Source organism: Herbidospora sakaeratensis, from assembly GCF_001570525.1.
Lineage (GTDB): Bacteria > Actinomycetota > Actinomycetes > Streptosporangiales > Streptosporangiaceae > Herbidospora > Herbidospora sakaeratensis.
On record NZ_BBXC01000007.1, the window covers coordinates 1,107,448 to 1,219,289 of the forward strand.

113 protein-coding genes and 2 riboswitches (1 of these 115 running past the window's edge) are annotated in these 111,842 nt (G+C 72.3%); of the genes, 63 read left to right on the plus strand and 50 right to left on the minus strand.

Features of this window, described 5'->3' with window-relative positions:
* Positions 1-367, plus strand: partial view of a catalase gene (locus AW271_RS04560; RefSeq protein WP_062332150.1) — the final stretch only. The gene continues 1,889 nt to the left of window position 1, outside the view; 367 of the gene's 2,256 nt are visible here — the last part of the coding sequence; the start codon falls outside the window, past its left edge; the stop codon is at positions 365-367.
* A 4-nt stretch (positions 368-371) separates the two neighbouring features.
* On the opposite strand, the gene AW271_RS04565 is transcribed toward AW271_RS04560, so the two are convergent.
* Genes AW271_RS04565 through AW271_RS04580 form a run of 4 tightly spaced genes read right to left on the minus strand, consistent with a single transcriptional unit; the run spans position 372 to position 3,930 of the window.
* Positions 372-920, minus strand: a complete 549-nt coding sequence (locus AW271_RS04565; RefSeq protein ID WP_062332153.1) for an EXLDI protein — start codon at positions 918-920, stop codon at positions 372-374.
* A complete protein-coding gene (locus AW271_RS04570) occupies positions 910-1,755 on the minus strand; it encodes a class I SAM-dependent methyltransferase (protein ID WP_062332156.1) in 846 nt (281 codons plus the stop codon). The genes AW271_RS04565 and AW271_RS04570 overlap by 11 nt, the downstream gene beginning before the upstream one ends.
* Positions 1,748-2,920 (minus strand): MFS transporter, encoded by a 1,173-nt coding sequence (locus AW271_RS04575; RefSeq protein WP_245652919.1) that lies wholly within the window; start codon positions 2,918-2,920, stop codon positions 1,748-1,750. The genes AW271_RS04570 and AW271_RS04575 overlap by 8 nt, the downstream gene beginning before the upstream one ends.
* Entirely contained in the window at positions 2,917-3,930 is a 1,014-nt protein-coding gene (locus AW271_RS04580; protein ID WP_062332159.1) for a PLP-dependent cysteine synthase family protein, read from the minus strand. Before AW271_RS04580 ends, AW271_RS04575 begins: the two co-directional genes overlap by 4 nt.
* A gap of 112 nt (positions 3,931-4,042) precedes the next feature.
* Between AW271_RS04580 and AW271_RS04585 the strand changes: the two genes are divergently transcribed.
* Complete coding sequence (locus AW271_RS04585) at positions 4,043-5,308, plus strand: aminotransferase class V-fold PLP-dependent enzyme (protein WP_062332162.1); 1,266 nt, start codon at positions 4,043-4,045, stop codon at positions 5,306-5,308.
* Positions 5,309-5,312: 4 nt separating this feature from the next.
* Here AW271_RS04585 and AW271_RS04590 read toward each other — a convergent pair whose 3' ends face one another.
* The 4 genes from AW271_RS04590 to AW271_RS42200 all read right to left on the minus strand — a co-directional run bounded on the left by AW271_RS04590 (position 5,313) and on the right by AW271_RS42200 (position 9,157).
* The gene (locus AW271_RS04590) at positions 5,313-6,416 is read right to left on the minus strand and encodes an AI-2E family transporter (RefSeq protein WP_062332165.1); all 1,104 of its coding nucleotides are present in this window, start codon (positions 6,414-6,416) and stop codon (positions 5,313-5,315) included.
* A gap of 62 nt (positions 6,417-6,478) precedes the next feature.
* Positions 6,479-7,273 carry a dioxygenase family protein gene (locus AW271_RS04595; RefSeq protein ID WP_062333095.1) on the minus strand — a complete coding sequence of 265 codons (795 nt, stop codon included), beginning with the start codon at positions 7,271-7,273 and terminating at the stop codon, positions 6,479-6,481.
* An 82-nt stretch (positions 7,274-7,355) separates the two neighbouring features.
* Entirely contained in the window at positions 7,356-8,954 is a 1,599-nt protein-coding gene (gene mctP / locus AW271_RS04600; RefSeq protein ID WP_062332168.1) for a monocarboxylate uptake permease MctP, read from the minus strand.
* Complete coding sequence (locus tag AW271_RS42200; protein WP_062332172.1) at positions 8,951-9,157, minus strand: DUF3311 domain-containing protein; 207 nt, start codon at positions 9,155-9,157, stop codon at positions 8,951-8,953. Before AW271_RS42200 ends, mctP begins: the two co-directional genes overlap by 4 nt.
* A 298-nt stretch (positions 9,158-9,455) precedes the next feature.
* Between AW271_RS42200 and AW271_RS04610 the strand changes: the two genes are divergently transcribed.
* The 6 genes from AW271_RS04610 (at position 9,456) to AW271_RS04635 (ending at position 18,175) form a co-directional block, all read left to right on the plus strand.
* Positions 9,456-11,579 (plus strand): anthranilate synthase component I, encoded by a 2,124-nt coding sequence (locus AW271_RS04610; protein WP_062332175.1) that lies wholly within the window; start codon positions 9,456-9,458, stop codon positions 11,577-11,579.
* An 80-nt stretch (positions 11,580-11,659) separates the two neighbouring features.
* The gene (locus AW271_RS04615; protein ID WP_062332177.1) at positions 11,660-12,775 is read left to right on the plus strand and encodes an amidohydrolase; all 1,116 of its coding nucleotides are present in this window, start codon (positions 11,660-11,662) and stop codon (positions 12,773-12,775) included.
* Between the two features lie 54 nt (positions 12,776-12,829).
* Positions 12,830-13,723 carry an ABC transporter ATP-binding protein gene (locus AW271_RS04620; protein WP_062332180.1) on the plus strand — a complete coding sequence of 298 codons (894 nt, stop codon included), beginning with the start codon at positions 12,830-12,832 and terminating at the stop codon, positions 13,721-13,723.
* On the plus strand, positions 13,720-14,505 hold the full coding sequence (locus tag AW271_RS04625; protein WP_062332183.1) for an ABC transporter permease: 786 nt from the start codon (positions 13,720-13,722) through the stop codon (positions 14,503-14,505). Before AW271_RS04620 ends, AW271_RS04625 begins: the two co-directional genes overlap by 4 nt.
* 20 nt (positions 14,506-14,525) lie before the next feature.
* Entirely contained in the window at positions 14,526-15,236 is a 711-nt protein-coding gene (gene thyX, locus AW271_RS04630) for an FAD-dependent thymidylate synthase (RefSeq protein ID WP_062332185.1), read from the plus strand.
* 83 nt (positions 15,237-15,319) lie between these two features.
* Positions 15,320-18,175, plus strand: a complete 2,856-nt coding sequence (locus AW271_RS04635; protein WP_083976069.1) for a CLIPPER-2 domain-containing protein — start codon at positions 15,320-15,322, stop codon at positions 18,173-18,175.
* Here AW271_RS04635 and AW271_RS04640 read toward each other — a convergent pair.
* Together AW271_RS04640 and AW271_RS04645 are read right to left on the minus strand one after the other, a co-directional pair.
* Positions 18,172-18,483 (minus strand): ubiquitin family protein, encoded by a 312-nt coding sequence (locus AW271_RS04640; protein ID WP_062332191.1) that lies wholly within the window; start codon positions 18,481-18,483, stop codon positions 18,172-18,174. The two genes, AW271_RS04635 and AW271_RS04640, sit on opposite strands and share 4 nt — an antisense overlap.
* A gap of 40 nt (positions 18,484-18,523) precedes the next feature.
* The gene (locus AW271_RS04645; RefSeq protein WP_062332194.1) at positions 18,524-19,639 is read right to left on the minus strand and encodes a globin domain-containing protein; all 1,116 of its coding nucleotides are present in this window, start codon (positions 19,637-19,639) and stop codon (positions 18,524-18,526) included.
* Positions 19,640-19,984: 345 nt separating this feature from the next.
* Between AW271_RS04645 and AW271_RS04650 the strand changes: the two genes are divergently transcribed.
* Complete coding sequence (locus tag AW271_RS04650) at positions 19,985-20,671, plus strand: gamma-glutamyl-gamma-aminobutyrate hydrolase family protein (RefSeq protein WP_062332197.1); 687 nt, start codon at positions 19,985-19,987, stop codon at positions 20,669-20,671.
* Positions 20,672-20,728: 57 nt separating this feature from the next.
* On the opposite strand, the gene AW271_RS04655 is transcribed toward AW271_RS04650, so the two are convergent.
* A complete protein-coding gene (locus AW271_RS04655; RefSeq protein WP_062332200.1) occupies positions 20,729-21,160 on the minus strand; it encodes a hypothetical protein in 432 nt (143 codons plus the stop codon).
* A 65-nt stretch (positions 21,161-21,225) separates the two neighbouring features.
* A complete protein-coding gene (locus AW271_RS04660; RefSeq protein WP_218007935.1) occupies positions 21,226-22,191 on the minus strand; it encodes an ArsR/SmtB family transcription factor in 966 nt (321 codons plus the stop codon).
* A 63-nt stretch (positions 22,192-22,254) separates the two neighbouring features.
* Here AW271_RS04660 and AW271_RS04665 point away from each other — a divergent pair, with 63 nt between their 5' ends.
* Positions 22,255-23,070 (plus strand): AfsR/SARP family transcriptional regulator, encoded by an 816-nt coding sequence (locus tag AW271_RS04665; protein WP_062332207.1) that lies wholly within the window; start codon positions 22,255-22,257, stop codon positions 23,068-23,070.
* Positions 23,071-23,073: 3 nt separating this feature from the next.
* Here the strand turns inward: AW271_RS04665 and AW271_RS04670 are convergent, their stop codons facing one another.
* Both AW271_RS04670 and AW271_RS04675 read right to left on the minus strand, forming a co-directional pair.
* On the minus strand, positions 23,074-27,093 hold the full coding sequence (locus AW271_RS04670) for a golvesin C-terminal-like domain-containing protein (protein ID WP_062332210.1): 4,020 nt from the start codon (positions 27,091-27,093) through the stop codon (positions 23,074-23,076).
* A gap of 40 nt (positions 27,094-27,133) precedes the next feature.
* A complete protein-coding gene (locus tag AW271_RS04675) occupies positions 27,134-27,922 on the minus strand; it encodes a TSUP family transporter (protein WP_245652920.1) in 789 nt (262 codons plus the stop codon).
* Between the two features lie 410 nt (positions 27,923-28,332).
* Here AW271_RS04675 and AW271_RS04680 point away from each other — a divergent pair, with 410 nt between their 5' ends.
* On the plus strand, positions 28,333-29,199 hold the full coding sequence (locus AW271_RS04680; RefSeq protein ID WP_062332216.1) for an alpha/beta hydrolase: 867 nt from the start codon (positions 28,333-28,335) through the stop codon (positions 29,197-29,199).
* Here the strand turns inward: AW271_RS04680 and AW271_RS04685 are convergent.
* Both AW271_RS04685 and AW271_RS04690 read right to left on the minus strand, forming a co-directional pair.
* The gene (locus AW271_RS04685) at positions 29,196-30,377 is read right to left on the minus strand and encodes an acyl-CoA dehydrogenase family protein (RefSeq protein WP_062332219.1); all 1,182 of its coding nucleotides are present in this window, start codon (positions 30,375-30,377) and stop codon (positions 29,196-29,198) included. The genes AW271_RS04680 and AW271_RS04685 overlap by 4 nt on opposite strands.
* Before the next feature lie 22 nt (positions 30,378-30,399).
* Complete coding sequence (locus AW271_RS04690; protein ID WP_062333096.1) at positions 30,400-30,996, minus strand: class I SAM-dependent methyltransferase; 597 nt, start codon at positions 30,994-30,996, stop codon at positions 30,400-30,402.
* 176 nt (positions 30,997-31,172) lie between these two features.
* Here AW271_RS04690 and AW271_RS04695 point away from each other — a divergent pair, with 176 nt between their 5' ends.
* From AW271_RS04695 to AW271_RS04740, 10 genes are all read left to right on the plus strand, one after another.
* Entirely contained in the window at positions 31,173-32,771 is a 1,599-nt protein-coding gene (locus AW271_RS04695; protein ID WP_083976073.1) for a sensor histidine kinase, read from the plus strand.
* Entirely contained in the window at positions 32,768-33,433 is a 666-nt protein-coding gene (locus tag AW271_RS04700; protein WP_062332222.1) for a response regulator, read from the plus strand. The genes AW271_RS04695 and AW271_RS04700 overlap by 4 nt, the downstream gene beginning before the upstream one ends.
* A 10-nt stretch (positions 33,434-33,443) precedes the next feature.
* Positions 33,444-34,013 (plus strand): cardiolipin synthase ClsA, encoded by a 570-nt coding sequence (gene clsA, locus AW271_RS04705; RefSeq protein ID WP_062332225.1) that lies wholly within the window; start codon positions 33,444-33,446, stop codon positions 34,011-34,013.
* Between the two features lie 16 nt (positions 34,014-34,029).
* Positions 34,030-36,534, plus strand: coding sequence for a mannose-1-phosphate guanyltransferase (locus AW271_RS04710; RefSeq protein ID WP_062332228.1), 2,505 nt, complete (start codon positions 34,030-34,032; stop codon positions 36,532-36,534).
* A 185-nt stretch (positions 36,535-36,719) separates the two neighbouring features.
* Complete coding sequence (locus tag AW271_RS04715) at positions 36,720-37,247, plus strand: FHA domain-containing protein (protein WP_062332230.1); 528 nt, start codon at positions 36,720-36,722, stop codon at positions 37,245-37,247.
* 2 nt (positions 37,248-37,249) lie between these two features.
* Positions 37,250-37,903 carry a transcriptional regulator FtsR gene (gene ftsR / locus AW271_RS04720; RefSeq protein ID WP_062332232.1) on the plus strand — a complete coding sequence of 218 codons (654 nt, stop codon included), beginning with the start codon at positions 37,250-37,252 and terminating at the stop codon, positions 37,901-37,903.
* A gap of 85 nt (positions 37,904-37,988) precedes the next feature.
* Positions 37,989-38,459 (plus strand): bifunctional nuclease family protein, encoded by a 471-nt coding sequence (locus tag AW271_RS04725; protein WP_157520675.1) that lies wholly within the window; start codon positions 37,989-37,991, stop codon positions 38,457-38,459.
* 146 nt (positions 38,460-38,605) lie between these two features.
* Positions 38,606-39,226 (plus strand): MerR family transcriptional regulator, encoded by a 621-nt coding sequence (locus AW271_RS04730; RefSeq protein ID WP_062332237.1) that lies wholly within the window; start codon positions 38,606-38,608, stop codon positions 39,224-39,226.
* 40 nt (positions 39,227-39,266) lie between these two features.
* A riboswitch (glycine riboswitch) is annotated at positions 39,267-39,361 on the plus strand.
* Positions 39,362-39,463, plus strand: a riboswitch (glycine riboswitch). It abuts the riboswitch before it with no gap.
* Between the two features lie 36 nt (positions 39,464-39,499).
* Positions 39,500-42,340, plus strand: coding sequence for an aminomethyl-transferring glycine dehydrogenase (gene gcvP / locus AW271_RS04735; RefSeq protein ID WP_062332240.1), 2,841 nt, complete (start codon positions 39,500-39,502; stop codon positions 42,338-42,340).
* A 131-nt stretch (positions 42,341-42,471) separates the two neighbouring features.
* Positions 42,472-42,960: a hypothetical protein gene (locus AW271_RS04740; protein ID WP_062332242.1), complete on the plus strand. Its 489-nt coding sequence runs from the start codon at positions 42,472-42,474 to the stop codon at positions 42,958-42,960.
* Between the two features lie 7 nt (positions 42,961-42,967).
* On the opposite strand, the gene AW271_RS04745 is transcribed toward AW271_RS04740, so the two are convergent.
* Complete coding sequence (locus AW271_RS04745; protein WP_157520676.1) at positions 42,968-43,306, minus strand: hypothetical protein; 339 nt, start codon at positions 43,304-43,306, stop codon at positions 42,968-42,970.
* Between the two features lie 94 nt (positions 43,307-43,400).
* On the opposite strand from AW271_RS04745, the gene AW271_RS04750 reads away from it, so the two are divergent.
* Positions 43,401-43,991 carry an alpha/beta hydrolase family protein gene (locus tag AW271_RS04750; RefSeq protein ID WP_062332246.1) on the plus strand — a complete coding sequence of 197 codons (591 nt, stop codon included), beginning with the start codon at positions 43,401-43,403 and terminating at the stop codon, positions 43,989-43,991.
* 18 nt (positions 43,992-44,009) lie between these two features.
* Here the strand turns inward: AW271_RS04750 and AW271_RS04755 are convergent, their stop codons facing one another.
* Together AW271_RS04755 and AW271_RS04760 are read right to left on the minus strand one after the other, a co-directional pair.
* Positions 44,010-44,210 carry a DUF5999 family protein gene (locus AW271_RS04755; RefSeq protein ID WP_030453600.1) on the minus strand — a complete coding sequence of 67 codons (201 nt, stop codon included), beginning with the start codon at positions 44,208-44,210 and terminating at the stop codon, positions 44,010-44,012.
* A 259-nt stretch (positions 44,211-44,469) separates the two neighbouring features.
* Entirely contained in the window at positions 44,470-45,039 is a 570-nt protein-coding gene (locus tag AW271_RS04760; protein ID WP_062332253.1) for a TetR/AcrR family transcriptional regulator C-terminal domain-containing protein, read from the minus strand.
* Between the two features lie 104 nt (positions 45,040-45,143).
* Here AW271_RS04760 and AW271_RS04765 point away from each other — a divergent pair, with 104 nt between their 5' ends.
* Complete coding sequence (locus AW271_RS04765; RefSeq protein WP_245652921.1) at positions 45,144-45,524, plus strand: hypothetical protein; 381 nt, start codon at positions 45,144-45,146, stop codon at positions 45,522-45,524.
* Positions 45,525-45,612: 88 nt separating this feature from the next.
* Positions 45,613-46,389 (plus strand): VOC family protein, encoded by a 777-nt coding sequence (locus tag AW271_RS04770; RefSeq protein WP_062332259.1) that lies wholly within the window; start codon positions 45,613-45,615, stop codon positions 46,387-46,389.
* Positions 46,390-46,474: 85 nt separating this feature from the next.
* On the opposite strand, the gene AW271_RS04775 is transcribed toward AW271_RS04770, so the two are convergent.
* The 3 genes from AW271_RS04775 to AW271_RS04785 all read right to left on the minus strand — a co-directional run bounded on the left by AW271_RS04775 (position 46,475) and on the right by AW271_RS04785 (position 49,319).
* A complete protein-coding gene (locus AW271_RS04775) occupies positions 46,475-47,713 on the minus strand; it encodes an RNA polymerase sigma factor (protein WP_062332262.1) in 1,239 nt (412 codons plus the stop codon).
* A 157-nt stretch (positions 47,714-47,870) separates the two neighbouring features.
* Positions 47,871-48,167: a hypothetical protein gene (locus AW271_RS04780; RefSeq protein ID WP_062332265.1), complete on the minus strand. Its 297-nt coding sequence runs from the start codon at positions 48,165-48,167 to the stop codon at positions 47,871-47,873.
* 48 nt (positions 48,168-48,215) lie between these two features.
* Positions 48,216-49,319 (minus strand): AMP-binding protein, encoded by a 1,104-nt coding sequence (locus AW271_RS04785; RefSeq protein ID WP_062332268.1) that lies wholly within the window; start codon positions 49,317-49,319, stop codon positions 48,216-48,218.
* 51 nt (positions 49,320-49,370) lie between these two features.
* Here AW271_RS04785 and AW271_RS04790 point away from each other — a divergent pair, with 51 nt between their 5' ends.
* The 6 genes from AW271_RS04790 to AW271_RS04815 all read left to right on the plus strand — a co-directional run bounded on the left by AW271_RS04790 (position 49,371) and on the right by AW271_RS04815 (position 54,256).
* Positions 49,371-50,285, plus strand: coding sequence for an o-succinylbenzoate synthase (locus tag AW271_RS04790; protein ID WP_083976184.1), 915 nt, complete (start codon positions 49,371-49,373; stop codon positions 50,283-50,285).
* The gene (gene menD / locus AW271_RS04795) at positions 50,282-51,922 is read left to right on the plus strand and encodes a 2-succinyl-5-enolpyruvyl-6-hydroxy-3-cyclohexene-1-carboxylic-acid synthase (RefSeq protein WP_062332274.1); all 1,641 of its coding nucleotides are present in this window, start codon (positions 50,282-50,284) and stop codon (positions 51,920-51,922) included. The genes AW271_RS04790 and menD overlap by 4 nt, the downstream gene beginning before the upstream one ends.
* Positions 51,923-51,932: 10 nt before the next feature.
* The gene (locus AW271_RS04800; RefSeq protein WP_062332277.1) at positions 51,933-52,529 is read left to right on the plus strand and encodes a DedA family protein; all 597 of its coding nucleotides are present in this window, start codon (positions 51,933-51,935) and stop codon (positions 52,527-52,529) included.
* A gap of 171 nt (positions 52,530-52,700) precedes the next feature.
* Positions 52,701-53,189 carry a flavin reductase family protein gene (locus AW271_RS04805; RefSeq protein ID WP_062332279.1) on the plus strand — a complete coding sequence of 163 codons (489 nt, stop codon included), beginning with the start codon at positions 52,701-52,703 and terminating at the stop codon, positions 53,187-53,189.
* A 9-nt stretch (positions 53,190-53,198) separates the two neighbouring features.
* A complete protein-coding gene (locus tag AW271_RS04810; protein WP_062332281.1) occupies positions 53,199-53,612 on the plus strand; it encodes a cupin domain-containing protein in 414 nt (137 codons plus the stop codon).
* Positions 53,613-53,641: 29 nt separating this feature from the next.
* Complete coding sequence (locus tag AW271_RS04815; protein WP_062332284.1) at positions 53,642-54,256, plus strand: IMPACT family protein; 615 nt, start codon at positions 53,642-53,644, stop codon at positions 54,254-54,256.
* Here AW271_RS04815 and AW271_RS04820 read toward each other — a convergent pair.
* Together AW271_RS04820 and AW271_RS04825 are read right to left on the minus strand one after the other, a co-directional pair.
* Entirely contained in the window at positions 54,215-55,429 is a 1,215-nt protein-coding gene (locus tag AW271_RS04820; RefSeq protein WP_062333105.1) for an MFS transporter, read from the minus strand. The two genes, AW271_RS04815 and AW271_RS04820, sit on opposite strands and share 42 nt — an antisense overlap.
* Positions 55,426-56,634, minus strand: coding sequence for an isochorismate synthase (locus AW271_RS04825; RefSeq protein ID WP_062333109.1), 1,209 nt, complete (start codon positions 56,632-56,634; stop codon positions 55,426-55,428). Before AW271_RS04825 ends, AW271_RS04820 begins: the two co-directional genes overlap by 4 nt.
* Positions 56,635-56,799: 165 nt before the next feature.
* Here AW271_RS04825 and AW271_RS04830 point away from each other — a divergent pair, with 165 nt between their 5' ends.
* The 3 genes from AW271_RS04830 to AW271_RS04840 all read left to right on the plus strand — a co-directional run bounded on the left by AW271_RS04830 (position 56,800) and on the right by AW271_RS04840 (position 59,251).
* The gene (locus AW271_RS04830; RefSeq protein ID WP_062332287.1) at positions 56,800-57,609 is read left to right on the plus strand and encodes a GDSL-type esterase/lipase family protein; all 810 of its coding nucleotides are present in this window, start codon (positions 56,800-56,802) and stop codon (positions 57,607-57,609) included.
* 86 nt (positions 57,610-57,695) lie between these two features.
* Positions 57,696-58,019: a YciI family protein gene (locus tag AW271_RS04835; RefSeq protein WP_062332291.1), complete on the plus strand. Its 324-nt coding sequence runs from the start codon at positions 57,696-57,698 to the stop codon at positions 58,017-58,019.
* Complete coding sequence (locus AW271_RS04840; RefSeq protein ID WP_062332294.1) at positions 58,016-59,251, plus strand: RNA polymerase sigma factor; 1,236 nt, start codon at positions 58,016-58,018, stop codon at positions 59,249-59,251. The genes AW271_RS04835 and AW271_RS04840 overlap by 4 nt, the downstream gene beginning before the upstream one ends.
* On the opposite strand, the gene AW271_RS04845 is transcribed toward AW271_RS04840, so the two are convergent.
* From AW271_RS04845 to AW271_RS40565, 5 genes are all read right to left on the minus strand, one after another.
* Entirely contained in the window at positions 59,248-59,853 is a 606-nt protein-coding gene (locus tag AW271_RS04845; protein ID WP_062332297.1) for a response regulator transcription factor, read from the minus strand. The genes AW271_RS04840 and AW271_RS04845 overlap by 4 nt on opposite strands.
* Complete coding sequence (locus tag AW271_RS04850) at positions 59,853-60,905, minus strand: sensor histidine kinase (protein WP_062332300.1); 1,053 nt, start codon at positions 60,903-60,905, stop codon at positions 59,853-59,855. The genes AW271_RS04845 and AW271_RS04850 overlap by 1 nt, the downstream gene beginning before the upstream one ends.
* On the minus strand, positions 60,902-61,636 hold the full coding sequence (locus tag AW271_RS04855; protein WP_062332303.1) for an ABC transporter permease: 735 nt from the start codon (positions 61,634-61,636) through the stop codon (positions 60,902-60,904). Before AW271_RS04855 ends, AW271_RS04850 begins: the two co-directional genes overlap by 4 nt.
* On the minus strand, positions 61,633-62,328 hold the full coding sequence (locus AW271_RS04860) for an ABC transporter ATP-binding protein (protein WP_062332307.1): 696 nt from the start codon (positions 62,326-62,328) through the stop codon (positions 61,633-61,635). The genes AW271_RS04855 and AW271_RS04860 overlap by 4 nt, the downstream gene beginning before the upstream one ends.
* A 77-nt stretch (positions 62,329-62,405) precedes the next feature.
* Positions 62,406-63,416, minus strand: coding sequence for an Rv2578c family radical SAM protein (locus AW271_RS40565; RefSeq protein WP_062332310.1), 1,011 nt, complete (start codon positions 63,414-63,416; stop codon positions 62,406-62,408).
* Positions 63,417-63,549: 133 nt separating this feature from the next.
* On the opposite strand from AW271_RS40565, the gene AW271_RS04870 reads away from it, so the two are divergent.
* The 3 genes from AW271_RS04870 to erm all read left to right on the plus strand — a co-directional run bounded on the left by AW271_RS04870 (position 63,550) and on the right by erm (position 65,611).
* A complete protein-coding gene (locus tag AW271_RS04870; RefSeq protein ID WP_062332313.1) occupies positions 63,550-63,816 on the plus strand; it encodes a DUF3040 domain-containing protein in 267 nt (88 codons plus the stop codon).
* 91 nt (positions 63,817-63,907) lie between these two features.
* Complete coding sequence (locus tag AW271_RS04875) at positions 63,908-64,576, plus strand: DUF6461 domain-containing protein (RefSeq protein WP_062332316.1); 669 nt, start codon at positions 63,908-63,910, stop codon at positions 64,574-64,576.
* 312 nt (positions 64,577-64,888) lie between these two features.
* On the plus strand, positions 64,889-65,611 hold the full coding sequence (gene erm / locus AW271_RS04880; protein ID WP_063817883.1) for a 23S ribosomal RNA methyltransferase Erm: 723 nt from the start codon (positions 64,889-64,891) through the stop codon (positions 65,609-65,611).
* A 4-nt stretch (positions 65,612-65,615) separates the two neighbouring features.
* On the opposite strand, the gene AW271_RS04885 is transcribed toward erm, so the two are convergent.
* Complete coding sequence (locus tag AW271_RS04885) at positions 65,616-66,746, minus strand: FAD-dependent oxidoreductase (protein WP_062332323.1); 1,131 nt, start codon at positions 66,744-66,746, stop codon at positions 65,616-65,618.
* A 56-nt stretch (positions 66,747-66,802) separates the two neighbouring features.
* Here AW271_RS04885 and AW271_RS04890 point away from each other — a divergent pair, with 56 nt between their 5' ends.
* Positions 66,803-67,369: a TetR/AcrR family transcriptional regulator gene (locus tag AW271_RS04890; protein WP_062332326.1), complete on the plus strand. Its 567-nt coding sequence runs from the start codon at positions 66,803-66,805 to the stop codon at positions 67,367-67,369.
* Between the two features lie 7 nt (positions 67,370-67,376).
* On the opposite strand, the gene AW271_RS04895 is transcribed toward AW271_RS04890, so the two are convergent.
* Positions 67,377-67,985: a TetR/AcrR family transcriptional regulator gene (locus AW271_RS04895; protein WP_062332329.1), complete on the minus strand. Its 609-nt coding sequence runs from the start codon at positions 67,983-67,985 to the stop codon at positions 67,377-67,379.
* 81 nt (positions 67,986-68,066) lie between these two features.
* On the opposite strand from AW271_RS04895, the gene AW271_RS04900 reads away from it, so the two are divergent.
* Positions 68,067-69,182, plus strand: coding sequence for a Gfo/Idh/MocA family protein (locus AW271_RS04900; RefSeq protein ID WP_157553901.1), 1,116 nt, complete (start codon positions 68,067-68,069; stop codon positions 69,180-69,182).
* A gap of 4 nt (positions 69,183-69,186) precedes the next feature.
* On the opposite strand, the gene AW271_RS04905 is transcribed toward AW271_RS04900, so the two are convergent.
* Genes AW271_RS04905 through AW271_RS04915 form a run of 3 tightly spaced genes read right to left on the minus strand, consistent with a single transcriptional unit; the run spans position 69,187 to position 72,089 of the window.
* Entirely contained in the window at positions 69,187-69,777 is a 591-nt protein-coding gene (locus AW271_RS04905) for an ArsR/SmtB family transcription factor (RefSeq protein ID WP_174553066.1), read from the minus strand.
* Between the two features lie 31 nt (positions 69,778-69,808).
* Positions 69,809-71,419: a penicillin-binding transpeptidase domain-containing protein gene (locus AW271_RS04910; RefSeq protein ID WP_062332333.1), complete on the minus strand. Its 1,611-nt coding sequence runs from the start codon at positions 71,417-71,419 to the stop codon at positions 69,809-69,811.
* Between the two features lie 22 nt (positions 71,420-71,441).
* Entirely contained in the window at positions 71,442-72,089 is a 648-nt protein-coding gene (locus AW271_RS04915; RefSeq protein ID WP_245652922.1) for a lysophospholipid acyltransferase family protein, read from the minus strand.
* Between the two features lie 266 nt (positions 72,090-72,355).
* Here AW271_RS04915 and AW271_RS04920 point away from each other — a divergent pair, with 266 nt between their 5' ends.
* On the plus strand, positions 72,356-73,471 hold the full coding sequence (locus AW271_RS04920) for a winged helix DNA-binding domain-containing protein (RefSeq protein WP_062332336.1): 1,116 nt from the start codon (positions 72,356-72,358) through the stop codon (positions 73,469-73,471).
* On the opposite strand, the gene AW271_RS04925 is transcribed toward AW271_RS04920, so the two are convergent.
* Both AW271_RS04925 and AW271_RS04930 read right to left on the minus strand, forming a co-directional pair.
* Positions 73,468-74,217 carry an ABC transporter permease gene (locus tag AW271_RS04925; RefSeq protein WP_062332339.1) on the minus strand — a complete coding sequence of 250 codons (750 nt, stop codon included), beginning with the start codon at positions 74,215-74,217 and terminating at the stop codon, positions 73,468-73,470. The genes AW271_RS04920 and AW271_RS04925 overlap by 4 nt on opposite strands.
* A 3-nt stretch (positions 74,218-74,220) precedes the next feature.
* On the minus strand, positions 74,221-75,177 hold the full coding sequence (locus tag AW271_RS04930) for an ATP-binding cassette domain-containing protein (protein ID WP_062332342.1): 957 nt from the start codon (positions 75,175-75,177) through the stop codon (positions 74,221-74,223).
* A gap of 235 nt (positions 75,178-75,412) precedes the next feature.
* Here AW271_RS04930 and AW271_RS04935 point away from each other — a divergent pair, with 235 nt between their 5' ends.
* Genes AW271_RS04935 through AW271_RS04960 form a run of 6 tightly spaced genes read left to right on the plus strand, consistent with a single transcriptional unit; the run spans position 75,413 to position 80,417 of the window.
* Positions 75,413-75,760 (plus strand): YciI family protein, encoded by a 348-nt coding sequence (locus AW271_RS04935; RefSeq protein ID WP_062332344.1) that lies wholly within the window; start codon positions 75,413-75,415, stop codon positions 75,758-75,760.
* Entirely contained in the window at positions 75,757-76,989 is a 1,233-nt protein-coding gene (locus tag AW271_RS04940) for an RNA polymerase sigma factor (protein WP_062332346.1), read from the plus strand. The genes AW271_RS04935 and AW271_RS04940 overlap by 4 nt, the downstream gene beginning before the upstream one ends.
* Positions 76,989-77,825, plus strand: a complete 837-nt coding sequence (locus tag AW271_RS04945; protein ID WP_062332348.1) for an NAD-dependent protein deacetylase — start codon at positions 76,989-76,991, stop codon at positions 77,823-77,825. The genes AW271_RS04940 and AW271_RS04945 overlap by 1 nt, the downstream gene beginning before the upstream one ends.
* A 5-nt stretch (positions 77,826-77,830) precedes the next feature.
* Positions 77,831-78,328: a SigE family RNA polymerase sigma factor gene (locus tag AW271_RS04950; RefSeq protein WP_062332349.1), complete on the plus strand. Its 498-nt coding sequence runs from the start codon at positions 77,831-77,833 to the stop codon at positions 78,326-78,328.
* The gene (locus AW271_RS04955) at positions 78,325-79,569 is read left to right on the plus strand and encodes a TolB-like translocation protein (RefSeq protein ID WP_062332352.1); all 1,245 of its coding nucleotides are present in this window, start codon (positions 78,325-78,327) and stop codon (positions 79,567-79,569) included. Before AW271_RS04950 ends, AW271_RS04955 begins: the two co-directional genes overlap by 4 nt.
* Positions 79,566-80,417, plus strand: coding sequence for a phosphotransferase family protein (locus AW271_RS04960; RefSeq protein WP_218007937.1), 852 nt, complete (start codon positions 79,566-79,568; stop codon positions 80,415-80,417). Before AW271_RS04955 ends, AW271_RS04960 begins: the two co-directional genes overlap by 4 nt.
* Here AW271_RS04960 and AW271_RS04965 read toward each other — a convergent pair.
* The 3 genes from AW271_RS04965 to AW271_RS04975 are packed head-to-tail and all read right to left on the minus strand — an operon-like array spanning position 80,387 to position 82,934.
* Positions 80,387-80,779 carry an ACT domain-containing protein gene (locus AW271_RS04965; RefSeq protein ID WP_062332354.1) on the minus strand — a complete coding sequence of 131 codons (393 nt, stop codon included), beginning with the start codon at positions 80,777-80,779 and terminating at the stop codon, positions 80,387-80,389. The two genes, AW271_RS04960 and AW271_RS04965, sit on opposite strands and share 31 nt — an antisense overlap.
* Entirely contained in the window at positions 80,776-81,720 is a 945-nt protein-coding gene (locus tag AW271_RS04970) for a tyrosine-type recombinase/integrase (RefSeq protein WP_062332356.1), read from the minus strand. Before AW271_RS04970 ends, AW271_RS04965 begins: the two co-directional genes overlap by 4 nt.
* Before the next feature lie 5 nt (positions 81,721-81,725).
* Positions 81,726-82,934: an RNA polymerase sigma factor gene (locus AW271_RS04975; protein WP_245652923.1), complete on the minus strand. Its 1,209-nt coding sequence runs from the start codon at positions 82,932-82,934 to the stop codon at positions 81,726-81,728.
* A 25-nt stretch (positions 82,935-82,959) separates the two neighbouring features.
* Between AW271_RS04975 and AW271_RS04980 the strand changes: the two genes are divergently transcribed.
* Positions 82,960-83,355 (plus strand): YciI family protein, encoded by a 396-nt coding sequence (locus AW271_RS04980; RefSeq protein WP_062332363.1) that lies wholly within the window; start codon positions 82,960-82,962, stop codon positions 83,353-83,355.
* A gap of 690 nt (positions 83,356-84,045) precedes the next feature.
* Positions 84,046-84,807, plus strand: coding sequence for a class I SAM-dependent methyltransferase (locus AW271_RS04985; RefSeq protein WP_062332366.1), 762 nt, complete (start codon positions 84,046-84,048; stop codon positions 84,805-84,807).
* Between the two features lie 67 nt (positions 84,808-84,874).
* Here the strand turns inward: AW271_RS04985 and AW271_RS04990 are convergent, their stop codons facing one another.
* Entirely contained in the window at positions 84,875-87,493 is a 2,619-nt protein-coding gene (locus AW271_RS04990; protein WP_062332369.1) for an FtsX-like permease family protein, read from the minus strand.
* On the minus strand, positions 87,487-88,194 hold the full coding sequence (locus AW271_RS04995; RefSeq protein ID WP_245652924.1) for an ABC transporter ATP-binding protein: 708 nt from the start codon (positions 88,192-88,194) through the stop codon (positions 87,487-87,489). The genes AW271_RS04990 and AW271_RS04995 overlap by 7 nt, the downstream gene beginning before the upstream one ends.
* 111 nt (positions 88,195-88,305) lie before the next feature.
* On the opposite strand from AW271_RS04995, the gene AW271_RS05000 reads away from it, so the two are divergent.
* The 4 genes from AW271_RS05000 to AW271_RS05015 all read left to right on the plus strand — a co-directional run bounded on the left by AW271_RS05000 (position 88,306) and on the right by AW271_RS05015 (position 91,732).
* Complete coding sequence (locus AW271_RS05000; RefSeq protein WP_245652925.1) at positions 88,306-89,514, plus strand: sensor histidine kinase; 1,209 nt, start codon at positions 88,306-88,308, stop codon at positions 89,512-89,514.
* 274 nt (positions 89,515-89,788) lie between these two features.
* On the plus strand, positions 89,789-90,442 hold the full coding sequence (locus AW271_RS05005; protein ID WP_062332374.1) for a response regulator: 654 nt from the start codon (positions 89,789-89,791) through the stop codon (positions 90,440-90,442).
* A 535-nt stretch (positions 90,443-90,977) separates the two neighbouring features.
* Positions 90,978-91,391 carry a helix-turn-helix domain-containing protein gene (locus AW271_RS05010; RefSeq protein WP_218007938.1) on the plus strand — a complete coding sequence of 138 codons (414 nt, stop codon included), beginning with the start codon at positions 90,978-90,980 and terminating at the stop codon, positions 91,389-91,391.
* Between the two features lie 2 nt (positions 91,392-91,393).
* Positions 91,394-91,732: a DUF4180 domain-containing protein gene (locus tag AW271_RS05015; RefSeq protein WP_245652926.1), complete on the plus strand. Its 339-nt coding sequence runs from the start codon at positions 91,394-91,396 to the stop codon at positions 91,730-91,732.
* On the opposite strand, the gene AW271_RS05020 is transcribed toward AW271_RS05015, so the two are convergent.
* Positions 91,716-92,012: an AzlD domain-containing protein gene (locus tag AW271_RS05020; RefSeq protein ID WP_062332381.1), complete on the minus strand. Its 297-nt coding sequence runs from the start codon at positions 92,010-92,012 to the stop codon at positions 91,716-91,718. The two genes, AW271_RS05015 and AW271_RS05020, sit on opposite strands and share 17 nt — an antisense overlap.
* A gap of 1,011 nt (positions 92,013-93,023) precedes the next feature.
* Positions 93,024-93,668: an AzlC family ABC transporter permease gene (locus AW271_RS05025; RefSeq protein WP_062333124.1), complete on the minus strand. Its 645-nt coding sequence runs from the start codon at positions 93,666-93,668 to the stop codon at positions 93,024-93,026.
* Between the two features lie 68 nt (positions 93,669-93,736).
* Between AW271_RS05025 and AW271_RS05030 the strand changes: the two genes are divergently transcribed.
* Positions 93,737-94,294: a helix-turn-helix domain-containing protein gene (locus AW271_RS05030; RefSeq protein WP_062332383.1), complete on the plus strand. Its 558-nt coding sequence runs from the start codon at positions 93,737-93,739 to the stop codon at positions 94,292-94,294.
* Positions 94,291-94,998, plus strand: a complete 708-nt coding sequence (locus AW271_RS38245) for a pentapeptide repeat-containing protein (protein WP_062332385.1) — start codon at positions 94,291-94,293, stop codon at positions 94,996-94,998. Before AW271_RS05030 ends, AW271_RS38245 begins: the two co-directional genes overlap by 4 nt.
* On the opposite strand, the gene AW271_RS05040 is transcribed toward AW271_RS38245, so the two are convergent.
* Positions 94,900-96,207 carry an MFS transporter gene (locus AW271_RS05040; RefSeq protein WP_063817848.1) on the minus strand — a complete coding sequence of 436 codons (1,308 nt, stop codon included), beginning with the start codon at positions 96,205-96,207 and terminating at the stop codon, positions 94,900-94,902. The two genes, AW271_RS38245 and AW271_RS05040, sit on opposite strands and share 99 nt — an antisense overlap.
* Entirely contained in the window at positions 96,204-96,764 is a 561-nt protein-coding gene (locus AW271_RS05045; protein ID WP_218007939.1) for an ArsR/SmtB family transcription factor, read from the minus strand. Before AW271_RS05045 ends, AW271_RS05040 begins: the two co-directional genes overlap by 4 nt.
* A gap of 103 nt (positions 96,765-96,867) precedes the next feature.
* Between AW271_RS05045 and AW271_RS05050 the strand changes: the two genes are divergently transcribed.
* Positions 96,868-97,878: a zinc-dependent alcohol dehydrogenase gene (locus AW271_RS05050; RefSeq protein ID WP_062332390.1), complete on the plus strand. Its 1,011-nt coding sequence runs from the start codon at positions 96,868-96,870 to the stop codon at positions 97,876-97,878.
* Here AW271_RS05050 and AW271_RS05055 read toward each other — a convergent pair.
* Positions 97,821-98,705: a DUF3800 domain-containing protein gene (locus AW271_RS05055; RefSeq protein WP_245652927.1), complete on the minus strand. Its 885-nt coding sequence runs from the start codon at positions 98,703-98,705 to the stop codon at positions 97,821-97,823. The genes AW271_RS05050 and AW271_RS05055 overlap by 58 nt on opposite strands.
* Positions 98,706-98,766: 61 nt before the next feature.
* On the opposite strand from AW271_RS05055, the gene AW271_RS05060 reads away from it, so the two are divergent.
* Positions 98,767-99,483 carry a GNAT family N-acetyltransferase gene (locus AW271_RS05060; RefSeq protein ID WP_062332395.1) on the plus strand — a complete coding sequence of 239 codons (717 nt, stop codon included), beginning with the start codon at positions 98,767-98,769 and terminating at the stop codon, positions 99,481-99,483.
* Here AW271_RS05060 and AW271_RS05065 read toward each other — a convergent pair.
* Positions 99,473-100,531 (minus strand): serine hydrolase domain-containing protein, encoded by a 1,059-nt coding sequence (locus AW271_RS05065; protein ID WP_062332399.1) that lies wholly within the window; start codon positions 100,529-100,531, stop codon positions 99,473-99,475. The genes AW271_RS05060 and AW271_RS05065 overlap by 11 nt on opposite strands.
* A gap of 167 nt (positions 100,532-100,698) precedes the next feature.
* Between AW271_RS05065 and AW271_RS05070 the strand changes: the two genes are divergently transcribed.
* The gene (locus AW271_RS05070) at positions 100,699-101,064 is read left to right on the plus strand and encodes a hypothetical protein (RefSeq protein ID WP_063817885.1); all 366 of its coding nucleotides are present in this window, start codon (positions 100,699-100,701) and stop codon (positions 101,062-101,064) included.
* Complete coding sequence (locus AW271_RS05075) at positions 101,061-102,494, plus strand: multicopper oxidase family protein (RefSeq protein ID WP_062332405.1); 1,434 nt, start codon at positions 101,061-101,063, stop codon at positions 102,492-102,494. Before AW271_RS05070 ends, AW271_RS05075 begins: the two co-directional genes overlap by 4 nt.
* A gap of 4 nt (positions 102,495-102,498) precedes the next feature.
* Here AW271_RS05075 and AW271_RS05080 read toward each other — a convergent pair whose 3' ends face one another.
* The gene (locus tag AW271_RS05080; RefSeq protein WP_062332408.1) at positions 102,499-103,137 is read right to left on the minus strand and encodes a response regulator; all 639 of its coding nucleotides are present in this window, start codon (positions 103,135-103,137) and stop codon (positions 102,499-102,501) included.
* Positions 103,134-104,192, minus strand: a complete 1,059-nt coding sequence (locus AW271_RS05085) for a sensor histidine kinase (RefSeq protein ID WP_218007940.1) — start codon at positions 104,190-104,192, stop codon at positions 103,134-103,136. Before AW271_RS05085 ends, AW271_RS05080 begins: the two co-directional genes overlap by 4 nt.
* Before the next feature lie 112 nt (positions 104,193-104,304).
* Between AW271_RS05085 and AW271_RS05090 the strand changes: the two genes are divergently transcribed.
* From AW271_RS05090 to AW271_RS05110, 5 genes are all read left to right on the plus strand, one after another.
* Entirely contained in the window at positions 104,305-105,210 is a 906-nt protein-coding gene (locus AW271_RS05090; protein ID WP_062332414.1) for an ATP-binding cassette domain-containing protein, read from the plus strand.
* Positions 105,207-106,682 carry a DUF1349 domain-containing protein gene (locus tag AW271_RS05095; protein WP_062332417.1) on the plus strand — a complete coding sequence of 492 codons (1,476 nt, stop codon included), beginning with the start codon at positions 105,207-105,209 and terminating at the stop codon, positions 106,680-106,682. Before AW271_RS05090 ends, AW271_RS05095 begins: the two co-directional genes overlap by 4 nt.
* A complete protein-coding gene (locus AW271_RS05100; RefSeq protein ID WP_062332420.1) occupies positions 106,679-107,374 on the plus strand; it encodes a hypothetical protein in 696 nt (231 codons plus the stop codon). The genes AW271_RS05095 and AW271_RS05100 overlap by 4 nt, the downstream gene beginning before the upstream one ends.
* 10 nt (positions 107,375-107,384) lie before the next feature.
* Complete coding sequence (locus AW271_RS05105; RefSeq protein WP_218007941.1) at positions 107,385-109,661, plus strand: ATP-binding cassette domain-containing protein; 2,277 nt, start codon at positions 107,385-107,387, stop codon at positions 109,659-109,661.
* A 119-nt stretch (positions 109,662-109,780) separates the two neighbouring features.
* On the plus strand, positions 109,781-110,551 hold the full coding sequence (locus AW271_RS05110; RefSeq protein ID WP_062332423.1) for an SGNH/GDSL hydrolase family protein: 771 nt from the start codon (positions 109,781-109,783) through the stop codon (positions 110,549-110,551).
* A gap of 142 nt (positions 110,552-110,693) precedes the next feature.
* Here AW271_RS05110 and AW271_RS05115 read toward each other — a convergent pair whose 3' ends face one another.
* The gene (locus AW271_RS05115) at positions 110,694-111,137 is read right to left on the minus strand and encodes a MarR family winged helix-turn-helix transcriptional regulator (RefSeq protein WP_062332426.1); all 444 of its coding nucleotides are present in this window, start codon (positions 111,135-111,137) and stop codon (positions 110,694-110,696) included.
* An 88-nt stretch (positions 111,138-111,225) separates the two neighbouring features.
* Here AW271_RS05115 and AW271_RS05120 point away from each other — a divergent pair, with 88 nt between their 5' ends.
* Positions 111,226-111,837, plus strand: a complete 612-nt coding sequence (locus AW271_RS05120) for a GNAT family N-acetyltransferase (RefSeq protein ID WP_062332429.1) — start codon at positions 111,226-111,228, stop codon at positions 111,835-111,837.
* The last annotated feature ends 5 nt before the right edge of the window (positions 111,838-111,842 follow it).

Below are 111,842 nucleotides of genomic sequence, written 5' to 3' on the forward strand. Positions count from 1 at the left end.
GGGCGACCCGGTGCCGGTCCAGCGCACCTTCGCCGCCGCCCGCTCGGTCGAGTTCGACGCGATCGTCGTGGCGGGCGCGCCCGCGCCGGGGGCCGACGCGATCGGCGCGCGCGACGCCAAGGCGGGGCTGAGCGGCCGCGTCGACCCGCGCGTCTCGCTGATGCTGAACGAGGCCTACCGCCACGGCAAGCCGCTGGGCGGCTGGGACGGCGCGGCCGAGGCGTTCGCCTCGGCGGGCATCCCGCCCGGCGCGCCCGGCGTGGTCGTCGGCGAGGCGGGCCCGGCGGTGCTGGGGGAGGTCGTGACCCTGCTGGGCGGCCACCGCGTCTGGTCGCGTTTCCCCGCCTCGCTGGGCCCGAACGCCTGAGGCGCTAGATGTCGAGGTCCTCGACGACGGGCGGCCGGCCGAGATCGGTGATCATGTCGTAGAACTCGTCGGGGACCCGGCCGCGCAGCTGCTCGAACGTGTCGAGGACCTCCAGGGTGGCCTCGCCCTGGATGAACCCGTAGTCGGAGTCGGCCAGGCCGAGGTAGGTGCGCAGCGCCTCGCGGGAGAACAGCCCCGACAACCAGTTCTCGGCGTCGCGGGTCATGCTGTCGGTCCACTCGGGGGAGCGCTCGACGTGCAGGACGTACTTGCCCTTGCGGGACCGGTAGACCCGGAAGGTCTCGTTGCGCTGGCCCACCAGGCGGCTCCACTCGCCGAGCAGCACGCCGGAGAACCGCTGCTTGCGCACCGCCGTGCCCTGGCCGACCTTCACGATGACCTCGTCGTAGCCCTCCTCCCGGCCCTCCTCCATCTCGACGTAGCGCCGCAGGGCGGTGCTGATCGCGGCCGAGAGCTTGCCCCCGGCGAGCTCGGTGGCCCGCTGGAAGAGCGGCAGGTCGTCGTCGGACACGTAGATCGTCTTATTCGGCATCGTCGGCCTCCTCCGTATGCGCATAAGTATACGTATGTTGGGCGGAGTGCCACAGCCTGATCTCCGTAGCCGGAAGGCGTTCGGGGAACGGGCCCTGGCCGAGCAATGCTCGCAGGTCGTGTTCGAAGCCGGCGAGCCGGTCGCCGAACAGGTGCGGCGCGGAGCCGGACCGGGAGAACGTCCACGCCACGAGGTCGTCGGGCGTGCGCTCGACCACCTCTCCGGCCGGGACGACGATGCGCTCGACCGGGCCGAACCCGGCCCGCGCCAGGACCAGGTCCTCTCTGCCCGGCGTGCCGTTCACGAGCGCGCCCTGGCCCGCGCGGCGCACCGGGCCCAGATGACGGCGCACCAGGTCGCCGATCTCGGCGTACACGGCAGGGGGCGCGCTCTTGACGTCGCCGACCTGCACGAACGCGCCCCCGGGCGCGAGCATGCGCAGCACGGTCGCGGCGACGCGGTCGCGGTCGGTCCAGTGGAACGACTGCGCGAACACCACGGCCTGGAAACCGCCGCCCAGGTCGCCGGGCAGGTCTTCGGCCCGGCCGAGGACCCAGCGCACGCCCGGCACCTTTCGGCGTCCGGCCCGCCGCCGGGCCTCGGCCAGCATGCCGGAGTCGGGGTCGAGGCCGATCGTCTCGCCGGCGAGAGGGGCCAGGTCGAGGGTGACGGTCCCCGGGCCGCACCCGACGTCGAGCACCCGGCTCCGGTGGTCGAGCCCCAGTGCGGCGGCCAGCGTTTCGGCGTAGCCGGGCGCGTAGGGGAGCCGGCCGCGTTCGTAGTGGGCCGCGGCGCCCTCGAAGAGGGTCGCGTCCCACCGCCATCCGTCAGCCATGCGACCACGGTAGCGGCCGGGTGAGGCCCGAGCGGCCGAGGAGGCGCACGCCCGCCGCGCACCCGGCGCCCAGACCCGCCAGCACCGCCCACAGCAGGGCGGCGTGGTCGAGCAGCGCCCCCACGGCCAGGTTGCCCGCGGTGATCCCGAGCCCGGCGATCGAGTTGTACAGGCCGTAGTGGGTGGCGACGAGCCGGCCGCCCGACAGGGCCACCACGGTGTCCATCTCGAACGGGTAGGTCAGCGCCGTGCCGACGCCGAGCAGCGCCGCGCACAGCAGCACCGCGCCCGGCCACGTCGTCACCAGCAGCGGCGTGAACGCCGCCCCCATCAGGGTCAGCCCCCAGGTCATGGCCTGCGCCGGCGTCCAGCGCGCCCGCGCCCACGCGGTGATCCGCAGCTGCCCGAGCACCGCGATGCCGCCCGACACCACGAAGAGCAGCGTCACCGAACCCGGGTCGCCGAGGGCCAGCGGCAGCGCCAGGTAGACCTGGAACGACAACACGTACGACCCCGTCATCGCCCCCGCGAACAGCACGAAGGGCCGGTTGGCCAGCACCGTCCGCCAGTCGGCCAGCACGCCCGCCGACTCCGTCCGCGCGCCGGGACCGGGCGGCAGCGCGAGCACCTGCACGACCGTCAGCAGCGCGAACAGCCCGGCGGCCACCACGCAGACCAGCCGGAAGTCGGCCGCCATCAGGACCAGCCCGACCACCGGCCCGAGCAGGATCCCGCCCTGGTAGAAGACGTTGAACAGGGCGAACGCCTCGACCCGCCGATCGCCGGCCGAATGGGCGAGATAGGCGCGTACGGCCGGATTGAACAGCGCCCCCGCGAACCCGGTCATCGCCGAGGCGGCCAGCAGCACCGGCAGCGTGTGCGCGAACCCGAGCAGCGCGAACCCGAGCGTGCGCAGCAGGCACCCGGCGATGATGACCGGCCGGTAGCCGAGCCGGTCGGCGAGGGTGCCGCCGAGCAGGAACAGGCCCTGCTGGCTCAGGTTGCGCACCCCGAGCACCAGCCCGACGGTCCAGCCCGCGAGGCCCAGCCCGCCCGACAGGTGCCCGGCCAGGAACGGCATCAGCAGGTAGAACGCCACGTTGATGGTGAACTGGTTGACCATCAGCAACCGCGCCGTGCCGTCGAACGAGCGCCAGGCCCTCACCGGACCACCATCCGCGTCCAGCGGGTCACCTCGGCCTCGTCGGCCGTCTTGATCTCGTCGGGCTCGGCGGCGGGCGGCCGGTGCAGCAGGCCGTGGGCGGCGCAGTAGGCGTCGTCGTAGATCGTCGAGCCGTAGCGGGCCGGGCCGTCGGGGAAGACGGCGGCGATCCGGGTGTCCGGCGGCAGCGTGCGGGCCAGCCACGACGCGACGACGGTGACCGCGCCGACGCTCCACCCGCCGGTCGTGTAGTGGGTCGCGGCGAGGGTGCGGCAGGCCCAGACCGCCTCGTGCGCGGCGACCCAGTGCACCTCGTCGAACTCCTCGTGCGCGACGTTGCGCGGGTGGATGCTGCTGCCCAGTCCCCGCATCAGCCGGGGCCGGGCCGGCTGGCCGAAGATCGTCGACCCGACCGCGTCGACCCCCACCAGGGCGACCCGCCGGTCGTACCGCCGCAGCGCCTTGCTCACCCCGGCCGAGTGGCCGCCGGTCCCGACGCTGCACACCAGCACGTCGACGCGCCCGAGCTGCTCGACCAGCTCGTCGGCCAGGCCCGCGTAGGCGCCGACGTTGTCGGGGTTGGCGTACTGGTCGGGGCAGTAGGCGCCCGGATGCTCGGCCAGCAGCTCGGCCACCCGATCGAGCCGGGCCCGCTGCCAGCCGCCGGCCGGATGCGGCCGGGACACCGTCTCGACCCGCACGCCGTAGGCGGTCAGCAGCCGGTGGACGAGGGTCTCCATGCCGGGATCGGTGACGACGGTGACCGGATGGCCGTAGACGATCCCGGCGAGCGCCAGCCCCAGGCCGAACGTGCCCGACGTCGACTCGACGATCATCGCGCCGGGGGCGAGCTCGCCCCGTTCCCTGGCCTGTCCGACGATGTGCAGAGCGGCCCGGTCCTTGAGACCACCGGGGTTGACCGCCTCCAGCTTGGCCCAGAAGCCGCGTCCGGCGGGGGCGAAGGGCGCGGTGATCAGGCGTACCGGGGTGCTGCCCACCAGATGAGAAGACATGTCGTCACGCAAAGTAACCGAACTTTCCGCGTGTTTGGTGGTGCCCCGCCGCTCCCGGCGGGCGGGGCGGCGGATAATCGATCAGCCCCCCAGCCGTTCCGAAGGGGGAGACGTGACCCTGTCACGCCGCGCGATGCTCACCGGCCTGCCGCTCTCGCTCATGGCCCGTCCCGCGGCCGCGGTGGCGAGGCCCGTGGGCGCTCCCGCGGAGGTCGCCCGCGACGAGGTCTACTGGCGCTCGGTGGCGGCGGCGTTCCGGGTCGACCCCGGCTTCGTGAACCTGGAGAACGGCTACTTCGGCAGCATGCCCGAGCCCGTCCGGCTGGCCTACCACGCCCACTCCGACCGGCTGAACGCCGAGAACAGCCGGTTGTTGCGCACGGCGTACCGGCAGCACGCCGAGGAGGCCGCCGCCCGCGTCGCGGGCCTGCTCGGCGTGACGAAGGAGGAGATCGCCTTCACCCGGGGCGGCACCGAGGCCCTCCAGAACCTGATCACCGGCTACCGGCGGCTGGCCCCCGGCGACGCCGTCATGTACGCCGACCTCGACTTCCACACCGGCCAGTCGGCCCTCAGATGGCTGGCCGACCGGCACGGCGCCCGGGTCGAACGCCTGGTGATCCCCGAACCGGCCACCCGCCAGGCCGTGCTGGACGCCTACGCCGCCGCCCTGGCCACCACCCCGCGCCTGCGGCTGCTCCTGCTCAGCCACCTGAACAACCGCACCGGCCTGGTCGTGCCGGTGGCCGAGATCACCGAGATGGCCCGGGAGAAGGGCGTCGACGTGATCGTCGACGCCGCCCACTCGTGGGGCCACCTCGACTTCACCCTGCCGGAGCTGAAGGCCGACTTCGGCGTCTTCTCCCTGCACAAGTGGATGGGCGCGCCCCTGGGCAGCGGCTTCCTCTACATCCGCAAGGAGCGCCTGGCCGACGTCGCCCCCGTCTTCGGCGACGAGTCGCAGCAGGCCGACATCCGGTCGCGGGTGCACTCGGGCACCATGGACGTCGCCCCCATCCTCAGCGTCGGCGCCGCCCTCGACTTCCACGAGACCCTCGGCGCGAAGGTCAAGGAGGCCCGCCTCCGGCACCTGCGCGAGCGCTGGGTCGACCAGGTCCGCGACCTGCCCGTCGAGATCCTGACCCCCGACGACCCGGCCATGTACGGCGGCATGACCGCCTTCCGGCTCGCGGGCCGCACGTCCAAGGCCGACAACACCGCCGTCGTCGACCACCTCTACACCCGGCACCGCATCTTCACGGTGCACCGCGACGGCGTCACGAAGGGCGACTGCGTGCGGGTCACCCCGGCCCTGTTCACCTCGGCCGCCGACGTCGACCGCCTCGCCGCCGCCCTGCGGGAACTCGCCGGGCGCTGACCCGTCAGGCGACGGCGGGCCTGGCCGGGGGCGGCGGCTCCGGCGGGGACGCGGGCGGGCCGGAGTCGGGGGAGCGGCCCTGGGCGTTGCGGATCAGGGCCACGATCACCGAGGTCACCGGGGCCGCCAGGAACGCGCCGATGATGCCGGCGACCACGCTGCCGACCGTCAGCGCCAGCAGGATCACCGCGCCCGGCAGGTCGAGCGCCTTGCCGTAGATCATCGGCGCCAGCACGTGGCCTTCGAGCTGCTGCACCAGGATCGTCACCGCGATCACGATCAGGGCCACCAGCCAGCCCTTGGCCACGAACGCCACCACCGCCGCGAGCAGCCCCGCGAACAGCGCGCCGATGACCGGCAGGAACGCGCCCACGAACGTCAGCACCGCGAGCGGCAGCGCGATCGGCACGCCCAGGATCCACAACGCGAGGCCGATGAAGAACGCGTCGACGAAGCCGACCGCCGCGACGCCCCGCACGTAGCGGCCGACGACGTCGAAGACGATCTTGCTGGTGGTCATGATGTGGTCGCGGCTGCCGCGCGGGGCCAGGTCGGCCACCCAGCGCACCAGGTGGTCGCCGCCGTGGACGAGGTAGACCGCCAGGATGAGGGCCAGCACCCCGCCGACCACGATCTCGCCGACGGTCTTGACCCCGGTGAGCGCCCCCGAGGCGACCTCGCTGCCGCGCTGCGACAGGAACGTCTGGACGTCGTGCACGATCTCCTGGATGCGCGCCTGGTCGAAGCCGAAGCGCGCGGCGGTCGCCTGGAGGTCGGTGACGACCTTGCCGATGCTGTCGCTCAGCTCGGCGAAACCGTCGATCGTCGGGGGGACCAGCAGCGCGATGACCCCCGCCAGCACGGCGATCACCCCCACGAACGCGAGCAGCGTGGACAGGGCGCGGTTGAGGCCCCACTGGCGCAGCCGCCGCGCCGGGGGCATCATCAGCGCGGTGATGAAGATCGCGAACACGACGCTGATCGCGACGGTCCTGACCTGGTAGACGATCCACAACACGACCGCCGTCAGGGCGATCAGGACGAGGATCCGCCCCGCCGTCGCGCTGGCCCTGCGCAGGCCGTCCCCTGTTGCCGCCGGATCTGCCATCGGCGTTCCCTCCCCGTCACGGTCGATGCCCGCCGATGATCCCAGAGATCACCGGGAGGGGGCTACCGTCCGTCGTGGCCGGGATCGACGTCGAAGGTGATCGCCCCCCGGAAGCCGTCGCCGTCCGGCACCGTGGCCATGACCATGGAGCTCCGGAAGATCGAGTCGTCGTCGTTCCGCGTGTCACGCCCGCCCCGCCCGGCGTAGGGGCCGGCGGCCAGCACCGCGTCGTTGCGCGCCTCGTCGAACATGACCTGGGTGGTGAGCGTCCGGTCGTTCCCGACGTGGACCATGGCGTGGACGTGCACGGTCCGCCCCCGGTACCACCCCGGCCAGATGGTGGTGAACACCACGATCCCGTCGGCCCCGGTCACCTGGGCGCCCCGCAGATACCGCTCGTCGTCGGTCGGCACGAGATCGCCCATGCCGCCGCCGGGTCCGCCCGTCGAGGCGGACTCCGCGCCCGAATAGAGGCCGCCCGCGTCGCAGTGCCAGATCTCCACGACCGCGTCCTTCAGCGGTTCGCACGTCTCGCTGTCGCGCACCCGGATCGCCAGGTCGAGCAGGGTCCCGGGCCGGTCCTCGCGGATGTCCGACCTGATCTTGTCCGCGTCGAAGTAGTAGGGCCCCGGGGTGGTGGAGGGCGTCAGCGCGCACGCGCCGGAGGAGTCGAGGAGCGCCGCCAGGTCGCCCGGAACGGCCTGGGGCGTGATGGTCGCGGTCGCGCCCGTGGAGGTCGTCACCGGAGTGGACCCGCCGGACCCGCACGCCGCGAGCAGCGCGCCGAGCCCGATCGAACCCACCCCGGCGATCATCGTGCGCCGGCTGACCCGGCGGCCTTCGTCGTGGTCTGTCATGACGGTCACGCTAGGAACCGCACATGAGCGAGACGTGAGAGCAGTCCTAGGATCTACTTTGTAAAGGCGTCATAAGGGGAGATCACGTCGACCCCGCCGGCTCCAGGTCGTCCTTCACCTCGGGATCCCCGGCGTCGGCGGTGTAGTCGCGCGGGCGGGTCGCGTCGACCCCCTCCGCCGACCCGAGCCGCCGGGCCGCCACGGTCGCCAGCGCCGCCACCGCCAGGTTGACGATCAGCGCCAGGAACCCGGCGTAGACCGTCATCGGCGTGTCGAAGCCGAGCTTGCTCAGCGGGAACGCCGACCCGCCGAAGTGGGCGTGGTTGTTGGCCGGGTTCGCGATGTTGTAGAGCAGCACCATCCCGGCCGTCATCCCGGCCGTCCAGCCCGCGATCAGCCCCACCCGGTGGAACCACCGGGTATACAGCCCCAGCGCCACCGACGGCAGCGTCTGCAGGATGATCACCCCGCCGATCAGCTGCAGGTCGATGGAGAACTGCGGGTCGATCAGCAGGATGCAGAGCACCGCGCCCACCTTGACGACCAGCGAGGTCAGCTTGCTGACCCGGGCCTCCTGGGCGTCGGTGGCGTCGCGCCGCAGGTACTCCTTGTAGATGTTGCGGGTGAACAGGTTCGCCGCCGCGATCGACATGATCGCGGCCGGGACCAGCGCGCCGATGCCGATGGCCGCGAACGCGACGCCGGTGAACCAGTCGGGGAACATCTGGTCGAACAGCTGCGGCACGACCGTGTTCACGTCGGTGCCGATCGGGGTGACCCCGGCCGCGATGGCCATGTAGCCGAGCAGCGCGATGAGCCCCAGCAGCAGGCTGTAGGCCGGCAGCGCCGACATGTTCCGCTTGATCACGTCGCGCGACCGCGAGGCGAGCACCCCGGTCACGCTGTGCGGGTAGAGGAACAGCGCCATCGCCGACCCCAGCGCCAGGGTGACGTACTGGAGCTGGTTGTTGGCGTTGAGCAGGGTCCCGTCGCCGGGCGCGGGGGTCTTGGCGAACTTGGCGTCGGCCGCGTCGAAGATCGACCCGAACCCGCCGAGCCGCGCCGGGATGTAGATCACCGCGACCAGGATCACGACGTAGATCAGGATGTCCTTCACGAACGCGATCAGCGCCGGGGCCCGCAGCCCGCTCTGGTAGGTGTACGCCGCCAGGATCGCGAACGCGATGATCAGCGGCAGGTCGCCGGTCACCCCCATCGTCTTCAGCACGGCCTCGATGCCGATGAGCTGGAGCGCGATGTACGGCATCGTCGCCACGATCCCGGTGATGGCCACCAGCAGCGCCAGCGTCGGCGAGCCGAACCGCACCCGCACGAAGTCGGCGGGCGTCACCAGCCCGTGCACGTGCGACACCGACCAGAGCCGGATCAGCACCAGCATGACCAGCGGATAGGTGATGACCGTGTAGGGCACCGCGAAGAACCCGGTCGCCCCGGCCCCGAACAGCAGCGCCGGCACCGCCACGAACGTGTAGGCCGTGTAGAGGTCCCCGCCGACCAGGAACCACGTGATCCACGACCCGAAGTTGCGCCCGCCCAGCCCCCACTCGTTGAGCGAGGCCAGGTTGTCGGCCCGCCGCCAGCGGGCCGCGACGAAGCCCATCCCGCTGACCAGCAGGAACAGGGCGGTGAAGATGACGATCTCGGTGATGTGCTCGTTCATCGGCGGGTCACCCGGTAGACGATCAGGGTCGCCGACACGCTGATGACCAGGAAGGCGAGCTGCAGCCAGTAGAACAGCGGAACGCCGAACAGCCGGGGCTCCTCATGGTTGAACAGGGCCGGCACCAGCGGGATGACGATCGCGGGCAGCAGGACCCAGTTCCAGCGGCTGCGGTCCGATCTGGGGGAGCGTGGATCCGTCAACGGACTCTCCTTCCGACAGGTTGTCGATTGGAGCGTAAAGTGACGGGTGTCACAGGTGGAGCTCCCATCGACGAGCGGCAGCCTGGACGCGCCGAGCGGTCGTGGGTCGGGCCATTCGCCCGACATGTGGAGTCCGGCGTGTTATTGTGTGCCGCATGCGAATTCCTCAGCAGCAGTGGTGGCGCCGCTAGCAGGCGGCCCTCAGCTCAGGTTTTCGCGAAATCGAAACAGGCCGCCCCGGGATTGGGCGGCCTTCTGTGTTTCCGCCCCCGGGGCATGAGTGGATCAAGGGGCGACAGTGGAGACCAGCGGTTACACCACGGCGGGCGGCATCGGGGTCGAGCGCGTGGTGCGCGCCGTGCCCGAGGCGGCCCTCGACGAGATCGTCGACTCGCTCGGCACTCGCCGGGGCGGGGCGTTCTCCTCGGGCATGGACTATCCGGGCAGGTACAGCCGATGGGCCTTCGGCTACGCCGATCCCTGCCTGGAGCTCGTCGCGCGGGGCCGCCGCATCTCGGCCCGCGCGCTCAACGACCGGGGCGCCGTCGTGCTCCCCGCCGTCGCGGCCTGTCTCCGCGCCGCCGGTGAGGTCGTCGGCACGCCCACCGCCACCTACACCGAGGTCGAGGTGCGCCAGTCCGACGAGTGGCTGCCGGAGGAGATGCGCTCGCGCCGGCCCACCGTCTTCACCGCGATCCGCGAGGTCATCGCCGCGTTCAAGGGCGACGACCAGCACCTGGGCCTCTACGGCGCGTTCGGCTACGACCTGGCCTTCCAGTTCGAGCCGATCCGCTACGAGCTCACCCGTCCCGACGACCAGCGCGACCTGGTCCTCCACCTGCCCGACCGCCTCGTGGTGATCGACCGGGTGAAGGAGACCGTGCTGGAGTACTCCTACGAGTTCGTGTACGAGGGCGCGAGCACGAAGGGCCTGCCCCGCAGCGGCGACTCCCGCGAACTGGTCAAGGCGACCGAGATCCCGGCCGACCCGGTCAGGGGCGCCTACGCCGACGTCGTCGCCAAGGCCAAGGAGAAGTTCCGGCGCGGCGACCTGTTCGAGGTCGTGCCCGGCCAGGTCTTCCACGCCCCCTGCGACGACCCGCCCGCCTTCTACCGCGGCCTGCGCACCAGCAACCCGGCGCCCTACGAGTTCATCCTCAGCCTCGGCGACGGCGAGCACCTGGTGGGGGCCTCGCCCGAGATGTACGTCCGGGTCAGCGGCGAGCGGGTGGAGACCTGCCCGATCTCCGGCACCATCGCCCGGGGCGCCAACCCGGTCGAGGACGCCGAGGCGATCCGCACCCTCCTGTCCAGCGTGAAGGAGGAGTCGGAGCTGACCATGTGCACCGACGTCGACCGCAACGACAAGTCGCGCATCTGCGTGCCGGGTTCGGTCAAGGTCATCGGCCGCCGCCAGATCGAGATGTACTCCCGGCTGATCCACACCGTCGACCACATCGAGGGCTACCTGCGCCCCGAGTTCGACGCCCTCGACGCCTTCCTCACCCACATGTGGGCGGTCACCGTCACGGGCGCCCCGAAGACGTGGGCGATGCAGTTCATCGAGGACCACGAGGCCACCACCCGCCGCTGGTACGGCGGCGCGGTCGGCTTCATCGGCTTCGACGGCTCCATGAACACCGGCCTGACCCTGCGCACCGCCCAGATCAAGAACGGCGTGGCGACGGTCCGGGCGGGCGCGACCCTGCTGGTCGACTCCGACCCCGACGCCGAGGAGCGCGAGACCGAGCTCAAGGCCAGCGCCCTGCTGGGCGCGCTGGCGGCGGTCGGCCGGGGCGAGGTGGCCCAGGAGGCCGTCGCGGCCGAGCAGCCGGGCGAGGGCCACACCGTGCTCCTCGTCGACTACGAGGACTCGTTCGTCAACACCCTGGCCGACTACTTCCGCCAGCAGGGCGCCAAGGTCGTCACCCTGCGCCACGGCTTCCCGACGGCGATGATCGAGGAGATCGCGCCGACCCTCGTGGTGCTCTCGCCCGGCCCCGGCTGGCCGTCCGACTTCGGCACCGACCGGCTCGTCGCGGCCCTCTACGAGCGCGGCCTGCCGGTCTTCGGGGTCTGCCTCGGGCTGCAGGCGATGGTCGAGCAGGCGGGCGGGCAGCTCGACCTGCTGCCCTACCCCGAGCACGGCAAGCGCGGGCAGATCAAGCGCGAGGGCGACAGCGCGCTGCTGGCCGGGCTGCCCGAGACGTTCACCGCCGCCCGCTACCACTCGGTGCACGCCAAGCACCCGGGCGTGCAGGGCTTCACGGTCACGGCGGCGACCTCCGACGGCGCGGTCATGGCCATCGAAGATCCGGCCAACCGCCGGTTCGGGGTGCAGTTCCACCCCGAGTCGATCCTCACCACCGAGGGCGGCGCGGGCGCGAAGATCATCGCCAACGTGCTCAGGCTGGCCCGGTAAAGATCGCACCGATCGCCTGACCGCCCGGCGTCACCGGCCCTAGAGTCTCGTCCCTGCCGAAACCGAGGGGGACGAGGGAAATGACGCCGGTGCTGCCGGGTCCGGTCCGGGCGGCGCTGACGGCGCCCCTGGTCGACCACCACTGCCAGGGGGTGCGCCGCGACGACCTGGTCAGGGCCCAGTTCGAGACGCTGATCACCCGGGCGGGCCATCCCGCGCCGCCCGGGACCACCCATTTCGACACCCCCGAGGGCGTGGCGATCCGGCGCTGGTGCGCGCCCGTCCTGGGGCTCGAACCGCACGCGCCGGCCGCCGTCTACCTGGCCCGCCGGGCCGAACTGGGGGCCGCGGAGGTCAACCGGGCGCTGCTGCGGGCCGCCGGCGTCGTCGCCTTCCTGGTCGACACCGGCACGGAGTCCTCGCCCGACCTGCTGTCGGTGGCCGAGACCGGGCGGCTCGGCGGCGCGGCCTCCGACGAGATCGTCCGGCTCGAACGGGTCGAGCAGGACGTCGCGGAAGAGGGGCTGAGCGCGCCCGCCTACCTCGACCGGCTGCGGACCGAGGTCGCCGCGCGGGCCTCCCGGGCGGTCGGGTTGTCGACCGTGATCGGCTACCGCTGCGGCCTGGACGTCGATCCGGTCCGCCCGGCGCGCGGGGCCGTGCTGGCGGCGGCCGGACGGCGGGCCGCCGAGCCGAAGAGGCCGCTCACCGACCCGGTGCTGCTGCGCCACCTGCTCTGGACCGGCGTCGACGTCGCCCGGGAGCGGGCGATGCCGCTGCAGATCCCGTGCGGCCACTCGGGGGTCGACCTGGGGGTGCTGCACCGGTCCGATCCGACCGCGCTGGCCCCCTTCGTCAAGGCGCTCGGGCCGCTCGGGGTGCCGGTCATCCTGCTGCACTGCTCGCCGTACGAGCGGGCGGCCGCGTTCCTGGCCGCCGCGTTCCCGCACGTGCACATCGACGTGCGCGACGGGCTCGCCGAGGTGCTCGGCCTCGCGCCGTTCCACAAGATCATGTTCGGCTCGGGCGGCTGGGGCGTCGCCGAGACCGTCTACCTGGGCGCCCTGCGGCACCGGACCGTGCTGGCCCGCGAACTGGCCGCCCGCATCGAGGCCGGCGACTGGTCGGGCGGCGACGCGGAACGGGTCGCGGGGATGATCGGCTCGGGAAACGCTCGTCGGATCTACCGACTTTAAATCCTCTTTAGGTAGGAGGAACGAGCAGATCTTGGCAGAAAGACTGAAAAGGCCATGACTGCCATAGAGATCCGCAACCTCAGCAAGTCGTTCGGCGCGGTCCGCGCCGTCGACGACGTCTCCTTCACGGTGGAAGCCGGCACCGTCACGGGCTACCTCGGCCCCAACGGCGCCGGCAAGACCACCACCCTGCGCTCCCTGCTCGGCCTGGTCACCCCCGACTCGGGTGAGGCCCTGGTCAACGGGCGGCGGTACGCCAGCCTCGACCACCCGCTCAACGAGGTCGGCGCGGTCCTGGAGGCCACCAGCTTCCACCCGGGCCGCACCGCCCGCGACCACCTGCGCATCATGACCACCGCGGCGGGCCTGCCGGCCTCCCGGCCCGACGAGGCGCTCGACCAGGTCGGCCTCGCCGACGCCGCCCGCAAGCGGGTCGGCGGCTTCTCCCTCGGCATGCGCCAGCGGCTGGCCCTCGCGGGCGCGCTGCTCGGCCAGCCGAAGATCTTCATCCTCGACGAGCCCGCCAACGGCCTCGACCCGGCGGGCATCCAGTGGTTGCGGGGCTTCCTGCGCCACCTGGCCCACGACACCGGCGCGGCCGTGCTGGTCTCCAGCCACGTGCTGGCCGAGGTCGAGCAGACCGTCGACAACGTGGTGATCATCGCCAAGGGCCGGCTGGTCCGCCAGGGCACCCTGGCCGAACTCACCGGCAACGGCGGCGGCGCGGTCCGGGTGAAGACCAAGGACGACTTCGCCCCCGCCCTGCGCGCCGCCGGCGCGGAGGTCGAGGAGGTCGAACCGGGCCTGCTCCGGGTCAAGGGCCTGGACGCCGAGGAGATCGGCCGCCTGGCCCTCGACCAGCGGGTGCTCCTCACCGAGGTCACCCACGAGCGCTCCGACCTGCAGAGCGTCTTCCTCGAACTCACCGCGGAGGGGGAGCGGGCATGACGAACCTGATCCGCGCCGAGCTGCAGAAGCTCTTCACCACCCGCCTGTGGTGGGCGATGGCCCTGGTCATGTTCGCCTTCACCGCGTTCGGCCTGGCCTTCCTCATCGCCCAGGCCGGGGTGGCCCCCGCCAACGGCCAGCCGGGCCTGCCCGCGCTCGACGACCCGGCGTGGTTGCCGCTGGCCCTCAGCTTCGCCTCCGGGGCCAACATCTTCACGATGATCCTCGGCATCGTGCTGATGACCAGCGAATACCGCTACCAGACGATCACCGGCACGTTCCTCACCACGCCCAAGCGCGGCCGCGTCATCGCCGCCAAGCTCGGCGCCGGGGTGATCGTCGGGGTCTTCTTCGCGGTCATCTCGCTGCTGTTCACCGCCGTCGTCGCCATCACCGCCGTGCTCATCGGCGGCGGCTCGATCGACCTGACGGCCGGCCGCGTGCCGCAGCTCACCCTCGGGGTCTTCGCCACCCTGGTCCTGTACGCCCTGTTCGGCATCGGCCTCGGCGCGCTCGTGCGCAACCAGGTGGCCGCGCTGATCGGCGGCATCGTGTGGGCGTACGTGATCGAGTCGATCCTGGGCGCCTTCCCGGCCCTGCAGACGGTCGGCAAGTGGCTGCCCGGCGGGGCGGCGCAGGCGCTGATGAACATCGACTTCGACACCGGCCTCGGCGAGTCGAACCTGCTGCCCGCCTGGGGCGGCGCGCTCGTCCTGGTCGCCTACGCCCTGCTGTTCGCCCTCGTCGCCAACCTCACCACCACCCGCAGAGACATCACCTGAGGTCGTTATGCTCGTGGCCCATGGTGAAGTTGCAAAGTGAGGTAACCGTCGAGCTCGTCAAGCACAGCGCGTCCGACTCGGACGTGCTGTGGGCGGCCCGGGTCTCGACGGCGGGGGAGCAGTCGCTGGAGGAGATCCACAAGGATCCCGAACGGTCCAAGGGCCTGATCAACTTCCTGATGCGCGACCGGCACGGGTCGCCGTTCGAGCACAACTCGATGACCTTCTTCATCAGCGCGCCGATCTTCGTGTTCCGTGAGTTCCACCGCCACCGCGTGTGGTCCTACAACGAGGAGAGCGGCCGCTACCGGGAGTTGCAGCCGGTCTTCTACGTGCCCGGCCCCGACCGCAAGCTGGTGCAGGAGGGCCGTCCCGGCAAGTACGTGTTCGTCGACGGCACCCCCGAACAGCACGCCCTCGTCTCCGAGACGATGGAGGAGTCCTACCGGGCCTCCTACGCGGCGTACCAGAAGATGCTCGAGGCCGGAGTGGCCCGCGAGGTGGCGCGGGCCGTGCTCCCCGTCGGGTTGTTCTCCTCCATGTACGCCACCTGCAACGCCCGCGCGCTGATGCACTTCCTGTCGCTGCGCACCAAGGACGAACGGGCCGCCGTCCCGTCGTTCCCGCAGCGCGAGATCGAGATGGTGGCCGAGAAGATGGAGGCCCTGTGGGCCGGGCTGATGCCGATCACCCACGCCGCCTTCAACGCCAACGGACGGGTGTCCCCCTGATTTGAGTATCGGGGTGCTCAGGCGCCCGGTGCGGGGCGGCTCCATTCTGCGATGACGAGCATCGCGGAAGGAGCACCCCCGAAATGAGGAAAGTGCAGGCCGCCCTGACCGGGTTACTGGTCGTGGCGGCCTTTCTCGTCGCACCCCCGGCCCACGCGGCGACCGTGCGGGTCACCGTCCACCTCTACCGCGTCGTCGAGATCTCCTGCGACGAGGGCGCGACCGTGCCGTGCCCCAACGACTACTACCCGAAGTTCAAGATCGGAAATGAGGAGCTCTACGACGGCAAGGACGACTACTGCTGCGCCCACGGCACCGACTTCCGCACCAACTGGATCCACTCGGCCGACGTCGACACCGGCCAGAACCCGGTCGACATCCACATGGAACTCTGGGACCAGGACGACTCCAGCGCCGACGACCCCATCGACTGGGGCGCGCCGGGCGACCACGTCGACCTGAAGTTCGACCTGAACACGTGCGTGTTCACCGGCGGCGGCCTGACGGCGCAGCAGGGCGCGGGCGTCACGTCGCTGGCGGGGGAGAGCGAGCAGAGCGCGGTCGACTCGGCGCGCGGCTACTTCACCATCACCACCCCCGACTGCCTGGAGAAGGCCAAGACCACCGACGGCGACGGCGACGGCCTCATGGACGTCTGGGAGGCCCCCGGCCGGGGCGTCGACGCCGACGGAAACGGCACCGTCGACCTTCCCCTGGGCGACATGGGCGCGCTGCCCTACCGCAAGGACCTGTTCGTCGAGGCCGACCACATGGAGGGCGCGGCCCCCCAGCCCGGCGCGATCACCGACGTGGTGAACGCGTTCGCCGCCGCCCCCGTCGACCAGTACGAACCCGGCAAGTACCGAGGCGTCAACCTGCACGTCCTCAGCGGCGAGCAGGTGCCCCGGATCGACGTCGTGAAGTTCAACGACACCGGACCCGGCGACCTCGACGACTTCAACGACCTCAAGAGCGGCAAACCGGACAACGACTGCGACGGCCACTTCGGCACCCCGGCCGACCGCGCGAGCCCCAACTGCACGGCCGTCCTGGACGCCCGCCGCCAGGTCTACCGCTACATGATCTTCGGCCACAAGTACGAGCAGTTCCCCGACTCCTCCGGCCAGGCCGAGATCAGCGACGACACCCTCGAAGGCGGCAACGACTTCATCGTCACCGTGGCGACGTGGTACTTCGACAGCGACGCCGACCGGCGGGTGATCGAGGGATCGACGTTCATGCACGAGTTCGGCCACACTCTCGGGCTGGGCCACGGCGGCGGCGACCACGTCAACTGCAAGCCCAACTACCTGAGCATCATGAGCTACGCCTTCCAGTTCCCGCGCCGCGACCCGAACCGCCCCCTCGACTTCAGCAGCGCCGCCAGGGGCACCGCCTTCGGCACGCCGCTGAAGGAGACGGAACTCGACGAGAACAGGCGTCTCCACGCGACGCCCAACCCGGCGCGCAAGATGGTCTACGGGCTCAACGGCAAGCTCACGGTCGACGACGCCAACGCCCAGGCCCTCGACTGGAACGACGACAAGACGCTCGAAACCGACGCCGAGGCCGACATCAACTGGATCGACTCCATCGGCGACCCGGGCGAGGGGTGCAACATCCAGGGGAAGACGGAGCTGAAGGGTCACGACGACTGGGCCGACATCCAGTACAACCCGCGGCAGAACGCCGGCTTCTACGCCGACGGCCTGCGCGGGAACCTGCCTAGGGAACTGACCCAGCGCGACGTCAGGGCGATGACCCAGCAGGCCGACCTGAAGCTCACCAAGACCGCCGACCGCGCGACGGCGGCGGGGGGTGACACCATCTCCTACACCGTCGGCGTCACCGACCTGGGTCCCGGGCCGGCGAAGTCGATCGAGGTGGCCGACACGCTGCCCGACGGAACGGTCCAGCGCCGCACGCTGCCCGACCTGGCCGCCGGGGCGACCACCACCACGCCGTTCAGCTACCAGGTGCCGTGCGCGGTCACCGACGGCGCCGTGATCAGCAACACCGCCACGGTCACCGGCACCGACGCCGAGGGCGTGCCCGACCCGTCGCGGACCGACAACACCGCCTCGGCGACGACCACCGCGCGGGCGCCCAGGCTGACCGTGTCCCAGACGGCGACCCCGTCGGTCAACGCGGGCGAGGCGATCACGTACACGATCACCTACGCGAACGCGGGCGGCGACGCGGCCTCGAACGTGGCCGTCACGGCCACCGTGCCGAAGGACGTCTACTACAGCAAGCCGCTCGACCTGGGCGCCGGGCCGAAACCGGCCACGGTGACCCTGAACGCCGACGGCACCAGGACCCTCACCTGGAACCCCGGCGACCTCGCCGCGAACTCGGGCGACCGGGCGATCGTCTTCACCGCCCGGCCGACCCTGCTCGCCCTCCCGGGAACCGTCTTCGCGGGGGCCGTGTCGATCGTGTACAAGAACGGCAGCGGGGCCTGCGCCTACGCCCCGGTCACCGGCTCGTCGTCGACGACGGTCACCGCGGTCGCGCCCGGCCGGAACCCGATGGTGCGGGCGTTGTGGGCGCTGCGCGACGACCTGCGCACGGCCGAGATCCTGGCCCGGGCGCAGGCGACCGACACCCGCTGGGACGGCGCCGACGGGTCGGCCCCCGACGGCAGGTTGTCGCAGCAGGAGGCCGACGCGGTGTTCTTCCTGCCGGTCACGCAGCCGCGCACGCTGCGCGCCGACCTGCTGGCCGCCCTGCTCAACACGGCGACCCGCAGGATCAACGCCGGCACCGCCGTCAGCACGCCCACGACCAGGGCCCTCGGCCTCGGCACGGTCGGCGACACCGTGCGGTACGCCCAGACCACGCTGGCCCAGCCGCCGTCGTTGTCGAACCTGGTGCGGTACGCCAAGACCGGCGTCGTCCTCACCGAGGTCAACGCCGGGGTCGCGGAACGGTACTAACTCAGCGCGGGAAGCACGTAGACCTCGGCGCCCGGGGGGAGCTCGCACTCGAGCCCGCCCAGGCGCCGGGCGTTCTCGCCGCACACGAAGATGCCGATGTGCCGCCGCAGCGCGCCGTACTCGTCGCGCAACCGCCCCTCCAGATCGGGGTGGGTGCGGCGCAGCGTGTCGAGCGCGCCCCCGAGGGTCGGGGTCTCCGACTCCTGGGGGGCGACGGCGAACACGCGCACCTGGGTGTCGTCACCGATCCAGTGGCGCAGGGTACTGGGCAGCACGAAGGTCACCAGGGTGACCGGCCGGGCTTTCATCCGTTCATCGTGCCAGGCCCGGAGCGTCCGGGGGCGCGGTTCAGGGTTCGCCCTGGATCGCGTCCCGGTGGATGGAGGCCAGCGGCACCCCGCTGTCGAGCAGCCGCCGCACGGTCGTGTTCACCATGGTCGCCGGCCCGCACACGTACACCTCGTGGCCGGTCCACGAACTGATCCGCGGCACCACCTCGTCGAGGTCGCCCCGCATGCCCGTGTACGACTCCTCCCGCGACACCACCGGCAGCACGCTCAGCCACGGGAAGCCCGACTCCATGCGGCGCAGGTCGGGCAGGTCGTAGAGCTCGGCGGCCCGGCGGGCGCCCACGATCATGGAGATGTTGGGCCGCCGTCCCGAGGTGATGACCTGTTCGACGATGGCCTTCAGCGGGGCCAGGCCGGTGCCGCCCGCCACGCAGAGGATGTCGCGCTCGCCGTCCGGCGGGGCCATGGTGCCCACCGGCGGGCCGAGGAGGATCTGGTCGCCGACCTTGGTGTGCTGGGCCAGCGCGGTGCTCACCCAGCCGCCGGGCAGGGTGCGCACGTGCAGCGTGATGGTGTTGTCGGCCCGGGGCGCGTTGGCGATGGAGTAGGTCCGCCAGACGCGGGGCCAGCGGGCGACCTGCACGTTGACGTACTGGCCCGGGACGAAGTCCATGCGCTGGCCGGGCCGGAGCGTGACGACGGTGATGTCGGGCGCGCGGCGGTCGTGGTCGACCACCTCGGCCAGCCACCAGGCGGGGTTCTTGCCCGCGTCGGCGTCGGCCGCCCCGATCATCGCGTCGGCGGCGGCGGTGTAGGCGGCCACCCAGGCCGCCTCGATCTCCGCGTTCCAGATCTCGGCCGCGAAGCGTTTGATCGTCGCCAGCAACGCGTTGCCGACGGCGGTGTAGTGCTCGGCCACGACCCCGTACTTGCGGTGGTCACGTCCGAGTTGTCCCAGATACCCCCCCAGGCTGTCCGGGCTGTCCAGCATCCAGACGATCCGGGTCAGCGAGCCGAAAAGACGGTCTCGCGTGATGTCCATCGCCGGGGGGAACATGCCCCGGAGATGCGGACTCTGCGCGAACAGGCGGCCGTAGAAGTACGCGGCTGCTCGCTCCGCGACAGGCTCGACGACGGAGAAACTCTCTTTGACGAGGCGCGGATTCAACGACATGTAATGGTCCCACCCTGAGTGACCGGAATAGGTTCTTCCGGTCTGCCGATCCACCTCCCTGACGGTTCCGGGTGAACGAGCGTGGCGGCCCCCCGGCACAACCTTCGCTCATTTGGGAGTCTTCCACTCTGAGATGCACGTCACAACTGATTCACCCCAAAGGAGACTGTTGGTAGTCGTCGTGTCATTCTCTGTAAGGGATGGTCCCGACATTTTCGGACAAGAAACGCGAATGTCATTCGCGTTGTTACAAGGCGCAGTGACTGATACGTGGGATACGTGACAAAACCGAAATCAAGTGCGCCATGATGGGCATGCCGTCGCGCGCAACCTACTGGAGAATCCATGGCCCGTCCGATCATCGGCATCACCAGCTACCTTGAGGCCGCCCGCTGGGGTGCGTGGGTGCGGGAGGCCGTGGTCTCCCCGCAGGGATACTCGCGGGCCGTGGAGAAGGCCGGGGGCGTCCCCGTCGTGCTGCCCCCGCTGCTGCCCGCCAACGTCGACGACCACCTGCGCGGGCTCGACGGCGTCCTGCTCGCGGGCGGCATCGAGGTCGACCCCGGGCTCTACGGCGAGTCCCGTGAGCCGCGCGTCGACGATCCGCAGGCCCACCGCGACCGTTTCGAGATCGCCCTGGCCAAGGCGGCCGTGGCGGCCGGCAAGCCGGTGCTGGCGGTGTCGCGCGGCATGCACGTGCTGAACGTGGCGCTGGGCGGCTCGCTGATCCCGTGGTTGCCCGACGTGGTGGCGCACGACCGGCACACCGGCTCGAAGCACACCGTGATCATCAGCGTGTCCAGCAAGATCGGCAAGGCCGTCGGCGACCGCATCGAGGTGAACGCGCCGCACCACCAGGCGGTGAAGAAGCTCGGCCAGGGGTTGCTCGCGGTGGCCTGGGCCGACGACCAGATCGTCGAGGGCGTCGAACTCCAGGGCCACCGCTTCTGCGTGGGCGTGCAGTGGCACCCCGAGCGCGGCGCCGACAACCGCCTCATGGAGGCCCTGGTCGAGGCGGCCCGGCCCTTCTGACCACGCTCCCGGCCGGACGGGGCCGGACCATCCCGGACGTCGTCGTCGGTCTGTCCGTCAGCTCACCCAGGGGCCGCAGTCCCACGAGCCCGGCTGCGACGACCCGACGCCCCAGCAGGCGTGGAAACGTTCGCTGCCGTCGGAGGGCCGGGAGGGCACGGTCGCGGTGTTCAGCTCGATGTAGCCGCTCCAGAGGGTGCTCTTGACCTGGGTGTTGGTGGTCAGCCAGCCGTAGCTGCCCCACAACTGCCGCTCGATCTTCACCCAGAACGGGGTGCAGCAGTTCTCGTTGCCGCTCACCGTCAGGTGCGCCGAGCGGGTGGAGCAGCTGGTGCCGCGCACGTGGGTGCTGATGGTGCCGTCCCAGTTGTAGCTGCCGGAGACGGCCGAGCTGCAGCCCGCCTGCGCGGCCGGGGCGGTGGTGAGGGACAGGGCCACGCCGGCGAGGAGGGCGAGCGCGGCCGAGATCAGGGATCGGGTGATTCGCATGGCCGTCAGACTCGGTCGGCGCCGCCCGCGCCGGTAAGACCTTTGCGCCGCAACGCAAAGGATGCTCAGGCGCCGTCGAGCAGCCGGCGGCCCAGCGGGGTGAGGCCGTGCAGGACGGCGGGCCCGCGCCGGGTGCTGGTGATCAGGCCCGCCTGCCGGAGGGTCTTGGTGTGGCGGCTCATCGAGGCGAGCGAGGTGTGCAGCCGCGTGGCCAGCTGGGTGGTCGAGGCGCTGTGCCGCAGCGCGTCGAGCACGGCGGCGCGGGTCGGGCCCATCAGCTCGGCCAGCGAGCCGCCCGTCCCGGTCACCGCCATCCGGTGCTCGGCCGCGATCGGGTAGACCACGACCGGCGGCAGGCCCGGGTCGGCGAGCGACACCGGCGTCCAGTCGCAGAAGAACGACGGGACGAACCGCAGGCCCCGGCCGCCCAGGTGGAGGTCCCGGTCGACGGGGTAGCGCACCTCCAGCACCGGGCGGCGCCAGCGCATCATCGGCGCGAAGCCGCGCAGCAGCGCCTCGACGCCCCCGGCGAGCAGCGCGCCCGTCCGGGTCGCGACGTCGGCCTCGACGGCCGCCCGGACGAGGTCGTCGTGGGCGCCGACCGCGGCCCGGTGGTAGTCGCCCAGGGCCCGTGCCAGCTCGGGCAGGGTGGCCGGGAGGGGGCGCGCGGCGGCGTCCAGTTCGCGCCAGAGCCGTCGCGGGTCGGTGGCGCGGACGGCGTCCAGGCCCGCGTCGAGGCCGGCCGCCGCCTCGGCGGGGGTGAGCAGGTCGGGCACGTAGCGGCCGCGCGGGGCCAGCCCGCCCAGCAGCGCCGCGCCGGGCCGCATCAGGGCCGTCAGGTCGGGGCGGGCGCGCAGCCGCGCCGTCCACGGCCGCAGGTGGACGGGGGAGGTCGCCTCGCCCAGCCGGAAGTGGCTCAGCAGGACCTCCCACAGGGGGTCGGCGACGGTGCTCAGGCTGGTCCGCGCGATGTCCTCGGCGGTGAAGTGGATGCGCAGCACCCGTCGAGTGTCGAAGACCCGTCTTGACACCGGCTTGCCACCCTGATCTGCGTCTATACCTCGCGTATACCGGTGTCGCCGATGGTGGCGGGCATGACTGACGGGGGTTGGGAGTTCCGGCTGCTGGGTCCGGTCGAGGTGTGGCGCGGCGGCGGGCGGGCCGCGCTGGCCCGCCGCGCGCAGCGCTGCCTGCTGGGCGTGCTGCTGCTGGAGGCGGGCCGGGTCGTCCCGGTGAGCCGGTTGCTGGACCTGCTGTGGGACGACGACCCGCCCGCGCACGCCCGGGGCGTGCTGCACAGCCACGTCGCCCGGTTGCGCGGCGTGCTCGACCCCGACCGCACGGGCTCGCGGGGGTTCCGGCTGCTGCTGCGGGGCGACGGTTACGTGGCCGAGGCCGACGCGGGCGCGGTCGACGTGCACCGGTTCCGCGACCTGGTCGCGCGGGCCCGGCTGGCCGGTCCGGGCGGCCGGGCGCGGCTGCTCCGCGACGCGCTGGCGCAGTGGCGCGGGCCGTTGCTGGCCGACGCCGCCACCGACCGGGTCCGCGACCGGCTGGGGGTGGGCCTGGAGGAGCTGCGGTGGTCGGCGGTCGAGTCGTGCGTGGAGGCCGAGCTGGAGTGCGGGCGGCACCGGGAGCTGCTCCCGGAGCTCGCCGACCTGGTGCGGCAGCATCCGCTGCGGGAGCGGCTGATCCGGGCGTACATGCTGGCCCTCTACCGCGACGGACGCCGCCCCGACGCCCTGGCGGCGTACCGCAGGGCGCGGGGCGACTTCGCGCGGGAGCTCGGCCTCGAACCGACGAGCGACCTCGGCGACGTGCACGACCGGATGGTGCACGCCGACCGGTCGCTCGACCTGCCGATCCCGGGGGCGCGACGGCCGGCCGGACCGGCCGTCGCGTGGTGGTGACCGCTACCAGCCCGTGTAGTTCACCTCCGAGCTGCGCAGGTGCGCGTCGAACACGGCGGCGAACCCGGTCGCGCCCCGCTTGGTCGGGTGGATCGAACTGCGGCTCGCGCACCGGAGGCCGTCGGTGACGCAGCCGTCCCAGAGGTCGCCGAAGTCGCCCGGCCCGGTCTTGGTGAACATGATGGGGTTCACCCACCGGTCGGCGTCGCACACGCCGTGGCCCTGGAAGGCCGGCAGCGAGTCGGCGTAGGACACCTCGTTCCCGGCGTCGCGCAGCACCCGCACGGTGTTCTTCGCCTCGGTGACGAAGTACTCGCTGGCCCGCCGCAGCACGCCCTGCGCCTGGGTGTCGAACGTCGTGCACGAGGGGTTGGTCCCGGACACGTCGGGATAGCCCATGAGCACGATCTTGGCCTTCTTCGCGCGCGTGTTGCTCTTGTTGTCGACCTCGCCCTCGATCTCCTGGAGCAGGTGCGCGACGTTGGCCTGCTCGCCCGCCTCGACCCGGGTGTTGAGGGTGGCCAGGATCTCGGCCCGCAGGTCGCTCTCATAGGTGCTGCTGTCGCCGCAGGTGAAGATGTGGCAGTCGGCGATGACGCCGTCCCAGTCGGTGTCGTTGGCGCCGACGCTCAGCGCGACCAGGGTCGTGTTCTCGTTGAGGTAGCCGCTCTCCAGCTGCGCCGCCTCCCGGAACCGGCCCTCCGCCCGGCCCCGGTAGTCCGACCAGGCGCCGATGGGCTGCGACATGTACTGGTACTGCGGCACGGTCAGGTCGCGCGTCGAGGCCCCGGAGCACGCCACGAACGCGAAGTCGAGCCTCGGGTCGAAGGAGTCGGCCAGCTGCCCGACGGTCTGCGTCTCGCCCGGCAGGGTCGCCTGCCGGATCCAGGCGTCCCTGCTGCGCCGGCAGGCGTTCCAGCGTGGCGTGCGGTACTCGAAGTCGGTCTCGGGGAGGTAGTTCCCGACCCCCTCGCCCGAGGTGATCGAGTCGCCCATGGCGACGACGAAGTGCTTGGGCCGCTTCTTGAGCACCTGGAAGGCGACCGCGTCCCAGGAGATGGCCGCCGAGCCGTCGCCCTCCAGGTTCAGGTTGGTGAGCGACACCTGCGGCCGCCCGGCGAACGGGAAGACGCCCAGGTTGTACCAGCCGTTCTGCTCCCGGCTCTGGTTCAGGTGGCGGGTCATCTGCCGCCCGTTGCCCAGGCCCACCGTGTACGGCGCCTGCTGCGTCTCCGCCCGCCGCTTCGGGATGTGCACGAGCACCCGGGCCCACGCGTTGACGTCCTCGTTGGGTTTCCAGGTGCCGGTCACCCGCATGACGTCGCCGTTCCGCGCGCCGGTGCGGGTGTAGGCGAACCACTCGTGCCCGCCGAACCCGTTGCCGAGCTGCTGGAAGTCGGCCCTGGCCGGGACCCGGCCCGCCGAGTCCTGGGCGAACTCGAACGACAGGGTACCGCTGTTGGTCCATCCGCTGTTGTCGCAGCCCCCGCGTACGGCCGGCACGGTCACGTCGTCGACGATCAGGACCTTGGCGGTGTCACCGGTGACCGGGGGCAGCCCCGGGGTGAGGCAGGGCGTCCACTGGTCGGTGGGCTCGACGCGCTCGGTGCCGGCCCAGGTGGAGTCGTACCGCAACGACGCCTCGTTGCCGCACGCCGACGAGCAGTCCTTCCACGCCTTCGGCAGGTGCCACCAGCACTTGGAGTCCGACCGCAGGCAGGTGCCGCGCCCGCTCCCCGACGACGGGGGCTGGCACTCGTTGTGGTCGGGCCCGGAGGAGGGCGGCGCGCAGAAGGCGTTCACGTCGACGTAGCCGGTGTTGGAGACGGTCGGCACGATGGAGGCGCGGTAGCCGTCGGAGGTCCACCACGCGTAGTTGTAGCCGCCCTCGGTGACGGGCTTGTTCGTGGCCGGGTCGAGGTAGGTCTTGGCGATCGGCCACGCCGCCCAGCCCAGCACCTTCTCCTGGTACGGCCAGTCCTGCGGGTGCCCCGCGTCGGCGTAGGAGTTGTCGTGCAGGAACGGCCGCCGGTCCTGCCGGTAGGCCGGGTTGGCCGGGTTGTTCAGCCAGCCCACCCCCCACGCGCCGTTGTTCGGCTGGCCGTTGCCGTCGCGTCCCCACGCGTCGGCCTTCGGGTGCCAGCCGGAGTTGTACGCCCACACCGCGAGATACCAGTTCTCGATCTTCGCCGGGTTGCCGTCGTTGACCTTGGCCAGCCCGTTGGTGTCGGCCCAGATCTGGTTCCACTTGCTCGCCAGCGTCGACATGCCCGCCGCGATGTTGGTGACGTAGTCGACCGCCACCCGCTTCTGCTTGTCGGCGTTCCACCCGCCGCTGTTCCTGCGCATGTTGTCGGTCTGCTGGGAGATGCCGTAGCCGCAGTCGGCCTTGGCGAAGTCGACGGCCCAGTCGTTGGACGGGTCGCTGTCGTAGACGTTGACGCCGTAGTAGTTGCCGACGAGCGGGTTGCCGGTCTCGCCCTCCAGCACGCTGCGCTGCGCCTGCCAGAGGTTCGACTCCTGGGCGAGGATGCCGAACATGATCGACACCGGGACCCGGCCCCCGCCCTGCAGGTCCGGCACGGGGAACTCGGTCTGCGGGTTCCACCCGGCGAGCCCGGAGCCCTTCCAGCCGTTCGGCCGCCAGACCGCCAGCCGGTTCTTGAACACCAGCTGGTCGACCGCCCACTCCACCTGCCGCCAGTGCGGCTGGTACACCTGCACCTGCGGGTCGTTGCGCGGGACGGCGCACGTGTACCCCTGGTCGACGGTGCCGGTCACGGCGCTGGTCGCGGCAGCGCCCGCGGGCCGCAGGGCGAGCGCCAGCCGGGGGTTGGCGACGCGGCCCGAGGCGGCCGCGGCCGGCAGGCCGGCGCCCGGCAGCACGCCGAAGCCGACGTCGGCCCTGGTCGCGATCACCTGCGCGGTGATGTCGACGGGTTCGGCGTCCGGCCGCTCGGCGCTGCTCCCGCGCCGGTCGTCGCCCTGCGCCGAGGCGAGCGGCCCGGCCCGCAGGCCGCGCCGCGCGGCGGCGGTGATCGCCAGGCCGCCCTCCGACGAGACGGCCGCCGAGGCCGGCGCGTCCAGCACGGAGACGCCCGGCGGCAGGGCCTCCGTCCGGTCGGCCCGGCCCACGAGGAAGACGCGGCCGCGCGTGCCCGAGCGCACGCTCAGCTCGCCCAGCGGGCCCGACGCCAGCTCCCGGGTCTGCCCGGCGAGGTGCTGCCGGACGCGGACCGACGCCCCGTCGCGGGTGGCGAAGGCGACCCCGCCGTCGGCGGTGGCGCGCAGGTCGAAGGGCACCGCGCCGGTGTCGGCCAGCTGACGGAGCCGGCCGCCGTCGCCCACCTCGACGAGCCGGGTCCCGTGCGCGGCGACCAGCGTGCCGCCCACCGGCACGGCCGAGGTGACCTGGCCCTCGGCGACGACGGCCCGGGTCACCCGCTTGGTGGCGGTGTCGACGGTGAGCAGCCGGGTGGTGCCCTGCTGGTCGCTGACGCCCTGCGTGAGCGCGACCGTGTCGCCGGCCCCGCAGCCCGGGTTGAAGTAGGCGAGCGTCACCTGGTCCTTGAGCTTGGTGACCGCGCCGGTCCGCACGTCGACGACGGCGGCGAACGCGCCCCGGCCGAAGAGCCACGGGCGGTTGGTGAAGTGGCGCGGCGCGTAGACGGCCACGATGCTGCCGCCCGAACCGGTCAGGCAGGCGTTGCCGATCCACTGGTCGGTGTCCATGCCGGGCTCGCTGAGCGTGGCGGCGGTCCGCCACTGGTAACCCGTGGCGGCCGTGGCCGTCAGCACGTGGAAGCCGGTCGCGTCACCCGTCGCGGCCAGGGCGACGTCGGCCGACGTGCGCCAGCCCGCGCCGAGCACGCGGTCGCGCAGCTCCGGCTGGACCGCCGAGAGCCCGAGCGCGGCCGGAGGGGGTTGCGGATCCGCCGCGGCGGCGGTCACGGGGGTGATCAGGGAGGACAGGAAGGTGGCGAGCACGGCGCTGACCAGCGGCCGCCGCCGGAGGGGTCTCATCCCGGCAGCATCACCACGCCGCCTTGACACGGCCTTGCCGTCACCCCGCGAGCTGGAGCGCGTACCCTGCGGCCGTCGCCGTCGCGGTCGTCCCGAGCAGCAGCGTCAGCGCCTTCTCGCCCGCCCGCCGGGCCACCGCCGCGCCGAGCAGCGCCCCGGCGACGCCGCCGAGCCCGGTCGCGATGCCCACGTGCCAGACGGGCGCGGCCGGGGGCGTGCCGATGTGGAAGGCGTCGAACAGGCTGTAGGCCACCAGCCCGCTCAGCGACGTCGACAACGTCGAGGTGAGGGCGAGCGGCGCGGCCCGCGCCACGCTCTGCCCCGCCACGGCCACCAGCACCGGCGCGAGCATCGACCCGCCGCCGATCCCGATCGTGCCCCCGACCGCGCCGGTCACCAGCGCCAGCGCCGCCAGCGGCGCCGTCCGGACGCGCGGCGCGGCGCCGTCGCGCACCCGCGCCCCGCGCACCGCCCGCACCAGCAGCTGGACGCCCAGCGGCGCCAGCACCGCGATCACCAGCAGCCGGAACCGCGCCGGATCGGCGAACAGCGTCACCCGCCCGTAGGCCCCGAGCACCGCCGCCGGCACGCAGACCCCCGCGACCACGAGCAGCTCGCCCGCCCGCCCCGCGGTCCTCGGCGCCCGCAGCAGCGCGAGCGGGGTCGACATGGCGTTGTAGACGAGATTGGTCGCGCTGACGGCCGGCCCGCTGACCCCGAGCACGCCCGCCTGCAACGGCAGCAGGAACACCGCGCCGGAGACCCCGACCGGGGTGCCGAGCGCCGCCACCAGGAAACCGGCCACCAGCGCCAGCGCCACGTCCATCATGTCCGCAAACATAGTAGGGAATGACGGAAATCACGGATAGGAGTCGGTCACCTCGCGCAGGCGTTCCAGAGCCCGGCGCGGCGCGGCGGCGTCGGCCTCGCCGAGATGGGCCACCCACTCGGCCTCGACCTCGGCCTCCACCTTCCGCCCGACGGCGACCCCCGGCCGCCGTCATCCGGGCCTCCACGGCTCGGTGGGGGAAGTAGCAGAGCAGACCGAGATTCACGGACGAACAGGCCGTTCCACGCGGAGAAGACCTTCGCGGGCACGGAACTGGCCGCGACCGACTGCGCCTGGCGGGCGGGCTCCGGCCGCCGCGTCGAGGGCCCGATCGCGGGCCTGCTGCTGCTGATCACCGGCCGGGGGACCGTCCATCCGGGCATGTCCGAGGCGAGACTAGGGTGCGGTGCATGACACTGCACGACCAGGCCCGCGCCTACCTGGACCGTTTCCCCCCGGCCGTCGACTACGTCCCGCCGACCCTCGCCGAGATCCGGGCGAGCCGTCCGGTCGACGGCGACGCCGAGGGCCGGAGCCCGCGTCTCCCGCTCCACGAGATCACCGACACCGAGATCGCCGGGGTGCCGGTCCGGGTCTTCCGGCCGGCGCCCGGCGACCTGCCGGTCGTCGTCTACATCCACGGGGGCGGGTTCGTGTTCGGCAGCGCCGACGTCGACGACCCGATGTGCCGCGACCTCGCGGTCCGGGCGGGCGCGCTGGTCGTCTCGATCGACTACCGGCTCGCGCCCGAGCACCCGTTCCCGGCCGCCGTCGACGACTGCTGGGCCGTGGTGGAGAAGGTGCTGAGCGACCACGGCACGGTCGCGGTCATGGGGGAGAGCGCGGGGGCCAACCTCGCCACCGTCTGCGCCGCCCTGGCCCGCGACGCGGGCCTGTCCCTCACGCACCAGATGCTCATATATCCGTGTACGGAGATGCGTACCGACACCCAGGGCTTCGCCGAAGAAGGCCACCACAACCTGGAGACCGCCCGCGTGACCTGGCTCTTCGACCAGTACGCCGGCGCGGCCGACCGCACCGACCCCCGCTTCGCCCCCGCCCTGCTGCCCGACAAGACGGGCCTGGCCCCGGCCACGGTGATCACCGCCGAGCACGACCCGCTGACCGCCGAGTGCGAACGCTACGCGGCCGGCCTCGGCGCCGATTACCGCTGCTTCGCCGGCACCCTGCACGGCTTCTTCGGCCTGCCCGGCTTCTTCCCCGAGGCGGAGGAGGCCAGGGCCTACGCCGCCGACCGCCTCAGGGCGTCGTTCTAGAACGACCGGGGCAGCCCCAGCACCTGCGTGGCCAGGTAGTTGAGCAGCAGCTGCTCGGTCACCGGGGCCACCAGCCCGATCCGGGCGTCGGCCAGCAGCCGGGCCACCGGATACTCCAGCGAGTAGGCCATGCCGCCGTGGGTCTGGAACGCCGCGTCGGCCGCCTCCCAGAACGCCTGGGAGGCGGTCAGCTTCGCGATGTTGGCCTCGGTCCCGCACGGCTCGCCCCGGTCGAAGAGCCAGGCCGCCTTGTAGAGCATCAGCCGGGCCAGCTCGATCTTGGCCTTCACCGCCGCCAGCGGGAACGCGACCGCCTGGTTGGCCCCGATCGGCCGCCCGAACACCTCGCGCTCCTTGGCGTACTCGACGCCGACGCGCAGGGCGACCTCGGCCCCGCCGAGCGCGGAGGCCCCGAGCAGGATGCGCTCGGGGTTCAGGATGTCCCACAACACGACCGCGCCGCCGTGCACCTCGCCGACCACGTTGCGGGCGGGCACCCGCAGGTCGTCGAAGAACACCATGTTGGACGGCGTCGTGTTCGCCCCCATCTTCGGGATCGGCCGGTACGACAACGTGCCCGCCGCGACCGCCTCGGGCACGTTGACCAGCAGCACCGTCAGCCCGTTGGTGCGGGGTTTGGCCTCGGCGGCCGGGATGGTCCGGGTGACGAGCAACATCCAGGTCGCCCGCTGCACCCCGGTGATCCAGATCTTCTGCCCGTTCACCACGAACTCCGACCCGTCGAGGCGGGCCGAGGTGGTGATGGCCAGCGAGTTCGACCCGGCGTCGGGCTCGGTCAGCGCGAAACAGGTCTCGATCTCGCCGGCCGCCAGTTTGGGCAGCAGGTCGGCCTTCTGCTCAGGGGAGCCGTGCCGGGCGATCGTCATCGCGCCGAACCCGGGCGTCAGCACATAGGTGAACGCCGAGCCCCCGGCCGACCCCGACGCCGACAACGTCTCGGTCGCCACCGTGAGCTCCAGCAGGCCCTGGCCACCCCCGCCGAACTCCTCGGGCACGGCCAGGCCGAGCCAGCCGCCCTTGGCGAGCTCGGCCCAGACCTCCTCGGGCCACCGCTTCTCGGCCTCGCACCGCTCCCAGTAGGACATGTCGTAGTGGGAGCAGATCTCGCCGACGCCGTCACGTACGGCCCGCGCGCTCTCCGGGAGCCTGAAATCCATGCCGCATTCTAGAACGCGTTCTCTATCCCCGGTCGCGGGGCCGCCGGGCGTGGTAGACGAACGCCGGAGGCAGGTTCGGCCACACGGTCCGCCCCATCACGACCTCCTCGAACGAGGCGAACAACGACCGCCTGATCCGCAGCGCGGGCGGCAGCAGCATCGCGTGGACGTAGGCGAACATCGTGAACGCGCCGCCCGGCTGGAGCGAGCCGAGGATGCCGTTCAGCAGGCTGTCCTGCAGCTTGGGGGAGAACGCGGCCCACGGCAGGCCGCTGATGATCACGTCGGCCCGCTCCAGCCCCCGGTCGGCCAACAGGGCCGGCAGCCCGCACGCGTCGTCGACGACGACCTCGACGCCGGGGTGGCGGTCGGACAGGTGGGCCGCCAGCGCGGGGTTGATCTCGACCGCCAGGTGCCGGCCCCGGCCGCCGAGCCGCCGCTGGATCTCCCCGGTGAAGGAACCCGTTCCAGGCCCGAGCTCGACCACGACGGGGTCGCCCTGCTCCGGGATGGGCACGCACACGGCCTCGGCGAGACGGCGGGAACTGGGGGCGATCGCGCCGACGGAGGCGGGGGAGCGCATGAACTGCCCGAAGAAGAGGGCTGATTCGTTGGCCATGATGTGCAAGGTATGAGGCGGCGGGCAGTGCCCGGGCCGTCCAAACGGCCCGAACGACCGGCCACTTGGCGGATGCGAGACGCGAACGGCCGGAGGCCGGTCGTGGCTCGCATTGTGAATCTGCCTAATAGACAGGCCGGGAGCCGGGTGCTCATTTGGGCCGCTACCGTGCATTCATGTCATACCTCCGGTGGCACGTCACCTGGTGGCCGGACCTGGTCCTGGCCGCCGCCGGTGTCGCGCTCTCGGTGCTCGCGAGCGAGTCGTGGGCGGGCGACCGGCCCGCGTCCGGTTTCGTGGTCCTGCTGATCGCCCTCTGCACCGGCCTGCCGCTGGTCTTCCTGCGCCACCGGCCGGTCGCGGTCGCCCTCGTGCTGGCCGTGCTGCTGGTCGTGTTCGACAACGCCGGGTCGGGGCTGGTCGACGGCGTGCAGATCCTGCTGCCGATCGTGGTCGGCGTGGTGGCCCGGCAGCGCACCCTTCCCTGGACCGCCCTGGCCGCCGTCGCGGCGTGCCTGGCCACGGGGGTCAACCTCGCCGATCCCGGCATCGCGTTCACCAGCAACTACTGGTACTACGTCGTCGGCGTCGTGCTGCTGCCGGTGCTCATCGGGCGTTACCTCCGGGGCGCGGCCGGCCGCCGCGACCGGGGGGAGGAGCCGGCCCCCCTGCTCGACGTGCTGTTCGCCGCCGGAGGCGTCGCCTACGCCGTCCTCGGCACCTGGTCCTACTGGGACGGCCACGACCTGCGCGTCGGCGGGGTCGGCCTGCTGGCCGTGCTGGCGGGGCTGGCCCTGGGCGCGATCCGGTGGTTGCCCGGCTCGGTGCTGCTGTTCGAGAGCGCGCTGGTGCTGCTGGCCGACAACCTGGTGCCGCCGGTCGCCGACACCCTCCGGGTCGTGCTGTTCGTCGCGCTGGCCGTGTTCGCCAGCCAGGCCACCTGGCGCTGGCTCGGCGCGGGCTACCTGCTGACCTGCGGGGTCACCCTGGCCACGGTGATCGACTCCACCGGCGACGTCACCGGCCTGACCTACGGCGTCGTGGCGACCATGGTGGTGGCCCCGGCCGCGATCGGGGCCTATGTGGGCGTCCGCCGCACGGCCGCCCGGAGGGAAGAGGAGCTGCGGGCCGAACGGGCCCGCAGCGACCGCCTGGCCGAACGCGAGCGCATCGCCCGCGAGGTCCACGACATCGTCGCCCACCACGTCGGCGCGATCGTGCTGCGCGCGGGCGCCGCCCAGTACGCCGGCGCGGGCGGCCCGGCCGCCGAGGCGCTGGCCGACATCCGCGACACCGGCCACCAGGTGCTCGACGACCTGCGCGGCCTGCTCGCGGTGCTGCGCGACCCGGGCCCCGACACGACGCTGCCGGTGGCCGACCCCGACGAGGTCATGCGCGACGCCGCCGCCCGGGTGACCGCCGCGGGCGTCGAGGTGGTGCTCGACATCGCCCCGGCGACCGCCAGGGCCGCGCTGGTGGCCCGCGCGTCGGCCGCCAGGATCGTCCAAGAAGGACTGACCAACGTGCTCAAGCACGCCGGAGAGGGAAGCCGGGCGACGGTGAGCGTCACGGCCGATGAGAAGGAGCTCGTCGTAGAGATCCGCAACACCCCAGGCAGGACCCCGACGGATCTGCCGTCGTCGGGGCACGGCGTGGCCGGGATGCGCGAGCGCACCCGCGCGCTCGGCGGGCGGCTGACCGCCGGCCCGCTCCCCGACGGCGGCTGGCGCCTGGTGGCCACCTTCGTCCTCCCGGTCGAGGCGGCGGCCCGATGATCAGAGTCGTGGTCGCCGACGACCAGGCGCTGGTCCGGGCCGGGGTGCGCATGATGCTGGAGGCCGCCGGCGACGTGTCGGTGTGCGGCGAGGCGGCCGACGGCGGCGACGCCGTCCGGGTCGTCGAGCGGGAACGCCCCGACGTCGTGCTGATGGACCTGCGCATGCCGCGCGTCGACGGCCTGGAGGCCACCCGCCGCATCCTGGCCGCCCACCCGTCGGCCCGCGTGGTCGTGCTGACCACCTTCGCCGAGGACGAGAACGTGTACGCCGCCCTCCGGGCCGGCGCGACCGGCTTCCTGGTCAAGGACGATCCCCCCGACCGCATGGTCGAGGCGGTCCGCCGGGCCGCCCACGGCGAGCAGCTGCTGGCCCCCTCGGTGCTGCGCCGCGTCGTCGCCAAGGCCCTGTCGGCCGAGGAGCAGCGCGCCCCCGAACGGCCCCCGTTCCTGACCGAACGGGAGATCCAGGTCCTCACCCTGGTCGGCACCGGGCTGTCCAACCAGGAGATCGCCGCCCGCCTCCACGTCGGCGTCACCACGGTCAAGACCCACGTGGCGGCGCTCATGGAGAAGCTGCGGCTGCGCAACCGCACCCAGGTCGCCGTGGTCGCCCACCGTCTGGGTTTGGTCGGCCCCGACTTCCGTCCCGCCGACATGTAGGGTCGGGGTCGTGACAACCAGCGAGGACCGGATCTTCACGATCCCCAACCTGCTGAGCTTCCTGCGGCTGCTCGGCGTGCCGGTCTTCCTCTGGCTCATCCTCGGCCCGAAGGCCGACGGCTGGGCCGTCGCCCTGCTGATGGTGGCGGGCTTCTCCGACTGGCTCGACGGCAAGCTCGCCCGCGCCTGGAACCAGACCAGCAAGCTGGGCCGCCTCATCGACCCCGCCGCCGACCGCCTCTACATCCTGGCCACCCTGGCGGGCCTGGTGCTGCGCGACATCATCCCGTGGTGGCTGGCCGCCCTGGTGATCGGCCGCGACGTCCTGCTGCTGTTCACCGTGCCGTTCCTGCGCCGCATGGGCTACGGCTACGCGCTGCCCGTGCACTTCCTCGGCAAGGCCGCCACGGCCAACCTCATGTACGCCTTCCCCCTCCTGTTCCTGGCCTCCCACCCCAGCTGGTATGCGGAGATCTGCGCCGTTTTCGGGTGGGCGTTCGTCATCTGGGGTACGGGTCTGTACTGGTGGGCAGGGGTGCTGTACGTGGTGCAGGTGCGGCAGCTCGCACGCGTTTCCTGAAGAGGGTGATCATCCCGTGAAGGCCGTTGTGATGGCGGGCGGGGAAGGAACCAGGCTGCGGCCGATGACCGCCAACCAGCCCAAACCCCTCCTCCCCGTGATCAACCGGCCGATCATGGAGCACGTGCTGCGGCTGCTCAAGCGCCACGGCTTCACCGAGACCGTCGTCACCGTCCAGTTCCTCGCCGCGCTGATCCGCAACTACTTCGGCGACGGCGACGAACTCGGCATGACCCTCCACTACGCCACCGAGGAGAGCCCCCTCGGCACCGCCGGGAGCGTCAAGAACGCCGCCGACCGGCTGCGCGAAGACCGTTTCCTGGTCATCTCGGGCGACGCCCTCACCGACATCGACCTGACCGACATGCTGCGCTTCCACCGCGAGAACCGGGCCCTGGTCACCATCGGCCTCAAGCGGGTGCCCAACCCGCTGGAGTTCGGCATCATCATCGTCGACGACCACGGCCGCATCCAGCGTTTCCTCGAGAAGCCGACCTGGGGGCAGGTCTTCTCCGACACCGTCAACACCGGCATCTACATCATGGAGCCGGCCGTCCTCGACGAGGTGCCCTCGGGCCGGTCGGTCGACTGGTCCTCCGACGTGTTCCCCAAGCTGCTGGAGCGCGGCGAGCGGCTGTTCGGCTACGTCGCCGAGGGCTACTGGGAGGACGTCGGCACCCACGAGAGCTACCTGAAGGCCCAGGCCGACGTGCTGGAGGGCCGCGTCAAGATCGACTTCGACGCGTTCGAGCTCTCGCCCGGCGTGTGGGCCGCCGAGGGCGCCTCGGTCGACCCCGAGGCGGTGCTCAAGGGCCCCCTGTTCATCGGCGACTACGCCAAGGTCGAGGCCGGGGCCGAACTGCGCGAGTACACCGTGCTCGGCAGCAACGCCGTGGTCAAGGAGGGCGCGTTCCTCCACCGGGCGGTCGTGCACGACAACGTGTACGTCGGCCCGGCCGCCAACCTGCGGGGCTGCGTCATCGGCAAGAACACCGACGTCATGGCCGCCGCCCGCATCGAGGAGAACGCCGTCGTCGGCGACGAGTGCGTCATCGAGGCCGAGGCGTACGTCTCCAGCGGCGTCAAGATCTACCCTTTCAAGACCGTCGAGGCCGGGGCCGTCGTCAACACCAGCGTCATCTGGGAGTCGCGCGGCCAGCGCAGCCTGTTCGGCCCGAGGGGGGTCAGCGGCCTGGTCAACGTCGAGATCACCCCCGAGCTCTGCGTCCGCCTGGCCAGCGCCTACGCCACCACCCTCAGCAAGGGCGACACCGTCGTCACCTCGCGCGACGGCTCCCGCGCCGCCCGCGCCCTCAAGCGCGCCGTGATCAGCGCCCTCAACGCCAGCGCGATCAACGTGGTCGACCTCGAGGCCGCCGCCATGCCGGTGGCCCGCTTCCACACGTCCAGGGAAACGGTCAAGGGCGGGATCGCCCTGCGCACCACCGCGGGCGACCCCCAGAGCGTCGACATCGTCTTCATGGACGAGACCGGGGCCGACCTGTCCCAGACCGCGCAGCGCAAACTGGAACGCGTCTTCTCCCGCCAGGAGTACCGCCGCGCCTTCCCGGGCGAGATCGCCGAGTTGTCCTTCCCGGCCCGCGCCCTCGACACCTACAGCCGCGACCTGGTCCGCTGCGTCGACATGACCGGCGTGAAGGACGCCGAGATGAAGGTGGTCGTCGACTGCGCCGGGGGCACCGCCTCGCTCGTGCTGCCCAGCCTGCTCGGCCGGGTCGGGGTCGGCGTCCTGACGGTCAACAACCGGCTCGACGACGCCTCGCCCACCGAGACCTTCGCCGAACGCCGCCGCGACCTGCAGCGGCTGGCCGAACTGGTGGCCTCCTCGCGGGCCGCGTTCGGGGTGCGGTTCGACCCGGTGGGGGAGCGGGTCTCCCTCGTCGACGAGAAGGGCCAGCTCATCAGCGAGGAGCGGGCCCTGCTGGTGGTGCTCGACCTGGTCGCCGCCGAACGCCGGGGCGGGCGGGTCGCGCTGCCGGTCACCACGACACGGGTCGCCGAGATGGTGTGCCGCTTCCACGGCGTCCACGTCGACTGGACCGCCACCAGCACCGACGCGCTGACCACGGCGGCCCGCCACCCCGAGATGGTGTTCGCCTGCGACGGCCGGGGCGGCTTCATCGTGCCCGAGTTCGGCCCCACGGTCGACGGCCTGGCGGTCTTCCTGCGGCTGCTCGGCCTGGTCGCCCGCACCCGCCTGTCGCTCAGCCAGATCGACGCCCGCATCCCCGAGACCAAGCTGCTGCGCCGGACCGTGCCCACCCCGTGGGCCCACAAGGGCGCGGTCATGCGCTCGGTCGTCGAGGCCGCCGAGGGCGGCCGCATCGACACCACCGACGGGGTCAGGGTGGTCGGCGACGACGGGAGCTGGGCGCTGGTGCTGCCCGACCCCTCGGAGGCGGTCACCCATCTGTGGGCCGAAGGACACGACATGGACACCGCGCAGTCGCTTCTCGAACGATGGGCCGACGTGGTCGAGCGTGCCGCCGGGTCGGCATGAAACGATAGCCTGGCCCGAAACGGTGATCACATGTGGTTGGTGTGGCGGCATGGACCGTGGCCGGTGCCTGACGATAACGTTGGGTGGCCATTGTCCGGCGCGTCTGCCTTGACCTTTGTGCCTGATCAGCGTAAGTTTCGGCATTCGCAAGTTTGAGCTAGTCGTGAGAGAGGCCGAGCCGTTCGATGCCCAGCGTCTACTGCACGCAGTGCGGTCACCCCAACCCCGAGGATGCCCGTTTCTGTTCGCGATGCGGTTCGCCGCTGAGCCCACCGGCACACACTCAGGCCCCCAACCCCTATGCGACCGGTCAGGGCTTCGTCCCCGACAACACCTCCACGATCTCGCTTGAGGCGATCGAGGAGGCGACCGGCCAAGGTCTGCTTCCGGACCGTTCCGCGATCGAGCAGCTGCCGCCCGGCACCGCCCTCCTCGTCGTGATGCGCGGCCCCAACGCCGGCAGCCGGTTCCTGCTCGACAGCGACCTGACGACCGCCGGGCGCCACCCCGAGAGCGACATCTTCCTCGACGACGTCACCGTCTCCCGGCGGCACGCCGAGTTCTACCGGCGCGGCGGCCAGTTCACCGCCCGCGACGTCGGCAGCCTCAACGGCACCTACGTGAACCGGGAGCGCATCGAGGAGTTCCCCCTCGCGGGCGGCGACGAGGTGCAGATCGGGAAGTTCCGGCTGGTGTTCCTGACCCGGGGCTGATCATGGGCGCCGAGGCGGCCAGGGCCTTCATGAGCATCGGGGAGGTGCTCGCCCAGCTTCAGGGCGAGTTCCCCGACGTGACGATCTCCAAGATCCGGTTTCTCGAGGGCGAAGGGCTCATCGAGCCCGAGCGCAGCCCCTCCGGCTACCGTAAGTTCACCCCCGGCGACGTGGAGCGCCTGCGGTTCATCCTGACCGCCCAGCGCGACCGCTACCTGCCGCTGCGCGTGATCAAGGATCAGCTCGACGAGTCGGCCCGCCCGCGGGGGGTCGACGCCGAGTCGGTGGCCGTGCGGTTCAGCCGCGAGGAACTGCTGGCCGCCGCCGAGATCGACGAGGAGACCCTCGCCGAGCTCGAAGACTACGGCCTGGTCACCCCGACGGCCCGGCTCTACGACGAGGCCGCCCTCGAGATCGCCCGCAGCGTCGGCGCGCTGGCCGCGTTCGGCCTGCACGCGCGGCACCTGCGCGCCGTCAAGGCCGCCGCCGAACGCGAGGCGGGCCTGGTCGAGCAGGCCGTCGCGCCGCTGCTGCGCCGCCGGGCCCCGGGGGCCATCGACCATGCCGGGGAATCGGCACGGGAGATCTCCGGGTTGTTATTACGTATCCACGCCGCGCTGCTGGAAGGGGCCGTCCGCGGCTCTCTCGGCCGTTGACGCGGGTCCGGCGCGCGGGTGTTACGTTGAATGCCTGGTGAGTTGAATACCTGGTGAAATGCCGCATCCCGGAGAGTGAGCGCCTGTGTTGCAGATGGAGTTCGTGGGGGTCCGGGTGGAGATGCCCTCGAACCAGCCGATCGTCCTTCTCAAGGAGGCGAACGGCGACCGCTACCTGCCGATCTGGATTGGCATGACCGAGGCGACCGCCATCGCGCTCGCCCAGGCCGACGAACCGCCGCCCCGGCCGCTGACCCACGATCTGTTCCGCAATGTGCTGGGCGCGCTGAAGGTGTCACTCGAACGTGTGAACATCGTCGCGCTGCGTGATGGCATCTTCTATGCCGACCTCGTGTTCTCCAACGGCGTAGAGGTAAGCGCGCGTCCTTCCGACTCGATCGCGCTGGCCCTGCGGACCGACGCGACGATCTACGCCAGCGAGGAGGTCATGCGCGAGAACGGCGTCAGCATGGCCGATGACCAGGAGGACGAGGTCGAGAAGTTCCGGGAGTTCCTGGACAACATCAGCCCCGAGGATTTCGGCCGTGCGGGTTGAGTTGAGGGGTTATCTCACCTTCACGACGCGCCGGGGGCGGTCGTTGACTGTGCCTTTCCCCAGTCCTACGGTGCAAGGGAATCCACGGTTGTAGTTCGCGTACCCCCAGATCAGACCGTGGGATGAGAGAAAGCCGGAGGTCCGCAGTGGCGGTCAGCAGCGGCGAGGGTAACAAAGCCGACCAGCACGACGCGGTTCAGCGTGAGTCGGCGCGGGAGCGCGCCGGCGAGCAGGGTCTGCTGTTCGACGAGCGGCCCGCGGCGGTGCGTGACGACATCGGCTACCGCGGCCCCACGGCCTGCGCCGCCGCCGGGATCACCTACCGCCAGCTCGACTACTGGGCCCGCACCGACCTGGTGCAGCCGACGATCCGGGCGGCTCAGGGTTCCGGCTCCCAGCGGCTCTACAGCTTCCGCGACATCCTGGTGCTCAAGGTCGTCAAGCGGCTCCTCGACACCGGCGTCTCCCTCCAGCAGATCCGCACCGCCGTCCAGCACCTGCGCGACCGCGGGGTCAACGACCTGGCCCAGATCACCCTCATGAGCGACGGCGTCAGCGTCTACGAGTGCACCTCCGCCGACGAGGTCATCGACCTCCTCCAAGGAGGGCAGGGGGTCTTCGGCATCGCCCTCGGCCGGGTCTGGCGCGAGGTCGAGGGATCGCTCGCGGAGCTGCCGGGGGAACTGGCGGTCGGCCCCGACACTGACGAGGCCGACCACCCCTCCGACGAACTGGCCCAGCGCCGGCGGGCCCGCCGGACCGGTTGAGGCTCCATCTCCCGGGTACGGGTAAGGTTGATGTAGCCATCGACCCTGCGCGGGAGAGTCTTCATCCGGAGGATGAAGCGCCGAAGGAGCAAACCTCCCCGGAATCTCTCAGGCACCCGGTACCGCCAGGCGAGGCAGCTCTGAAAAGCAGGTCCGCCGTCCAGGCGGCGCCTCACCGAAGGGGAAAACCGGCCGACGGCGTCCGGTGAAGCTCTCAGGTTCCATGACAGAGGGGGAGACCGCCCTGGTCTCGTCTGCCCTGGAGTTCCTGTCATGACCGATCGCACACCGCTCCGTGACCTGGACGCCCCGCCGTTCGCCACCCGCCACATCGGGCCCGCCGACGCCGCGCAGGCGCGCATGCTGGCAGCCGTCGGCTACGAGACGGTCGCCGACCTGGTCGCCGTGGCGGTGCCCGAGTCGATCCGCACCACCCGCGCCCTCGCCCTCCCCGCCGCCGTGTCCGAGCCGGAGGCGCTCGCCGAACTGCGCGCGCTGGCCGCCCGCAACACCGTGCTGACGTCCATGATCGGGCTGGGCTACCACGACACCATCACCCCCGGCGTGGTGCTGCGCAACGTGCTGGAGAACCCGGGGTGGTACACGGCGTACACGCCCTACCAGCCGGAGATCTCCCAGGGCCGCCTGGAGGCGCTGCTCAACTTCCAGACCGTGGTCAGCGACCTGACCGGGCTCGACGTCGCCGGGGCCTCGCTCCTCGACGAGGCCACCGCCGCCGCCGAGGCGATGACGCTGGCCCGCCGCGCCTCCCGGGTCAAGGCCGACGTCTTCGTCGTGGACGCCGACGCGCTCCCGCAGACCAAGGCGGTGCTGGCCACCCGGGCCGAACCGCTGGGCATCACCCTCGTGGAGTCCGACTACAGCGGCGAGCTGCCCGAGTGCTTCGGCGTCCTGGTCCAGTACCCGGGCGCCTCCGGCCGGGTGGCCGACTTCCGCGACCTGGCCGCGCGGGCGAAGGCCGCCGGGGCGGTCGTCACCGTGGCGGCCGACCTGCTGGCGCTGACCGTGCTGGAGGCCCCCGGCACGCTCGGGGCCGACATCGCGATCGGCTCCTCCCAGCGCTTCGGCGTGCCCCTCGGCTTCGGCGGGCCGCACGCCGCCTACATGTCGGTCCGCGAGGGCCTCCAGCGGCAGATGCCCGGCCGCCTGGTCGGGGTGTCGGTCGACGCCGACGGCAGGACGGCGTACCGGCTGGCCCTGCAGACCCGCGAGCAGCACATCCGCCGCGAGAAGGCGACCAGCAACATCTGCACCGCCCAGGTGCTCCTGGCGGTCATCGCCTCCATGTACGCCGTCTACCACGGCCCCGACGGCCTGCGCCGGATCGCCCAGCGCGCGCACCGGCACGCCGCCGTGCTGGCCGCCGGGCTGCGGGCGGGCGGCGTCGAGGTCGTCCACGACGAGTTCTTCGACACCGTGACCACCCACGTGCCCGGCCGCGCGGCCGCGATCGCCGAGGCGGCCCGCGAGCGGGGCGTCAACGTGCGGCAGGACGGCGCCGACCACGTCGCCGTCGCCTGCGACGAGAAGACCGCCGCCGCCCACCTCGGCGCCGTCTGGGCCGCCTTCGGCGTCGACGGGCTGTCGGTCGACGACCTGGACATCTCGACCGACGACGCGCTGCCCCCGGGCCTCCAGCGGAGCACCGACTACCTGACCCACCCGGTGTTCCACGCCTACCGCTCCGAGACGGCGATGCTGCGCTACCTGCGCAAGCTCCAGGACAAGGACATCGCGCTCGACCGGTCGATGATCCCGCTGGGCTCGTGCACGATGAAGCTCAACGCGACCACCGAGATGGAGCCGATCACCTGGCCCGAGTTCGCGTCCATCCACCCGTTCGCGCCCGCCGACCAGACCGGCGGCTACACCGACCTGATCCTCGGCCTGGAGAGCTGGCTGGCCGAGGTGACCGGCTACGACGCCGTCTCGATCCAGCCCAACGCCGGGTCGCAGGGCGAGTTCGCCGGACTGCTGGCCATCCGGGCCTACCACCGGGCCAACGGCGACGCCGAGCGCGACGTGTGCCTGATCCCGTCGTCGGCCCACGGCACCAACGCCGCCTCGGCCGTCATGGCGGGCATGCGGGTCGTCGTGGTGGCCTGCGACGCCGAGGGCAACGTCGATCTGGCCGACCTCGACGCCAAGATCGCCAAGCACGCCGCGCGGCTGGCCGCGATCATGGTCACCTACCCGTCGACCCACGGCGTCTATGAGGAGACCATCGTCGAGCTGTGCGCCAAGGTGCACGCCGCGGGCGGCCAGGTGTACGTCGACGGCGCGAACCTCAACGCCCTGGTCGGCCTGGCCAAGCTGGGCGAGTTCGGGGCCGACGTGTCCCACCTGAACCTGCACAAGACCTTCTGCATCCCGCACGGCGGCGGCGGCCCCGGCGTCGGCCCGGTCGCCGTGAAGGCCCACCTGGCGGAGTTCCTGCCCGGCCGCGGCCCCGTGGGCCCGGTCTCGGCGGCGCCCTACGGCTCGGCGGGCATCCTGCCGATCTCGTGGGCGTACGTGCGGATGATGGGCGCCGACGGGCTCAAGGCCGCGACCGAGCAGGCCATCCTGTCGGCCAACTACCTGGCCCGGCGGCTCGCGCCGCACTACCCGGTCCTCTACACCGGGCGCGAGGGCCTGGTCGCCCACGAGTGCATCGTCGACCTGCGCGCGATCACCAAGGAGACCGGCGTCACCGTCGACGACGTCGCCAAGCGGCTCATCGACTACGGCTTCCACGCGCCGACCATGTCCTTCCCGGTGGCCGGCACGCTGATGATCGAGCCGACCGAGTCGGAGGACCTGGCCGAACTCGACCGCTTCGTCGACGCCATGGTCGCCATCCGCGGCGAGATCGACAAGGTCGCCTCGGGCGCGTACGACGCCAAGGACAACCCCCTGCGCAATGCCCCCCACACGGCCGACGTGCTGACGGCCGACGCGTGGGACCACCCGTACACCCGGACCGAGGCCGCCTACCCGGTGGCCACGCTGCGGGAGCAGAAGTACTGGGTGCCCGTCCGCCGCATCGACCAGGCGTACGGCGACCGCAACCTGGTGTGCGCCTGCCCGCCGCTCTCCTCCTACGAGGACTGAACCGCCTGGCCATTCCCCGGGGAAGAGGACAGAAACCCATCACCTTCCGCATGTCTGCCGCCCTGGGGCGGACCGGGTCGTTAGGATCTTCGCAACCCTTTCGGCCCGGTTCCCTCTGGAGGCCCCCCGAGATGACGGCCATCGACTCCGGACGGCAGATCGACGAGGCCCGGCGCCTCTATGACGCCGGGGACCTCGACGCCGCCGCGGCGATCTTCGCGACCCTCGCCGCCGACGCGGCGGGCCCCGACCGGGCCAGCGCCGCGGTCGGCCTGTCGGTCACGGCCGAACGTATGGCCCAGATCCTTTTGGAGGAGAACGCCCCGGCGGAGGCGGCCGACCTGCTCCTGCAGGCCCTGGCCGTCCCGGGCGTGGCCGACGCGGCCCGCCTGCGGGTCCTGCTGGGCATCGCCCACCTGGAGATGGCCTGCGCCGAGTTCGAGGTGGCGGTAGAGGCGGGCCCGGACGCGGACACGGCGGCCCTGGCCATCGAACTCCTGGCCCGCACCCTGCCCCTGCGGGGCCGCGACGCCGACGCGGAGACGGTCTGGCGCTACGGCCTCGACCACCAGGACGCCGACCTGGCGGCCCAGGTCCAGATACGCCAGGGCCGCGCGTGAGCGTGTTCTAGTGGCGCTTGCGGCGGATCGCGGCCGCCATGTTGACCAGGATGATGCCGGTCCAGGCCATGAACAGGCCGAAGTTGCCGGCCTGGCTGACGGCGATGGCGGTCAGCGGCACGCCGATGCCGAGTGAGCCCAGGGCGATCGGGATGTGGCTGTTGTCGGGCTTGGGGGGCTTGACCTCCCCGCGCCTGGCCACCTCGGCCTGAACGCGCGCGGTGATCTCGCTGTCGAGCTTCTCGATGAACGAGTCGACCAGTGCGTCTTCGTAGGCGGGGCCCAGATCGCGGCGGGCCGCCAGGGTGGCGCGCAGGTCCTCATGCGGAAGAGATGTGTCAGGCACGTCCACAAATGTGGCACAACCCCTGTAAGGCGTCATCATCCATTCGGATGACACGGCGGTCATGCGACGGGTGGACCCGCGATAACGTGCGGTTATGGAGATCGACACACCTCACGGGCCGGGGCTGGCGGAGATCGACGACCCGGGTTCGGCGGGGCTGCTCCTGCTGCTGACGCACGGGTCGGCCGGGGGAGTCGACGCGCCCGACCTGCTCGCGGTGCGCGACGCCTGCCTGGCCGAGGGCATCGCCGTCGCCCGCATCACGCAGCCGTTCCGGCGACGGGGGGCGCGGGCGCCGGGGTCGGCCGTGAAGCAGGACGAGAGCTGGGTCGTCATCGCCGAAACGGTGAAGGCGCTGTTCCCCGGGCTGCCCATGGCGCAAGGGGGACGCAGCAACGGGGCGCGGGTCGCCTGCCGTACGGCCGGGAAGGTGGGGGCCGTCGGGGTGGTGGCGCTGGCTTTTCCGCTGCATCCGCCCGGTCACCCGGAGAAGTCACGGGCCGCCGAGTTGCGCGGCGCGGGGGCGGGGGTGCTGGTCGTCAACGGTGACCGTGATCCGTTCGGGGTGCCTGATGAGGCGGACGCGGAACGGCTGGTCGTGCTGCCCGGAGAGAATCACGATCTCCGGAAGAACCCCGCCCTGGTCGGGGCGGAGGTGGCGCGCTGGCTGGCCGCGCGCCGGTGATCCCCCGTGGACGCCGCGTCAGGCGGCGGTGACGGCCATGTCGGTCGGCCGGTGCGGAGCGATGATCGCCCCGTTGGGGAGCAGCTCGCCGGTGTCCTCGAAGAGGACGACACCGTTGCAGAGGAGGCTCCACCCTTGTTCGGGGTGGGCCGCGACCGTTCGGGCGGCTTCGCGGTCCTGCGCTTCCGCGCTGGGACAGCCGGGCTCATGAGGGCACATCGCCGGGGCTCCGTGTCTTTCTCGTGTCGCTCGTGACGTGGATCCGCCCAGCCATGTGGGGGACGAGCGTATGGGGTTGAGTTGACGCAAATTGGCCTACACCACTGTCGGCCTACACCAGTGTGCGCCAGGTCACTCGACAAGGACATAGCCCGTTCGGACGATTTCGCCCACACCCTGGTAGGGGGGTGTGGTCATGCGTGTGACCTACGACACAAGGGTGCCCGATGCACGATAACACCCCAAGCGCGACACGCCGTCACTTCGGCAAAGCGAGGCCGGCCAGCACCGCCGTGAGGCCCCGTTCGAAGTCGGCGTCGCCGGAGGCCACCCGCGCCTTCTCGACCTCGGCGTCGGGGTCGGCCCAGCCGGAGGCCTGCATCTCGACCGCGACCGCGCCGTAGACGTAGGCGCGCAGCGTCTGCACCGCCTCCTGGGGCTGGTCGAGGCCGGCGTCGCGGAGCTGCTCCACCTGGCTCGCCACCGACATCAGCGCGGTGCCCTTGGGCGGTTTGGTCAGCGCCAGCGACAACACGCCGGGATGCTCCATCAGGGCGGCGCGGGCGGCCCGCGCCCAGTCGCGGGCGATCTCCTGCCAGGGGGCCTCGCGCGGTTCGACCTGGACGGCCGTCACGTGCTCCGCCAGCGCGTCCATGAGCGCCTCCTTGCCCCGGGGGAGGTGGTGGTAGATGGCCATCGCCTCGACCTGGAGGGCGTCGCCCAGCCGCCGCATGGTCAACCGGCGCAGCCCCTGCCCGTCGGCGATGTGCAGGGCGGCGTCGATGATGCGCTCGCGCGAGAGCGGGGTCGGAGGTCGCTTGGCAGGCATGCGATCATCCTGCCATCCCGGCCGGACAGGGGAGGGTCTACGCTGTCGACCAGTGCGTTTCAATCAGGACTGAGAGGTTGACGATGGCGTTTTTCCGTCCGCGGGTGAGCCGGGAGGCGGAGGTCAGGTTCCACGCCGACCAGGAGATCTCCAAGAGCTACGGTGACCTGCTCGACAAGGCCCGCCAGGCCGAGGCCCACCTCAACGCCCGCCGGGCCGCCCACGCGCCGGGCGCCGAGCTGCGCGAGGCCGGCATCGCCTACGACCAGGCGCTCACCGCCGCCCTCCGGGCCGCCGAGGCGGCGCAGCGGGCGACCTTCGGCGTCAAGGCCTACGACGACCGCATCCGCCGTCGCAAGGGCCGGGCGACCCCCGAGGGCGCCAAGTGGACCACCGAGGTGAGCAAGCTGCGCACCCTCCGCGAGGAGAACCGGCTGACCGGCATCGTGCGCCTGCCGCGCCCGGCGACGGCTTCGGCCCGCTGACAAATACCCTTCGGGCATGTCCGGGGCGTCAACGGACCGGCACGCTGCGCCGTCTAAGGATTACCTTGGGGTCAGGGAGGCCGGAGAGATGCCCGGACGGGTGAGATACGCGGCGGGCCGGCCGTGCTGGGTCGAGGTCGGCACCGCCGATCTCGCGCTCAGCGAGCGGTTCTACCACGGCGTGTTCGGCTGGGACTTCGAGCCGCGCGGGCGCAGCCACTCCACGGCGCTGCTGCGCGGCGAGCCGGTCGCCGGGCTGGGCCCCGCCCGTCCCGGCGGGCCGGCGTGGCTGGTGCACATCGCGGCCGACGACATCGACGACTCGACCCGCCGCGCCGACGACGCCGGGGCCCGGGTGCTCGACGGGCCCGAGCAGGTCTTCGACGAGGGCCGCGAACAGGGCTGGCGGACCGTCCTGGCCGACCCCTCCGGGGCCGAGTTCGCGTTGTGGGAACCGGTCGCGCTCGAGGGCGCGGGCGTGCGCGGGGCGCCGGGGGCCTTCTGCTGGACGGAACTGGCCGCCCGCGACGCCGACGAGGCCGCCGCCTTCTACAACCGGCTGTTCGGCTGGCAGGCGCGGCGGGCGCCGTTCCTGAGCGGCGACGGCAGCTACACCGAGTTCGACCTCAGGCGGTCGAAGACGACGGTGGCCGGCATGGTCGAGATGACCGACGCGTGGCCGCCGGAGATCCCGCCCCACTGGATGGTCTACTTCGCGGTCGCCGACTGCCGCGAGTCGTGCCGGATCGTGGCCGGCCTGGGCGGAGCCGTCCAGGTGCCGCCGTTCGACCTGCCCTCGGGGTGGGCGGCCGTGGTGACCGATCCGGCGGGGGCGGTCCTGTCGCTGATCGAGCTGAACGCGTAGTTGGCCGGCCCGGTCGAGCGGAGTGGTGGCCGGGCCGGCCGAGGGACGGTGCGGGTCGGGAGCGTGACCCCGTACCGGGAGGTTCCTAGCTCGCCCAGTCGAGGAGCGGGCGGGCGTTGCTGGGGTGGCGGAGCTTGGAGAGGGACTCCTTCTCCAGCTGGCGGATGCGCTCGCGGGTCAGGCCGAGGTGCTTGCCGATCTCGTCGAGCGTGTGGGGCTTGCCGTCGGCCAGGCCGAAGCGCAGCGCCATGATCTTGGCCTCGCGCGGCGACAGGTTGTTGAGCACGCCCTTGAGCTGTTCGGCCAGCAGCTGCCGGTCGACCACCTCGGAGGCCTCCAGGGAGTCGACGTCCTCGATGAGGTCGCCGATCCGGGTCTCGCCGTCCTCGCCGATGGTGCTGTCGAGGCTGATCGGCTGGCGGCTGGTGCGCAGCAGCTCCTCGATCTGGTCGGGGGTCTTGTCGAGCTCCACCGCCAGCTCCTCCGGCGTGGGCTCGCGGCCGAGGCGCTGGTGCATGTCACGCTCCACGCGGGAGAGCTTCGAGAGCATCTCCAGGACGTGGACGGGGAGCCGGATGGTGCGGGCGGAGTCGGCGAAGCCGCGCTGGATGGCCTGCCGGATCCACCACATGGCGTAGGTCGAGAACTTGAAGCCCTTGGTGTAGTCGAACTTCTCCACGGCCCTTATGAGGCCGAGGTTGCCCTCCTGCACCACGTCGAGCAGGGCCATGCCCCGGTCGGTGTACTTCTTGGCCACCGACACCACCAGGCGGAGGTTGGCCTCCAGCATGTGGTCCTTGGCGCGGCGGCCGTCCTCGATGACCCACTCCAGGTCTTCGCGCTCGACGGCCGACAGCCGTTTGCCGGTCTCCTCGGCCAGGTCGAGCTTGTACTCGGCGTACAGGCCCGCTTCGATGCGGCGGGCCAGCTCCACCTCCTGGGCGGCGGTGAGCAGGGTGCGGCGGCCGATCGACTTCAGGTAGGTGTGGACGGAGTCGCCCATCGCCGAGGACGTGTCGTCGAGGTCGACCACCCCGGCGGCCTCCGACTCCACCTCGGCTTCGGCGAGGTCGGGGTCGTCCTTGACAGGGGTCGTAACCTTCGTAGTGTCGTCGGAGCCCTCTCCGAGGCTCACTCCGGCCTCGGTGAGGCCGCGCAGGATGCCACGGGCCTTGGTCGCGCTCACGCCGGCGTCGGAGAACGCCTCGCGGAGCTCGGTCAGCGAAAGGTGGCCCTGCTTGCGGCCCCGCTCCAGGAGCTGGTCGAGAGTCGTCGGAACAGCCTCACGCGCGGGCGAGGCAGACGCCACGGCGGTTCGGGGCATGAGGACACCTCCTCCTTCGCGGAGATCAAAGATTCGTCGTCAATGGGTTCTGGCAAAGCCCGGGCGCCCACGCGCCAACGCGGCTGCTTTAGTAAGAACGCCAACGCCGGATATTTGTTCCCGTGTTACCTAAACCGCACGGAAATAGGCGGTCTGGTCAGTTGAGGGTCACTTCGACGCGGGGGATCGGCATGGGCTCGGCCTGCTCCAGGTTCTCGGGGGTCCAGTAGCCGCCGACCTCCTCGGGGTCGGTCTCGAGTTCCCTGACCACGACGTTGGACGGCACGGGCTCCGGGGTGGGCGTGGAGACTTCCGTGCCCCCGACGGTCTTGAGCAAACGCTGCTGCTCGAATTCGAGGCGTCCGGTGGACGCGGTGGCCGCCACGGCCACGCCGCCGACGACGATGACACCGACGATCCCTGCGGAGACCAGCATCCTCGGGGTCGGGATCATGGGTCTGCTTCCTTTCGTCGGGCTACCTGAACGTATGACGGATGATTGTCATACTTGGTTCCGTATGGTAACCATATCGGGTTTGCCGTTGGGGAGCAGGGGAAGCGCTGTGACCTGCACCAACGCCTTCGGCGCGGCATAGGCGGGCAGTTCCGATTTGGCATGGCGGCGCAGTTCCTCCAGCGTCGCCTCGCCCGCCACCACGGCCACCACGATCTGCCCCCACTCGGGGTCGGGCCGCCCGACGACGGCGACCTCCCGGACCTTGGGGTGGGTGGCCAGCACGCTCTGCACGACCCCGGCGACGACCTTCTGGCCCCCGGTGTTGATCACGTCGTCGGCCCGGCCCAGGATCCGCAGCTCGCCGTCGTCGAGCTCGCCGAGGTCGCTGGTGGTGAACCAGGGGCCGGTCAGGCGAGGGCCGAGGCGGTGGCCGTTCATCAGCATCGGCCCGGCGATCATGACCCGGCCCTCGGCGTCGAGTTTCAGTTCCACCTCGTTCAGGGGGCGGCCGTCGTACACGCAGCCGCCGCAGGTCTCGGTCATGCCGTAGGTGTGGAAGACGCGCGGGTGGCGGGCCCTGAGGTCGGCGGTCGCCGGGGCGCCGCCCAGCAGGATCGTGGTGAACCCCGACACGTCGGGCAGGCGGCGCAGCTGGGTCGGCACCAGCGAGACGTGGTCGGCCCCGGAGGCCGTCACCTTCTCGGGGTCGAAGCCCTCGTGCACGATGGGGTCGGTGCCGCACAGCAGCGCCCGAGTGATGACCTGGAGCCCCGACACGTGGGAGGGCGGCAGGCAGCACAACCACCGGTCGCCGGGCTTGGCGCCGATCCGGTCGAGCGAGGCCCGCGCCGAGGCCAGCAGCGCCCGCGCCGAGAGCTCGACCCCCTTCGGGGCCCCGGTCGACCCCGATGTGGCGATGATCACGGCGGTGTCCTCTTCTGCCGGCACGCCCTCCGGGAGCACGCTCGTGCCGTCGGGTGTGGTGACATGGGTCGGCCGCAGCGTGTCGAACAGGGCCCTGACCGCCCGGTCGGGCAACGATGGCGCGACCGGCAGGATCGCCGGGCCGCCGTCGAGCGCGGCGGCCACCGCCTCGGCGAGGGCGGGGCCTGGCGGCAGGACAAGGGCGTGCACCGGACGATCGACCACCTGGTCAGGGTAGCCGGGCCGGTGCCGGAGAGCGGGGAGGGCGGCGTGGAGCTGCGGGTGTTCCGGATTCCCATGGTGGTCCGGTTCCGGGGGCAGACCGCACGGGAGGGCATCCTGATCAGGGGCCCCCACGGGTGGGGGGAGTTCTCCCCGTTCCCCGAATACGGCCCGGCCGAGAGCGCCCGGTGGCTGGCCTGCGCCCGGGAGGCCGCCTTCGAGGGCTGGCCCGAACCGGTGCGCGAGGTCGTCCCGGTGAACACGACCGTGCCCGCGGTCGGGCCGGAGCGGGCCGCCGCGATGGTGCGCGCCTCGGGCTGCGCGACGGCCAAGGTCAAGGTCGCCGAGACGGGCCAGGCCCTCGCCGACGACCTGGCCCGCGTCGAGGCGGTGCGCGACGCGCTGGGGCCGGGCGGCAGGGTCCGGGTCGACGCCAACGGCGGCTGGGACGCCGACCAGGCCGTCCGCGCGATCAAGGAGCTCGACCGGTTCACCCTGGAGTACGTCGAGCAGCCCTGCGCGACCCTCGACGAGCTGGCCCGGGTCCGGCGGCGGGTCGACGTGCCGATCGCCGCCGACGAGTCGATCCGCAAGGCCGAGGACCCGCTGAAGGTCAGGGCGGCCGAGGCGGCCGACGTCGCGGTCGTGAAGGTGCAGCCGCTCGGCGGGGTCGCCAACGCCCTGCGGGTGGTGGAGGCGTGCGGTCTGCCGGCCGTCGTGTCGTCGGCCGTGGAGACCTCGGTGGGCCTGGCGGCGGGGCTGGCGCTGGCCGCCGCGTTGCCGGAATTGCCGTACGCTTGCGGACTCGGGACCATGTCGCTTCTGGCCGGGGATGTCGTGGCCGATCCGCTGGCAGAGGAGCAGGGAGTCCTGCGCGTGCGGCGTCCCGAGGTGGACGAAGACGCCCTGGCGCGTTTCGAGATCGAGTCGCCGGAGTGGATTCGGCGGATGGAGGGGGCCGCCAGGTGAATCCGGCTACCGCGCTGGCGACCGTACTCGTCGACGAACTGGCGCGGTGCGGGGTCACCGAGGCGGTGGTCGCCCCCGGGTCCCGGTCGGCGCCCCTGGCGCTGGCGCTCCACGACGACCCCCGGATCCGGCTCCACGTGCGCACCGACGAACGTTCGGCCGGGTTCCTCGCGCTGGGGCTGGCCCGGCGCCTGGAGAAGCCGGTCGCGGTCGTCACCACGTCCGGCACGGCCGCCGCCAACCTGCACCCGGCGGTGATCGAGGCGAGCGAGGCGGGGGTGCCGCTGCTGCTGCTGACCGCCGACCGGCCGCCGGAGTTGCGCGGCACCGGCGCCAACCAGACGATCGACCAGGTCAAGCTGTTCGGCTCGGCCGTGCGGTGGTTCGCCGAGATCGGGGTGCCCGAGGAGCGGCCGGGGCAGGTCGCCTACTGGCGGTCGCTGGCCTGCCGCGCCTACCAGCGGGCCGAGGGGCCGGGCGACCCCGGCCCGGTGCACCTCAACGTGGCGTTCCGCGAGCCGCTCGTCCCCGACGGGAACGACGACTGGCCCGAGACGCTCGACGCGAACGGGCCGTGGGTGCGGGCCAGGGTGGCCCCGCCGTCGTCGGCGCTGCACATCCCGGCGACCCGGCGCGGGGTCCTGGTGGTCGGCGACGGCGCGGTCAACGTGCGGCGCTACGTCGCGGCGGCCGGCATGGCGGGCTGGCCGGTGCTCTCGGAGCCCAACGGCGGCGGCCGCTACGGCGACACCGCGATCTCGACCTACCACTTCCTGCTCGGCACCCCCGGCTTCGCCGAGGCCCACCAGCCCGACGTGGTCGTCACGCTCGGGCGTCCCGGCCTGTCGCGGCCCCTGCTGGCCTGGCTGAAGCGGGCCCAGGAACACGTCGTGGTCGCCCGCGACCTGACCCGGTGGCCCGACCCGACGCGCTCGGCCACCCAGGTGGCCCAGGCGGTGGAGATCCCGGTGGCGGCCGGCGGCGACCAGTGGCTGAACGCCTGGCGGCGGGCCGAGATGGCGGCCCGCCACGCCATCGACGACGTGCTCGACGCGGGCGGGCTGAGCGAGCCCCGGCTGGCCCGCGACCTGGCCGCGATCATCCCCAACGGGTCGTTGTTGTTCTGCGGCTCCTCCATGCCGATCCGCGACCTCGACCAGGCCATGCGGCCCCGGCGCGGGGTGCGGCTGATGGCCAACCGGGGGGCGTCCGGGATCGACGGCCTGGTGTCGACGGCGGCCGGCGCGGCGCTGGCCCACCACGGCCGCGCCTACGCCCTGATGGGCGACCTGTCCTTCCTCCACGACCAGAACGGGCTGGTCATCGGGCCCCGGGAGCCCCGGCCCGACCTGTGCGTCGTGGTGGTCAACAACGACGGCGGCGGGATCTTCTCGCTGCTGCCGCAGTCGTCGCTCGGCGGGTCGTTCGAGCGCATCTTCGGCACGCCACACGGCGTCGACCTGGGCTACCTCGCGGCGGCCACCGGCACGCCCTACAGCGTCGTCAGCGACCCCGACGACCTGGCCAAGGCGATCCGCGGCGAGGGGCCCCGCCTGGTGGAGGCCCGCACCGACCGGACCGCCAACGCGGCGGTCCACGTGGCGATGCGCGACGCCGTGCGGGCGGCGATCGGCTAGGGGGAGTCCGATGCATCTCGAACAGTGGCTACAGACGATCCCGGACGTCTGGATCTACGTCGTCGTGGGTCTGGTGATCGGGATCGAGAGTCTCGGCATCCCGTTGCCGGGCGAGATCGTGCTGGTCAGCGCCTCTCTCATGGCGGCGAAGGGGATCGTCGACCCGCTGCTGGTCGGCGGGTGCGCGACCGCCGGGGCCATCGTCGGCGACTCGGCCGGCTTCTACATCGGCCATCGCGGCGGCCAGGGGTTGTTCGACCGGCTCGGCCGGCGCTTCCCCCGGCACTTCGGGCCCGGCCATGTGGGCCGGGCCAAGGCGCTGTTCCGGCGCTGGGGCGTGTGGGCGGTGTTCTTCGGGCGGTTCGTCGCGCTGCTGCGCATCCTGGCGGGGCCGCTGGCCGGGGCGCTGCACCTGCCCTACTGGCGGTTCCTGGCCGCCAACGTGCTGGGCGCGATCGTGTGGGCCGGGGGGACGACCGCGGTCGTCTACTACCTGGGCGTCGCGGCCGAGCGGTGGCTGAAGGAGCTGTCCTGGGCGGCGCTGGTCCTGGTGGTCGTGTTCGGCCTGGTGACCATGGTGTGGGTGCGGCGGCGGACCCGCTCGTAACCGGTGGGACCGGATCGCGGATGAGTGTCGGCTGATTCCCTACTATATTGACAGGTATTAGGGGTATTTCTACGATTGAGGGACCTGATCGAGAGGAACACCGTGACGGCCGTGTCGGATTTCCCGCGCCCCAGGATCGGCGATGTGCCGGAGCCATTCAGAGGTGGAACCATGAGAATCCCCCCCGAGGTCGAGCCCGACACCCGCGATCTGTTCCGCAGCGCCTTCCGCCGCCACGCGGCCGGAGTGGCGGTGGTCACCACGGCGGGGCCGGTCGGATTCACCGCCACCTCCCTGGCGTCCGTCTCGATGGAGCCGCCGCTGGTCACCTTCGGGATCGGGCTGGGGTCGTCGAGCTGGCCCGCCATCCGCGACCGGGACAGTTTCGTCGTCCACATCCTGAACGAGTCGCAGCGCGACCTGGCCGCGCTGTTCGCGCGCAGCGGCGCGAACCGCTTCGGCCCGGAGACGGGCTTCGACACCCTCGACACCGGCGAACCCGTGCTCCACGGCGTGGCGGCGTGGTTGCGGTGCGAGATCAGGGAACGGTTCGTGGCGGGGGACCACCGCCTGGTGGTCGGCCTGGTCACCGAGGGGGAGTCGATCCCCGGCCGGCGGCCGCTGCTCTACCACGACGGCACCTTCGGATCGTTCACCTAGGAGACCTGGTTGTCCTTCCACGAACCGCTGCACCACGTCGTGCCCGCCGCGCTGTCGGACGAGACGCCCCAGACGTCCGGCATGTACCGGCGGGCGGCCATCAGCGGGCCGAACGTCGGCTCGGCCCGGCTCTGGATGGGGCAGACCCACGTCGCCCCCTCGACGCGGTCGGCCGACCACCACCACGGCGACTCCGAGACCGCGATCTACGTGGTCAGCGGGCACCCGTCGTTCGTCTTCCTGGGCGACGACGGCGCGGAGCGGCGGATCGACACCTCGCCGGGCGACTACGTGTTCGTGCCGCCGTTCACCCCCCACCGGGAGGAGAACCCCTCGCCCGACGAGGAGGCGGTGGTGGTGATCGCCCGGTCGTCGCAGGAGGCGATCGTGGTCAACCTCCCCTCCTTGGGATCTACTTTGTAAAGGCACCGGGTCGGGGCTAGTCTGTCGCGGTGCCGTACAAGACCCTCGACGACGTGGTCGAACACGAGACGGAGGTGCGGCGGTCGCGGTTCGTCTGCGCCGTCGCGCCGGCCCCCTCGGAGCAGGCCGCCCGCGAGTTCATCACGGCCCGCCGCGCCCTCTACGCCGACGCCACCCACAACTGCACCGCCTACGTGATCGGCTCGGGAGCGCGCCGCTCCGACGACGACGGCGAACCCGGCGGCACGGCCGGCACCCCGATGCTCGACGTGCTGCTCAGGCGCGGCTACGCCGACGTGGTCACGGTGGTGACCCGCTTCTTCGGGGGCGTCCTGCTGGGCGCGGGCGGGCTCGTGCGCGCCTACGGCGGCGCGGTGGGGGAGACCCTCGACCGGGTGACCCCGGTGACGATGGTCGAGGCCCGCCTGGTGACCGTGTCGATCGACCACGCCCACGCGGGCCGGCTGGAGAACGACCTGCGCGGCCGCTACGACGTGCGCGGCGTCACCTACGGCTCGGAGGCCGCCTTCGACGTCGCGGTGGCCGACCCGGCCGGCTTCGCCGAGTGGCTGGCCACCGCGACGGCCGGCCGGGCCAGGGCCTCAGCGGGCGAGCCGCTGTTCGTCCGTGCGGAAGACGCCTGAGCACACCACCACGATGAGCCCGGCGACCGGGACCACCAGCAGGCCCGCCCGCAGGGAGCTGGCGTCGGCGATGAGGCCGACCAGCGGCGGCGTGCAGAGGAACCCGGCCCGCAGCAGCCACGACAGCAGGGTCAGCCCGGTGCCGGGGCGGAAGCCCGGCAGCTGGTCGGCGGTGTGCATGGCCCCCGGGATGAGGGTGGCGCTGCCGAACCCGGCCAGGCCGAACCCGGCGATGGTGCCGGGCACGCTCGGGAAGGCCAGCGCGAGCCCGAAGCCGGCCGCGATCAGCAGCCCGCCGACGCGGGCGACGGCCGCCTGGCCCCACCGGTCGACGAACCGGTCGCCCAGCGCGCGCCCGACGAACTGCGCGCCCACCACGGCGACCAGGCCGAACGCCGCTATGCCGGGGGCCGCGCCGAGCGAACCCGACAGGTAGACAGCGGCCCACGTGCCGCCGGCGTCCTCGACGGTGGCGCCGCAGATCGCGATGACCGCCAGCAGCGCGAGCGCGCCGTAGGCGACCGACCTGACCGGTACGGCGGGCTTGCCGGGTTCGGCCGCCTCGACGGGCTCCTGCGGCTCGGGGCCGGGGAGCAGGAAGCGGTAGGCGACCAGGTTGACGATGACGAACGTCACCGCCGAGATGCTCAGGTGCAGCCCCAGCGACAGGTCGAGCGCCGCGGCGCCGCCGCCCATGAGGCCGCCCAGCACGGCGCCCAGGCTCCAGATGGCGTGGAAGGAGTTGATGATCGAGCGGCCGTAGAGCCGCTGCACGCGCAGGCCGTGGGTGTTCTGGGCGACGTCCACGACCGAGTCGAGCGCCCCGACGAGGAACAGCGCCCCGGCGAACAGCGCCCAGGTGGGCGCGAGCCCGGCGAGCAGCACGAGCCCGCTGGTGAGCACCATGCCGCCGACGGCGACGCGGGAGGAGCGGAGCCGCCGGATGAGGATGCCCGCGAGCAGCCCCGAGGCGAGCGAGCCGGCCGGCACGGCGGCGACGGCCAGCCCGAACTGGGCGTTGGACAGGTCGAGCGCGTCGATGATGGCGGGGTAGCGCGGCATCAGGTTGGCGAAGATCGCGCCGTTGGTCAGGAACAGCAGGGCGACCGCGACCCGGGCACGGCGGTCGGCGGGGGAGATCAGGGGTCGGCCCTCCAGGGGTGTGCGGGTCAGCCTTCGAGGGCGTACTGCATGGCGCGGAACTTCGACTGCGCCTCGGCCAGTTCGGCCGCGGGGTCGGACCCGCCCATGATGCCGCAACCTGCGAAAAGGCGGGCGCGCGGCCCGTCGAGCTGGGCGCAGCGCAGGGCGATGCCCCACTCGCCGTCGCCCCGGGCGTCGATCCAGCCGACCGGCCCGGCGTAGCCGCCCCGGTCCATCTGCTCCAGGCGGGGGATCAGCGCGACCGCCTCGTCGGTCGGGGTGCCGCCGACGGCGGCCGTGGGGTGGAGCGCGGCCACCACGTCGAGCACCGACGCGCCGTCGCCGAGTCTGCCGGTGACCCGGCTGGCGAGGTGCTGCACGTTGGGCAGCGAGAGCAGTTCGGGTTCGGCCGGCACGTCGAGCTCCGCGCACAGCGGCTTGAGCGCGGCCTCGACCGAGGCGACCGCGCAGGTGTGCTCGTAGCGGTCTTTCGGCGAGTCGAACAGCGTGGCCGGGTCGGCGCCGCTGGGGATGGTGCCGGCGAGAACGAGCGACTCGATGGCCCGCCCGGTGTGCCGCACCAGCAGCTCGGGCGTGGCCCCGATGAGCCCGCCGACCGAGAAGGTGTAGCACTCGGGGTAGCGCGCGGCGAGCCGGGCCAGCGGCACGCGCGGGTCGATGTCGGCCTCGGCGGTGGCGATCAGGTCGCGGGCCAGCACGACCTTCTCCAGCCCGCCGGAGGTGATGCGGTCGACGGCCGAGGCGACGGCGTGCTCCCAGCCGGGCGCGGTCAGCGCGCCGTCGGAGTAGCGGATGCGCCCCGGCGGGACGGCGGGCGTGACCAGCCCGAGGTTCTCTTCGCCCACCGTGGTCAGCCAGGCCTGCCCGTCGCGCCGGGCCACCACGACCTTGGGCACGACCAGCACCGACCCCGCCGAGGCGGGGTCGAAGGTGAAGCTGCCGAAGGCGACGGGCCCGGAACCGGGACGCCCGACGCGGTCGTCGACGTCGGCGTGCCTGAACGCGTCGGCCAGCCAGTCGCGGGCCCACGCGAACCGGCCGGGCCCCGGCGGCAGGGTCACCCGCAGCGCCTCGCCCCAGCCCACCAGGCCGTCGCCGTGGTGCACCCACGAGAAGGCGGCCGGGCCGGGAAGCAGGGAGATGAGGTCGCCGGGGTCGCGAACCGGGACCGTGCGGGCCAGGAGCGGGGGATGAAGTCCGGGGGCGACGCTCACCTCACCCACTTTACGCAGAAACTGAACGTGTTCGACATCGGGTCCCTTTCGTCGGTACGCCGGTGTCAAGACCCGATAGCAGCTTGGTCATGGAAGAGACGCCTGCCGCCTCGGTAATAGAGCCTTGGCGTTCGTGATCTCTACCTTTGGCTCCCGGAGGTGTCCATGATCAAGAAGATCACGCCGGTGGCCGCGGCACTCGCGCTGCTCCTGTGGCCTGGAACGGTCCAGGCGTCCACTCAGCCCACGACGATCGCGGCGCTCGGCGACTCGATCACCGCGGGCTTCAACGCCTGCGGCTGGTACGTCGCCTGCACGTCGCGCTCGTGGGCGGCCGGCGACCACAAAGACGTCAACAGCCACTACCTGCGCCTGCTGGCCGACGGCGTCGACGTCAAGGGCCGCAACCGCAACTTCGCCTACAACGGCGCGACCAGCGACGACCTGATGGAGCAGATGGACGAGGCCATCAAGGCCAAGGCGACCTACGTGACGATCCTCGTCGGCGCCCAGGACGCGTGCCGGCGGACCGAGAGCCAGATGACCCCGGTGGCGACCTACCGGGAACGGGTCGACGCGGCGCTGGCCAAACTGGCCCCGACGGGCGCGCAGGTGCGCATCATCAGCATCCCCGACCTGAAGCGCCTGTGGCGGGTGGCCAAGGACAACCCCGTCGCGCGGGCGTTCTGGGGCATCGCGCGCATCTGCCAGACGATGCTGGCCAACCCGACCTCGACCGCCCAGAAGGACGAGGACCGGCGCGACCGGGTGCAGGCGCGGGTGCTGGCGTACAACAACGAGATGGCCAAGGCGTGCGCCGCCTACGGGCCGCTGTGCCGCCACGACAACGGCGAGGTGTTCCGCTACCAGTTCCCGGTCTCGATGGTGAGCAAGTGGGACTTCTTCCACCCGAACGCCGAGGGGCAGAAGACGATCGCCCGCCTGTCGTTCCAGCGCGTCGAATCGCCTGTCTAGAGTTTGTCGGATCCGGGCGGGGCTCTTCGTCGTAAGGGTGAGGGGCCGCCCGCCAGGGGCGCCCGCCACCGCAGGAGATGATCCGCATGCAGTACCTCGTTTCCGTGATCTTCGAGGAAGACGGCCGGGCCACCCCCGAGGAGGAGGCCGCGATCGACGTCTTCAACGACCGGCTGGTCGCCGAGGGCCACTGGGTCTTCGCCGGCGGCCTCGGCGCCCCCACGACGGCCACCGTGATCGACAACCGGGGCGGCGAGACGCTGTTCACCGACGGGCCCTTCGTGGAGTCCAAGGAGTTCCTCGCCGGGTTCTGGATCATCGAGGCGGCCGACCTCGACGTCGCGCTCGGGCTCGCCGCCGAGGGCTCCCGGGCCTGCAACCGCAAGGTCGAGGTCCGGCCGTTCCTGTGAGCGGCGCCGGCGTCCACGACGCGATCACCCGGGCCCACCACGACGAGTGGGCGCGGGTGGTCGCCGCCCTGACCCGGCGCTTCGGCGACCTCGACGTCGCCGAGGAGGCGGCGGCCGAGGCGTTCGCCGCCGCCGTCGAGCGGTGGCCCGCCGACGGCGTGCCGGCCAACCCCGGGGCCTGGCTGACCCTGACCGCCGGCCGCCGGGCGATCGACCGCGTCCGCCGCGAGGGCAAACGCGACGACCGGCACCGGGAGGCCCTGATGAGGTACGACGACGACCCGCCCGAGCCCCTCGGCGCGGTCGGCGACGAACGGCTGCGGCTGATCTTCACCTGCTGCCACCCGGCGCTGGCGATGGAGACCCGGGTGGCGCTGACGCTGCGCATGGTCGCCGGGCTGACCGTGGCCGAGATCGCCCGCGCCTTCCTGGTGCGGGAGACCGCGATGGAGCGGCGGATCACCCGCGCCAAGGCCAAGATCAAGGACGCCCGCGTGCCCTACCGGGTGCCGTCGGCGGCCGACCTGCCCGTCCGCGTCTCGGGGGTGCTCGCCGTCCTCTACCTCGTCTTCAACGAGGGGTATCTCGCGACCGGTCCCGGCGCCGACCCGATCCGGCCGGGCCTGACCGCCGAGGCGATCCGGCTCACCCGCCTGGTCCGCGCCCTGCTGCCCGACGACGGCGAGGTGGCGGGGCTGCTGGCGCTGATGCTGCTCATCGAGGCGCGCCGCGCCGCCCGGGTCTCCCGGACCGGCGAGCTGGTCACCCTCGACGAACAGGATCGCGGGGCCTGGGACGCCGGGCTGGTCGCCGAGGGCCACCGGCTGGTGCGCGAGCGGCTGGCCGCCGGGGTGGCGCCGGGCCGCTACCAGATCCTCGCGGCGATCAACGCGGTGCACACCTCCGCCCGCGACGTGCGCGACACCGACTGGTCGCAGGTGGTCGCCCTCTACGACCGGCTCGTGCGGCTCGACCGCTCGCCCGTCGTGGCGCTCAACCGGGCGGTCGCGGTCGCCGAGCTCGACGGGCCCGACGTGGCGCTGGCGGCCGTCGAACGGCTCGGCGGGGACCTGTCCGGTTACCACGCCTTCCACGCGACCCGGGCCGACCTGCTGCGGCGGCTCGGCCGGAGCGCGGAGTCGCGGGCGGCGTACGCCGCGGCGATCGAGCTGGCGGGCAACTCCGCGGAGGTCGCGGCGCTGACGCGCCGCCGCGACCGGCTGGCGGGTTAGAGCCAGCCGTTGTGGCGGGCCACCCCCGCCGCCTCCACCCGGTTGCGGGTGCCGGTCTTGCCGATGGCCGACGACAGGTAGTTGCGGACCGTGCTCTCCGACAGGTGGAGCCGGGCGGCGAGGTCGGCGATGGTGGCGCCGTCGCCCGCGATGGCCAGGATCTCGCGTTCGCGGTCGGTCAGCGGGCTCGGCCCGGCCGACAACGCGGCGGCGGCCAGCACGGGGTCGACGACGCGTTCGCCGCGCAGCACCCGGCGTACGGCGTCGGCGAGCTCCTCGACCGGGCCGTCCTTGACGAGGAAGCCGCGCGCCCCGGCGTCCATGGCCCGGCGCAGGTAGCCGGGGCGGCCGAACGTGGTGAGGATCAGCACCCGGCAGCCGGGCAGCCGGTCGCGCAGGTCGGCGGCGGCCTCCAGGCCGCCCCGGCCGGGCATCTCGATGTCGAGCAGGGCGACGTCGGGCCGCGTCTCCAGGGCGGCGGGCACGACCTCGGTGCCGTCGCCGACCTGGGCGACGACCTCGATGTCGGGTTCGAGGCCGAGCAGCAGGGCCAGGGCGCCGCGCATCATGCCCTGGTCTTCGGCCAGCAGCACACGGATCATCAGGGGGTGGCTCCTTCCGGGACGCCGACGGTCAGCCGGAACCCCCCGGCGGGGGCGTTCCCGGCGGCGAACCGGCCACCCGCCGCCTCGACGCGTTCGCGCAGGCCGCCGAGCCCGTTGCCGGAGGCGGTCCCGCTGATCCCCGTGCCGATCCCGGCGCCGTCGTCGGCGATGGTCAGCTCCGCGCCGTCGCCGACGACGAGCGTGATGGCGCAGGTGCGGGCGGTGCTGTGGCGGATCACGTTGGTGACGCCCTCGCGCACCGCCCAGCCGAGCAGGGCGTCGGTCTCGGGCGGGAGCGGCCTCTCGGGGTCGCGCAGGGTCAGCTCGATGCCGGCCGCGGTCAGCGCGTCGCGGGCCGAGGCGAGCTCGGCCGCCAGCCCCCGGCCCCGGTAGCCGGTGACGGCGGCCCTGACCTGGGTGAGGGCCTGGCGGCCGATCTCCTCGATGTCGGCGGCCTGCCGGGCGGCGGCCGCGCCGTCGCTCGGAGCCAGCCGCCGGACCACCTCGGCCTTCACGACCATGACCGACAGGGTGTGGCCGAGCAGGTCGTGCAGGTCGCGGGAGAACCGCAGGCGCTCCTCCGAGACGGCCACCCGGGCGAGCTCCTTCCGGGTGGCCTGGAGCTCGGCGATGGTGTCCCACAGCTGGACGATGATCCACGGCACCAGCCCGGCGACGAACACCCCCCACCCGGAGAAGGCGACGTTCAGCCCGCCGACGTCGGTCCTGATCGCGGCCAGGATCGCGACGGCGGTGAGCGGCAGCAGCAGCGCCACCCCGGGCCAGCGGCGCACGATGGCGCCGGTGAGGACCGCGCTCATGGTGAGGGTGAAGGTCCAGGAGCCGCCGAAGGCCAGGGCGGCGGCCGCGCTCGCGACGCCGAGCAGGGCCAGGGTGAGGTGCGACTGGCGGCGGGCGGTCCAGAGGTAGAGGGCGAGGATCGCGACCACGGCCGCCCAGCGCGGGACCGAGGGCCGGACGACCGTTTCGAGGATGGGGAAGGCCATGAGGAGGGCCCAGAAGGCGAACCCTCCCTGACGGGGTGTCATGCGCTCCTCCCGGCACGGCGGAAACCGTACAAAGCGTAGAGGGTGAAGACGGCGGTCCACCCCAGCAGCAGGAGCACCGACCGCAGTGAGGGGGCCTCGCCGAAGAGCACCGCCCAGGGAAGGTTCGCGTACGCCGCCACCGGGCTCCACTCGCTCACGGTCTGCAGCCACCCGGGGAAGTTCGCGGCCGGGAACCACAGGCCGCCGACCACCGACAACGAGATGTATCCGGCCAGGTTGGCGGCGGCCGAGTTCTGCGGGCTCAGCAGATAGGCGTTGCCCAGGGCGAACAGGCTGAACGGGATCGTGCCGACCCACAGCAGCGCGGTGACCGCGACCCACTCGAACGGCGTCAGCGGCACCCCGTTGACCAGCCCTCCGGCGGTCAGCACGAGCAGGATCGAGGGCACCACGATGATCGCGCCGGTGGCGGCCTTGCCGGCGATGACCCGCCAGGCCGGGATCGGCAGCACGGCCAGCTGGGCCAGCCAGCCGAGGGCCTTGTCCTCGCTGGTGCCGGTGCCGTTGCTGAACGCGCCGCCGAGCGCGCCGTAGGCGGCCATGCCGACCATGCTCCACGCTGCGGCGGCGGCCTGCGCGTCGGGGCCCTGCGCGCCCATCGCGAGGTTGCTGAAGATCAGGTAGAGCACGACCGGCAGGGTCAGGCTCATCACGATGAAACCGTGGTCGCGCAGCATCTTGCGGACTTCGAGGCGGATGTAGGCGGTCATGCGATCCTCCCGGAGATGAGGGCGAGGAAGGCGTCCTCGAGGTCGCCGCCCTTCTTGATCTGGGCGCCGGTGCCGTCGGCGACGAGCCGGCCTCGGTGCATCACGACGATGCGGTCGGCGAACCGGTCGGCCTCGTCGAGGTGGTGGCTGGAGAAGACGACGGTGCGGCCGCTCATGGTCAGGCCGTCCCAGAAGTCGCGGCGGGCCTCGACGTCGAGCCCGGCGGTGGGCTCGTCGAGCACGAGCAGCTTCGGGTCGCCGGCCAGGGCCATGGCGAAGCGCACCCGCTGGCGCTGCCCGCCCGACAGCCGGTCGACCCGCGTGCGGTCGAGGCCGGTCAGCCCCGCCTGGGCGACGACCTCGTCGTAGGGGAGGGGCGCGGGGAAGACGGCGCGGGCGAACCGCACCAGTTCGCGCACGGTGACGCGGGGCGGCAGCCCGATCTCCTGCTGCATGACCCCGATGAGCCCCTCGTTGACGGCCGAGCGGGAGTCGCGCCCGAACAGGGAGGTGGTGCCGGCGTCGGGCGTGAGCAGCCCGAGCAGCACGCTGATGGTGGTGGTCTTGCCCGCGCCGTTGGGCCCGAGCAGGGCGAGGCGCTGCCCCTGGGGGACCGTCAGGCTGAGGCCGTCGACGGCGAGGACGTGCCGGTAGGCCTTGCGCAGGCCCCGGATGACGATGGCGTCGGTCATGTCGACGACGCTATTTCCGGCCGCCGCGCGGTCATAGGGAGCCGGATACCGAGATCGGCGGGACAAATGTCCTGCCTCTAGCGGAACAACCCCAGCTGCTCGGAGACCGGCGGCCGCGCCGGGAGCTCGGGCCGGCGGGCCGGGCGTTCCCTGATCCCGTGTCTGCGCGCCAGCTCGGCCACCTGGGCGGTGATGCGCTCCTGGTGGGCCTTGGGGGCGTAGGCGCCCCGCCCGTAGAGCTCCCGGTAGCGCGGCACCAGGCGCGGATGGTCGCGGGCCAGCCACTCGAGCCACCACTCGCGCGCGCCGGTGCGCAGGTGGAGCACCAGCGGGATGACCGCGGTGGCCCCGGCCTCGGCGATCTCCTTGACCGTCGCCTCCAGCTGGGCGGGGGAGTCGGTGAGGTAGGGCAGGATCGGCGCCATCAGCACCGAACAGGGCACGCCGGCCTCGTTGAGCGCGGCCACGGCGCCGAGCCGGGCGCGCGGGCTCGGGGTGCCGGGTTCGGTGGCCCGCCAGGCGGCGGGGTGGGTGGTGCCGATGGACATGGCGGTGGACACCCGGGTGCGCCGGGCGGCCTCGGCGAGCAGGTCGAGGTCGCGGAGGATGAGGGTGCCCTTGGTGAGCACGGAGAAGGGGTTGGCGAAGTCGGTGAGGGCCCGGATGATGCCCGGCATCAGCCGGTAGCGCCCCTCGCACCGCTGGTAGGGGTCGACGTTGGTGCCCATGGCGATGGGGTCGCCCTGCCAGCGCGGCGCGGCGAGTTCGCGGCGCAGCAGCTCGACGGCGTTGGTCTTCACGACGATCTTCGTGTCGAAGTCGTGGCCGGCGTCGAGGTCGAGGTAGGTGTGGGTGTTGCGGGCGAAGCAGTAGACGCACGCGTGGGTGCAGCCCCGATAGGGGTTGAGGGTCCATTCGAAGGGCACGCGGCTCGCGCCGGGGACGCGATTGACGATCGAGCGGGCGTGGATCTCGTAGAACGTCACGCCGCGGAACTCGGGCGTGTCGATCGTGCGGACGACCGCGCCCTTGGTGATCAGGGCGTTGTCGGCCTGGTCGGGGATGAGTTGGAGGTTGTCCCAGCGCATTGCCTGATTGGAACATCTGTTCGATCATGATCGCAACGGAAAGCGCGGGCAAATCGCGCCCCACCAAACGGCTAACGATCTTCTTTAGGGGGAACGACGTCCGCACACACCTTGCATCCCTGGGAGGTGCGCCATGTCCTGGTCGCAAGACGAGGAGCGGATGCTGGCGATGATCGAGCGGCACCTCACAGACGAGGATCCGCGGCTGGCCGCCCGTTTAGAGTCGTTCAACGAGCGGGTGGAGCGGGGCGAGCGCAATCGCCGCCGCACCGACAGGAAGAAACGCCGGTGGCGGCGGTCGACGGTGGTGATCGCGGTGAGCTGGTTGCTGATCGCGACGTTGATCGCGACGCTGCTGGTGATGGCCTTCCACAACGACGCGGCGGCGGTGCCCTTCTAGCCCGGCCGGACCGACCACCTCGGCCCCTTCCTCAGGGGCCGTCGCCATGTCGGGAGGCTGTTCTGTCGGTTGCGGCTGCCATCCTCGGCGGGTGACCGCGACGGCTGACGATTACCTCTGGTTCTACGACCGCTTCCCGGCTTTGGGGGAGGCCTACTGTTTGACCCTGGTCTCGGGTCTGGGCCCCGGCGACGTGGTGGAGCGGCTCGGCGCGACGAGCGATGAGCTCGTCGCGCGATGCGCTGATTGGATGGACGACGTCCCTCACGGAATGAGCCTCAACGATCTGGGCGAGGCGTCCATGGCCGGCCCGGGTCAATACGGCATGTGGGACGGCCATCTCTTCGGGGCCGTGGCCGTCGGAGACTGGTGTCTCATCGTCGAGCCGAACGACTTCATGGGAGTCGACGCGGCGATCGCCGGCCCGCTCTCGGAGGGCAGGCGACTCGTGTCCCACTTCCGCAACGTCAACGGGGTGAAGCGGTTCCACTGGATGGAAGACGGCGAACTCCGCCTGCGATTCGAGCCGCCCTTCGCCGCGACCCGCCATGGCGCCGATCCAGAGGGGGCGGTGGAGGCCATGCGGCTGGCCGGATTCGACCTCGAGGGCGAGGCACGGTGTCTCACGGCCGAGGATGTCCGAAGCCACATGGGGGCCGTCTTCGCGCTGGCCGAGAATCTGACGGGGGTCAGGCTGACGCCCGAGCTGCTCGCGGAGTCGGCCTATCTGGGTGCCGTCGCGCCACGCCCGAAGGGGTGATGGAAAATGCTTTGTCCGCGTCATTCCCCGATGTCTACAGTGACCCGCATGGCCTCTGACTTCTGCTGCCCCTTCTTCATTCGCATCCGCCACGGCCGGGCTCTGGCCCGCTAGCGGACGCGTTCTTCTCTGAACTGAGGGCATTTCGCGTCCCCTGCGCGCCCAGGGCCCTTCGAGACCCCATGAATCTCGAAGACCCAGAAGGGCAGTGCTGTGGCGCAGAACTTCGCGCACGGAAACTATTCGCATACCCAGAAGAAGGCCAGGAACAGCGGTGGCGGCCGTACGCCCGCCGACGGCGCGCGCCGGACGTTGTCGCAGAACTTCCTGGTCGACCGGCACGCCGTCGAACTGATGGTGAAGGCCGCCGCGCCGGAGGGGCTCGTGCTCGAGCCCGGCGCGGGGGAGGGGGCGCTCACGTTCGCGCTGGCCGAGACGGCGGCGCGGGTGATCGCCTACGAGATCGATCCCCGGCTCGCGGGGCGGCTCGCCTCCCAGACGAGAGACAACCAGGTCATCGAAGTGATCAGAGGTGATTTCACACGTGCGCGGGTACCACGGGAGTCGTTCGCGGTGGTGGGGAACATTCCGTATTCGGTCACTTCGAAGATCGTCGACTGGTGTCTTCGGGCGCCGGATCTATCGTCGGCGACACTACTGACCCAGCGCGAGTACGCCCGCAAGCGCACCGGCGACTACGGCCGCTGGAGCCTGGTCACGGTCGAGTCGTGGCCGTGGTTCCACTGGCGGCTCGGGCACACCGTCTTCCGTGAGTCGTTCCGCCCGGTCCCGTCGGTCGATTCGGCGATCCTGCGCATCGAGCGCCGGGCCGTTCCGCTGGTGTCCGGCCGCCGCTCCTACCGGGAGCTGGTCGAGCTGGGCTTCGGCGGGACCGGCGGTTCGGTGCGGGCCTCGCTGAAGACCCGCTACGACGGGGTCGACGCCGCCCTGGCGGCGGCGGGCGTGCCCCGCGACGCCGTCGTCGGCCACGTCCACCCCGACCAGTGGGTGACCCTGTGGCGGCACCTGTGCTGAACCGCTACGGGAGCCAGATCGCGGCGAGCTGCCGGGCGGCCAGCGCCGGCGGCGTGGCGCGCAGGAGCACGTCGCGCACCCAGGCGGCCGGGCCGGTCCGCGTGGTGAGCCGCGACTGACGGCTGGAGGCGGCCATGAGCCGGTTGGCCCGTGGCCGCCTCTCGGCGTCGTAGCGGGCCAGCCGCCCGGCCGCCTCGCCGGGCGCGGCCCCGTCGAGGTGGCGGACCACGGCGGCGGCGTCCTCGAACGCCTGGCTCGCGCCCTGCCCCAGGTCGGGGGTCATGCCGTGGGCGGCGTCGCCGAGCAGGCAGATCCGTCCGGTCGTGTACGTCTCCAGCGGCCGGGCCAGCCGGGTGATCGGGTCGACGTGGACGTCGGCCGCGGCCGTCGCCCGCAACACGGCGGGCACGGCCGGGTGCCAGCCCGCCATGAGCGCGGCCACCTGCTCGCGGGCCTCCTCCGGCGGGGGCACGGTCGCGGGCGCGGGGGCGTCGGTGAACCAGTACAGACCGTCGGCTCCCATCGGGAACAGGCCGAACATCGCGCCGCTGTGCCGGTCGACGAGGATCGCGGTGAGCAGGTCGTCGACGCCGGGGATCGCGCCGAGCGTGCCGCGCAGGTCGAGGCGGCCGGTCCGCACGGTGCCCGGATGGCCGGGGAACAGGCGGGCGCGCAGCCTGCTGCCGATCCCGTCGGCGACGACGACGGCGTCCACGACCTCGCCGCCGTTGACGGTCACGCCGTCCGGTCTCTCGGCGAGGTCGCTCACAGGCACGCCGGTGCGGATGCGATCGGCCGGGAGCCCCGCGCGCAGGACGCGGTGCAGCACGGCGCGGCCGATCACGATCGTGGGGCCGTACCGTTCCTGGGCCTTGGCGGCGTCGGTGACCAGGAGCGGGCGGCCGGCCCGGTCGCGCAGCCCGCCCTGGGCGGTCGGCGCGGCGTGCGCGCGCAAGGGGGAGCCCAGTCCGAGGGCGTCGAGCGCGGCGAGGCCGTTGGGCATGACGACGATGCCGGTGCCGGTCTCGCGGAGCTCGGGGGCGCGTTCGTAGAGGGTGACGTCGTGGCCGGTCAGATGCAGGCCGGTGGCGGCGGCTACGCCGCCCAGCCCGGCTCCGATGATCGCGATTCTCATGGGGGTCCCGTCATTCACTACGGTCGTACTACTACTGCTATTGGTAACATGACGGGGTGCCGCCCTCCAATCCGGACCGCCGCCGCGCCCTCGCCGACGCCGCCGTCCACCTGCTGGCCGCCTCGGGGGTGCACGGCCTGACCCACCGCACCGCCGAACGCGCGGCGGGCCTGCCGACGGGCACGGCCTCCAACTACTTCCGCGACCGCGAGGCCCTGCTGGTCGCCGCGGCCGAACGGGTCGTCGAGCTCCACCTGGCCGACATGGACGCCGCCGCCGACTGCCAGACCGGCGAGCCCGACCTGGCCGAGCTGCTGACCGAGTCGCTCCTGGCCGCGGCGACCGTGTTGCGCGACCGCTACCTGGCCATCTTCGAACTCCGCCTGGAGGCGGTCCGCCGCCCCGGGCTCAACCGGGCGCTGGAGGGCCTCCAGGAGGTGGCGACCGGCTTCACCCGGGGGCACCACGCCCAGCTCGGGCTCGCGATCCCGCCCGACCGGGTGCCGGCCCTGATCGCCCTCTACGGCGGCGCGCTGTTCACCCTGGTCACGGCCCCGGAGGGCACGGTCACCCGGGAAGGGGTCGAGCAGATCGTGCGCGCGATGATCCCGCCGTTGGGCTGACGGGAGGTCACCGGCAGGCGCTGGACTGTCTCACCACGGCCCGGGCCATGCGGTCGGCGCGGCGCTCGGCCGCCGCGAGCGGCTCCGCCTCGGGCTGCAACATGCCCTGCTGGAGATAGACCGCCAGGCCGTGGGCGGCCGCCGCGACCGACACGATGAGGTCGAGGGCGTCGGCCTCGGCCACGACGACGAGGCGCGCGACCGGCAGCAGGAGGTCGCGCAGGGCCGTTCCCGCCTCGGCCAGTTCCGGGTGGGCGGCCAGGTCGAGGCCCGCGCCGAAGGCGACGTCGAACAGCGCGCGCTCTTCGGCCGCGAAGCGCACGTACGCGACCGCGAACGCGGCCAGCCGGCCCTCGGCGTCCTCCCCGGACTCGATCGCCCGGCCGAACCGGGCGTGCTGGTCGCGGTAGGACCGGGCCGCGAGCGAGGCGAGCAGCGCGTCGCGGTCGGCGAAGTGCTTGTAGGGCGCCGACACGCTCACCCCGGCCCGCCGGCACGCCTCGGCGAGGGTGAACCCGTGGGGCCCCCGCTCGGCCACCAGTTCGAGCGCGGCCTGTTCGAGCGCGTTGCGGAGGTCGCCGTGATGCTGCCCCGATCGGCGCGGCTTGACAGTCATGGCATCGAGGTTAACACTCTTCACCTGGCCAAGGTTAATGCTATTCACCATGGCCTCGACCAGCTGAAAGGTGAGTCCTCTATGTCGTTCCCCTTGTCCACTCTCGGTGTCGGCGTCATCGGCCTGAGCGCCCGTGGCGGCTGGGCCTCGATCGCCCACGTGCCCGCGCTGAACGCCCTCCGAGACAGGTTCGAACTGCGCGCCCTGAGCACGAGCAGCGCCGAGTCGGCCCGGGCGGCCGGGGAGAGGTACGGCGTTCCGCTCGCCTTCGGCGCCGCCGAGGAGCTGGTGCGGCGCCCGGAGGTCGACCTGGTGGTGGTCTCGGTCGACGTCGCCCACCACCGTGACCTGGTCGCCACGGCGCTGGCCGCCGGCAAGCACGTGTTGTCCGAGTGGCCGCTGGGCCGGAGCCTCGCCGAGGCCGAGGAGATGGCCGCGCTCGCCGACCGCGCGGGCGTGCGCGGTTTCACGGGCCTGCACGGCCGCTCTCTGCCCGCCCTGCGGTACCTGCGCGACCTGGTCGCCGACGGCTACGTCGGCGAGGCGCTGTCCACCACCATGATCGGCTCCGGCATCCAGTGGGGGGCGACCGTGTTCCCCGGGGGCGAGCCGCAGCTCCACCCCGCCAACGGGGTCACCATGCTCACCAGCCCCTTCGCGCTCACCGTCGACGTGCTGACGATGGTGCTCGGCGAGTTCACCGAGCTCACGGCCACCACGGCGGTCCGCCGCCCCCGCGTGACCACGGCGAGCGGGCAGCGCGTGCCGATGACCGCCGACGACCAGATCGCCGTCACCGGCCGCCTGGACGGGGGCGCCGTCGCCGCCGTGCACTTCCGCGGCGGCCTGCCGCGCAGCACCCCGTTCCACTGGGAGATCAGCGGAACCGAGGGCGACCTCCTCGTCACCGCCTCCAGCGGGCAGTTGTACTTCCCGCCGCCCGTCATCAGCGGCGCCCGCCTCGGCGACCCCGGGCTCGCCGAGCTGCCCGTGCCCGCCGGGTACGAGAGCGGGCCCGCCCTGGCCGCCCACTCCGGCGGCCCGGCCTACGCCGTCGGCCACGCCTACGCGACCCTGCACGCCGACCTGACCGGCGGCCCCCGGGTCGCGCCCGACCTGCGGCACGGCGTGCGCCGCCACCGTCTGCTCGACGCCGTCGAGCGCGCGGCGGCCACCGGCCGGCGGGTCCTGATGTGACCGGTCAGGGCTCCGGGCGGGTGATGGCCGGGTGGAGGGCGACGACGATCCGGTGGTCGCGGCCGCCCTGCGCGTGCTCGTCGTGGTAGCGGGAGACGAGTGAGGCCACGGCGGCCGAGAGCTCCTCGGCGAAGGCGGCCCGGTCGCGGGCGCTGGAGAAGCGCACCGTCCCGTCGATCGCGAACGTGGCGACCTTCTGCTGGGCGCGCTCCGAGCGGGTGATCAGCGCGCCGACGTCCTTGACCAGCTGGGCCGCCACGGCGAGCAGCCAGGCCGCCGACAGGCGGTCGGGCCGCCGGGACGGGTCGGGCTCGACCGCCCCCAGCGCGGCGGGGGAGATCACGTAGGACCCGGCGGTCGCGCGCATGACCCGCTCGGTCACGTTGCCCTTGCGGCGCTCCTCGACGAGCTCGACCAGGCCGTGCTTCTCCAGCGTCTTGAGGTGGTAGTTGACCTTCTGCCGGGGCAGGCCGATCTTGACGGCGAGCTGGGTGGCCGAGCCGGGTTCGGCGAGTTCGGCCAGGATGCGGGCGCGGACCGGGTCGAGGGAGACTTCGGCGGCCGCGGGGTCGTCGATGACCGCCACTTCGAACATGGCCTCAGGTTCTCACCGACAAGAAAACTTGTCAAAAGCCTCGCAGGAAGTCGGCCGCCACCGGTGCGGCCACCTTGCCGCCGCCTCCGCCGCCCTCGACCACCACCGCGAACGCCACGTCGTCGCGGTACCCGTGGAACCAGGCGTGCGAGGGCAGCTTGGGCCCGCTGCCGTATTCGGCCGTGCCCGTCTTGCCGTAGGCGCCGCCGGGCAGTCCGGCCGCCTTGGCGGTGCCCTTCGCGACCACGGCCTGCATCATCCCGCGCAGGTCGTCGGCCACGCCGTCGGGCAGCGGCCGCTCCTTGGCCTTCTGCTTCAGGCCCGGCACCAGCGTCGGGGGCCGCCAGGTGCCGTCGGCGACGGCCGCCGCGACCGAGGCCATGATCAGCGGGCTGGCGATGATCTTCGCCTGGCCGAACGACTCGGCGGCCAGCTCGGCGTCGGAGGTCGCCTTGGGCATGCTGCCCTTGCTGGCCGGCACGCCGATGTTGAGCGGCTGGTTGAAGCCGAGACTGCCGGCGACCTCGTAGAGGCCCTCGGCGCCGAGGTGCTCCTGGGCCAGCGGGGCGAAGGTGGTGTTGCAGGAGTAGGCGAAGGAGTCGCTGAAGCTGATCGAGCCGTACTCGGCGTTGTCGCTGTTGCGGATCTTCAGCCCGCCGACGTTCGCGTTCTCCGGGCAGGTCACCCGCTCACCGGGGCCGACCCCCTTGGCCAGCAGGGCGGCGGCGGTGACCGTCTTGAAGGTCGAGCCGGGGGCGTACTGGCCGTTGAGGGCGCGGTTGAAGTCGCCGCGGTTGTTGGCGATGGCCAGCACCTCGCCGGTCGAGGGGCGCACGGCCACGAGCGAGGCGGGCTTCTCCAGGTCGCGGATCGCGTCGGCGGCGGCGTTCTGGATCCGCATGTCGAGGCTGGTCTTGACCGGCTCGCCCTCCTTGCCCTTGATCGACTCCAGCGGCTTGTCGCCGGCCATGACGTCGGTGGTGGGCGTGCCGGCCAGCCGCTTCTGGAAGGTCTCCTGCAGGCCGCCGCGCCCGATGGCCTGGTTCTTCCGGTAGGCGGGACCGAGCTTGGCGACGTCCTTGGCGGTCGCCTTGTCGAGGAACCCGGCCAGCTGCTGCACCGACCCGCCGACGTCGGCGCCGTCGATGCGGTCGCCGTCGGCGTCGGTCAGCGCGGCCCGCTGCGGCCAGGTGGTCTTCAGCGCCAGCTTGGCGGTGCCGTCGATGCCGGGGTGGAGCGCCTGCGGCTTCCAGTCGACCTTCCAGTGCCGGTCGAACACGACCAGGTCGAAGGTGCCCGTGTACGTCCAGGGCCCCACGTCGGCGATGTCGAGGGTCGCCGTGTAGGACGCCTCGTAGCGGTCGTCGCCGGCCGGCGCCACCTGGCCCAGCTCCACGTCCTTGACGGTCGCCTTGAGATCCTTGGCGATCGAGGCGGTCAGCGTGTCGAACGTCGCCGGGACCGGGGTCACCAGCTGCGTCTTCATCGCCGCCAGGTCACTGGCCGCCCAGGCGGCGGCATAGAGCCGGGCGGTCTCCTGAGGGGTGCCGCGGGTGTGCAGCACCCACCAGGCGCCGGCCCCGCCGCCCGCGGCGGCGACCACGCACGCCACCGAAATGATCGCTATCGTTCGTCCCCGCACGGCGACGAGCTTAGCGAATTCGTTACGAATTGGGCCGTTTCGCGTAACTGGGCACGTACTCCTGGCCGGACAGCTCACGGATGGCGTCCATGATCTGGTCGGTCACCTCACGCCGGTCGCGGGCCTTGGCGGCGTCGCCCTCGAAGGTCATCGGCTTGCCGATCGTGACGTCGATGCGGTGGACGCGGGGCACCGACGCGCCCGGCGGCAGCACCTTGTCGGTGCCCGCCAGGGCCACCGGCAGGACCGGCGCGCCGGTCGTCAGGGTCAGCCAGGCCACGCCGATCTTGCCCTTGTAGAGGCGGCCGTCGGGGGAGCGGGTGCCCTCGGGGTAGATGCCGAACAGCCCGCCGTCGTCGAGGATTCCGGCGGCGGCGTCGAGCATCGCCTGGGCGGCGCCGGCGCTCTCGCGGTCGATCGCGATGTTGCCGCTCATGATCATGCGGGTGATCGGGCTGCCGGTGAAGTACTCGTTCTTGGCCACGAACGTCACCGGGCGCGGCATCAGCGCGGGCAGGAAGAAGGAGTCGAGCGCCGACAGGTGGTTGGCGGCGATGATCGCCGGGCCGGTCGCCGGGACGTGCTCCATGCCCACGACACGCGGACGCCAGACGGCGTGCATCACCGGGACGCTGATGACTTTGGCGACGCGATAGAACAGCGACGACAACGGGGGCTCCTCCCTCGGTTGACCGCTCCAAGCCTAGGTGTCGCCGGGACCGAGAGACGACGATGCCCCGCGCTGGGGCGGGGCATCGCTGGAGAACGTTTTAGGCCGGTGTGGTGGTCGCCTCCTCGGCGAGATGCACAACACGGTTCCAGCCGAACGGTATTCCGTGAAGGCGGTATATGCGGCCCGGGGGACACATCCACACCGGCACTACGTAGTTAACCACACGCGGGGGCTCCCTGTTCCCGGGCCCGTAGGCTGGCGGCATGCCGATCACGCTCCGCGCCCTCAACCGTGCCCTGCTCGCCCGCCAGGGACTGCTGGAGCGGATGCGGCTCCCGCTGCCGGCGGTGGCCGAGCGGATCGGCGCGTTGCAGATGCAGTATTGGCCCGCGCTGGGCCCGGCGCTCTGGAGCCGCACCCACGAGGTCGCGCCCGAGGCCCCCTGGCACGCCCACTCCACCGGCGACCTGGTCACCGGCACCTTGTTGCGCGGCACCATCCACACCGTCACCCCGGCCGACTACCCCGCCTACGCGGCGGTGTCGGCGGCCTCCAAGGTGGGCTCGTTCCGGGCCGGTCCCGAACCCGAGATCGGCGAGCTGCTCGACCTGATGCGCGAGATGGGCGCCACCCCGCGCCCGGTGGCCGACCTGGTGGCCGCGATCGACGCGTGGGTGGTCGCGCACCCGGGCGTGTTGTCCGACCGTGAGATCGAGCTCCAGCGCCTCTACCGGTGGACGTCGGTGATGATGCGGGCCGGGTTCGTCCGCGTCCCGGCCGAGGGGGCGTGGTCGAAGCGCACCCCGATGTTGTTCGCGCTCGGCCCGGCCAAGGAGTTCCCGCCGCTCGCCGAGGCGCTGGCGCTCGTGGTCCGCCGCCACCTGGGGGCGTTCGGGCCGGCCGCCGCCGAGGACGTCGCCTCGTGGATCGCCTGGAACATCACGCCGGTCCGGGCGGCCCTGGAGGCCATGCCCGACTTGGTGACGTTCACCGACGACGACGGCCGCACCCTCTACGACCTGCCCGGCGCGCCCCGGCCGGGGGAAGACGCCGAGGCGCCGGTCAGGCTGCTGCCGTGGTTCGACAGCACCCTGCTCGCCTACGCCCCCGGCCGCCGCGCCCGCATCCTGCCCGACCCTCACAAAGATCACGTCTACGTGAAGGCCAACGGCCAGCTCAAGCCGTCGTTCCTGGTCGACGGGAGGGTCGCCGGGCTCTGGACGATGACGACGGCGAAGGGAGGGGCGGTGACGCTGGTGCTGACCCCGCTGGAGCAGGTGCCCATCCTGGCCAAGGCCGAGCTGGTCGCCGAGGCCAAGCGGCTGCTGGAGTTCACCCACCCCGCCGCCGCCTCCCACGAGGTGGTGTTCCGGGGTTAGAGCCCGCGCGCCATCCGCCGCCGGGCCAGGTGGAGCCCGAGCAGCGCGGTGACGACGGCCGCCGCCGCGCCCCCCACGACCGGCGCGTCGAGGAACCGGCCGGCGAACAGGGCGCGTTCGGCCTCCACGACGTAGGTGACCGGGTTGAGCGCGGCGGCCGTCTGGAGCCAGCCCGGCCCGTTCTCGACCGGCAGCAGCACGCCCGACAGCAGCAGCAGCGGGAACATGACGACCTGGGTGACGCCGTAGAACAACTCCCCGCCGGGCGCCGAGACGATCGCCAGCACGAACGACAACCCGCCGAGCCCGATGCCGAACACGACCAGCAGCGTCAGCCCGGTCAGCACGCCCGGCACGTGCAGGTCGAGGCCCAGCGGGACGGCCAGCCCGATGATGAGGACCGCCTGGGCCAGCAGGACGACGAACTCCTTGAGCGTCCGGCCGACCAGCAGGGCGGTCCGGCTGACCGGGGTGACCAGCAGGCGCTCCATCGAGCCGCCGATGAGGTCGAGGAGCAGGAAGTACCCGGCCATCAGCGGCCCCGACAGGCACATCATGATCAGGATGCCGGGCACGAACCACTGCCAGGCGGGGCCCGGGGTCTGGGTGCCCTGCTCCAGCAGGGGCCCGAACAGGTAGAGGAACAACAACGGCTGGGCCATGGTGAAGACGAGCGAGAGGGGATCGCGCCAGACGGGGGCGAACTCGCGGCTGAAGATCGTGGCGGTGTCGCGGAGGAAGGTCATGGGTCAGGCGTCCTCGTCTTCGATGGTGCGGCCGGTCAGGGCCAGGAACACGTCGTCGAGGGTCGGTCGGGTGCTCTCGGCGGCCTCGGCCTTCAGACCGGCCGCGTCGAGGGCGCGCAGGAACTCGGGCAGCGCGCGGTCGGCCGCCGCGACGCGCAGGGTCAGCCGGGGGCCGTCGGCGGCGATCTCGGCCGCGCCGGGCAGGCCCGCCGCCAGTTCGGCCGCGCGGGGCGCGTCGGCCGGGTCGTGCAGGGTGACGGTCAGGCGGTCGCCGGCCAGGTCGGCCTTGAGCGCGCGGGCGGTGCCGTCGGCGATGATGCGACCCTGGTCGATGACCACGACGCGTTCGGCCATCGTGTCGGCCTCCTCCAGGTAGTGGGTGGTCAGGAACAACGTGGTCCCGTGGTCGGCGCGCAGGCGCAGGATGTGCGCCCAGATGTCGGCGCGGCTGGCCGGGTCGAGGCCGGTCGAGGGTTCGTCCAGGAACAGCAGGGGCGGGCGGTTCATCAGGCCGAGCGCGATGTCGAGGCGGCGGCGCTGGCCGCCCGACAACGTCGACGGCTTGCGGGCGAACAGGCCGTCGAGGCCGACCACCGTCAGCAGCTCCTCGGCCCGCGACCGGGCATCCCGGCGGGTCAGGCCGTAGCAGCGGCCCTGGGTGACCAGCTCGTCGCCGATCCGGAAGGCCTCGCCGGCGCCGCCCTTCTGGCCGATGTAGCCGATCCGGGCGCGCACGGCCGCCGCCTCGGTCGTGACGTCGTGACCGGCCACCCGGGCGGTCCCGGAGGTCGGCGGCAGCAGGCCGGTCAGCATCCGCAGGCAGGTCGACTTGCCGGCGCCGTTGGGTCCGAGGAAGGCCACGAGCTGACCGGCCTCCACGTCGAGGTCGACGCCGCGCACGGCGTCGACCGAGGTCTTCTTGAGGGTGTACGTCTTGGTCAGGCCACGGGCATGGATCATGGACAGTCCTTCCAGCGGGCATGCCGAAGAAACCCCTGGTGGGGGGTGGTTGGGGATCGCTCCATCCTGACCGGCCCCGGGGGCCGCAGGCAAACGTGAAAAGTACGTTCACGTTTGGCCTGACCTGCGGAAACGCCGCAGAGTGGCCGGGGCGTACCGAGGGTGAAACCGGCCGTGAGCTGGGCGGCAACCGGTTTTTGAAGATTTTTTGATCGGGGGCGATACGGTCGGTTCCATGAAGTACGCGCTGATGATCTACGGCACTCAGGCGGGCTGGGCGGCGTTCTCGCCGGAGGACTTCCAGACCCTCGTCGACCGCCACGACGCCTGGATCGCCAAGCTTCGCGAGAGCGGCGAGCTGGTGCTCGCGCAGGGGCTCGAAGGCGAAGAGCAGGCCAGGTCCGTCCGGCTGCGCGACGGCGTCCCCGTGGTCACCGACGGGCCGTTCGTGGAGGCCAAGGAGTTCCTGGCCAGCCTCTACATCGTCGAGTGCTCGGCCGAACGGGCCGTCGAGCTGGCGGCCGGGCTGCCGGAGGCCGAGTTCTCCGCCGTCGAGGTGAGACCGGTGTACGAGGGCGCATGACCGGCGTCGACGCGGTGACCGACCGCCTGCTGCGGGAGCTGGCGCCGCAGGTGCTCGCGGTGCTGGTCCGCCGCTGGGGGCGCTTCGACGCGTGCGAGGACGCCGTCCAGGAGGCCCTGCTGGCGGCGGCGCTCCAGTGGCCCGTCGAGGGTGTGCCGGCCAGCCCGAAGGCGTGGCTGGTGACCGTGGCCGGCCGCCGCCTGGCCGACGAGGCGCGCAGCGACGAGGCGCGCGAACGCCGCGAGGAACGCGTCGCGGCGATGCCCGGCCCGGGCGACGACGTGGAGCTCCACGACGACACCCTCACCCTGTTGTTCCTGTGCTGCCATCCGTCGATCTCGCCGTCGTCGCAGGTCGCCCTCACGCTGCGGGCCGTCGGCGGGCTGACGACCGGGCAGATCGCGCGGGCGTTCCTGGTGCCCGAGGCGACCATGGGCCAGCGCATCAGCCGCGCCAAGCAGTCGATCAGGGCCGCCGGGGCCCGGTTCGAGCCGCCTCCGGTGGCCGAGTGGGAGGGGCGGCTGGCCGTCGTCCTGCACGTGCTCTATCTGATCTTCAACGAGGGCTACGCCGCCAGCGCCGGAGAGGGGCTCCTCGACGTCGAGCTGACCGCCGAGGCGATCCGGCTGACCCGGCGGCTGCACGCGCTGCTGCCCGGCGACGGCGAGGTGTCCGGGCTGCTGGCCCTGATGCTGCTCACCGACGCCCGCCGCCCCGCCCGCACCGGCCCCGGCGGCACCCTGATCCCGCTCGCCGAGCAGGACCGTTCCCGCTGGAACCGGGCCCTGATCGCCGAGGGCACCGACCTGATCACCGAGACCCTGCGCTCGGCGTCGCTCGGCCCCTACCAGGTGCAGGCCGCCATCGCGGCCGTCCACGACGAGGCCCCCAGCGCCGACCAGACCGACTGGCGGCAGATCCTGGTCCTGTACGCCACCCTCAAGCGCTTCTGGCCCGGCCCCATGGTGTCGCTCAACCACGCCGTCGCGGTCGCCATGGTCGACGGCCCGGCGGCCGGCCTCGACCTGCTCGCCGAGGTCGAGGAGGACGCCCGGCTGAAGGGCCACCACCGGGTGGAGGCCGTCCGGGCCCACCTGCTCGACATGGCCGGCGACCCCGACGCCGCCCGCGCCGCCTACGCCAAGGCCGCGCGGCAGACCGCGAACCAGCCCGAACGCCGCTACCTGGAGCACAAGGCACGCCAGGCCGACCGCAGAATGGACAGGTGATGCGAGAACTCGCCGGCCTGGTCGGCGACGGGGGAGTGGTGGTCCTCAGCGGCGCGGGGCTGTCGACCGAGTCGGGCATCCCCGACTACCGGGGCGAGACCGGCCGGGCCCGCCGCGCCGACCCGATGACCTACCAGACCTTCACCACCAGCGCCGCCGCCCGCCGCCGCTACTGGGCCCGCAGCCACGTCGGCTGGCGGCACATGGGCCGCGTCGAACCCAACTCCGGCCACCACGCGGTCGCCCGCCTCGAAGAACTCGGCCTGGTCGACGGCGTGGTCACCCAGAACGTCGACGGCCTCCACCAGGCCGCCGGCACCCGCCGCGTGGTCGAACTCCACGGCGGCCTCGACCGGGTCGCCTGCCTGAAGTGCCGGGCGCGCATCCCGCGTACCGAGCTCGACGACCGCCTGAAGGCGGCCAACCCCGGCTTCGACGCGGCCGTCGGCCCCATCAACCCCGACGGCGACGCGGTCGTGCCCGACGAGCTCGTGGCCGGGTTCACCGTGGTCGACTGCACCGGCTGCGGCGGCCTGCTCAAGCCCGACGTGGTCTTCTTCGGCGAGAACGTGCCCCAGCCGCGCGTCGACGAGTGCTTCGGCATGGTGGCGGCGGCCCGGCTGCTGCTGGTGCTGGGCTCGTCGCTGGCGGTGCGCTCGGGCCGCCGCTTCGTCGACCGGGCCGAGGCCCTCGGCATCCCGATCGCGATCGTCAACCAGGGCCCGACGGGCGGAGACGCCCAGGCGCTCCTGAAACTCGACGCGCCGCTGGGCGAGACGCTCACGATCTTGGCCGGCGGATCGGCCTTCAACACTTCACGGGGCACGGCCGTCTAGGTGAGGTGAGCCCCGACCCCGACTTCGCCGCGTTCGCCGCCGAACGCGCCGACGCCCTCTTACGGTACGGCTACGTCCTGAGCGGCGACCCCCACGACGCGGCCGACCTCACGCAGGAGGCGCTGGCGCGGCTGCACCGGGTGTGGCCCCGCGTCCGGAGGAAGGACAACCCGGAGGCCTACGTGCGGGTCGTCATGGCCCGGCTGCACATCAGCGTGTGGCGGCGGCGCCGCCGCGAGAGCCTGGCCGTCGACCCGCCCGACGGGGCGTGGGAGGACGAGCACCCCTCCGACCGCGAGCAGGGGCTCTGGCGGGCGCTGGCGGGGTTGCCGCGCAAACAGCGCGCCGTGCTCGTGCTGCGCTACTACGAGGACCTGACCGACGCCGAGATCGCCCAGGTGCTGGGCATCGCGCGCGGCACCGTCCGCAGCCACGCGAGCCACGGCCTGGCCCGCCTGCGCACCGTCATCGGAGCACGCGAAGCCGACAGGAGCGCGCGATGAGCCAGGAACACGACCCGCGCCCGGCCTCCGGGCAGCCCGCGACGACGCTGGAAGACGACCTGCGCGCCACCCTGCGGCGGGCCGCGGAGAACGCCCCCCACGCCCTGCCCGGCCTGCTGGCCGGAGTCGGCCGCCGAAGCCGCCGCCGGGCGCGGACCCGGCTGCTGGCCTCGGCCGCCGCCGTCGCCGTGGTCGTGACCGGCACGGTCCTCGCCGTCCGGCACGAGAGGCCCGAGCCCGTGGTGATCAACCCGTCCCTGCCGGCCATCACCCAGGAGCAGGTGGTGGGGTCTCCACCCGTGGAGGAGGTGTGGCCCGGCGCGGTGCAGGTCGTCCCGGCCTCCCTGAAGACGGGCAAGCGCCTGCGTCCGCTGCTCATCGCCGATGCGCAGACCACGCTGCTGACGACCTGGAGCTCCCACGAGAGGGCCAGTGCCGTCTACGCCTACGACCAGCGCACCCGCGAGACACGTCAGGTCACGGTCGTGCCCTCCCGCAAGGGCGAGATCGCCGACGGTTTCGTGATCGTCGGCGACCGGCTGCTCTGGCACGTCAAGACCGACACCTCGGCGACCCTGTGGCGGGCGCCGCTGGCCGGTGGGCCCGCCGAGCGGCTGCCCGGCATCCTGCCGCACGTGCCGTGGGCCACCGACCTGGTCGGCGACCGTCTCGTCTACTCCGCGGGCGACACCGGCGTCTTCAGCGTCCCGGTGACAGGGGGTGATCCCACGCCGGTGCCGGGCGGCGAGGGGCTGCACCTGCTGGAGTGGCCGTGGGCGGGCGACCCCCTGCTGCCCTCCGACGGCGTGCAGGGCGTGCGCTTCGGCCGGCTCGTCAACCTGGAGACCGGCGAGGTCAGCCACGCCGCCCGCACCCCCGGCGACGCCTACGTGGTGTGCGGGGTGACCACCTGCTCGGGCCTGCACGCCGACGGCACGCCCTACGTGCGCGCCCGCGACGGTTCGGGCGAGCGGAGGGTGCCGGAACTGGCCCATGGGCTGGCCGCCGACCGGTTCATGGCCGCGCACGTCACCGGGCGGGCCGAGGCCGAACAGTACGTCATCGACGTGGCCACCGGCAGATCGGGCAGCCTGGAGCTCAACGTCACCCTGGAGGGGGGCGAGACGTCATACACCACGATCGGTCCCACCGTCGACGACCGGGACATGCTCAGCGCGCATCGGACCGGTGACGACACGTTGGTCTTCATCGACCTGCGGCGGATAGTCTCGGGCCCGTGATCGACGAGATCGGCGCCGTGGCGGCGCGTCATCTGGGCCGTCCGGCCCGGTCGGTGGTCAAGCTCGGCGAAGGCTGGGACAACGTCGCCTACGAGGTCGACGGCGACCTCATCGTGCGCGGCAGCAAGGAGGGCGGGCCCGCGGAGGTCCGCCGTGAGGCCGCGCTGCTCGCCGTCGTCGCGGAGGTCTCACCCGTGCCGACCCCTCAGGTCCTGTTCGTGGACGACGAGGCGGGCGTGATGGCGTACCGGAAACTGGCGGGAGAACCCCTCGACAGCCGGCTCGGGATCGCGGTCGCCGCGCCACTGGGGGCCTTCCTCGCCGCGATGAACGCGGTGCCCAAGGAGCGGGTCGCCGGCCTGGTCGAGGTCGACGACGACCCGTTCTACGCCTGGCTGGCCGGCACGATCGAGGAGTACAAGGAGGTCGTCGCCGAGCACGTGCCCGACGACCTGCGGGCGCCCATCGAGAAGTTCCTCCGCGACGACCCGCCGCGCAACGAGAGCAAGACGCTGGCGTTCTGCCACAACGACCTCGGCGCCGAACACGTGCTGACCGACGGCACGACCGTCACCGGGGTCATCGACTGGACCGACGCCGCGATCTCCGACCCGGCCTACGACCTCGGGCTGGTGCTGCGCGACCTCGGCCCCGAGGTGTTCGCCGAGACGCTGCGCCACTACCGCGCCCACGGCGGCGACGCCGGGCCGACCGCCGAGACGCGGGCCCGCTTCTACGCCCGCTGCGCGATCATCGAGGACATCGCCTACGGCCTCACCCAGCCCGGCGCCCGCCACTACGCCGACGAGGGCCTGGCTCACCTGTCCTGGACGTTCGCCGACAACTGACGCAGCACCCGCATCGTGTCGCCGGCCCGCTCCGGCGGCACGAACAGGTGGTCGTGGAAGTAGGCCGACACCGCGTTGCACGGGATGCCCTCGGCCGTCAGCGCGGCCGTGATCGCGGCCAGCATGCCGACCGCCGCCAGCGACGAGTGCACCCGCAACGTGATCCAGCGGCACGGGAACACGCCCTCGGCCTGCCCCTCGGGCACCACCAGGGTGACGCCCTCGGGCTCGTGGAAGGTGAACACCGGGGTGAGGCCGGGCGGCGGCTCGGCGGCGGTCGCGAAGACGTAGACGCCGTCGTGGAGCACGGGGTCGAGGGTGGCCAGCAGGGTCGCGAGGTCGTGCTCGCCGGGCGTCGTCATCCGATGACCGCCGCGACGATCTGCGACGGGTCGCGTTCGAGGTTGTCGCGGCTGTGGATGTAGATGTCGGTGGTCGACGAGCTCGAGTGGCCGAGCGCCTGCTGCAGCTGCTTGACCGACGCGCCCCGGTCGCTGGCGACCGTCGCGAACGTGTGGCGCAGCGCGTGGGGGGTCACCTTCGACTCCAGACCGGCGGCCTTGGCGACCTTCACGACCAGGCGGTAGGCGTCGGCCCGGTCGAGCGCCCGGCCGCCCGCCGTGGCGAACAGCGGGCCGGTCAGCCGCTCCCTGGCGACCCCGGCCCGGCGGGCGCGGTCGTCGAGGTAGGCGTCGAGAGCGGCCGCGGTGGCCGGGGGCAGGTTGCGCACGCGGGTCTTCTGCCCCTTCCCGACGATCTTGAGGGTACGGTGGCCGCGCTGATGCCCCAGGTCGTCGATGCCGGCCGCCAGCGCCTCCGACACCCGCGGCCCCAGCTCGATCATCAGCCGGATGAACGCGGCCGTGCGCAGGGCGGTCGGCCCCGTCGTCGCGTCGGCCGCCGCCACGAGGGCCCGGGCCTCCTCTTCGGTCAGCCCGACGGTCTCCGACTGGAACCGTTCGACCTTGGGGCGGCGGACCCGCGTGAAGGGGTTGGACTCCAGGACGCCCTCGTCGGTCGCGTAGGCGTACCAGGAGGAGATCGCCGACAACTTCCGCGCCAGCGTGCGCGGCGAGACCGGCCCGAGCCAGCGGGCGAACGCGTCGCCGTGCACGCGGATCGCCCGCAGCGGGTGGACCTCGTGCCGCTCGCAGAAGGCGAGCCACTGGGCCAGGTCGGAGCCGTAGGCCGACCGCGTGTGGGGTGAGGCGAACGACAACAACCAGGCCCGGGTGAGCCGGTCGAGCACCGCCTCGCCGTCACGGGCCACCACGCCGTCGATCACCCGTTCGGGCAGACTCATGATCGTCAGGATACTCCGGCCCGCGCCAGCAGCAGCGCCCTCTCACGCTCGTTGCGCGTCAGCTCCGCCGCCCGCCGGAACTCGGCCCTGGCCTCCTCGTCGCGCCCCAGCCGGGCCAGCAGATCCCCCCGCACGCTCGGCAGCAGATGGTATGCCTGCAAGGCTGGTTCGCCGGCCAGTTCGTCGACCAGCTCCAGCCCGGCTTCGGGACCGTAGGCCATCGCCAGCGCCACCGCCCGGTTCAGCTCGACGACCGGCGACGGGGCGAGCTGTTCGTAGAGCGCCGCGATACGCCCCCAGTCGGTCGCCTCGGCCGTCTCGGCCCGCGCATGGCAGGCGGCGATGGCGGCCTGCAGGGCGTAGGGCCCCGTCCCGGCCCGGTCGAGCGCCGCGAGCCCGGCGGCGATGCGGCCGCGGTCCCACTTCGCGCGATCCTGGTCGGGCAGCAGGATCGGGTCGCCGTTCGCGTCGGTCCGGGCGCCGAGCCGCGACGCCTGGATCTCCAGCAGCGCCCGCAACCCGTGCACCTCGGGCTCGCGCGGCAGCAGCTCCTCCAGCAGCCGGGCCAAACGCAGCGCCTCCTCGCAGAGGTGCGGCCTGATCCAGTCGTCTCCGGCGGTGGCGGTGTAGCCCTCGTTGAAGATCAGGTAGACGACCTCAAGCACCGCTTCGAGGCGCTCGCCCAGCTCCTCCCGTCCCGGCACCTCGAACGGCACCCGCTCCTTGGCGAGGGTCTTCTTCGCCCGCGAGATGCGCTGCCCCAGCGTGGCCTCCGGGGTCAGGAACGCCCGGGCGATCTCGTCGGTGCTCAGCCCGCCGAGCAGCCGCAACGTGAGCGCCACCCGCGACTGCGTGGTGAGAACCGGATGACAGGCGACGAACACCAGCCGCAGCACGTCGTCCTCGATGGCATCGGGCTCGGGCTGCTCCTCGACGTCGGTGAAGGTCCGGGCCAGCTCGGCGAGCTTCTCGTCGTGCCGCTCCCGCCGCCGGAACAGATCGACGGCCCGGCGCTTGGCGACGGTCGTCAGCCAGGCGCCCGGGTTGTTCGGGACGCCGTCGCGGGGCCACTGCTCCAGCGCCGCGACCATCGCGTCCTGGGCCAGCTCCTCGGCCAGGGCGACGTCGCCGGTGAGCCGCGCCAGCCCGGCGACGACCCGGGCCGCCTCCTCTCGCCAGACCTCTTCCACCGCTTGGTGCGCCTTGTTGGTCACCGCGCCATTCCACCAGACTGGGCGGATGCGATTCATGATCATGGGCCGGGGGAGCGAGGCCAGCGAGGCCGGGGTGCTGCCCAGCGACGAACTGATCTCGGCCATGGGGGCGTACAACGAGGCCATGACCGAGGCCGGCGTTTTGGTGGCGGCCGAGGCGCTGCACCCGATGACGCGGGGGGCGCGGATCTCGTACCGGAAGGGCAAGGCCGTCGTCATCGACGGGCCTTTCACGGAGACGAAGGAGGTCATCGCCGGGTTCTGGATCATCGAAGTGGGGTCCAAGGAGGAGGCGGTGGCGTGGGCGCTGAGGATGCCTTATGTGCAGGACGGGGAGGAGGGGGTGGAGATCCGGGAGGTGTTCGAGGTGCCGGAACTCGATGAACGGATCGCGGGGGAACGGGCTCGGGGGGAGCGGTGAGGTGTTGCGGGGAGAGGTGGCCGCTGGATACGGGATGACGGGTGGGGCGACTCTTGGCCTGCCGGAGAGGTGGCGATCCCCGGCATGTGGCGTCACTGTTCGAGTTCGTGGGCCTTCGACCCGGTACGTGGCACCAGAGCACGGGACGATCGCGTGACCGGTGGGGACCTTCGGCCGGTCGGAGACCTGATCGCTTACGGAGGCACTGGTATCCGACACCGGGTTCGGGACGGTCTCGGGCGTGACCGGTGGGTGATCTCGGCCCACCGGAGACGGGCTATCTCGGTGATGGCATGAGTTGTCGGGTTCCGGGGTGATCGAGGGGATCGTGGGAGCGGCCGAGCCGGAACCCCTGATCTGGTTATTCGATGACGACACCCGGCGCATGGTCTGCGGCGGTTGAGATGACTCTTCAACGGCGATTTCGGAGCCGGGGCTCGGAGCGGCCGAAACGATTAGGGTGTCCTGGCAGACCGTGCGCACCTCCCGGGTTGAACCGGGTCAACGTCGATCATGGGCGTTGCGGGCGCTCCCCATGAGGTTGCCTGCACAAGCCGTGGACCATTGCGGCTGACCGTGGGATCCGATGAGGCCACGGTCTTGTGCCCCAGTTCCGCACCGCATGGCTCCTGACGGCCCTGGGGCGTAAATCGGTGGGAATGTCGCGTCGTGAGCGGCAGGGTGGACGGCATGTTCTCCGATCGTCTGGCGGAAGGTCTGGCCGTTCCCGTCGAAGGGTGGGACTTCTCCTGGTTCGACGGGCGGGCCACCGAGCAGCGGCCCTCCTGGGAGTATTCGCGGCTGCTCGCCGACCGGGCCGCCTCGGCGAAGGCGCTGCTCGACGTGCAGACCGGCGGGGGCGAGGTACTGGCGTCCGTGCCGGCCCTGCCGCCGGTGGTGGCGGCGACCGAATCGTGGGAACCCAACCTCGGCATCGCCCGCCGGCGGCTCGGCGAGGTCGTCGCCCACGTGGCCGACGACGCCGACCTGCCCTTTCCCGACGGGCACTTCGATCTCGTCGTCTCCCGGCACCCCGTCGCCACCCGCTGGGACGAGATCGCCCGCGTCCTCACGCCCGGCGGACGATACCTGGCCCAGCACGTCGGGTCGGGCACGGTGCGCGAACTGACTGAGTTCATGATGGGGCCGGTCAGCGGCGGCCGCCGTACCCGTGACCCGCTGACGACCTATTCCGGCGTGGACGTCGTCGGCCTCGTGACCGCCGCCGAACGGGCCGGGCTCGACGTGACCGACGTCCGGCACGAGGCGTTGCGGATGGAGTTCTTCGACGTCGCGGCCATCGTGGTGTTCCTGCGCAAGGTCGTCTGGACCGTCCCTGGTTTCACCGTCGATGCCTACCGCGACCGCCTGGAGACCCTGCACGACTTCATCGAGCGGCACGGCCCGTTCGTCGCCCACTCGCAGCGCATCCTCATCGAGGCGGTTGGCTGACCAGGCCCGTTTCATGGGCGGATCTGCACCCGGTTTGTTGGCGCCGCACCTGAACAGCGCGAGTCGCTCAACGCACGACTTTCGTCGTGGCAGCGAGCATCGACGACCCGGCGGCCAGCACCAGACAGACCGCGATCAGACCCCCGATGAGCGGCCAGGGGATCACCAGCGGCACATCTGTGCGCATGGCCTCGGCGAACGCGCCGCGGATGCCTAACAGCGCGGGCAACGCGACCACCAGCCCCAACCCGGCGCCGATCAGCACCACGAGCGCCGACTCCGCCGCGACGGTCCCGCGCACCTGCCGGGGCGTCGCCCCCGACAGGCGCAGCACCTCGAGGTCACGCACCCGGCCGGCGGCCGACATGACCATCGTGTTCACGATCGCCACACCCGCGTAGGCGGTGGACACCACGACCAGGAGCAACGTCGCGATCCACACCAGCCGGTCTTCCTCGGCGTCGGCCTCGGCCGCGTAGGTGGCCACGTCGACCACCCGCGCCCCCGGACCGGGATCGGTAGCGGCGCCGACGACGTAGGCCTCGTCGGCCAGGACCACCGGGTCGTGTTTCCGCAACAACTCCCGGGAGACGAGCGCGTCGGCGTCCGCGTTCTGAACGGTGCCGGCGACGGTCAGCCGTGCTGACGTGCCGTCTTCGAACGACACCGGCAGCACCGCGCCCGGCCGCAGCCCCCGCTCCTCGGCCAGCCAGTCGGCGAGCAGGATCCGGTCGTCGTGGCGGAGCTCGTCGAGCGGCCCCGAGGTCTCCCCGGCCTTGTCCAGCAGTTCCGGCGTGGCCCCCAGGACGCTCAGCGGGTCGCCGTTCGCCTCGAACAGGGCGCTGAACAGGGACGAATCACCACCGGACGCGTCGGTCAGGCCGGGCGTGCCGTCGGGCACGACGACCGCGTCGGCGCGGATCGTGGTGGCCCGGACGGCCGCGAACCCGGCGGCGGTCGTCTGCACCATGCCCGTGATCAGCACCGCGCACCCGACCGTGACCAGCACCGGTGTGGCGGTGGCGGCGGTCCGGCGGACGGCGGACCGGGCGTTCTCCCGGACGAGCATGCCGAGCGCCCCGCGTCCCCGCGTGAACGGCCACGACGCCAACCGCGCCACCGGCGGGACCACCACGGGGGACAGCAGCGCCAGACCGGCGATCACACCCACCGCGGCGACCAGACCCGACATCACGAACGCGCCTTCGGAGTCGGAGCCCACCGCCGAAGCCACGCCCAGCGCGCACAGGGCCAGCCCGGTGATCCATCGCAGGCGCGGCATCGGCCGGTTGTCCACGTCGGCCTCGCGGAGCGCCTCCAGCGGACTCACCCGCGCCGCCCGCCTCGACGCCGACCAGACCGCCACCAGCGTCAGCACCACCCCGCCCGCGAACGACCCCGCCAGAGGGAGCGGCGACAGACCGACCGTGAACCCCGCCGGCTCGAACCCGACGTCGACCAGCACGCCGCCCAGCACGGGGGCGAGCAGCGCACCGGCCGCCACACCCGCCGCCGTCGCGGCGACCCCGACGACGAGCGCCTCGCCGTAGACCATGGCCCGAACCTGACGCGGCGTCGCCCCGACGGCCCGCAGCAGCCCGAACTCCCTGCGGCGCTGCGCCACCCCGACGGCGAACGTCGACCCCACCACCAGCACGGACACGAGCGCCGACAGGACGAACATGCCGGTGAGAACCTGCATGCCGATCCAGCGGGTCCGCTCGTCGTCACGGGACTCCAGCAGGCTCCGGTCGTCTCCGGTGAGAACGTCCCCGATCCTCTGCCCCGTGGCGTCGTCTGTCTCGGGTCCGGCGAGGTCAGGCTTTTGCCTGGGAACGTCGCCTTCGGCGCGACCGGTCGAGAGCATGGCTGCTTCTGCGGCGGTGACGTCGATTTCCGGTGTGGATGCTGGGTGTAGAGCGTGGCGTGTCGGATGGCCGACGGTGAGCATGCCCGCCCCCGTCTCCTCGATCAGGCCGGACTTCGCAGGGATGTCGAGCTGCCGCCCAGAGACGCCGCCCTTCGAAGTGGCGCCCGCCTCTTCTCCCACGGAGATGGCACCCGCGGCCTTCGCGATCGCGGCCACGTCGGCTCCCGGTTCGGCGACCAGGCCGATCGCGCGCACTCCCGCCGAGAGGGAGGCCGCTTCGGCGTCGTTCAGGAAGACCCCCGTCCCGTCGATCGTGCCGGACACGGTGTAGGTCACCGGACCGGGCGCGGTCAGCACGGACACCCGCGTCCCCGGCGTCAGCCCGAGTGACCGGTCGACCACCACCTCGCCCTCGCGGGGTGCGGTGCCCGCCGTCAGCCGGTAGGGCGCCAGCATCGCCGTGGACCAGGCGTGACCCCGTTCGGAGGTTGCCGGTCGGCCGTTGATGATCGGCTGGGCGTAGAAGGTCCGGTCGGGGACGGCCTGTGCCACTCCCGGAATCGCGGACAACCTGCCGAGCAGCGAAGTGACCGTCTCGGGTGACCAGGGGCGGTCGGGAGCGAAGCTGCCGTCAGCCCGATCCGCTCTCGGAGCCGACACGAACACCGGCGCTCCCGCCAGTCGGTCGGGCACTCTGGGCCCCGCCGAGGCCAGCGCCAGGAAGCTCATCGACACCAGCGCCATGCCGAGGAACAGCACGACGAAGCCGCCGGCGAACGAGTGCCACCGTTCTCTCACCGTCGCGAAGCTCAGCATGATCCCGCCATTCGGGCGGCGACGGTCTCGGCCGTCAGCGCGCCGGTGAACTCGTCGACGACGCGACCGTCTTCCAGGAAGACCACCCGGTCGGCGTAGGACGCCGTCACCGGGTCGTGGGTCACCATGATCATCGTCTGACCGTGGTCGTCGACCAGCCCGCGCAGCATGCCGAGCACCTGGCGTGAGGTCTGGGTGTCGAGCTGTCCGGTCGGTTCGTCGGCGAACACCACGGCGGGCCTGGTGATCAGCGCCCGGGCGATCGCCACCCGCTGCTGCTCGCCACCCGACATGCCGCTCGGCCGGTGACCGGCCCGATCGGCCAGGCCCACCTCCGCCAGCGCCTGACGAACCGGGGCGGGGGCGGCGGGACGCCCGGCCAGACGTAAGGGCAGTGCGACGTTCTGCTCGGCGGTCAGCGCGGAGACCAGGTTGAACGCCTGGAAGACGAACCCGATGCGCTCACGCCGCAGCACGGTCAGGCCGTGTTCGTTCAGCGTGCCGAGGTCGGTGCCGTCGACGACGACCGTTCCCTCGGTCGGACGGTCGAGACCGGCGGCGCAGTGCAGCAGCGTCGACTTCCCCGACCCGGACGGGCCCATGATCGCCGTCAACGTGCCCGCCTCGAAGCCGGCCGTCACCCCGTCGAGCGCCGCCACCGTTCCGTAGGTGCGGCGTACCGCTTTCAAGTGAACCTTCATGGCGTCCAGCGAAGCCGACCTGCCCATGGCGGCACATTGGTGCTGCGGCGAGAAGCGATGGTAGTCCTGGCACTACCGTGCGGGCCTGGATCGATCGGCTACGGTCGGGGCGTGCTGACCAGAACCGTCATGTCCGCGATGACGCGTCGGCCACTGGCGTTCCTGTGCTCGTCGTGGCCGTGGCGCGCGCTCGCCTATCTGTTGTGCAGCGCGGTCTACGCCGTGACCGTGTGCCTGCTGATCTACACCGGCTACGTCTTCGGCGCCGGCGCGGCGTTCGCCGCCGCGCTGCTCGTCCTGATCGTGTTCTCGTTGTCGGCCGCGGCGTTCGAGCGGCTGCGGATGCGGCTGGTCGACCGCATGCCGGTCGACGACCCTCACGTGCGGCCGCCGAAAGCCGGTCTGCGGGCCTGGTTCGTCACCCGGGCGCGGGAGCAGGCGACCTGGCGTGATCTGGGGTTCACGGTCGTCGCGTTGTCGGTGCTGTGCTGGATGGACATCGGGCTCGTCTCGTCCGCGTTCTGGTTGCCGGCGCTGCTGATGTCGGCGCCGTTCCAGCCGAGCATGCACTGGGCCGACGGCCTGCCCCTGGCCATCGGCGGCGTCCTGCTGGTGCCGCTGTCGGCCTACATGCTGGCGGCGTGGGCGGGCACCCGAGCGATGATCACGCGCGCGGTCATCGCCCCAGGGGAGGCCGAGATCATCCGCTCCCGGGCCCGGCTCGTCGACGCCTTCGAGGCCGAACGCCGCCGCATCGAGCGCGACCTCCACGACGGCGCGCAGCAGCGGTTGGTGTCCCTCAGCATGAAACTCGGCCTCGCCCGCCTCGACCTGCCGCCCGGCTCGCCCGCCGAGGCCCAGGTCGCCGAGGCCCATGAAGAGGCCAAACGCGTGCTCGCGGAGCTGCGCGAACTGATCAGGGGCATTCACCCGCAGGTCCTCACCGATCGAGGGCTCGGCGCGGCGGTCGAAGACGTGGCCGGGCGGTCGCCGGTCCCCGTCGACGTCGACGTCTCACTCCCCGGGCGGCTGCCCGCGCCGATCGAGACCGCCGCCTACTACGTCGTCTCCGAGGCGATGGCGAACATCGCCAAGCACAGCGGCGCCCGGCACAGCTTTGTATACGGCCGCCTCCACGAGGGCGCCCTGATCCTGGAGGTCCGCGACGACGGAGTGGGCGGCGCCGACCCGGCGGCGGGCTCGGGCCTGGCGGGCCTGGCCGACCGGGTGGCGGTCACCGACGGCGTGATGACCGTGTCCAGTCCGCGCGGTGGTCCGACCTTGTTACGGGTGGAGATTCCGTGTCCGGTGTCCGGATAGTTCCGATGAGGACGCCGGGTCCCGCAGGAGATTTCAGATGAGATCATTTGTCCTGCCCCTGATGACCCGGGAAGGGGGCAAGTCGCCGAAGTGAGGTGGAATGGCGCTTCTCTTGTCGTTCGGTGCACGGGTTCCGCAAGGCGGGAGGGTTGCGGTTCCGTGGAGCGCTGACAGAGATCCGTTGTCCCGTCTTCGGCGGCTCTTGCGAGGGTTCTCCCCGGGGTCCCCTCGATTCTCCAGGTCGCCCGAATGCAGATCGTGAAGGGGAGGTCGTGTGCCGCGTCTCCGGGTAGCGCTGGCCGAAGACGTCGTGCTGCTGCGTGAAGGGCTCGCCGGGCTTCTCGACCGCTTCGGCCACGAGGTCGTCGCCGCGGTCGGCGACGGTGACGCGCTCATCGAAGCCGCGACCGTCCACGAACCCGACATCGTCGTCACCGACGCGCGCATGCCGCCCGGCTTCTCCGACGAGGGTCTGCGCGCCGCGCTCGCCCTGCGCGCCGCCCGTCCCAACCTGGCCGTGCTGGTGCTCAGCCAGTACGTCGAGCAGACCTACGCCGCCGAACTCCTCGACTCCGGGGGCGGCGTCGGCATCGGTTACCTGCTGAAAGACCGCATCGGCGAGGTGCGCGAGTTCGTCGAGGCGGTCGAACGCGTCGCCGAGGGGCACACGGTCGTCGATCCGGAGGTGGTGCGGCAACTGATCAGCCGCCGACGCGAACCGCTGGCCCGGCTGACCCCGCGTGAACTCGAGGTCCTCGGCCTGGTCGCCGAAGGCCGCTCCAACGCGGCCATCGCGCGCGCGTTGGTGGTCACCGAGGCGGCGGTCGCCAAGCACATCGCCAGCATCCTCGCCAAGCTCGATCTGCCGCCGGCCGAAGACGACCACCGCCGGGTGCTGGCCGTGCTGGCCTATCTGAGGGGCCGTTGATCGGCAGCCTCCGCACGCGGGGGCTGCGAAGACGCAGATGCACCCGGTTGCGTTCGCGCCGTAACCCGCGCGGGCGTCACCGCCGGTGGCCTTGGCAAGAAAGTGGTCGACACCGCCGCGACCGACCACCCGAGAACCGGCGCCCCCATCCCTCCTACACGTCATACCGCCCAGAACGGCCGCATTTGGATTTCTGGGAACCGCTGCTTCTCGGCCCCAGCGCCGGCTCCGTCCCGACCGGGTTCGACGAGGAGGTCCGCATCTGAACTCCGCCCGATGGCGCCGGATACCCGGCCCCGACCGCTATTCCTCCGGCCTAAGCGCTATCCGTGGCGAGTCCCAGCGGCACCATCGACCATCTGGCAATGCAGACGATCATGGGTTGCCGTTCAACGCCACAGCTGCTGGATCTTCAAGCGCATGGACCTCTTCCAGTGCCGCGAGGTCCTACCCCAACCGGCGCTCGCCTACGTCAGGGTGAGGCTCGTCGCGATTGAGGTGCTAACATTCCCTATCGTTCCCTATGATAGGGAACATGCAGCCCTATTCGGTCGAACAGGTCGCGAATCTGCTCGGCCTTCACGTCAAAACGGTCCGGAACTACGTCCGGGACGGGAAGCTGAAGGCCGTCCGCATCGGCAAGCAATATCGCATCACCCGCGAGGACCTCGAAGCCTTCACCGGACACCCGGTGGTCCCAGAGACGGTGCGGCGACACCGTGCGGTCGAGGTCTCCAGTGTCGTCCAGGTCGACGCGATCAGCCGCCAGCAGACCGATCGGCTCTCCAACGCGCTGATCGCCGCCGCCAACACCGGCAGCGGGGAGGGGAGGCTCCGGGTCGAGACCGTCTACGACGAGGTCAGGGCCTCGCTGAAGATCATCGTGATCGGCGGGGCCGCCGACACCTCCGCGCTGCTCGCCATCGTCGACGCCCTCACCCAGGAGTGACCGTGCACTTCACCCTTCCTGCCGACGGGCCGCTGATCGCCAGTGAGTCCGACGCGCTCGACGTCATCGGCGCCACCTTCGGGCAGGGCGTGACCTGGGTGGTCATCCCGGCCGAGCGGCTGCCCGACGCCTTCTTCTCCCTTCGGACCGGGCTCGCGGGCGTGATCCTGCAGAAGTTCGTCCAGTACGGCTTCCGCCTGGCCGTCATCGGAGACGTCTCCCGCCACGTGGCGGCCAGTGACGCCTTCCGTGACCTGGTCCGCGAATGCAACCGCGGCGACCAGACGTGGTTCCTGCCGACACGCGAGGAGTTCGACGCCCGCGTCACGGCACCCCGATGAGCCGCAACACGGCCGTGGTCGCCGCCGCCGCGATCACGATCACCGGGAACGGCGCCTTCCGGATGGCCAGCACCCCCGCCACCAGCACCCCGGCCGGCCGCGCCCATCCGGCGAACGACGAGGTCACGACCAGCGCGAACAGCAGAACGAGCGCGGCCACCGAGAGCAGGTCCTCCAGGCGGGGCGGAATCCGTACCCGGTCCCTGAAGAGGGGGCCCGCCAGCCGGAACACGAGCGTCCCAGCGGCGAGCACCACGATGGCGACGATCGGCATGTCCATTTCAGGCCCTCCTTCGGGCGGTTCGAATCACGGGGGTGACAGCGGGGCCCGGCGATGACCTCGGCCATGAAGACCGGATGGGCGACTGCTCCGGAACTGCGCGTCTCCCGTCGCTGGCCGTGCCGACAAGACACTTGGATGACGCCGGCCCACAGGCCATGGCAAGCGAAGGCTCGTGTCCATGTCGTGCCGAATTCGGCCGTCATGGTCGAGCGCACTGGTGAGGCTGGCCAGAAAGGCAGGCGAGGGCTCGGGTGGCGTCGGCCATGGTGGCTTGGCCTGGGCGAAGGCTGGTGAGCAACCTCATGTCATGCGGTCTTCCGCTGCGGATGCTAGAGCGCTCCGGTAGAGGTGGCTATGTTGGCTAGGGCAAAGGCTCATGTGCACCCCATGTGAGGCTGCCTTTCGTCGCCTATGGTGAAGCGCTCCGGTGACGGTGGCCATGGTGGCTGGGCCTGGGCGAAGGCTCATATGCACCTCATGTCAGGTCGTCTTCCGTCGCGGATGGTGAAGCGCTTGGGTGGCGTCGGGCATGGTGGCTGGGGCAGGTTGAAGGCTCGTGAGCGACTCATGTCAGGCTGGCTTCCGCTGCGGATGGTGAAGCGCTCCGCTGGCGTCGGCCATGGTGGCTGGGGCAGGCTGAAGGCTCGTGAGCGCCTCATGTCAGGCTGGCTTCCGCTGCGGATGGTGAAGCGCTCCGGTGGCGTCGGCCATGGTGGCTTGGCCTGGGCGAAGGCTCGTGAGCGCCTCATGTAGGGCCGCCTTTCGTCGCGGATGGGTGAAGCGCTCCGATGACGGTGGCCATGGTGGCTGGGCCAGGGCGAAGGCTCAGGAGCGGGTCGTCTTCCGTCGCGGATGGTGAAGCGCTCCGGTGACGGTGGCTACGTTGGCTAGGGCAAAGGCTCATGAGCACCCCATGCCAGCCCGAGTTCCGTCGCGAACAGGGGCCGAAACGGGCGAATGCCTTGTCGACCTCGTGGGTAGCAGGCGCAACGTCCCGACCCACGCCCCTCACCCCTCCTTCGGCCGCGCCAGCAACCCCAGCAAAGACAGCAGAACCGGAACCCCCGCCGGCAGCACCGCAGAAGCCGCCAGCGCGATCACCCCACCCACCAGCACCGGAACCCGAACCCGCCGCTCAAAGAGCGCAGGCATGATCAAGGCCAGCAGCACCGCCGGGAACATCGCGTCCAGCCCCAGCGCATCCGTGTCCCCGATGACCGTCCCGGCCAGCGCGCCCACGACCACCGACACGTTCCATGCCGCGAACAGGGCCAGCCCGCTCACCCAGAAGTAGTCGTGCCGTTCCCGTGCGTCCCGACCCTTCAGGGCGAAGGCCACCGTCTCGTCGGTGATCAACTGGGCCCCGTACGGGCGGCCCTTCACCACGTCGGCGACCGCGAAGCCGAACGGAAGCAGGCGGGCGTTCAGGACGAGGCCGGTCGCGACCGCGGCCACGACGCCTCCGCCGCCCATCACGATGCCGATCGCGGCGAACTGGGCCCCTCCGGCGAAGACGATCAGGGACATCACCACCGGCACCCAGGGGTCGAAGCCTCCGGACACGGCGATCGCGCCGAAGGAGGCTCCGACGATGGCGTCGGCGGCGCATACCAGGGCTATGTCTCGCAAAGCCGTTCGCGATATCGAACGCATGGCCATTAGGATGAACACACACGGCATTGTTCGTCAAGGCGAACAATCGGACTGATGGAGCGAACGGCTTGGACACCTCCGCCGCGTTGATCACGCTCATCGCCGCGTCGATACGGCGTGAGCGGGAGCGGGTCGGTCTGTCGCTGACCGAGCTCGCCAAGCGGGCCGGGATCGCCAAGTCGACCCTCTCGCAGCTCGAGTCGGGGGGCGGCAATCCCAGCGTGGAGACCCTGTGGGCGCTCGCGGTCGCGCTGGGGGTGCCGATCAGCCGGCTCATCGACCCGCCCCGGCCGCACGTGCGGGTGATCCGGGCGGGGGAGGGGCCGGTGACCCACTCCGAGCGGGCCGACTACGCCGCCACGCTGCTGGCCTCGTGTCCGCCGGGGGCGCGCCGGGACCTGTTCCGGATCGACGCCGAGCCGGGGGAGGCGCGGGTGTCCGATCCGCACAACCCGGGCACGATGGAGCACGCCGTCATCGGGCGCGGGCGGGCGCTCGTCGGGCCGACCGAGGGGCCCGTCGAGCTCGGGCCGGGTGATTACATCACCTACCCTGGCGACGTGCCGCATGTCTTCCGGGCACTCGACGCCCAGACCACCGCCGTCATCGTCATGGAGCACGTGTGATCGACCTGCGCTCCGACTGCGCCTCCTGCGCGGGGCTCTGCTGCGTGGAGCTGCCGTTCACCCGGTCGGCCGACTTCGCCGTCGACAAGCCCGCCGGGACGCCGTGCGCGAACCTGACCGGCGGCTTCCGCTGCCGCATCCACGACCGGCTGCTCGACAGCGGCTACCAGGGGTGCGTCACCTTCGACTGCTTCGGCGCGGGGCAGCGGGTCACCCAGGAGGAGCGCGACGTCTCGCTCTTCCCGCTGCTGCGGCAGCTGCACGAGCTGCTGTTCTACCTCGACGAGGCCGGGCGGTACGGCCACGCCGCCGACCTCCGCGAGGAGGCCGAGGCGCTGGCCGCGTCGCCGGTGATCGACGCCTTCGCGGTCGACGAGCTGCGGGGACGGGTCGGGGTGCGGCTCGGGGAGATCAGCGCGCGGGTGCGTGGGCCGGGCAAGGAGATGCGCCGTGACCTCGCCGGGGCGCGGTTGCGCGGGCGCGACCTGCGCGGCGTGAGCCTGCGGGGGCGGCTGCTCATCGGGGCCGACCTGCGCGAGGCCGACCTCCGTCAGGCCGATTTGCTCGGGGCCGATCTGCGGGGGGCCGACGTGCGCGGGGCCGACCTACGGGGTGCGCTGTTCCTGACCCGGCCGCAGGTCGCCGCCGCCCGGGGCGACCGGGAGACCCGGCTCGACCTCGACCGGCCCGTCCACTGGCGCTGAGCGCATCTCGCGCCACTCCGGGCGCAGGCCGGTGAGGGTCGTGGTGAGGAAGTAGGCCACACCGCAGACGATCAGCACCGGGACCAATCCGGTCGCGGCCACCGCCGCGCCGGCCGCCAGGCCGCCCAGGGGGATGCCCGACCAGGCCACCGCGTCGCTGAGGGCGTTGACGCGGCCCAGGATCGCCCTCGGCACCCGTTCGAAGTAGATCGCGCCGATGATCGGGTTCAGGAAGCCGCTGCCGAAGCCGCCGACCGCGAAGACGGCCACGACCGCCCACAACGGCACGTCGACCGCCAGGATCAGGAACCTCGGCGCGCCGATGACGAAGAAGCCGAGGAAGAAGACCAGCCGGCGGGGCAGCCGGTGCGCGACCATCGCGGCGATCAGCGACCCGGCCACCGCCGAGATGCCCATGACGCTGGTGGCCAGGCCGATCGCGGCCGGGCCGCCGCCGGTCTCCTTGGCCCAGACCGGGAGCAGCAGGGAGGCGAAGGCGGCGTCCAGGAAGTTCGTCAGGCCGACCATGATCGTGATGGTCAGCATGAGGCGTTCGTTCTTCAGGAAGGCGAAGCCCTCGCCGAAGCGCCGCCAGTAGCCGACCTTCGGGCCCGTCTCGGCGGGGCGGTGGCCCATGTCCTTCGGCAGGACGGTGGCGACGATCACCGAGCCGAGGGCGAAGCAGACGGCGTTGACGATCAGGGCGACCATCGGGCCGGTCAGGGCCACCAGGGCGCCCGCGACCGCCGGGCCGACCGTGGAGGCGAGGCGTTCGGCGACGCCCGCGAGGCCGGCCGCCCGCTCCAGGGGGATGCGGCCGAGTTCCGCCGCCTCCGGGACCATGATCTCCTTGGCCAGGTCGCCCGGTCCGCGCACGGCCCCGATGACCGCGACGAGCACCAGCAGCACGGGGAACGACAACGCCCCCGAGAAGTGCAGGATCGGGATCAGCGTGGCCGCCACGGCGCTGACCGCGTCGGCCCGCCACGACATCCTCCTGGGCCCCATCCGGTCGACGACCGGGCCCGCCAGGGCCTTGACCAGCACGTACGGAGCCATCTCGCAGAACGCGACCAGGCCGGTCTGGGTGACGCTGCCGGTGGTGACCAGCACGAACCAGGGGATGGCGATCGCGGAGACGCGGGTGCCCGTGAGGGCGGTGAGCGAAGCGGCGAACAGGCCCGCGACCGGGCGCCACGAGCGTGTCATGACGGCTCCGGCAGGGAGTGGATGACGAGCACGACCCGTTCCGCGCCCTCGGGGGCTGGGGCGTCGGCGCCGTCGAACCGATAGCGGCCGACGACGGCGTGCAGCTCCTCGATGAGGCTGTGGGCCTCCTCGGGGGTCAGGCGCAGCGACCAGTCGCTGAGGTCGAAGACGTCGCGCCACTGGCCGGGCATCGTCTCGTGGGCGGCCAGGGTGCGCCGGGCGCGCTGGGCCTGGACGTCGATGATCGACTGGAGGTACATGAACGTGGCCTCCGGCTCCTGGCCGGCCAGTTCTCTGTCGTCGAAATGGGTGGACCGGTGCACCGCCCGCCACCAGCGCTCGCGGCCGTTGCCCCGGTTCACGTCCTCCTCGACCAGCCCGCCGCCCGCGAGCTGGCGGAGGTGGTAGCTGGTCGCGCCGGAGGTCAGGCTCAGCCGGTCGGCCAGGCCGGTCGCGGTGTGGGGGCCGTGCAGGCGCAGCAGGCCGAGCAGCTGCACGCGGACCGGGTGCGCCAGCGCGCGCAGGCCCTTGGCGTCGAGGAACACGGACTCGTTCATGCCGACCACCATAAACCGCAAAGAACTCTTTGCAAAGAACCCTTTGCGGTTTGGGATGGCCGAAAACGGTACGCCAACGTAAGATCCAGGAGAAAAGGGGATCATGCGCGCGTTCGTCATAACCGGGCCGTTCCAGGGCGAAGTCCTGGACGTCGAGCCGCCCGTGCCGGGGCCCGGCGAGGTGGTCGTCCGGGTCGAACGGGCCGGGGTGTGCGGCACCGACGCCGAGTTCTTCACCGGCGAGATGGCCTACCTGCACGACGGCCAGGCCCGCTACCCCCTCAGGATCGGGCACGAGTGGTGCGGCGTGGTGACCGCCCTCGGGGCCGGGGTCGGCCGCGAGTGGCTCGGCCGGCGGGTCACCGGCGACACCATGCTCGGGTGCCAGACCTGTCACCGCTGCCGCAGCGGGCGGCAGCACCTGTGCGCCGACCGGTTCGAGATCGGGATCCGGCACGGCCGCCCGGGCGCCCTGGCCGAATTCCTGCCGGTGCCCGTGTTCGCGCTGCACGTCCTGCCCGACGAGGTCGGGCCGACGCTGGGGGCGCTGGTCGAGCCGGGCGGGAACGCGCTGCGCGCCGTCCGGGCGGCCCGGTTGCGGGCGGGCGACCGGCTGCTGATCCTCGGGCCGGGCACGATCGGCCTGCTGGCGGCCATGTTCGCGGCCGCCGAGGGCGCCGAGGTGCACCTGCTCGGCTTGTCGACGGGGTTCGCCCGCTCGCTCGGCTTCGCCTGCCACACCGAGACGCCCGACCTGCCGTTCGACGCGGTGATCGACGCCTCCAACGCCGCCCGGCTGCCCGCGCTGGCCGTCGAGACGGTCGAACCCGGCGGGCGGGTGGTCTTCATCGGGCTGGCCGGGGAGCCGAGCCTGGCCGACACCCGCGTGATCGCGCTCAAGGACCTGCGGGTGACCGGCGTGCTCAGCGCGTCAGGCGGGCTGGAGGGCACGATCGAGCGGTACGCCTCCGGCGCGGTCGACCCCACGCCGCTGGTCGCCGCGACGATCGGGCTCGACGACGTGGCCGGGGCGCTGGCCGGGGGCCGCGATCCCGATCAGCCGCCCAAGATCCACATCGACCCGTCGGCCCAGACCGAGTGCGGGTCGACGTAGGGGGCGAGCAGGTTCTCCAGCAGCGGGTCGCCCTCGCCGTGCAGGGCGGCGGCGGCGATCCCCCGGGCGATCCCGGCCAGCAGGTCGGCGACCTGGATGCGGGCGTCGAGGTGGGAATCCTGCAGCCGCAGCTCCTCCAGGGGGCAGACCCGGCGCAGCAGGTCGACTCGTTCCTCGGTGAGGCTGGTCTGGCGGTCGTGCACGATCGTCACCGGGAGGCCGCGGCCCCAGTGGTCCACCGCCCGCACGATCGCCGGCAGCAGCGGGTCGAGGGGCGCGGCGGTGCCCGGGTCGCGGGCCAGGCGCACCCGCAGATCCTCGATCAGGGGCCGGGTCTTGGCCAGGCGGCGCAGCAGGTCGCCGGCCTCGCCGGGAGCCTGGGCCAGGTCGTCGACCATGGCGAACACGTCGTCGATCGTGCGGTCGGCGTAGGGGCGCATCAGCTCGTTGAAGCCCTCCAGCAGGACGGGCCAGCGGGCCCCGAGGGCGGCCGGGCCGAGCCGGTAGAGGCGGTCGCCGTCCGCGCCGATCAGGTCGGCGACGCGGCGCGTCATGTACAGGGTCTTGTCGGTCAGATGGACGTGGGCGCGGCCCGGCAGCGGGCCCGTCGGGCCGAGCAGCCATTGGAGGGCCAGCCGGTGCTTGGCCCGCCGGATCACGAACGCCTTGTACTCGGTGATGGGGGAGGGGGCGCGGCGCCGCACCTCGTCCATGCACGCCTCGGCCTCGTCGAGGGTGAGCGCGATGCCGGCGTGGGCGAAGACGTCGGTCACCCCGCCGATGAGCTTCTCGCCCTCCGCTCCCGACTCGTCACACCCGATCTCCATGCTGGCCATTAGACAATACGGGGCGAACTTCCCGCTTCCCGGTTTGTGTATGGTGCCGCCCATGGACCAGCCCGAATGGTGGCGGCTCGAACGCCGCGCGGCCCGCGCCTGGCCGGCCGCCGAGACCGAGGAGCGGGACGGCTGGCTGCTCCGGCACTCCCCCTCGGTGCCGCGCCGCCGCACCAACTCGGCGCTGCCGCTGCCCGGCGGGACCCCGTCGATCGAGGCGGTCGAGCGCTACTACCGTGAGCGCGGCCGGGCCGTCTGCGTCCAGGTCAGCCCGGCGGAGGCGCACACCGGCCTCGACGCGGCCCTGGCCGCCCGGGGCTACCGGCGCGACGCCCCGATGCTGATCCTCACCGCCCCCACGTCGGCGGTCGCGGGGGAGGCCCCGACCGTGGAGCGGGTCGGCGACCGGTCGTGCTGGCCCGAGGTGTTCGGCGGCCTCGACGAGCGGCTCACCAGCGTCGAGGTCGTGCTGCGCATGCCCGAGCCGGTCGCCTTCTTCGCCGCCACCGCCGGCGGCGAGCCCGCCGGCATGGGGGTGTTCGTGGTGGACGACGGCTACGCGGGCGTCTTCTGCATGGTCACCCGGCCCGGTCTCCGCCGCCGGGGGATCGCGTCGCAGGTCCTCGCGGCGGGCGCGGCCTGGGCCGAGGGGGAGGGCGCCCGGTGTCTCTACCTCCAGGTCGAGGAGGACAACCCGGGCGCCAGGGCCCTCTACGCCCGGCACGGCTTCACGCTGTCGCACGGTTACCACTACCGGATCAGCGGCTGAAGACCTCGGCGATCACCTTCTCCACGAACGGCTGGAAGGACGCCGCCTGGGACATCGCGGCGTCGTCCACGTAGGTCAGCGAGCCGGTCAGGGTGGTTTCGCCGTCGGGGGTGGCGTACATGAGCGTGGCGTAGCCCGACAGGCCGCCGTTGTGGTTGAGCAGCGCGCCGTCGTCCAGGACGAACAGGCCCAGGCCGTAGCCCGCCTTGGGGTGGGGGGTGCGCATCTCGTCCAGGAGCGGGGCCGGGAGGAGGCGGCCGCCCATCAGCGCCGAGATGAACGTGTGGAGGTCCTCGGTGGTGGAGATCATGTCGCCGCCGGTGGAGATCCACGACGGGTTCTGCACGGTGACGTCGACCGTCTTCTCGACGCCGTCCTCCTCGTAGCGGTAGTAGGCGTGGGCGTGCGGGCCGGGGATCGCGGTGTCGGCGCCGGGCAGGAAGGTGTTCGCCAGGCCGAGCGGGCCGAGGATCAGCCGGTGCGTCTCCTCGGCGAGCGAGCGGCCGGTGACCTGCTCGACCAGCAGCCGGGCCAGCACGTAGTTGGTGTTCGAGTAGTTCCAGTCGGCGCCCGGCTCGAACCGCGCGGGCTTGGCCAGCGCGAACCTGGCCAGTTCCTCCGGGGTGTACGTCGTGAAGCGGGCCTCCACCCACTCCTGGCCGAGCACCGGGATGCCGGGCACGACCGTGCCGTCCTCGAAGTACTCGCCGGTGAAGGCGAACACCCCGCTGGTGTGCTGCAGCAGCATGCGCACCGTGATCCGGGGGTCGAGGTCGAAGCCGGGCAGGTGGCCGGCGACCGCGTCGTCGAGCCCGAACCGGCCCTCGGCCACCAGTCCGAGCACCACGGTCGCGGCGAAGGTCTTGGTGGCGCTGCCGATCCGGAACCGGCCGTCGGCCGGGGGACCCTCCGGCTCGCCGAGCCGGGCCACCCCGGCGGTGCCGACCCAGACGTCGCCGCGGTCGTGCACGCGCAGCTGCGCGCTGAGGATGCCGTCGCCGACGAGTTCGTCGATGGCGGTCTGCAGGGCGGCGGTGGTGGTGGACATGGGGTGCTCCTCATTTCCGTGGTGTTCGATGGGTCAACCGTCGCCGACCGCGCTGACACGGGACCGTCGCGGGGCTGACACGCTCCGGCGGCTACCGCAGCGGACGTAGGCGACGGGCCATCCCCGGCATGACGCGCCGGGCCACGGCGGGCGGCGACGATCGGCCCATGAACACGGCATATCTGGGCGCGCGGCGGATCGTGACGATCGTCCTCGCGGCCGCACTCCTCATTCAGGGCATCACCGCCGGACTGCTGCTGGCCACCCCGGGCGGGCGGGGCATGCACCGCGCCACCGCGATCCTGGTGCTGCTGGCGGCACTGGCCTCGCTGGTGATCTCGATCATGACGAAGGACCGGAAGGTGATCGTCCCGGCGGTGATGGTGCTCCTGCTGGTCCTCGTGCAGATGTACTTGGGATTCGCGCACTTCAAGGCGCTGCACGTGCCGATCGGCATGCTCATGTTCGGCGGCGTGGTCCATTCGCTGGGCTACCTCTTCCCGGCCCGGCAGACCACGTCGGCGGCGGCGTGAGGCTCACCCGGCGTGAGGCCCTGGCCACCATCGGCCTGGGCGGGTTCGCCCTGGTCACGGGGTGCTCGCTGCTCGCGGGCACCCCGGTGCCCCAGGTCCTGCGCAGCACCGCTCCACTGCCCGAACCGTTCGCCGTCCCGCTGCCCGTCCCGCCGGTGGCCCGCCCGGCCCGGCGCGGCGACGCCGACCACTACGACCTCACCGCACGCCCGGCCGCCGCCGCCATCCTGCCGGGGCTGCGCACGCCGATCTGGGGCTACGACGGCGTCTTCCCCGGCCCGACCATCGAGACCCGGCGCGACCGCAGGACCGTGGTGCGGCTGACCAACGGCCTGGCCGCGCCGACCGTGCTGCACCTGCACGGCGGCCACACCCCGGCGGCCTCCGACGGGCATCCGACCGACCTCGTACACCCGGGGGCGACCCGCGAATACGACTATCCGATGACGCAGCGCGCCGCCACGCTCTGGTATCACGACCACCGCATGGACTACACCGGCCCGCAGGTCTGGCGCGGCCTGGCCGGGTTGTTCCTGGTCCGCGACGACGAGGAGGACGCCCTGCCGCTGCCGAAGGGCGAGCGCGAGGTCCCGCTGGTGATCTGCGACCGCTCCTTCGCCGCCGACGGCACCATGCCCTACCCCGGCGTGCCGGGGAAGCCGGGGGCGAGGGAGGCGTACATGGGCGGGGTGCTGGGCGACGTCACGCTGGTCAACGGCGCGCCGTGGCCCGTGCTCAGGGTGGCCCGGGCCCGTTACCGGCTGCGCGTGGTCAACGCGTCGAACGCGCGGCCCTACGAGTTGTCGACCGGCGGCCCGATCGTCCAGATCGGCACCGACGGCGGCCTGCTCCCCGCGCCCAGAACCCTCGATTCGGTACGGCTCTCGCCCGGCGAGCGGGCCGATCTCGTCGTCGACTTCGCCGCCCACCGGATCGGCGACCGCGTCGAGTTGCGCGACCTCGCCGACGACGGCCGCGTCATGCGGTTCGACGTCGACCGCGACGCCCCCGACGACTCCGCGATCCCCGCCGTGCTCTCCCGGGTCGACCGGCTCGACCCGGCGTCGGCCACCGTGACCCGCGACTTCGAGTTCACCAGCGGCAACCTGCACGGCGGCACCGGCTGGCTCATCAACGGCAAGCCGTACGCCGCCGACCGGGTCGACGCCACGGTGCAGCTCGGCGCGACCGAGATCTGGCGCTTCACCAGCGACGTCAGCCACCCGATCCACCTGCACCTGGCGCACTTCCAGGTGATCGCCGACGGCACGCCCAGCCCGGAGTGGAAGGACACCGTCGAGCTGCGGGAGGCGCAGACCCTCGAAGTCATCGCGAAGTTCGACGGCTACCCGGGCCGGTACGTCTTCCACTGCCACAACCTCGAACACGAGGACATGGCCATGATGGCGACCTTCGACGTCATCCCGTGAGACGTCATCCCCTGAAGCGCGGCACCACCAGCCCCGACTCGTAGGCGGCGACCACGGCCTGCGTGCGGTCGCGCAGGCCCAGCTTGTGCAGCACCCGGCTGACGTGGGTCTTCACGGTCTCCTCGGTGACGGTCAGCCGGTGGGCGATCTCCGGGTTCGACAGCCCCTCGGCGATCAGCCGCAGCACCTGCGTCTCGCGGGGCGTCAGCCCCTCGACCGACACCTTCGGCCGGAGCCGGGCGAACTGGCCGATGAGCCGCCGGGTGACCGTGGGCGCGAGCAGCGCCTCGCCGGCGGCCACCACCCTGACGGCGTCGAAGAGGCGCTCGGCCGTGACGTCCTTGAGCAGGAAGCCGCCGGCTCCGGCGCGCAGCGCGTCGTAGACGTACTCGTCGAGGTCGAAGGTGGTCAGGATGAGCACCCGGGCGCCGGGGGAGAGCCGCCGGGTGGCCTCGATGCCGTCCATGACGGGCATGCGGACGTCCATGAGCACGAGGTCGGGCGTGGTCGCGGCGCAGACCCGCACCGCCTCCGCGCCGTCGGAGGCGGTGCCGACCACGGCGAAGTCGGGCTGGGTGGCGAGCAGGTCGGCGAACGCCGACCGGACGACCGGATGGTCGTCGGCGATGACGACCCGGATCACGCCGCCGCCCCGGGGAGGACCGCCTCGACCATGAACCCGCCGCCTCTCACCGCTCCGGCCCGCACCGTGCCGCCCACCGCGCCCGCGCGTTCGCGCATGCCGACCAGGCCCAGCCCGTCGACCGGCCCCTCGATCGGGTCGTCGGCGCCCGGCCCGTTGTCGCGGACCGTCACCCGCAGCGCGCCGCCCTCGTAGGAGAACTCCACGTCGACCGCCGCGCCGGGCGCGTGCCGCCGGGCGTTGGTCAGGGCTTCCTGGACGATCCGGTACGCCGCCAGCTCCGCCACCGGTTCGAGGGCGATCGGCGTGCCGCGCAGGATGAGCCGGGTGGCCCCGCCGGAGGCCGCGCGGGCCGCGTCGACCAGGGCGTTCAGCTCCCGCAGCCCCGGCTGGGGCGCCCGCTCCGGCGGGCCGGTGTCCGCGCGCAGCACGCCGAGCAGGCGGCGCATCTCGGTCAGCGCGCCGCGCGCGGTGTCGCCGATCGCGCGCAGCCGGTCGGCCCCGGCGGGCGGCAGCCCCGGGGTGGCCAGCCGGGCCGTCTCGGCCTGCACGGCGATCATGGAGATGTGGTGGGCCACCACGTCGTGCAGCTCCCGTGCGATCCTGGCCCGTTCGCCGGCCGCGCCGCTGCGCATGAGGCTCTCCTCGATCACGTCGCGCGCGGCGGCGCTGACCCGGGCCCTGCTCCTGGCCTGCCAGGCGATCCCGGCCAGGGCGGCGCTGGGGGCGAGCGCCGCCGCCACCGGGGCGTGCCCGGTCACGGCCAGCGCCAGGTACGGCAGGGAGCAGGCCAGCGCCGCCCGGTCGGACGTCTCGCCCAGCCGGAACAGCGCGATCATGGTCGCCGCCAGGCCGGCGTACGCCGGGTGCCGGAAGGCCGTCAGCGACACCACCGTGGCCACCGTGACCAGCACGGCGGCGGCCGTCCGCTGCGGCCACAGCAGCACCAGCGGCAGGGTCGTCGCCAGGCCCACCAGCGCCAGGGCGGTCGACTCGGACGCGCCCACGGCGAAGGCGGCCACCCCGAGGAGACCTGCGACGACACGCCCGTTCACCCCGGTCATTCTGCCCGCCGGGGGAGGAACCGGCATCCCTCGTACGAGCTATCCCAGGACCGCTCCCTCGCGGGACGCCCCGGCCGCGACCCCGAGCCTAGGGTTCCGGAACATGGACGCGACTGTCGCAGTCAACGGGCTGCGCAAACGGTTCGGGGCGACCCGGGCCCTCGACGACATGACCTTCACCGTCCGGCCGGGCACGGTCACCGGGTTCGTCGGCCCCAACGGGGCGGGCAAGTCGACCACGATGCGGATCGTCGTCGGGCTCGATCGGCCCGACGCGGGGTCGGCGCTGGTGGGCGGGGTGGCGTACCGGACCCTGAAGAGGCCCCTCACCCACGTCGGCGCGCTGCTCGACGCCTCGGCCCTGCAGCCGAGCAGGACCGGACGCCACCACCTGCTGTGGCTGGCGCATTCTCAAGGGCTCGGGACCCGCCGGGTCGACGAGGTGCTCGGGCTGGTCGGCCTCGAACCGGCCGCGCGGCGGAAGGCGGGCGGCTACTCCCTCGGGATGCGGCAGCGGCTCGGCATCGCCGCGGCGCTGCTCGGCGACCCGCCGGTGCTGCTGTTCGACGAGCCGTTCAACGGCCTCGACCCGGACGGCATCGTCTGGATCCGCGGCCTGCTGCGCTCGCTGGCGGCCGACGGGCGCGCGGTGCTCGTGTCGAGCCACCTGATGAGCGAGCTCCAGGACGTCGCCGGGCACCTGGTCGTCGCCGGTCGCGGCCGGGTCGTCGCCGACCGCGACGTCGAGGACCTCATCGCGGCCGCCTCCGACGGCCGGGTGGGCGTGCGCACCACCGCCCGCGAGGACGCGATGGAGGCGCTGGCCCGCGCGGGCGCGACCGTGACGGTGACCGGCCCCGACACGCTGACCGTGGCGGGGTTGCCGGGGGCCGGGACGGTCGCGGCCCTGACGGCGGCCGGGGTGCCGTTCGCCGAGGTGAGCGCCCATCGGGCGACGCTGGAGGAGGCCTACATGGAGCTCACCCGAGAGAGCGTGGAGTTCCGGTGATCCCGCTGCTGCGGTCCGAATGGACCAAGTTCCGCACGGTACGCGGCTGGATCGCCGGGTCGATCGTGGCGATCCTGCTCACCGCCGGGGTCGGCCTGCTGGGCGCGGCCGGATCGGTCCGCTCCTGCGAGGGGCCGAACGGGAACGTCTGCCCGGAGATCCCGATCGGGCCCGGCGGCCAGGCCGTCGTCGACCGGTTCTCCTTCTACCACCGGGCGCTGCCCGGAGACGGCTCGATCACCGCCAGGGTCACCGGCGTCAGCGGCGTCATCACCTACCCGCCGCCCGGCCACGACCGGATCGTCCCGGGCGTGGTGCCCTGGGCGAAGGTCGGCGTCATGGTCAAGCGCGACCTCACCCAGGGGTCGGCGTACGCCGCCGTCATGGTCACCGGCGACCACGGCACCCGCATGCAGGACGACTTCGTGAACGACCTGGCCGCCGGCCGCGACCCGTGGGTGCGGCTCTCGCGGACCGGCGACGTCCTCACCGGGGCGACCTCGGCTGACGGGAGGTCGTGGCGGGTGGTCGCCACGACGCGCCTGGCCGGACCGGCGGTGATCGGCCTGTTCGCCGCCTCCCCCTGCGACGTCACCCTCGGCCAGGGCTCCCTCGGCGGGGTCGTCGGGGCCTGCCGGCTCACCAACGTCACCGGGCGGTTCGAGGACGTCAGCGTCGAAGGGGCCGCCGGAACCTGGACCCACGACGACGTCGGGGGCGAACCCGGCGCGCCGTCGTTGTCGGTCGGCTCGGCGCGCGACTGGGGCAGCGCCGTCCAGCTCACCGGCTCGGGCGACGTCGCCCCGGCGGGCGTCGACGGGGGCGCGGTCATCGAGCGCACCCTGAGCGGCGTGACCATCGGCCTGATCGCGGTGATCGTCGTCGCGGTGCTGTTCGTGACGGTGGAATACCGGCGCGGCCTGATCGGGGCGACCCTGGCCGCCACCCCCGGCCGGACCGGGATCCTGCCGGCCAAGGCGGCCGTGGTCGCGGCGGTGACGTTCGCCGGGGGCCTGGTCGCGGCGGCCATCGCGGTGCCCGCCGGGCTGCGGCTGATGCGCGCCAACGACAACGCCATCGCGCCCGTCACCACGCTCACCGGGGTCCGCGTGATCGTCGGCACGGCCGCGCTGCTGGCGGTGACGGCGGTGCTGGCCCTCGCGATGGGCGCGATCTTCCGGCGCAGCGCGGCGGCGGTCATCGCCACGATCCTGCTGGTCCTGCTGCCGCAACTGCTCGCGACCGCCTCGGTCATCCCGGTGGCGGCGGCCGAGTGGCTGCTGCGGCTCACCCCGGCCGCCGGGTTCGCGATCCAGCAGAGCATCCCCGCGTATCCGCAGGTCGAGGACTACTCCGTGCCCGCGCTCGGCTACTACCCCCTGCCACCGTGGGGCGGCTTCGCGGTGACCTGCCTGTACGCCGCCGCGGCGCTCGGCGCGGCGATCGTGCTGCTGCGCCGGAGGGACGCATGACGGCGATCCGCGCGGAATGGACCAAGTTCCGCACCCTGCCCGGCCTGCCGTGGCTCGTCGTCGTGCTGGTCGTGGCGACCGTCGGCGTGGGCGCGGCGGCCACGGCGCTGGCGCCCTGCTGCGACGTGCTCCCGTCGCGGATCTCCCTCGCGGGCGTGGCCGTCGGGCAGGCCGCCGCCGTCGCCCTGGCCGTGGGCGTCATGTCGGGGGAGTACGCCACCGGCCTGATCCTGACGAGCCTGCTCGCCGTGCCGGACCGGGGACGGCTGCTCGCCGCCAAGGCCCTGCTGACCGGGGCCGCCACGCTGGCGGGGGCGCTGGTGGCGGTCCCGGTGTCGGCGGCCGTCGGGCCCGGCGCCACGCCGACGGCCGTCATCGGGTCGATCGTCTACCTCGTCCTGGTGTCGCAGTTCGCCCTCGGCGTGGCCGCGCTGGTGCGCGACCCGGCGGTGGCCATGGGCGTCACGCTCGGGGTCTTGTACGGATTCCCGCTGGTCATCCGCCTGGTTCAGGATCCCGGCTGGCAGGAGCGGCTGGCCTGGCTCTCGCCGATGGAGGCGGGGCTGGCCGTGCAGGGCGGGCTGGCGCCGATCGGCCCCTGGGCCGGGCTGGCGGTGCCGGGCGTCTACGCCGCGGTCGCGCTCGCGGCCGGGCGCTCGCGGGTGGGCCGAAGTGCCGGCGCGGTCGTCTAGGCTCTCCGGCGTGCTGCCTCCCCTCAACGAATCGCTCGCGGCCGACTCCCACAGCCTGATCCAGGTGCGGGGGGCCAGAGAGAACAACCTGGCCGACGTCTCCCTCGACATTCCCAAGCGCCGGCTCACCGTCTTCACCGGGGTCTCCGGGTCGGGCAAGTCGTCGCTGGTGTTCGGCACCATCGCGGCCGAGTCGCAGCGGATGATCAACGAGACCTACACCGCGTTCATCCAGTCGTTCATGCCGCCGCAGAGCCGCCCCGACGTCGACGCGCTCCACAACCTGAGCGCCGCCATCGTCGTCGACCAGGAGCGCATGGGCGCCAACTCGCGGTCGACGGTCGGCACCGCGACCGACGCCTACACCATGCTCCGCGTCATCTTCAGCCGCCTCGGGCGGCCCCACATCGGGCCCTCGACGGCCTTCTCGTTCAACCTGCCCGACGGCATGTGCCCCAAGTGCGAGGGCCTCGGGCAGGTCTCGACGATCGACGTCGACCAGCTCGTCGACCGTGAGAAGTCGATCAACGAGGGCGCGATCACCGTCCCGCAGTTCAACGTCGACAGCTGGTACTGGCAGATCATGGCCAACTCCGGGTTCTACGACCCGGACAAGAAGCTCGGGGACTTCACCGAGCAGGAGTGGGACGACTTCCTCAACAAGCCGCTCACCAAGGTCCGGGTCGGCTCGAACAACCTCAGCTACGAGGGCCTGATCGTCAAGGTCAACCGCATCTACCTGACCAAGGACCGCGAGTCGATGCAGGGCGCCATCAAGGCGTTCGTCGACCGCGCCGTGGTGTTCGCCCCGTGCCCCGAATGCGGGGGCACCCGGCTGACCCGCGCGGCGCTCTCGTCGAAGATCAACGGCGTGAACATCGCCGACTGCTCGTCGATGCAGGTCAACGACCTGGCCGCGTTCCTGCGCACGGTCGACGACCCGAGCGTCGGGCCGATGCTGACCGGCCTGCGCGACCTGCTCGACTCCCTGGCCGGCATCGGCCTCGGCTACCTCAGCCTCGACCGCTCCTCCGGCACCCTGTCGGGCGGCGAGGCGCAGCGCGTGAAGATGGTCCGCCACCTCGGGTCGAGCCTCAGCGACGTCACCTACGTCTTCGACGAGCCGACCGTCGGCCTCCACCCCCACGACATCCGCCGCATGAACGAGGTCCTGCTCATGCTGCGCGACAAGGGCAACACCGTGCTCGTCGTCGAGCACAAACCCGAGGTCATCGCCATCGCCGACCACGTCGTCGACCTCGGCCCCGGCGCCGGCGAGAACGGCGGCACGATCTGCTACGCCGGCGACGTGCCCGGCCTGCGCGCCTCCGGCACCCTGACCGGCCGCCACCTCGACCACCGGGCCAAGCTCCGCGACCGCGTCCGCACCCCAAGCGGCCACATCCCGATCTCCGGGGCCACGCTCCACAACCTGAAGAACGTCAGCGTGAACATCCCGCTCGGCGTGCTGACCGTGGTGACCGGCGTGGCCGGGTCGGGCAAGAGCTCCCTCATCCACGGCCACCTGTCGGGCCGCGACGGCGTGGTCGTCGCCGACCAGACGGCGATCAGGGGCTCGCGGCGCAGCAACCCCGCCACCTACAGCGGCCTGCTCGGCCCGATCCGCACCGCCTTCGCCAAGGAGAACGGCGTGAAGGCGGCCCTGTTCAGCGCCAACTCCGAGGGCGCCTGCCCCGGCTGCAACGGCATCGGCCTCATCTACACCGACCTGGCCATGATGGCCGGGGTGTCGTCGGTGTGCGAGCAGTGCGAGGGCAGGCGCTTCACCGCCGAGGTGCTCGGCTACAAACTGCGCGGCAAGAACATCCACCAGGTGCTCGGCATGTCGATGACCGAGGCCCGCGACTTCTTCACCACCGGCCAGGCCCGCGTCATCCTCGACCGCATGGTCGACGTCGGCGTCGGCTACCTGCGCCTCGGCCAGCCCCTCAACACGTTGTCGGGCGGCGAGCGCCAGCGGCTGAAACTGGCCATCCACATGGCCGAGAAGTCGTCGGTCTACGTCCTCGACGAACCGACGACGGGCCTCCACCTGGCCGACGTCGACCAGTTGCTCGGCCTGCTCGACCGCCTGGTCGACGACGGCAACACGGTCGTGGTGATCGAGCACCACCAGGCCGTCATGGCCCACGCCGACTGGATCATCGACCTGGGGCCGGGCGGCGGCCACGACGGCGGCGAGGTCGTCTTCACCGGCCCGCCGTCGGCGCTGATCGCCGACGCCGACACGCTGACGGCCCAGCACCTGCGGGAATACGTGGCCTGACCGGACGCCGGCCGCTCCTGCTCACCAGGCTTTAAGACACGTGTCACCTGCTCGGTGAACATCGGACAAGCGGGCCTGATGCGATCATTCCGCACGACCACCTGAGCGCAGGAGCGGGCATGCGCTATCTCCGTTACGTCGCCGTCGGCGACAGCCAGACCGAGGGCCTCAACGACGGCGACGAGACGGCGGGCTACCGGGGCTGGGCCGACCGGTTCGCCGAGATGCTCGCCGTCCACCACCCCGGGATCCAGTACGCCAACCTCGCCATCCGCGGCCACCGCACCCGCCACGTGAGGTCGATGCAGCTCGACCCCGCCCTGGCGATGCGGCCCGACCTGGTCACCGTGATGGTCGGCATGAACGATCTGGTCCGTCCCGGCTTCGACGTCGACGCGGTGATGGCCGACCTCGACGCCGTCTACGCCGCCTTCGCCTCGGCCGGGGCGACCGTCCTCACCTTCACCTACCCCGACGTGACCCGCATCTCCGCGATGACCCGCCACCTGCGGCCGAGGCTGCTGGAGTTCAACCAGCGCATCCGCGAGTCGGCGCGCAGGCTCGGCGTGATCGTGGTCGACACGGAGTCCTACGAGATCGGGGTCGACCCGAGGTTGTGGTGCCGCGACCGCGTGCACGCCACCCCGCTGGGCCACTCGCTGATCGCCGCCGGCGCCGCCCACGCCCTCGGTCTGCCCGGCGCCGACGAGTCCTGGGCCGCCCCGCTGCCCCCGCTGAAGACGCCGAACCGGCTGGCCAGGTACCACGCGGAGGTGGTCTGGGTGGTGACCTTCCTCGGCCCGTGGCTGATCCGCCGCCTGACGGGCCGCTCCTCGGGCAACGGCCGCCTCGCCAAACGCCCCGCCCTGACCGACGTCGTCTCGAACTGATCGCGCCGGCCTTCCGCACAGGTGCTTCGGGCGTTGCCGTCGACTCCACGATCGCCGGCACGCCGCCGGCGCACCGCCTGACCCGCCACCCGCGCATGTGGGCGCCCCGTCTGCACGGTGGCCGTCCCCGGACCCGCCCGACCTAGAGGGCCCCTTCCGCGCCGCCGCGGAGACGGTCGGCGTGCCGTGCCTGGATGGCCAGCGCGCGGCTCAGGAAGGTCTCGACGACGTCGAGTTCGGCGAGGCTGAACCGCAGCAGCTCGGCCTGGGCGTCGTCGGCGATCGGCCCCCAGATCTCCCGGACGTCCTGTGTGCCCCGAAGGGTCAGCCGCACGTGGACCCGGCGCCGGTCGGCCGTGTCGCGGACCCGTTCGACCAGGCCGGTCCGCTCCAGCCGGTCGATGGCGGTGGTGGCGGCCCCTCCGGTGAGGCCGGCGGCGGCGGCCAGCTCGCTCGCGGTGAGCGGGCCGCGCGCCGTCAGCCGGCTCAGGCACCGCAGGTCGGTCCGGTTGACGCCGAGCCGCCGGGCCGCGAGTTCGTCGATGAGGTCGGTGGCGTCCTGGAGTTCTTGGACGTCCCTGGTCACGGCCTGAACCCTGGATTGCTTTGACAATCTAATCCTTAGAAAGTTGAATTAATAGGGCATGCGGAGTCTAACCTGCACGGAGGACGCGATGCCACGATCTTCTGCCCAGCTGCGCCCGGCGACGGCCGACGACGTCGCGGCCCTGCTGACCCTGATGGACGCCGTCCACGCATGGCTCCTGGCCCGGGGGCGGCCCGGGCAGTGGGGCACCGTGCCGTTCTCCCGCATCCCCGGCTTCCCCGACCGGGTCGCCGACTGGGCCCGCCAGAACGTCGTCACCCTGGCCGAACGCGACGGCCGCTGCGTCGGGATGCTGGCCGCGGCCCCCGTGGTCCCGCCGCGGATCCCCGCCGGGGCCGTGCCCGGCGGATCGTTGTTCATCCACACCGTGATGACCGACCGCGGTCCCGAGGGCCACGGCGTCGGCGCGGCCCTGCTGGAGGAGGCCGAGCGCCTCGCCCGGGCGCACGGCGCCCCCGCGCTGGCCCTCGACCACTGGGCCGGCAGCCCCGAGCTCGACCGCCTCTACGACGACCACGGTTACGTCAGGGTCGCCGAGTACACCGACGAGACGGCCGGCAACGTCGTGCGGGTCAGGTTGCTTCTTGGATCTGCTGACAACGCTTGGCTCATGGGTCGTGGCGATCAACGGGGCGCTCTGCCGGGCGCGGACCGGGCCGCCCCGGCGGGACCTTCCTGAGCGGT

Coding starts and splice junctions, on each gene's coding strand:
- AW271_RS04565 (WP_062332153.1), bottom strand. CDS start 920: ATGCCGAATAAGACGATCTACGTGTCCGACGACGACCTGCCGCTCTTC.
- AW271_RS04570 (WP_062332156.1), bottom strand. CDS start 1,755: ATGGCTGACGGATGGCGGTGGGACGCGACCCTCTTCGAGGGCGCCGCG.
- AW271_RS04580 (WP_062332159.1), bottom strand. CDS start 3,930: ATGTCTTCTCATCTGGTGGGCAGCACCCCGGTACGCCTGATCACCGCG.
- AW271_RS04590 (WP_062332165.1), bottom strand. CDS start 6,416: ATGGCAGATCCGGCGGCAACAGGGGACGGCCTGCGCAGGGCCAGCGCG.
- AW271_RS04595 (WP_062333095.1), bottom strand. CDS start 7,273: ATGACAGACCACGACGAAGGCCGCCGGGTCAGCCGGCGCACGATGATC.
- mctP (WP_062332168.1), bottom strand. CDS start 8,954: ATGAACGAGCACATCACCGAGATCGTCATCTTCACCGCCCTGTTCCTG.
- AW271_RS04615 (WP_062332177.1), top strand. CDS start 11,660: ATGACGCCGGTGCTGCCGGGTCCGGTCCGGGCGGCGCTGACGGCGCCC.
- AW271_RS04620 (WP_062332180.1), top strand. CDS start 12,830: ATGACTGCCATAGAGATCCGCAACCTCAGCAAGTCGTTCGGCGCGGTC.
- AW271_RS04625 (WP_062332183.1), top strand. CDS start 13,720: ATGACGAACCTGATCCGCGCCGAGCTGCAGAAGCTCTTCACCACCCGC.
- thyX (WP_062332185.1), top strand. CDS start 14,526: ATGGTGAAGTTGCAAAGTGAGGTAACCGTCGAGCTCGTCAAGCACAGC.
- AW271_RS04635 (WP_083976069.1), top strand. CDS start 15,320: ATGAGGAAAGTGCAGGCCGCCCTGACCGGGTTACTGGTCGTGGCGGCC.
- AW271_RS04640 (WP_062332191.1), bottom strand. CDS start 18,483: ATGAAAGCCCGGCCGGTCACCCTGGTGACCTTCGTGCTGCCCAGTACC.
- AW271_RS04645 (WP_062332194.1), bottom strand. CDS start 19,639: ATGTCGTTGAATCCGCGCCTCGTCAAAGAGAGTTTCTCCGTCGTCGAG.
- AW271_RS04650 (WP_062332197.1), top strand. CDS start 19,985: ATGGCCCGTCCGATCATCGGCATCACCAGCTACCTTGAGGCCGCCCGC.
- AW271_RS04655 (WP_062332200.1), bottom strand. CDS start 21,160: ATGCGAATCACCCGATCCCTGATCTCGGCCGCGCTCGCCCTCCTCGCC.
- AW271_RS04665 (WP_062332207.1), top strand. CDS start 22,255: ATGACTGACGGGGGTTGGGAGTTCCGGCTGCTGGGTCCGGTCGAGGTG.
- AW271_RS04670 (WP_062332210.1), bottom strand. CDS start 27,093: ATGAGACCCCTCCGGCGGCGGCCGCTGGTCAGCGCCGTGCTCGCCACC.
- AW271_RS04675 (WP_245652920.1), bottom strand. CDS start 27,922: ATGATGGACGTGGCGCTGGCGCTGGTGGCCGGTTTCCTGGTGGCGGCG.
- AW271_RS04680 (WP_062332216.1), top strand. CDS start 28,333: ATGACACTGCACGACCAGGCCCGCGCCTACCTGGACCGTTTCCCCCCG.
- AW271_RS04685 (WP_062332219.1), bottom strand. CDS start 30,377: ATGGATTTCAGGCTCCCGGAGAGCGCGCGGGCCGTACGTGACGGCGTC.
- AW271_RS04690 (WP_062333096.1), bottom strand. CDS start 30,996: ATGGCCAACGAATCAGCCCTCTTCTTCGGGCAGTTCATGCGCTCCCCC.
- AW271_RS04695 (WP_083976073.1), top strand. CDS start 31,173: ATGTCATACCTCCGGTGGCACGTCACCTGGTGGCCGGACCTGGTCCTG.
- AW271_RS04700 (WP_062332222.1), top strand. CDS start 32,768: ATGATCAGAGTCGTGGTCGCCGACGACCAGGCGCTGGTCCGGGCCGGG.
- AW271_RS04715 (WP_062332230.1), top strand. CDS start 36,720: ATGCCCAGCGTCTACTGCACGCAGTGCGGTCACCCCAACCCCGAGGAT.
- ftsR (WP_062332232.1), top strand. CDS start 37,250: ATGGGCGCCGAGGCGGCCAGGGCCTTCATGAGCATCGGGGAGGTGCTC.
- gcvP (WP_062332240.1), top strand. CDS start 39,500: ATGACCGATCGCACACCGCTCCGTGACCTGGACGCCCCGCCGTTCGCC.
- AW271_RS04740 (WP_062332242.1), top strand. CDS start 42,472: ATGACGGCCATCGACTCCGGACGGCAGATCGACGAGGCCCGGCGCCTC.
- AW271_RS04750 (WP_062332246.1), top strand. CDS start 43,401: ATGGAGATCGACACACCTCACGGGCCGGGGCTGGCGGAGATCGACGAC.
- AW271_RS04755 (WP_030453600.1), bottom strand. CDS start 44,210: ATGTGCCCTCATGAGCCCGGCTGTCCCAGCGCGGAAGCGCAGGACCGC.
- AW271_RS04760 (WP_062332253.1), bottom strand. CDS start 45,039: ATGCCTGCCAAGCGACCTCCGACCCCGCTCTCGCGCGAGCGCATCATC.
- AW271_RS04770 (WP_062332259.1), top strand. CDS start 45,613: ATGCCCGGACGGGTGAGATACGCGGCGGGCCGGCCGTGCTGGGTCGAG.
- AW271_RS04775 (WP_062332262.1), bottom strand. CDS start 47,713: ATGCCCCGAACCGCCGTGGCGTCTGCCTCGCCCGCGCGTGAGGCTGTT.
- AW271_RS04780 (WP_062332265.1), bottom strand. CDS start 48,167: ATGATCCCGACCCCGAGGATGCTGGTCTCCGCAGGGATCGTCGGTGTC.
- AW271_RS04800 (WP_062332277.1), top strand. CDS start 51,933: ATGCATCTCGAACAGTGGCTACAGACGATCCCGGACGTCTGGATCTAC.
- AW271_RS04805 (WP_062332279.1), top strand. CDS start 52,701: ATGAGAATCCCCCCCGAGGTCGAGCCCGACACCCGCGATCTGTTCCGC.
- AW271_RS04830 (WP_062332287.1), top strand. CDS start 56,800: ATGATCAAGAAGATCACGCCGGTGGCCGCGGCACTCGCGCTGCTCCTG.
- AW271_RS04835 (WP_062332291.1), top strand. CDS start 57,696: ATGCAGTACCTCGTTTCCGTGATCTTCGAGGAAGACGGCCGGGCCACC.
- AW271_RS04845 (WP_062332297.1), bottom strand. CDS start 59,853: ATGATCCGTGTGCTGCTGGCCGAAGACCAGGGCATGATGCGCGGCGCC.
- AW271_RS04850 (WP_062332300.1), bottom strand. CDS start 60,905: ATGACACCCCGTCAGGGAGGGTTCGCCTTCTGGGCCCTCCTCATGGCC.
- AW271_RS04855 (WP_062332303.1), bottom strand. CDS start 61,636: ATGACCGCCTACATCCGCCTCGAAGTCCGCAAGATGCTGCGCGACCAC.
- AW271_RS04860 (WP_062332307.1), bottom strand. CDS start 62,328: ATGACCGACGCCATCGTCATCCGGGGCCTGCGCAAGGCCTACCGGCAC.
- AW271_RS40565 (WP_062332310.1), bottom strand. CDS start 63,416: ATGCGCTGGGACAACCTCCAACTCATCCCCGACCAGGCCGACAACGCC.
- AW271_RS04870 (WP_062332313.1), top strand. CDS start 63,550: ATGTCCTGGTCGCAAGACGAGGAGCGGATGCTGGCGATGATCGAGCGG.
- AW271_RS04885 (WP_062332323.1), bottom strand. CDS start 66,746: ATGAGAATCGCGATCATCGGAGCCGGGCTGGGCGGCGTAGCCGCCGCC.
- AW271_RS04895 (WP_062332329.1), bottom strand. CDS start 67,985: ATGACTGTCAAGCCGCGCCGATCGGGGCAGCATCACGGCGACCTCCGC.
- AW271_RS04900 (WP_157553901.1), top strand. CDS start 68,067: ATGTCGTTCCCCTTGTCCACTCTCGGTGTCGGCGTCATCGGCCTGAGC.
- AW271_RS04905 (WP_174553066.1), bottom strand. CDS start 69,777: ATGTTCGAAGTGGCGGTCATCGACGACCCCGCGGCCGCCGAAGTCTCC.
- AW271_RS04920 (WP_062332336.1), top strand. CDS start 72,356: ATGCCGATCACGCTCCGCGCCCTCAACCGTGCCCTGCTCGCCCGCCAG.
- AW271_RS04925 (WP_062332339.1), bottom strand. CDS start 74,217: ATGACCTTCCTCCGCGACACCGCCACGATCTTCAGCCGCGAGTTCGCC.
- AW271_RS04930 (WP_062332342.1), bottom strand. CDS start 75,177: ATGATCCATGCCCGTGGCCTGACCAAGACGTACACCCTCAAGAAGACC.
- AW271_RS04935 (WP_062332344.1), top strand. CDS start 75,413: ATGAAGTACGCGCTGATGATCTACGGCACTCAGGCGGGCTGGGCGGCG.
- AW271_RS04940 (WP_062332346.1), top strand. CDS start 75,757: ATGACCGGCGTCGACGCGGTGACCGACCGCCTGCTGCGGGAGCTGGCG.
- AW271_RS04945 (WP_062332348.1), top strand. CDS start 76,989: ATGCGAGAACTCGCCGGCCTGGTCGGCGACGGGGGAGTGGTGGTCCTC.
- AW271_RS04955 (WP_062332352.1), top strand. CDS start 78,325: ATGAGCCAGGAACACGACCCGCGCCCGGCCTCCGGGCAGCCCGCGACG.
- AW271_RS04965 (WP_062332354.1), bottom strand. CDS start 80,779: ATGACGACGCCCGGCGAGCACGACCTCGCGACCCTGCTGGCCACCCTC.
- AW271_RS04970 (WP_062332356.1), bottom strand. CDS start 81,720: ATGAGTCTGCCCGAACGGGTGATCGACGGCGTGGTGGCCCGTGACGGC.
- AW271_RS04980 (WP_062332363.1), top strand. CDS start 82,960: ATGCGATTCATGATCATGGGCCGGGGGAGCGAGGCCAGCGAGGCCGGG.
- AW271_RS04985 (WP_062332366.1), top strand. CDS start 84,046: ATGTTCTCCGATCGTCTGGCGGAAGGTCTGGCCGTTCCCGTCGAAGGG.
- AW271_RS04990 (WP_062332369.1), bottom strand. CDS start 87,493: ATGCTGAGCTTCGCGACGGTGAGAGAACGGTGGCACTCGTTCGCCGGC.
- AW271_RS04995 (WP_245652924.1), bottom strand. CDS start 88,194: ATGAAGGTTCACTTGAAAGCGGTACGCCGCACCTACGGAACGGTGGCG.
- AW271_RS05010 (WP_218007938.1), top strand. CDS start 90,978: ATGCAGCCCTATTCGGTCGAACAGGTCGCGAATCTGCTCGGCCTTCAC.
- AW271_RS05020 (WP_062332381.1), bottom strand. CDS start 92,012: ATGGACATGCCGATCGTCGCCATCGTGGTGCTCGCCGCTGGGACGCTC.
- AW271_RS05025 (WP_062333124.1), bottom strand. CDS start 93,668: ATGCGTTCGATATCGCGAACGGCTTTGCGAGACATAGCCCTGGTATGC.
- AW271_RS05040 (WP_063817848.1), bottom strand. CDS start 96,207: ATGACACGCTCGTGGCGCCCGGTCGCGGGCCTGTTCGCCGCTTCGCTC.
- AW271_RS05045 (WP_218007939.1), bottom strand. CDS start 96,764: ATGAACGAGTCCGTGTTCCTCGACGCCAAGGGCCTGCGCGCGCTGGCG.
- AW271_RS05050 (WP_062332390.1), top strand. CDS start 96,868: ATGCGCGCGTTCGTCATAACCGGGCCGTTCCAGGGCGAAGTCCTGGAC.
- AW271_RS05055 (WP_245652927.1), bottom strand. CDS start 98,705: ATGGAGATCGGGTGTGACGAGTCGGGAGCGGAGGGCGAGAAGCTCATC.
- AW271_RS05060 (WP_062332395.1), top strand. CDS start 98,767: ATGGACCAGCCCGAATGGTGGCGGCTCGAACGCCGCGCGGCCCGCGCC.
- AW271_RS05065 (WP_062332399.1), bottom strand. CDS start 100,531: ATGTCCACCACCACCGCCGCCCTGCAGACCGCCATCGACGAACTCGTC.
- AW271_RS05070 (WP_063817885.1), top strand. CDS start 100,699: ATGAACACGGCATATCTGGGCGCGCGGCGGATCGTGACGATCGTCCTC.
- AW271_RS05090 (WP_062332414.1), top strand. CDS start 104,305: ATGGACGCGACTGTCGCAGTCAACGGGCTGCGCAAACGGTTCGGGGCG.
- AW271_RS05100 (WP_062332420.1), top strand. CDS start 106,679: ATGACGGCGATCCGCGCGGAATGGACCAAGTTCCGCACCCTGCCCGGC.
- AW271_RS05110 (WP_062332423.1), top strand. CDS start 109,781: ATGCGCTATCTCCGTTACGTCGCCGTCGGCGACAGCCAGACCGAGGGC.
- AW271_RS05120 (WP_062332429.1), top strand. CDS start 111,226: ATGCCACGATCTTCTGCCCAGCTGCGCCCGGCGACGGCCGACGACGTC.